This window comes from Methylocaldum sp. 14B, assembly GCF_002005105.1.
In the GTDB taxonomy this organism is placed as follows: domain Bacteria; phylum Pseudomonadota; class Gammaproteobacteria; order Methylococcales; family Methylococcaceae; genus Methylocaldum.
In genome coordinates this window covers 57,672-173,014 of record NZ_MSCV01000007.1, presented here as the reverse complement: position 1 = coordinate 173,014, position 115,343 = coordinate 57,672, and the positions used below count along the sequence as shown (strand labels likewise).

The 115,343-nt window shown below is 57.6% G+C and carries 97 protein-coding genes (1 of these 97 only partly in view); 62 read left to right on the top strand and 35 right to left on the bottom strand.

Features of this window, described 5'->3' with window-relative positions:
* The 3 genes from B2A78_RS07320 to B2A78_RS07305 all read left to right on the top strand — a co-directional run.
* Positions 1 to 306: the final stretch of an SbmA/BacA-like family transporter gene (locus B2A78_RS07320; protein WP_077729254.1), read on the top strand. It extends 1,410 nt beyond the left edge of the window; 306 of the gene's 1,716 nt are visible here — the last part of the coding sequence; its start codon lies off the left edge, out of view; the stop codon is at positions 304 to 306.
* Between the two features lie 42 nt (positions 307 to 348).
* Positions 349 to 3,516 carry a discoidin domain-containing protein gene (locus B2A78_RS07315; RefSeq protein WP_168175372.1) on the top strand — a complete coding sequence of 1,056 codons (3,168 nt, stop codon included), beginning with the start codon at positions 349 to 351 and terminating at the stop codon, positions 3,514 to 3,516.
* Between the two features lie 762 nt (positions 3,517 to 4,278).
* On the top strand, positions 4,279 to 5,508 hold the full coding sequence (locus B2A78_RS07305; RefSeq protein WP_077729251.1) for a dicarboxylate/amino acid:cation symporter: 1,230 nt from the start codon (positions 4,279 to 4,281) through the stop codon (positions 5,506 to 5,508).
* A 63-nt stretch (positions 5,509 to 5,571) separates the two neighbouring features.
* Here B2A78_RS07305 and B2A78_RS07300 read toward each other — a convergent pair whose 3' ends face one another.
* The 3 genes from B2A78_RS07300 to B2A78_RS07290 all read right to left on the bottom strand — a co-directional run bounded on the left by B2A78_RS07300 (position 5,572) and on the right by B2A78_RS07290 (position 10,715).
* Positions 5,572 to 8,085 (bottom strand): PAS domain S-box protein, encoded by a 2,514-nt coding sequence (locus tag B2A78_RS07300; protein WP_077729250.1) that lies wholly within the window; start codon positions 8,083 to 8,085, stop codon positions 5,572 to 5,574.
* 452 nt (positions 8,086 to 8,537) lie between these two features.
* Entirely contained in the window at positions 8,538 to 9,698 is a 1,161-nt protein-coding gene (locus B2A78_RS07295) for a hypothetical protein (RefSeq protein WP_077729249.1), read from the bottom strand.
* Between the two features lie 516 nt (positions 9,699 to 10,214).
* A complete protein-coding gene (locus B2A78_RS07290) occupies positions 10,215 to 10,715 on the bottom strand; it encodes a Spy/CpxP family protein refolding chaperone (protein ID WP_168175371.1) in 501 nt (166 codons plus the stop codon).
* A 476-nt stretch (positions 10,716 to 11,191) separates the two neighbouring features.
* On the opposite strand from B2A78_RS07290, the gene B2A78_RS07285 reads away from it, so the two are divergent.
* Positions 11,192 to 11,926, top strand: a complete 735-nt coding sequence (locus B2A78_RS07285) for a SagB/ThcOx family dehydrogenase (protein WP_077729247.1) — start codon at positions 11,192 to 11,194, stop codon at positions 11,924 to 11,926.
* Positions 11,927 to 12,116: 190 nt separating this feature from the next.
* Positions 12,117 to 13,019 carry a diaminopimelate dehydrogenase gene (locus B2A78_RS07280; protein WP_077729246.1) on the top strand — a complete coding sequence of 301 codons (903 nt, stop codon included), beginning with the start codon at positions 12,117 to 12,119 and terminating at the stop codon, positions 13,017 to 13,019.
* Positions 13,020 to 13,243: 224 nt separating this feature from the next.
* On the opposite strand, the gene B2A78_RS07275 is transcribed toward B2A78_RS07280, so the two are convergent.
* Together B2A78_RS07275 and B2A78_RS07270 are read right to left on the bottom strand one after the other, a co-directional pair.
* Positions 13,244 to 13,819 carry a hypothetical protein gene (locus B2A78_RS07275; RefSeq protein WP_077729245.1) on the bottom strand — a complete coding sequence of 192 codons (576 nt, stop codon included), beginning with the start codon at positions 13,817 to 13,819 and terminating at the stop codon, positions 13,244 to 13,246.
* Positions 13,820 to 13,921: 102 nt separating this feature from the next.
* Entirely contained in the window at positions 13,922 to 14,386 is a 465-nt protein-coding gene (locus B2A78_RS07270) for a DUF6763 family protein (protein WP_077729244.1), read from the bottom strand.
* Positions 14,387 to 14,688: 302 nt separating this feature from the next.
* On the opposite strand from B2A78_RS07270, the gene lgt reads away from it, so the two are divergent.
* On the top strand, positions 14,689 to 15,519 hold the full coding sequence (gene lgt, locus B2A78_RS07265; protein WP_205780692.1) for a prolipoprotein diacylglyceryl transferase: 831 nt from the start codon (positions 14,689 to 14,691) through the stop codon (positions 15,517 to 15,519).
* A gap of 12 nt (positions 15,520 to 15,531) precedes the next feature.
* Here the strand turns inward: lgt and B2A78_RS07260 are convergent, their stop codons facing one another.
* The gene (locus B2A78_RS07260) at positions 15,532 to 16,389 is read right to left on the bottom strand and encodes a CheR family methyltransferase (protein ID WP_205780691.1); all 858 of its coding nucleotides are present in this window, start codon (positions 16,387 to 16,389) and stop codon (positions 15,532 to 15,534) included.
* Positions 16,390 to 16,399: 10 nt separating this feature from the next.
* Positions 16,400 to 17,284 carry a carbohydrate kinase family protein gene (locus B2A78_RS07255; RefSeq protein WP_077729242.1) on the bottom strand — a complete coding sequence of 295 codons (885 nt, stop codon included), beginning with the start codon at positions 17,282 to 17,284 and terminating at the stop codon, positions 16,400 to 16,402.
* 68 nt (positions 17,285 to 17,352) lie between these two features.
* Here B2A78_RS07255 and B2A78_RS07250 point away from each other — a divergent pair, with 68 nt between their 5' ends.
* Entirely contained in the window at positions 17,353 to 18,072 is a 720-nt protein-coding gene (locus B2A78_RS07250) for a protein-L-isoaspartate(D-aspartate) O-methyltransferase (protein WP_077729241.1), read from the top strand.
* Positions 18,069 to 18,464 (top strand): TraR/DksA family transcriptional regulator, encoded by a 396-nt coding sequence (locus B2A78_RS07245; protein WP_077729240.1) that lies wholly within the window; start codon positions 18,069 to 18,071, stop codon positions 18,462 to 18,464. The genes B2A78_RS07250 and B2A78_RS07245 overlap by 4 nt, the downstream gene beginning before the upstream one ends.
* Positions 18,465 to 18,547: 83 nt before the next feature.
* Here the strand turns inward: B2A78_RS07245 and B2A78_RS07240 are convergent, their stop codons facing one another.
* Positions 18,548 to 19,786 (bottom strand): DUF1015 family protein, encoded by a 1,239-nt coding sequence (locus tag B2A78_RS07240; RefSeq protein WP_077729239.1) that lies wholly within the window; start codon positions 19,784 to 19,786, stop codon positions 18,548 to 18,550.
* A gap of 326 nt (positions 19,787 to 20,112) precedes the next feature.
* Between B2A78_RS07240 and B2A78_RS07235 the strand changes: the two genes are divergently transcribed.
* From B2A78_RS07235 to rluB, 8 genes are all read left to right on the top strand, one after another.
* Positions 20,113 to 20,646: a hypothetical protein gene (locus B2A78_RS07235; RefSeq protein ID WP_077729238.1), complete on the top strand. Its 534-nt coding sequence runs from the start codon at positions 20,113 to 20,115 to the stop codon at positions 20,644 to 20,646.
* A 1-nt stretch (position 20,647) separates the two neighbouring features.
* Positions 20,648 to 22,579 carry an ATP-dependent DNA helicase gene (locus B2A78_RS07230; RefSeq protein ID WP_346425835.1) on the top strand — a complete coding sequence of 644 codons (1,932 nt, stop codon included), beginning with the start codon at positions 20,648 to 20,650 and terminating at the stop codon, positions 22,577 to 22,579.
* Positions 22,576 to 23,265: a tRNA (adenosine(37)-N6)-threonylcarbamoyltransferase complex dimerization subunit type 1 TsaB gene (tsaB, locus tag B2A78_RS07225; protein WP_077729237.1), complete on the top strand. Its 690-nt coding sequence runs from the start codon at positions 22,576 to 22,578 to the stop codon at positions 23,263 to 23,265. The genes B2A78_RS07230 and tsaB overlap by 4 nt, the downstream gene beginning before the upstream one ends.
* A gap of 88 nt (positions 23,266 to 23,353) precedes the next feature.
* On the top strand, positions 23,354 to 23,974 hold the full coding sequence (locus B2A78_RS07220; protein ID WP_077729236.1) for an L-threonylcarbamoyladenylate synthase: 621 nt from the start codon (positions 23,354 to 23,356) through the stop codon (positions 23,972 to 23,974).
* 29 nt (positions 23,975 to 24,003) lie between these two features.
* The gene (locus tag B2A78_RS07215; protein ID WP_077729235.1) at positions 24,004 to 24,651 is read left to right on the top strand and encodes a site-2 protease family protein; all 648 of its coding nucleotides are present in this window, start codon (positions 24,004 to 24,006) and stop codon (positions 24,649 to 24,651) included.
* A 114-nt stretch (positions 24,652 to 24,765) separates the two neighbouring features.
* Complete coding sequence (locus B2A78_RS07210; protein ID WP_240502438.1) at positions 24,766 to 25,542, top strand: ScpA family protein; 777 nt, start codon at positions 24,766 to 24,768, stop codon at positions 25,540 to 25,542.
* Between the two features lies 1 nt (position 25,543).
* Positions 25,544 to 26,128, top strand: a complete 585-nt coding sequence (scpB, locus tag B2A78_RS07205; RefSeq protein ID WP_077729270.1) for an SMC-Scp complex subunit ScpB — start codon at positions 25,544 to 25,546, stop codon at positions 26,126 to 26,128.
* On the top strand, positions 26,103 to 26,990 hold the full coding sequence (rluB, locus tag B2A78_RS07200; RefSeq protein ID WP_077729233.1) for a 23S rRNA pseudouridine(2605) synthase RluB: 888 nt from the start codon (positions 26,103 to 26,105) through the stop codon (positions 26,988 to 26,990). Before scpB ends, rluB begins: the two co-directional genes overlap by 26 nt.
* Before the next feature lie 17 nt (positions 26,991 to 27,007).
* Here rluB and B2A78_RS07195 read toward each other — a convergent pair whose 3' ends face one another.
* The 4 genes from B2A78_RS07195 to B2A78_RS07180 form a co-directional block, all read right to left on the bottom strand.
* A complete protein-coding gene (locus B2A78_RS07195; RefSeq protein ID WP_077729232.1) occupies positions 27,008 to 27,907 on the bottom strand; it encodes a GGDEF domain-containing protein in 900 nt (299 codons plus the stop codon).
* A 227-nt stretch (positions 27,908 to 28,134) separates the two neighbouring features.
* On the bottom strand, positions 28,135 to 28,413 hold the full coding sequence (locus B2A78_RS07190) for a hypothetical protein (RefSeq protein WP_077729231.1): 279 nt from the start codon (positions 28,411 to 28,413) through the stop codon (positions 28,135 to 28,137).
* A gap of 333 nt (positions 28,414 to 28,746) precedes the next feature.
* Entirely contained in the window at positions 28,747 to 29,139 is a 393-nt protein-coding gene (locus B2A78_RS07185) for a hypothetical protein (protein WP_077729230.1), read from the bottom strand.
* Between the two features lie 145 nt (positions 29,140 to 29,284).
* The gene (locus tag B2A78_RS07180; protein WP_077729229.1) at positions 29,285 to 29,767 is read right to left on the bottom strand and encodes a hypothetical protein; all 483 of its coding nucleotides are present in this window, start codon (positions 29,765 to 29,767) and stop codon (positions 29,285 to 29,287) included.
* Between the two features lie 331 nt (positions 29,768 to 30,098).
* Between B2A78_RS07180 and B2A78_RS07175 the strand changes: the two genes are divergently transcribed.
* Positions 30,099 to 31,397, top strand: coding sequence for a hypothetical protein (locus B2A78_RS07175; protein ID WP_077729228.1), 1,299 nt, complete (start codon positions 30,099 to 30,101; stop codon positions 31,395 to 31,397).
* A 133-nt stretch (positions 31,398 to 31,530) separates the two neighbouring features.
* On the opposite strand, the gene amrA is transcribed toward B2A78_RS07175, so the two are convergent.
* Together amrA and amrB are read right to left on the bottom strand one after the other, a co-directional pair.
* The gene (amrA, locus tag B2A78_RS07170) at positions 31,531 to 32,121 is read right to left on the bottom strand and encodes an AmmeMemoRadiSam system protein A (protein WP_077729227.1); all 591 of its coding nucleotides are present in this window, start codon (positions 32,119 to 32,121) and stop codon (positions 31,531 to 31,533) included.
* Positions 32,108 to 32,893 carry an AmmeMemoRadiSam system protein B gene (gene amrB, locus B2A78_RS07165; protein WP_077729269.1) on the bottom strand — a complete coding sequence of 262 codons (786 nt, stop codon included), beginning with the start codon at positions 32,891 to 32,893 and terminating at the stop codon, positions 32,108 to 32,110. Before amrB ends, amrA begins: the two co-directional genes overlap by 14 nt.
* Before the next feature lie 108 nt (positions 32,894 to 33,001).
* On the opposite strand from amrB, the gene amrS reads away from it, so the two are divergent.
* Positions 33,002 to 34,111, top strand: a complete 1,110-nt coding sequence (gene amrS / locus B2A78_RS07160; RefSeq protein WP_077729226.1) for an AmmeMemoRadiSam system radical SAM enzyme — start codon at positions 33,002 to 33,004, stop codon at positions 34,109 to 34,111.
* A gap of 53 nt (positions 34,112 to 34,164) precedes the next feature.
* Here the strand turns inward: amrS and nadB are convergent, their stop codons facing one another.
* Positions 34,165 to 35,760 carry an L-aspartate oxidase gene (gene nadB, locus B2A78_RS07155; protein ID WP_077729225.1) on the bottom strand — a complete coding sequence of 532 codons (1,596 nt, stop codon included), beginning with the start codon at positions 35,758 to 35,760 and terminating at the stop codon, positions 34,165 to 34,167.
* 385 nt (positions 35,761 to 36,145) lie between these two features.
* Between nadB and rpoE the strand changes: the two genes are divergently transcribed.
* From rpoE to B2A78_RS07090, 13 genes are all read left to right on the top strand, one after another.
* Positions 36,146 to 36,718 carry an RNA polymerase sigma factor RpoE gene (rpoE, locus tag B2A78_RS07150; RefSeq protein WP_077729224.1) on the top strand — a complete coding sequence of 191 codons (573 nt, stop codon included), beginning with the start codon at positions 36,146 to 36,148 and terminating at the stop codon, positions 36,716 to 36,718.
* Between the two features lie 11 nt (positions 36,719 to 36,729).
* Positions 36,730 to 37,251 carry a sigma-E factor negative regulatory protein gene (locus tag B2A78_RS07145; RefSeq protein WP_077729223.1) on the top strand — a complete coding sequence of 174 codons (522 nt, stop codon included), beginning with the start codon at positions 36,730 to 36,732 and terminating at the stop codon, positions 37,249 to 37,251.
* An 82-nt stretch (positions 37,252 to 37,333) separates the two neighbouring features.
* Entirely contained in the window at positions 37,334 to 38,284 is a 951-nt protein-coding gene (locus B2A78_RS07140) for a MucB/RseB C-terminal domain-containing protein (protein ID WP_168175370.1), read from the top strand.
* Complete coding sequence (locus B2A78_RS07135) at positions 38,277 to 38,717, top strand: SoxR reducing system RseC family protein (protein WP_168175369.1); 441 nt, start codon at positions 38,277 to 38,279, stop codon at positions 38,715 to 38,717. Before B2A78_RS07140 ends, B2A78_RS07135 begins: the two co-directional genes overlap by 8 nt.
* A 55-nt stretch (positions 38,718 to 38,772) precedes the next feature.
* Positions 38,773 to 40,179 carry a DegQ family serine endoprotease gene (locus B2A78_RS07130; RefSeq protein ID WP_077729220.1) on the top strand — a complete coding sequence of 469 codons (1,407 nt, stop codon included), beginning with the start codon at positions 38,773 to 38,775 and terminating at the stop codon, positions 40,177 to 40,179.
* Between the two features lie 4 nt (positions 40,180 to 40,183).
* The gene (gene lepA, locus B2A78_RS07125; RefSeq protein WP_077729219.1) at positions 40,184 to 41,989 is read left to right on the top strand and encodes a translation elongation factor 4; all 1,806 of its coding nucleotides are present in this window, start codon (positions 40,184 to 40,186) and stop codon (positions 41,987 to 41,989) included.
* Between the two features lie 28 nt (positions 41,990 to 42,017).
* Positions 42,018 to 42,791: a signal peptidase I gene (lepB, locus tag B2A78_RS07120; RefSeq protein ID WP_077729218.1), complete on the top strand. Its 774-nt coding sequence runs from the start codon at positions 42,018 to 42,020 to the stop codon at positions 42,789 to 42,791.
* Between the two features lie 46 nt (positions 42,792 to 42,837).
* On the top strand, positions 42,838 to 43,215 hold the full coding sequence (locus B2A78_RS07115) for a DUF4845 domain-containing protein (RefSeq protein WP_077729217.1): 378 nt from the start codon (positions 42,838 to 42,840) through the stop codon (positions 43,213 to 43,215).
* A gap of 144 nt (positions 43,216 to 43,359) precedes the next feature.
* Entirely contained in the window at positions 43,360 to 44,052 is a 693-nt protein-coding gene (rnc, locus tag B2A78_RS07110; protein WP_077729268.1) for a ribonuclease III, read from the top strand.
* The gene (era, locus tag B2A78_RS07105; protein WP_077729216.1) at positions 44,049 to 44,930 is read left to right on the top strand and encodes a GTPase Era; all 882 of its coding nucleotides are present in this window, start codon (positions 44,049 to 44,051) and stop codon (positions 44,928 to 44,930) included. Before rnc ends, era begins: the two co-directional genes overlap by 4 nt.
* Complete coding sequence (gene recO / locus B2A78_RS07100) at positions 44,818 to 45,675, top strand: DNA repair protein RecO (RefSeq protein WP_077729215.1); 858 nt, start codon at positions 44,818 to 44,820, stop codon at positions 45,673 to 45,675. Before era ends, recO begins: the two co-directional genes overlap by 113 nt.
* Complete coding sequence (gene pdxJ / locus B2A78_RS07095; protein WP_077729267.1) at positions 45,675 to 46,427, top strand: pyridoxine 5'-phosphate synthase; 753 nt, start codon at positions 45,675 to 45,677, stop codon at positions 46,425 to 46,427. The genes recO and pdxJ overlap by 1 nt, the downstream gene beginning before the upstream one ends.
* 163 nt (positions 46,428 to 46,590) lie before the next feature.
* A complete protein-coding gene (locus B2A78_RS07090; protein WP_133716826.1) occupies positions 46,591 to 47,247 on the top strand; it encodes a hypothetical protein in 657 nt (218 codons plus the stop codon).
* 25 nt (positions 47,248 to 47,272) lie between these two features.
* Here B2A78_RS07090 and B2A78_RS07085 read toward each other — a convergent pair whose 3' ends face one another.
* Positions 47,273 to 48,538: a GGDEF domain-containing protein gene (locus B2A78_RS07085; RefSeq protein WP_168175368.1), complete on the bottom strand. Its 1,266-nt coding sequence runs from the start codon at positions 48,536 to 48,538 to the stop codon at positions 47,273 to 47,275.
* A 287-nt stretch (positions 48,539 to 48,825) separates the two neighbouring features.
* Between B2A78_RS07085 and dusA the strand changes: the two genes are divergently transcribed.
* The 3 genes from dusA to hemH all read left to right on the top strand — a co-directional run bounded on the left by dusA (position 48,826) and on the right by hemH (position 51,415).
* Positions 48,826 to 49,800 (top strand): tRNA dihydrouridine(20/20a) synthase DusA, encoded by a 975-nt coding sequence (gene dusA / locus B2A78_RS07080; protein WP_077729212.1) that lies wholly within the window; start codon positions 48,826 to 48,828, stop codon positions 49,798 to 49,800.
* Between the two features lie 63 nt (positions 49,801 to 49,863).
* On the top strand, positions 49,864 to 50,421 hold the full coding sequence (gene folE, locus B2A78_RS07075) for a GTP cyclohydrolase I FolE (protein WP_077729211.1): 558 nt from the start codon (positions 49,864 to 49,866) through the stop codon (positions 50,419 to 50,421).
* 1 nt (position 50,422) lies between these two features.
* Positions 50,423 to 51,415: a ferrochelatase gene (gene hemH / locus B2A78_RS07070; protein WP_077729210.1), complete on the top strand. Its 993-nt coding sequence runs from the start codon at positions 50,423 to 50,425 to the stop codon at positions 51,413 to 51,415.
* A gap of 14 nt (positions 51,416 to 51,429) precedes the next feature.
* Here the strand turns inward: hemH and B2A78_RS07065 are convergent, their stop codons facing one another.
* Positions 51,430 to 52,290 carry an HDOD domain-containing protein gene (locus B2A78_RS07065; protein ID WP_077729209.1) on the bottom strand — a complete coding sequence of 287 codons (861 nt, stop codon included), beginning with the start codon at positions 52,288 to 52,290 and terminating at the stop codon, positions 51,430 to 51,432.
* 172 nt (positions 52,291 to 52,462) lie between these two features.
* Between B2A78_RS07065 and B2A78_RS07060 the strand changes: the two genes are divergently transcribed.
* Together B2A78_RS07060 and mrcB are read left to right on the top strand one after the other, a co-directional pair.
* Positions 52,463 to 54,301, top strand: coding sequence for an EAL domain-containing protein (locus B2A78_RS07060; RefSeq protein WP_077729208.1), 1,839 nt, complete (start codon positions 52,463 to 52,465; stop codon positions 54,299 to 54,301).
* 65 nt (positions 54,302 to 54,366) lie between these two features.
* Positions 54,367 to 56,700 carry a penicillin-binding protein 1B gene (gene mrcB / locus B2A78_RS07055; RefSeq protein WP_077729207.1) on the top strand — a complete coding sequence of 778 codons (2,334 nt, stop codon included), beginning with the start codon at positions 54,367 to 54,369 and terminating at the stop codon, positions 56,698 to 56,700.
* On the opposite strand, the gene B2A78_RS07050 is transcribed toward mrcB, so the two are convergent.
* The 6 genes from B2A78_RS07050 to adk all read right to left on the bottom strand — a co-directional run bounded on the left by B2A78_RS07050 (position 56,697) and on the right by adk (position 64,869).
* Entirely contained in the window at positions 56,697 to 59,384 is a 2,688-nt protein-coding gene (locus tag B2A78_RS07050; RefSeq protein ID WP_168175367.1) for a FimV/HubP family polar landmark protein, read from the bottom strand. The genes mrcB and B2A78_RS07050 overlap by 4 nt on opposite strands.
* A gap of 376 nt (positions 59,385 to 59,760) precedes the next feature.
* Positions 59,761 to 60,783 (bottom strand): aspartate-semialdehyde dehydrogenase, encoded by a 1,023-nt coding sequence (locus B2A78_RS07045; RefSeq protein WP_077729205.1) that lies wholly within the window; start codon positions 60,781 to 60,783, stop codon positions 59,761 to 59,763.
* 18 nt (positions 60,784 to 60,801) lie between these two features.
* Complete coding sequence (gene leuB / locus B2A78_RS07040) at positions 60,802 to 61,890, bottom strand: 3-isopropylmalate dehydrogenase (protein ID WP_077729204.1); 1,089 nt, start codon at positions 61,888 to 61,890, stop codon at positions 60,802 to 60,804.
* 33 nt (positions 61,891 to 61,923) lie between these two features.
* Positions 61,924 to 62,565, bottom strand: a complete 642-nt coding sequence (gene leuD, locus B2A78_RS07035) for a 3-isopropylmalate dehydratase small subunit (RefSeq protein ID WP_077729203.1) — start codon at positions 62,563 to 62,565, stop codon at positions 61,924 to 61,926.
* The gene (gene leuC, locus B2A78_RS07030) at positions 62,562 to 64,121 is read right to left on the bottom strand and encodes a 3-isopropylmalate dehydratase large subunit (protein WP_077729202.1); all 1,560 of its coding nucleotides are present in this window, start codon (positions 64,119 to 64,121) and stop codon (positions 62,562 to 62,564) included. The genes leuD and leuC overlap by 4 nt, the downstream gene beginning before the upstream one ends.
* A 103-nt stretch (positions 64,122 to 64,224) precedes the next feature.
* Positions 64,225 to 64,869 (bottom strand): adenylate kinase, encoded by a 645-nt coding sequence (gene adk / locus B2A78_RS07025; RefSeq protein WP_077729201.1) that lies wholly within the window; start codon positions 64,867 to 64,869, stop codon positions 64,225 to 64,227.
* A gap of 190 nt (positions 64,870 to 65,059) precedes the next feature.
* Here adk and B2A78_RS07020 point away from each other — a divergent pair, with 190 nt between their 5' ends.
* Entirely contained in the window at positions 65,060 to 65,431 is a 372-nt protein-coding gene (locus tag B2A78_RS07020; RefSeq protein WP_077729200.1) for a DUF202 domain-containing protein, read from the top strand.
* Between the two features lie 66 nt (positions 65,432 to 65,497).
* Here the strand turns inward: B2A78_RS07020 and B2A78_RS07015 are convergent, their stop codons facing one another.
* From B2A78_RS07015 to gltB, 3 genes are all read right to left on the bottom strand, one after another.
* Positions 65,498 to 66,328, bottom strand: coding sequence for an EcsC family protein (locus tag B2A78_RS07015; protein WP_077729199.1), 831 nt, complete (start codon positions 66,326 to 66,328; stop codon positions 65,498 to 65,500).
* A gap of 309 nt (positions 66,329 to 66,637) precedes the next feature.
* The gene (locus B2A78_RS07010; RefSeq protein WP_077729198.1) at positions 66,638 to 68,077 is read right to left on the bottom strand and encodes a glutamate synthase subunit beta; all 1,440 of its coding nucleotides are present in this window, start codon (positions 68,075 to 68,077) and stop codon (positions 66,638 to 66,640) included.
* 135 nt (positions 68,078 to 68,212) lie between these two features.
* On the bottom strand, positions 68,213 to 72,844 hold the full coding sequence (gene gltB, locus B2A78_RS07005; protein ID WP_077729197.1) for a glutamate synthase large subunit: 4,632 nt from the start codon (positions 72,842 to 72,844) through the stop codon (positions 68,213 to 68,215).
* Positions 72,845 to 73,272: 428 nt separating this feature from the next.
* On the opposite strand from gltB, the gene B2A78_RS07000 reads away from it, so the two are divergent.
* The 3 genes from B2A78_RS07000 to B2A78_RS06990 all read left to right on the top strand — a co-directional run bounded on the left by B2A78_RS07000 (position 73,273) and on the right by B2A78_RS06990 (position 76,677).
* A complete protein-coding gene (locus B2A78_RS07000; RefSeq protein ID WP_077729196.1) occupies positions 73,273 to 74,490 on the top strand; it encodes a UbiH/UbiF/VisC/COQ6 family ubiquinone biosynthesis hydroxylase in 1,218 nt (405 codons plus the stop codon).
* Between the two features lie 142 nt (positions 74,491 to 74,632).
* Positions 74,633 to 75,022, top strand: coding sequence for a glycine zipper family protein (locus B2A78_RS06995; RefSeq protein WP_077729195.1), 390 nt, complete (start codon positions 74,633 to 74,635; stop codon positions 75,020 to 75,022).
* Positions 75,023 to 75,135: 113 nt separating this feature from the next.
* A complete protein-coding gene (locus tag B2A78_RS06990; protein WP_077729194.1) occupies positions 75,136 to 76,677 on the top strand; it encodes a long-chain fatty acid--CoA ligase in 1,542 nt (513 codons plus the stop codon).
* Positions 76,678 to 76,703: 26 nt separating this feature from the next.
* Here the strand turns inward: B2A78_RS06990 and B2A78_RS06985 are convergent, their stop codons facing one another.
* On the bottom strand, positions 76,704 to 78,158 hold the full coding sequence (locus tag B2A78_RS06985) for a M48 family metalloprotease (RefSeq protein ID WP_077729193.1): 1,455 nt from the start codon (positions 78,156 to 78,158) through the stop codon (positions 76,704 to 76,706).
* A gap of 91 nt (positions 78,159 to 78,249) precedes the next feature.
* On the opposite strand from B2A78_RS06985, the gene tusD reads away from it, so the two are divergent.
* From tusD to B2A78_RS06955, 6 genes are all read left to right on the top strand, one after another.
* Positions 78,250 to 78,603, top strand: a complete 354-nt coding sequence (tusD, locus tag B2A78_RS06980; protein WP_077729192.1) for a sulfurtransferase complex subunit TusD — start codon at positions 78,250 to 78,252, stop codon at positions 78,601 to 78,603.
* A gap of 4 nt (positions 78,604 to 78,607) precedes the next feature.
* The gene (tusC, locus tag B2A78_RS06975; protein WP_077729266.1) at positions 78,608 to 78,967 is read left to right on the top strand and encodes a sulfurtransferase complex subunit TusC; all 360 of its coding nucleotides are present in this window, start codon (positions 78,608 to 78,610) and stop codon (positions 78,965 to 78,967) included.
* Positions 78,967 to 79,275 (top strand): sulfurtransferase complex subunit TusB, encoded by a 309-nt coding sequence (gene tusB / locus B2A78_RS06970; RefSeq protein WP_077729191.1) that lies wholly within the window; start codon positions 78,967 to 78,969, stop codon positions 79,273 to 79,275. The genes tusC and tusB overlap by 1 nt, the downstream gene beginning before the upstream one ends.
* Before the next feature lie 3 nt (positions 79,276 to 79,278).
* Positions 79,279 to 79,608 (top strand): TusE/DsrC/DsvC family sulfur relay protein, encoded by a 330-nt coding sequence (locus tag B2A78_RS06965; RefSeq protein WP_143735096.1) that lies wholly within the window; start codon positions 79,279 to 79,281, stop codon positions 79,606 to 79,608.
* 304 nt (positions 79,609 to 79,912) lie between these two features.
* Complete coding sequence (locus B2A78_RS06960) at positions 79,913 to 80,815, top strand: universal stress protein (RefSeq protein WP_168175366.1); 903 nt, start codon at positions 79,913 to 79,915, stop codon at positions 80,813 to 80,815.
* A 281-nt stretch (positions 80,816 to 81,096) separates the two neighbouring features.
* The gene (locus B2A78_RS06955) at positions 81,097 to 83,109 is read left to right on the top strand and encodes a cation:proton antiporter (RefSeq protein ID WP_077729189.1); all 2,013 of its coding nucleotides are present in this window, start codon (positions 81,097 to 81,099) and stop codon (positions 83,107 to 83,109) included.
* Positions 83,110 to 83,368: 259 nt separating this feature from the next.
* Here B2A78_RS06955 and B2A78_RS06950 read toward each other — a convergent pair whose 3' ends face one another.
* Positions 83,369 to 84,028, bottom strand: coding sequence for an RT0821/Lpp0805 family surface protein (locus tag B2A78_RS06950; protein WP_077729188.1), 660 nt, complete (start codon positions 84,026 to 84,028; stop codon positions 83,369 to 83,371).
* A 312-nt stretch (positions 84,029 to 84,340) separates the two neighbouring features.
* Between B2A78_RS06950 and B2A78_RS06945 the strand changes: the two genes are divergently transcribed.
* From B2A78_RS06945 to B2A78_RS06875, 15 genes are all read left to right on the top strand, one after another.
* A complete protein-coding gene (locus tag B2A78_RS06945) occupies positions 84,341 to 86,014 on the top strand; it encodes a formate--tetrahydrofolate ligase (protein WP_077729187.1) in 1,674 nt (557 codons plus the stop codon).
* A gap of 407 nt (positions 86,015 to 86,421) precedes the next feature.
* Positions 86,422 to 87,546 carry a UDP-N-acetylglucosamine 2-epimerase (non-hydrolyzing) gene (gene wecB, locus B2A78_RS06940; RefSeq protein ID WP_240502436.1) on the top strand — a complete coding sequence of 375 codons (1,125 nt, stop codon included), beginning with the start codon at positions 86,422 to 86,424 and terminating at the stop codon, positions 87,544 to 87,546.
* 456 nt (positions 87,547 to 88,002) lie between these two features.
* Positions 88,003 to 89,292, top strand: coding sequence for an O-antigen ligase family protein (locus B2A78_RS06935; RefSeq protein ID WP_077729186.1), 1,290 nt, complete (start codon positions 88,003 to 88,005; stop codon positions 89,290 to 89,292).
* Positions 89,289 to 90,308 (top strand): family 10 glycosylhydrolase, encoded by a 1,020-nt coding sequence (locus B2A78_RS06930; protein WP_077729185.1) that lies wholly within the window; start codon positions 89,289 to 89,291, stop codon positions 90,306 to 90,308. Before B2A78_RS06935 ends, B2A78_RS06930 begins: the two co-directional genes overlap by 4 nt.
* Positions 90,308 to 91,165, top strand: coding sequence for a glycosyltransferase (locus tag B2A78_RS06925; protein ID WP_143735095.1), 858 nt, complete (start codon positions 90,308 to 90,310; stop codon positions 91,163 to 91,165). The genes B2A78_RS06930 and B2A78_RS06925 overlap by 1 nt, the downstream gene beginning before the upstream one ends.
* Positions 91,162 to 92,319, top strand: a complete 1,158-nt coding sequence (locus B2A78_RS06920; RefSeq protein ID WP_168175364.1) for a glycosyltransferase family 4 protein — start codon at positions 91,162 to 91,164, stop codon at positions 92,317 to 92,319. Before B2A78_RS06925 ends, B2A78_RS06920 begins: the two co-directional genes overlap by 4 nt.
* Before the next feature lie 11 nt (positions 92,320 to 92,330).
* The gene (locus B2A78_RS06915; RefSeq protein ID WP_168175363.1) at positions 92,331 to 93,467 is read left to right on the top strand and encodes a glycosyltransferase family 4 protein; all 1,137 of its coding nucleotides are present in this window, start codon (positions 92,331 to 92,333) and stop codon (positions 93,465 to 93,467) included.
* A 100-nt stretch (positions 93,468 to 93,567) separates the two neighbouring features.
* The gene (locus B2A78_RS06910; RefSeq protein WP_077729181.1) at positions 93,568 to 95,235 is read left to right on the top strand and encodes a Gfo/Idh/MocA family oxidoreductase; all 1,668 of its coding nucleotides are present in this window, start codon (positions 93,568 to 93,570) and stop codon (positions 95,233 to 95,235) included.
* A 135-nt stretch (positions 95,236 to 95,370) separates the two neighbouring features.
* Complete coding sequence (locus B2A78_RS06905) at positions 95,371 to 97,563, top strand: bi-domain-containing oxidoreductase (RefSeq protein ID WP_077729180.1); 2,193 nt, start codon at positions 95,371 to 95,373, stop codon at positions 97,561 to 97,563.
* Between the two features lie 28 nt (positions 97,564 to 97,591).
* A complete protein-coding gene (locus B2A78_RS06900; RefSeq protein WP_077729179.1) occupies positions 97,592 to 98,215 on the top strand; it encodes a class I SAM-dependent methyltransferase in 624 nt (207 codons plus the stop codon).
* 46 nt (positions 98,216 to 98,261) lie between these two features.
* On the top strand, positions 98,262 to 99,557 hold the full coding sequence (locus B2A78_RS06895) for an oligosaccharide flippase family protein (protein WP_168175362.1): 1,296 nt from the start codon (positions 98,262 to 98,264) through the stop codon (positions 99,555 to 99,557).
* 36 nt (positions 99,558 to 99,593) lie between these two features.
* A complete protein-coding gene (locus tag B2A78_RS06890; RefSeq protein ID WP_077729177.1) occupies positions 99,594 to 101,483 on the top strand; it encodes an alginate lyase family protein in 1,890 nt (629 codons plus the stop codon).
* Between the two features lie 482 nt (positions 101,484 to 101,965).
* A complete protein-coding gene (locus B2A78_RS06885) occupies positions 101,966 to 102,721 on the top strand; it encodes a WecB/TagA/CpsF family glycosyltransferase (protein ID WP_077729176.1) in 756 nt (251 codons plus the stop codon).
* Between the two features lie 29 nt (positions 102,722 to 102,750).
* On the top strand, positions 102,751 to 104,412 hold the full coding sequence (locus B2A78_RS06880; protein ID WP_077729175.1) for an EpsI domain-containing exosortase: 1,662 nt from the start codon (positions 102,751 to 102,753) through the stop codon (positions 104,410 to 104,412).
* 167 nt (positions 104,413 to 104,579) lie between these two features.
* Positions 104,580 to 106,190 (top strand): MraY family glycosyltransferase, encoded by a 1,611-nt coding sequence (locus B2A78_RS06875; RefSeq protein WP_077729174.1) that lies wholly within the window; start codon positions 104,580 to 104,582, stop codon positions 106,188 to 106,190.
* A 193-nt stretch (positions 106,191 to 106,383) separates the two neighbouring features.
* On the opposite strand, the gene B2A78_RS06870 is transcribed toward B2A78_RS06875, so the two are convergent.
* From B2A78_RS06870 to B2A78_RS06840, 7 genes are all read right to left on the bottom strand, one after another.
* Positions 106,384 to 106,755, bottom strand: coding sequence for a diacylglycerol kinase (locus B2A78_RS06870; RefSeq protein ID WP_077729263.1), 372 nt, complete (start codon positions 106,753 to 106,755; stop codon positions 106,384 to 106,386).
* 10 nt (positions 106,756 to 106,765) lie between these two features.
* Positions 106,766 to 107,809 carry an MJ1255/VC2487 family glycosyltransferase gene (locus B2A78_RS06865; RefSeq protein ID WP_077729173.1) on the bottom strand — a complete coding sequence of 348 codons (1,044 nt, stop codon included), beginning with the start codon at positions 107,807 to 107,809 and terminating at the stop codon, positions 106,766 to 106,768.
* The gene (locus tag B2A78_RS06860) at positions 107,806 to 108,330 is read right to left on the bottom strand and encodes a phosphatase PAP2 family protein (protein WP_077729172.1); all 525 of its coding nucleotides are present in this window, start codon (positions 108,328 to 108,330) and stop codon (positions 107,806 to 107,808) included. Before B2A78_RS06860 ends, B2A78_RS06865 begins: the two co-directional genes overlap by 4 nt.
* Before the next feature lie 193 nt (positions 108,331 to 108,523).
* Entirely contained in the window at positions 108,524 to 109,564 is a 1,041-nt protein-coding gene (locus tag B2A78_RS06855; RefSeq protein ID WP_077729171.1) for a glycosyltransferase family 1 protein, read from the bottom strand.
* Positions 109,521 to 110,330, bottom strand: coding sequence for a UDP-2,3-diacylglucosamine diphosphatase (locus B2A78_RS06850; protein WP_077729170.1), 810 nt, complete (start codon positions 110,328 to 110,330; stop codon positions 109,521 to 109,523). Before B2A78_RS06850 ends, B2A78_RS06855 begins: the two co-directional genes overlap by 44 nt.
* 72 nt (positions 110,331 to 110,402) lie before the next feature.
* Positions 110,403 to 111,179, bottom strand: a complete 777-nt coding sequence (locus B2A78_RS06845) for a lysophospholipid acyltransferase family protein (protein ID WP_077729169.1) — start codon at positions 111,177 to 111,179, stop codon at positions 110,403 to 110,405.
* Complete coding sequence (locus tag B2A78_RS06840) at positions 111,154 to 111,945, bottom strand: GNAT family N-acyltransferase (protein WP_077729168.1); 792 nt, start codon at positions 111,943 to 111,945, stop codon at positions 111,154 to 111,156. Before B2A78_RS06840 ends, B2A78_RS06845 begins: the two co-directional genes overlap by 26 nt.
* Before the next feature lie 763 nt (positions 111,946 to 112,708).
* Here B2A78_RS06840 and B2A78_RS06835 point away from each other — a divergent pair.
* A complete protein-coding gene (locus B2A78_RS06835) occupies positions 112,709 to 115,333 on the top strand; it encodes an SBBP repeat-containing protein (protein ID WP_077729167.1) in 2,625 nt (874 codons plus the stop codon).
* Positions 115,334 to 115,343: the final 10 nt, after the last annotated feature.

Below are 115,343 nucleotides of genomic sequence, written 5' to 3'. Positions count from 1 at the left end.
CTCGATGTCGAGCGGGATTGGGACCACATGCTTTCGCTCCGGGAACAGCAGCGATTGGCTTTTGCCCGTCTCATGCTGGCCGCCCCGCGTTTCGCCTTTCTGGATCGCATCAGTACTTCCATGCGGGCCGACGAGGCCGGCCAGCTGTTGAGGATGCTCTCGAAAAGCGAAATCACTTATGTCACGTTCAGTCGATGGACGACTGGACGAAGGGGCACCGATGAGAAGCTGGAGAACTACGATGCCGTCCTCGAACTCGCCGGAGACGGTGGATGGAAATGGCGGTTGATTCAGGATGAAGAATAATATGGAAGCGATTTGTCCTCGGCGGCTATGTTCCGACTCGGATTGGCACTCATTGCATTTCTGATGCTTGTCGCGGCAGCCGGAACCGCGCCGGCCGATTCCGCACAGGTGTTGGACAGGTTCGGACGGGGGGAGGGCTGGAGCACCGTCGCAGGGCAGGGAGCCCGAGTATCATTGGCGCCGGACCGGGGCCGGGAGGGATCGGCCTTACGCATCGACTTCGATTTCCGGAAGGGCGGCGGCGAAGTCATCGTCCACAAGCCGTTTCCGATTGCGCTGCCCGATAATTACGCCGTTACTTTAGCCCTACGCGGCACCGCGCCGCCCAACGTTCTCGAGATCCGATTGGTCGACCGGTCGGGCAAAAATGTCTGGCGCTTCCGAGATCCCGAATTTCGTTTCCCCAAAACCTGGCAGACGCTGCGCGTCAAGCGTCGCCGGTTCGAGTTTGCCTGGGGGCCGGCGGGCGAAAAAGAATTGGCGGAACTAGGGCTTATCGAGTTCGTGATCGCGCGCGGAACCGGAGGCCGCGGCACGCTCTGGATCGACGATCTGCGACTCGAACCGCTTCCGCCGCAGCGCGCTTATTCCGGATCGCCGTTCTTGACGGCGTCGAGTTCGCTTCCGGGGCTGGAACCGGCGCGGTTGCTGGATCAGCACCCCGAAGCGGCATGGCATAGCGCGAGCAACCGCGAACCTCAGTGGCTGCTTCTGGACTTCCGCGAGCGCCGGGAGTACGGCGGATTGATCATCGATTGGCACCCAGAGGACTATGCCACGGCGTATTCGGTCGAACGTTCCGACGACGGCCGAAATTGGCACAGGGCTTATGCGGTAACCCAAGGCAACGGCCGGCGCGACTACATTCCTATGCCTGAGTCGGAGTCCCGTTTCGTGCGGCTTTCCCTGGCGCAAAGCCGGCGCGGGAAGGGTTTCGGAATTCGCCGCGTCGAGGTCGCGCCGATCGACTTCAGTTCTTCGTCCAACCGAATGTTCGAACGCATCGCCCGCGATTCCGAAAGGGGGGCTTACCCCCGTTATTTTTTGGGCGAGCAAACCTACTGGACGGTGATAGGCAGTTCCGGAACCGAACGCCGAGGTGCGGAACGCGAAGCCCTTCTGAACGAAGACGGCATGCTCGAGGTCGACGAGGGTGCGTTTTCCGTGGAGCCTTTTCTTTATGTCGATGGACGGCTCCATGGCTGGGCCGACGGAACCGCTAAGCCCTCTCTCGAACGCGGCTATCTGCCGATTCCTTCGGTGCGCTTGGAACGAGGGCCGCTCTATCTCACGGTCACCGCGCTGGCGAGCGATGATCCGAAAGGTTCGATCCTTGCCCGTTATCGAGTCGAGAACCACACTGGAGCGGCCGTGAAAGCAAGTCTTTTTCTCGCCGTGCGCCCGTTCCTGGCGAATCCGCCGTGGCAATCCCTGCATACCATGGGCGGCGTTTCGCGTATCTACAGGCTTGGATGCGAAAATGCCGTTCTCCGGGGCGACGACCGTCTCGTCGTGCCGCTGACGCCGGCCGCCCAAGCCGGCGTCACGAGCTTAGATGGTTATCCGATCACTCTGGATCTGGCTCGAGACGCCGTTCCGCCCGCGAAAGCCGTAACCGATGCGAACGGATTGGCCAGCGGCGTGCTTCGTTATCCGCTCGTTCTCGCGCCTGACGAAACGCGGGATGTTTATCTTGCGCTTCCCGCAAAAGGCGATCCGGGTAGCCCGAAAAGACTTCTACATGGCGCGGATGCCGGCCAATTCTGGGAAAGGCAATACGCCGAGATCGTTCGAAAGTGGGAGAGGGATCTGGGGCAGGTCGCGTTTCGGGTGCCGCCGGCCGAGGAGGATTTCGTCCGCACCGTGAAGAGCAATCTCGCCTACATCCTGATTCATCGCGACGGACAGGCCTTGCGGCCCGGTTCGCGACGCTACGGCCGCACCTGGATTCGGGATGGGGCGATTACCTCCGCTACGCTTCTGGCCTTCGGCCATGCGGCGGAGGTGCGCGAGTTTATCCGCTGGTACGCTGGCTATCAGACGGCGGACGGAGCGATTCCCTGCTGCCTGGACCCGTGGGGTCCGGACGCCATGATCGAGCATGACAGTGCCGGTCAATTCGTTTACACAATCGCCAATTACTACCGCTATACCGGCGACCTCGAGTTCCTGAAGAGCTTGTGGTCCCGCATAACGCGGACCATCGACTACCTAGCCGCCCTGCGGCGGCAGCGTTTGACCGAGGATTACACCAAAGGCGAAGCTTTTCGTTTCTTCGGCCTCATACCGGAATCGGCCAGTCACGAAGGCTATGTGGCCCGTCCGGTCCATTCTTACTGGGATGATTTCTGGGCAATCCGGGGCATCGACGATGCCGCCCAATTGGCCGCCGCCGTCGGCGATCGCGAACGAGCGGCCCGCTATGCCGAATTGCGGGATGCTCTGCGCGCCGATGTCCACAGCTCGATCGGCTTGACTCGACGCAAGTTCGGCATCGACTTTGTTCCCGGTTCCGCGGAGCTCGGCGACTACGATCCGACCTCCACGGCGATCGCCCTTTCGATCGGCGGCGAGGCAACGGGACCCCTGGCTCCGGTTTTTCAGCGGACTTTCGGTCGTTATGCCGGCGATGTCGAGGCCCGGATAAGACGCGAGCTCGATGAGCAGGCCTATGCGCCTTACGAATTCCGCAATGTCGGCGCCCTGGTTCGGCTCGGAAAACGGGATGCGGCGTTCAGGACGCTACAGTTTCTTTTCCAAGGAAGACGCCCGGCTGCGTGGAATCAGTGGGCCGAGATCGTCTGGCGCGATCCCCTCGCGCCGCGTTTCATCGGCGATATGCCTCATTCGTGGATCGGGGCGGAATTCATCCAGGCTTTCCTGACCCTGTTTGCTTACGAAGAGACCGATCGGCGCCTGGTGATCGGTGCCGGTTTGCCGCGCCATTGGGTGGAAGCGGCGGGGGGCGTGGGAGTCGCGGGGCTGAAAACGTCCTATGGAATACTGAGTTATCATGCCGAAGTGCCTGCCCCCGGCGAAACCCGGATCCGGATCGATGAGGGTCTGACGATCCCGCCGGAAAACATCATCATCGATCTGCCCCTGCCGCAGGCGCCGCGCCGGATCGAAGTGAACGGCAAGGCGCAGACGTTGACCAATGGCCGATTCTTACTTCCGGATCTTCCGGCCGAGGTGGTTTTCCGCTATTGACCCGAGATTTTCCACGGCGAGCCGCTTGCACCGATAAGAACTGCGGGTGAATCGTAACCGAGAACTGACCGTTTCCTGACGACTCTTGTGCTCTAGCGGGTCTATGATCACCATCGACGTAACTGACAAAAGAGTCTTTTGCATGTTTCTTCTAGAGTCTAAACAACAGATCAGTTGCTTTGCCAGATTCTTCTTTGTGGGCCTTGCGGTATCCGCCACGTCTTTGCTGGCCACCGTTGCCTTCGTAGTGTTCATTCTGGTACCCGAGGAAGTGCGAAGCGCCACCCTACGCGGACCGCTTTTTCCTTGGTAAGTGATTGGCAATATGGTAAGGCTCGAAAATCCTGCTGGCGTGCCGTTGTCGGATAATTCCGAACGCAACCGTTAGCGGTTGACTGCTCTTCCCCAGCCTGTCCGGTTGAGGCGCGCAGCCCCCCTCGCATTTCTGCTTCCGGCCACGCTCATGTTCAGGTATGGCCGCGATTTACTACTTGAAGTGTTTGCAAGTAGCCGCGGACCTCGGCTGATAGTTATACTAAGTTCCGATACGGTGCCTAATTAAGCGCATCATCGAATAAGGCGAGCCGAATTGGGCGGCGCCTTTCATATTCATCGATCGGCCGATACCATGAAAATGAAGGCGGCTGATCCTTACATCAGCATTTAACGTCGTCCTCTTCCACTTTCAACGCCGGTTGACATGCTTTTCGGCCAGATGGATCGGCCATCGGGCTTTGCCGGAACATTGCTTGATTCAGCGAGATGCCAAAAAATATTCTGACGATCTCCATTCTTGCCGCTCTCGTGCTGGGTGTGGCCTGCGGAGAACTGGTCCGCCGTTTCGTTCCCGATCCGGACGAAATCAAAACGTTCGTCAGTAATGTTTCGCTCTTGACCGAGGTTTTCATGCGCCTCATCAAAGCGATCATCGCCCCGCTCGTGTTCTCGACTCTGGTGGTCGGAATCGCCAAGCTGGGCGATGTCAAGGCGATCGGTCGACTGGGCGGAAAAGCCCTGTTCTATTTCTTCGTTGCGAGCCTCGCTTCGCTCTCGCTCGGCATGGTCCTGGTCAATCTGGCACAACCGGGCGTTCAGCTCCATCTGCCTGTCTCTCAGGACGCCGTACATGCTGCTCTGCCTGCAAACCACTTTGACCTGAAGACGCTCCTCCACCACGTGATTCCGCAAAATGTAGTGGAAGCCATGGGGAACAACGAGATCTTGCAAATCGTCGTGTTCGCATCGTTTTTTGGGGTGGCGGCGGCAACAACTGGAGATCGGGGCGAACCCATTATCGCCGCGCTGGATGCCCTGGGGCACGTGATGCTGCGGGTGACCGGCTACGTCATGCTGTTGGCGCCATTGGCCGTGTTCGGGGCGGCCGCGGGGATTATTGCCCAGAAGGGAACAGGTATTATCTCAACCTACGGTACGCTGATGATCGAGTTCTATCTGGCGCTGGTACTGCTCTGGGGAATGCTGATTTGCGTGGGATTTCTGGTGATTGGGACGCGGATAAAAAACTTGCTTTCGCGGCTTGGCGGACCGTTCTTGCTGGCTTTCAGTACGGCCAGCAGCGAGGCCGCATTTCCGAAGACGCTGCAGGAACTGGAGCGGTTCGGTTGTCCCAACCGCATTGCCAGTTTCGTGCTTCCCTTGGGTTATTCCTTCAATCTGGATGGCTCGATGATGTACATGACCTTCGCGACCTTGTTCATCGCCCAGGCGTACGGCATCGATTTATCGCTTCACCAGCAAATCATCATGCTGCTTACGCTGATGCTTACCAGCAAAGGCATCGCGGCCGTGCCGCGGGCGTCACTGGTCATCATTACCGGCGCACTATCGATGTTCGATATCCCGGAAGCGGGGCTGCTACTGCTCTTGCCTATCGACCATTTCCTGGACATGGGACGTTCCGCCACCAATGTTCTGGGCAATGCAGTGGCCGCGACGGTTCTGTCGAAGTGGGAGAAGCAGCTTCGCCATTGAGGGCACTCGGCTGAGGATGCACCGTCTCGATGGGCAACACCGTGCCGCGACGATGCCCTGGCTTTAGGCTGGCCTTACCTCGCGTGAGGCGAGCAAGGTCTTGAGGATACCGGGGTCGATCGGCTTGACCAGATGATGATTGAAACCGGCCGCTGCGCTTCGCTGTCGGTCTTCGGCTTGTCCGTACCCCGTCAGGGCGAAAAGCGTCATCGAGTCTCCGTATTCCTTTCGTAAGTGCTGAGCGACTTCATAGCCGCTCATTCCCGGCAAACCGAGATCGAGCAAAACCACATCCGGCTTATACGTCTGGCATATATCCACTGCGGACCGGCCGTCATGGACGATGCGTGTTTCATGTCCCCACAGCTTCACCAGCAGGGCCATCGATTCCGCCGCGTCGTAATTGTCGTCCACCACCAGAACCCGTAGCACGGGCGGTGCTTCGGACGCCGGTAGAGCGCTCCAAGAGTGGGAAACCAGCTCGGTTTTTGCAGACAAAAGCGGGAGGTAGATAATGAACTCGCTGCCTTTTCCAGGTCCGTCGCTGCGCGCTTCGACATAGCCCCCGTGCATTTCCACCAGCCGTTTGACCAGTGAGAGCCCGATGCCCAATCCTCCGCGGGCACGGTCGATCCCCGGATCGACTTGGGCGAAGAGGTCGAAGACTTCGGACAGATCGTTCTCGGCAATTCCGATACCGCTGTCTCGAATCGAGACGAGGACTTCGTCCTTCCGGTCCTTGACGGTCACCCAGATGTGTCCGCCGTCCGGAGTGTACTTGTTGGCGTTATTGAGAAGATTGTCGAGTACCTGCGTTAATCGAACATCATCGCCCTCGACATAAAGAGGACAGGGCGGCAGAGTCAGCGTGACGGTATGCTGATGCGCCGATGCGCTGGGCCGGTGGTTTTCCACGACCCGAGCGGTTAAGGCCACGAGATCCACGGGCAGTTTGTGCAGGTTGATTTTGCCGCGCGTGACCCTTGAAACATCGAGAAGGTCGTCCACCAGCCGAGCCAGGTGCTGGGTCTGCCTCTCGATCATTTCGAGCGGCCGTTGACTCTCGGGCAGTAGCGGCACTTGGCGATGCAGGATATGGACGGCGTTACGGATCGGCGCCAGAGGATTCCGAAGCTCATGGGCCAGCATCGCCAGGAATTCGTCTTTGCGGCGGTCAGCATCGGCAAGCTCGGCCGCTCGGCGCCGCAACGAGTCTTCCAGCCGCTTGTACTCGCTTAAATCGACGATGAACGCGATCCAGGTGAACGGTGAGCGTTCCAGCGCAGTGGCGCAGATCAGGATCGGCACCCGAGTGCCGTTCTTACGGATGAATTCTTTCTCGAAAGGCGTGATCGCGCCGTGATCCAATAACTGGTTCCGGGCCGCTTCATCCAAGGCTTGGTATTCGGGCGGCGTCATCTCCGGCCAGCGTAATCTTCCCGCCTGCAGATCCTCACGGCTGTAACCCAACATATCGAGGAAGATCTGGTTGGCATTGCAGATCTGGTCTTCGATTCCCTCAAACACTCCGATGATATTGGCTTCCACCAAGCGCCGGGCGCGCATTTCGCTTTCGCGCAAGGCCTCTTCGGTTTGCCGGCGCTCGATGGCCAAAGCCAGCGTATAGGCAACGGCGCGCAGGAATTGGGCATCATCCTCGGTAAAAGCGCGGTGCTTTTTGGTATGCACGCCCAACACGCCGTAGGGCCGCGCATACCCGGGAATGGTGATGCTCATGCCACTCACGACGCCGTGCTCGAAGAGCAGAGGCGGACCGCTGAAGCGCGTCTCGCTGCGAAGGTCGTCGACGATGACCGGTTCGCCGGCGATCAGGGTGCTCTCGTCGGCCGGTTTGGAGATTAGCAGCGTGTAACCTGCTTGAGACTCCAAACCGGCGCTGACCGTTGCTTCTCCAACCAATCCTTCTCGCCAGCCCACACCCGCCTTCAATCGTAAGGCCCGACCATCGGGAAGAAGCTCCAGGATTTTCGTGTACTCGATGTCGAGACACTGGGCGATCTGTTCCACGGCGTGCTTCATCAGCCGATCAAGACTGGTGCCGGCCAGGGCCGATTGGCTCAGATCGGCGAGAATAGCCTTGCGGTGCGCGTGCTCCTGGATTTCGGCCTCGGCAGTCTTGTGGGGAGTGATATCGCGTATGACGCTTATGGTTAAGGTACCTTCCTCCGCCTTGATGGGCGCCAGATGGACGTCCACGGGAAACTCGCTGCCGTCCCGTCGCAGGCCGTAGAGTTCGGGGCGCTGGCTCATCTTGAGCCGATAAGGCGCTGCGCGGTAGTGCTGCCGGTGATCGATATGACGTGCTCTATAGCGCTCCGGAATCAAGCTCTCGATTGGTCGACCCAGTAAATCTTCTCGATCGTAGCCGAACAATCGCTCCAGCTCCGCGTTGATTTGCCGGATGCGGCCTTGAGAATCGACGACCGCGATAGCATCCGGCAAGGCTTCGAAAAGAGCCTGGCACAGCGTTTGATTCTCGGGCGATATTGCTTCGCTCGGCTTGGGCTTCGCGCGATCCCAGAGAGTTTCAAAAGAGCAGGGATTGATCTGTTTCATGATGCTGCACGCTGGGACGGCGGAGTTTACTTCTTCCGCTCCCTGAACGTTAGTGTCTCCTTATGGCATCGACGCAATCGGAGACCGATGGACCATTAAAGACCGCCGAGAATGAGTTGCTATCGGGATACATTCGCGGGAGCACTGCGCGTCTCGGTACCGGGGTGTGGTTATTCATCGCGGTTTGACCTATTCAAACCCGTCCTGGTTTCCATGATTTTAGAGCCTTACGCGATATTTGGTGGAAGTTTCTTTGAGTTTGTCCTAAACGCGGGGCTCGCCGATAGCTGCGCTTTCGCCGATGTGAACGCCGCTCTGTTTTCACTGCCTGAAGTTCGGCAGGTGGTACAGGCCGTCCGCAGCTTGTCATCAGCCGGAAACAATTTATCGAGAAGATATAAGCCGAGGATCTTGGTGCATCAGGTGTCGCACCAAACCGGACCAGGGACGGTCTACCTTTGCTGATAGGCTTCGGTCTCCAAAATCATTTGCCGGAGCCATTCCATATACGGGGTTCCGCCGGTTCCCCTCGGGTCGCCGGTCCAGCGATTGATATATTCCTGCGCCCAGCCGTAATGGACACGGCGGAAAGAGGCAATCGCCTCGAGTATGGCATTAAAAGATTCTTTGTAGCGGGGGTGTCGGACGTTCGGCATGGCCTCGACCTCCTCGATGAGCCGGCGATGTTCGATAGGCATGTAGTTCCGCATGTCGGCCAAATGATCGGTCAAAGCCGAACGCTGGTGCGGAATCTTCAGGAACGCAACCAAAGTCGGCATGATACTGCTCTGCGCGCCGGTCTCGCCGCGGAATCGGATAGGCGCTTGGTCCACGCACTCATAAGTCACGCCGTCGAAAAATCGGATATACGGCCTAAAAGTCTTGTAATACAGGCGTGCATCCATTTTCTCGGGTATCCGTTTGAGCACTTCGACTTGGCGTCGCACTGCACTTTCGATTTGCCACAGTTCGGTGCCGATGTCGGAATCCGGATCGACGGCGAATTTCCGTTTGACCGAAGCAATGGCCGCCAGAATGTCTGCGGCAATCGCCTCGATTTCCACATGTACCAGAATGAACCAGTGTTCATCGTACATGTGAACGAAATTCTGGATCGTGTCGATGTTCCCCAATCGAATCGGCTGGTCTTTGCGGAAGCGCTTCCAGTTATACAAGGCATAGCCGTCGTAGCTCAAAATCGGCGGACGCCCCAACAGCAGGCAGGCTTTTGCCAGCGGTACGGCGATGTTGCGCGGCAGCATTCGCGCCGGTTCCATCCCGACCTGATTGACATAAGCGGAGGCGAGAAAACCGATCCGTAGGTAGTACAGCCGAAGCTGCGGCAGTGTTTCGGCAGTGACCGGTTCCTCCCAGCTCGGGATATCGAGCTCCCGCGCATAAGCGCGAAATCCTACGTCATGCAGAAGGCTCGGCAAATCACGGCCGACCTCGTCGATTACGGCGTAGCGGGAATCGTAAGGGAAGGCCGTGAGGGGGTCCTGTTCTGGTAGAAAGCCGCGCTCAGCATAATGGGATTTCAACAGTTCGCTTGCTCCGGTCTGCGAGGCTCCCGGGCCGAGTCTGTCGTACTGCCCGTGTGTGTCGGTGATCATTGCTGCTCCGGTGAAAAGCGGGTTTTGCTGCGACTGAGACCCCGGTTATGCGAACTTCGTTCGCTTTGTGGGGAGTAGTCTCCGTGGTAATGGCCTTCCGAGCTACTATGCGGCGGCTCCCTTATCAATCCTACGAACGGCAATCCGAGTCCTTTTGGCTCGTCGATATCCGCCGCGACACCGAGCCACTTTATGATTTGAATTTTTCCGTGTCCAGTCGGGGGGGTAATCGACTTGCCGTCGATAGTGGCATGCCGCATGGACGCATTCCGTGCAGCGCGTCAACCACGTCTTGAACGGTGCCGGTCCACAAGTCCGATGTCTCCGGCACTGTTCATGAGTGCCCGGAATGTCCCAACAAGAACCCGAGGGTTTCCAGCAATACCCCGAATCCTAGAAAAACCAGGCCAATCCAGGCGTTCTCCGGAGCAAGCAGAAACAGCACTCCCCCGGTTGCCAGTAAACCCAAAGATATACGCCTGCGAATGGTCGGACTCTTGAGCATGGGGATCGATGCTACGGTTCAGCCCCAAGCGATTTCAATTGATTAAGTTGCTCCGGAGTCAATACGGCATTGATCGCCGCGCGGGAACTCAAAGCCGTGTTCACCAATGCGTCGAAAGCCGCCGAGTGATTTTTTGCCGCAATGCGGATAGCCGCCTCGTCGCTCGCCGGGTTCAGAAAGAGCCGATAGGCCGATCGTTGGGTTTCACGAAGTTTCTTGCCGATTTCCTTGATCTTTTGCTGATTGTCTTGGTGTATCCGCACGATCTTGCCGATTTGTTCGTCGGAGAGCTTGAGCTCGTTGACGTGGCGAAGCATCACGTTTTCATAGCTTTCATGCGCCCGCAATCCGCCTTCTTGCAAGCTTTCCAATAGCTTGCGCAGCTTGACGCCATGCGCGCTGTCCATGGCGCGCGGCTGGCTTTCGGTTGCGGGCGTCTTCGCGGCTGCCGGCAATCCCCATGCGGTTAATGCAAAAACCGATGCCGTCAACAAAGCGGAGAGCTTTTTCATGGGTTTCCTCGTCATCCAACGCCGATTGTCAGATCATTGCGCTTCGAGGCCGACGAGCAACGCCCGGTAAGCGCATCGTCGAGTGTGCCCCGGGAGAACGTTGGACATAACGAGCACCGGAAAGCACTAATCGCGTCGGCCATCGAACTTGAACAACCAGGCGACTCGGCCCTGAGCCAATTTCGACCGTCATCGAAATATTCGATCGGACAGCCCGTGGCCTAGTTCCGCCTGGACCACCGCTCTCGTGAGCCTCGTGCCGACGGCAGTTGGTCGACGATTCGCGGACTTCAAGATTTTTTCGCAAACGAAGGCTGCGCACTATGGTCTATCAAAGATTAAAGCGTATCCTTGTAGGAAGCCGGCATGTACGACTGGATTGTCGTTGTCCCGGTGTTCGGGCATGGCTGTAACCTGTTCGGATTCTTGGGCTTCGACCGAAAAGCCGGTTATTGTTCTAGTAAAGGAGATAGACGATGCGGAAGGCTTTCTACGGACGCTGCGCCCCCCGGTTTTTCGTGCTTCGAATTATCTTGGCAAGTGCTCTTACGGCCTATGCGTCTTTACTCTCCGCGAGATCGGTCGATACCGGGAGACACCGCGTGATAGCCGCCGAGATCATTGTTCTGCCCGCGCCGCATACCGCGGGTTCCATGTCATTGGAAGAGGCCTTGCACAGGCGCGATTCGGTTAGGGAGTTTCTCGGGACGCCGATGTCGTTGGAAGACGTATCTCAGCTCTTATGGGCCGCTCAGGGAATCACCCACGACGATCAGCTCCGCACCGCCCCTTCGGCCGGTGCGCTTTATCCGTTGGAGCTGTACCTAGTGGGCGGCGACGTTCTCAATCTGCCGGCAGGCATTTACCGGTATCTCCCTCAACGGCACCGGCTGGAGGTGATCCGTCGCGGCGATTTTCGGGCCGATCTCGCCGCCGCGGCAATGCATCAGGATTGGCTGAAAGACAGCGCGGCAATCCTGGTATTCGCTGCCGTGGAGGAGCGAACGACCGCGAAGTACGGCTCCCGCGGCCGCGCCTACGTCCATGCGGAAGCCGGGCATGCGGCGCAGAACGTTTTGCTTCAGGCGGTAGCCCTGGGACTTGGCGGTACGCCGGTCGGGGCATTCGATGACGAGTGGTCGGCGCAAGTTCTGGACCTTCCAGCGGAGGAGAAGATCCTATATTTGGTGCCCATCGGAAAGCCGCGCTAAGAGGTTATGCGAGAAGCTACTCGCGTCCCATAGAGGCCCTTTCGACTGAGCCTAGGACGGGCACGCTCTTGGGCTGCCCGCGAGGCTTCCCACATACCCTCCAAGAGACGCCGGCGGCGAGAGCGATCCCCCTTGTATCCTGGAACGGCACCGTGCCGATTGACGGTTTTGATCATTCAGGGAGTGAACCATGCGACGTTTGCACATTGCCATCGTCGGTTTCGGCAGACTCGGTTTGGCGTGTGCCGAAGCGGCACGGAACGACGAACAGATTGTCTTGGCCGGTGTCGTGCGCCGACCGGAGTCGGCGCAGATCCTGCCCGCTCCCTTCGATCGGATTCGTGTCGTTTCCCATATCCGCGAATTGTCCGGTCTCGATGCGGTGTTGGTCTGTATCCCAGCGGAGTGGGTTAGGGGCTGCGTACACGATTTGCTCCAACTGGGTCTGCCCGTCGTCGAGTGCGCAAGATTTCATGGCGAGGCTGTTCTTGAGCACAAGCAGGCCATAGATCGCTGGGCGATCCGCTTCGAGCGGCCCGCTGTCGTGGGCGCCGGCTGGGACCCTGGGGCGCTGTCCTTGATGCGGGATTTGTTCGCTCTGCTCACGCCGAAAGGACACACCGACATCAGTCATAGGCCCGGCATCAGCCTGCATCACACCACGCTGGCCGGCTCCGTACCGGGAGTTAAGGGGGCGCTTTCGACGGAACACCGGAACGCCGACGGGCAGATGGAGCGCTATGTCTATGTCGAATTGGCGGACGGCGCGAGACTGGAAGAAGTGAAAGCGGCCGTTGCCGCTGACCCGCTGTTCGGGGGCGACATCACCACCGTATTTCAGGTCGAGAGTATGGCGGCGCTCGAGGACGAGCACGGCGTACTGCTGCAACGCCACGGTTCGGCCGGTCAAACCAAACACCAGTATCTGATGTTCGAAGCGCGCCTTTCCGAGGCCGCCCTGAGCGCTCAAATGATGCTGGCGGCGGCCCGTGCGCTGCCCGGTTTGAAGCCTCGCGCTTATTCGCTGTTCGATCTGCCTCTGGGCGCCCTTTGGGGTGAGTTGCGTAAGGATTCGGAACAGACGTTTCTCTGAGTCGCTGCCGTGCATCCTTATATCTCGATTCTTCCGTTCACAAGAAGCAGAATTTCCGGCTGATCACCGGGAGAGCGACCTCGGATCGGTAGGTTACGCGGAGCCTGTCCTGAGCCTGTCGAAGGGCCTGTCCCGAGCGGAGCCTAGGGGCTAACCCACCATCGATGGGTTTCGCTTCGCTCTACCCATCCTACGATGAATGTTCACTCGAATGCCGAATGGAATTAGCTATGTTCGCCTGTTTTCTTTCGAATCGGCGAAGGGATGTTGGCCAAGAATGCGTGAAACAAGGTCGGATCGTAACCGACAGCAAATCCCAGCAAGGATAACAGTCCCGCCATCCTGAGATACTGGGCTGCATTCGTCTCGCTGATCGCTTCCGTCGTTCCACCGGGAATTCCGATGGCCAAACCAGCGATGTACAGCAGATAAACCAGAAAGCTACGGCACATGCTGGCCAATGGAGACTCCACCCGGTAGGCCATGCTTACGGAAGCCAATGCCTGGTCGGAGTCTGCGGGTTGATCCTGGTCTTCGGTCTCTGCTTGATACCCCTTGAATGTCAACCGGCTCGATACTCCACCTATCACGCCAGAGAGGCATGTCAGGATGGCGACGTTGGTGTAGGTGTAAAGAGAAGCTGCGACGACGAAATCTAGCCAATTGAATGATGCTGCGAGATGGTCGCGATAGGGGCGTGACGAAATCAGCAGTCCTGAACCGAACAGCGTGATCCAGGCGACGAGACTCAAAAAGCCTATGACATAATCGACCCATTTTCGGTATGGCATAGTTTTCATCTTGGCGCCTCCTTTGATAAAGCGCCTTGATTTTAGAAGTTTTGGGAGGATTAGCCATACCGTTGTCCGAGCGACAGCAATTTTCTGCTCGAAAAGGCTCGATCATTCCTCCGACCAAGGTTCACCGCTTCCTTGCCGCGACTTTTTCTCGCCGGGCTCTTCCGGAGCTTCTGCCGAAGGCTCCTGTTCCAAGGGCTCTTCTTCCGGAAATCCCTCACCCCACTCGTCTCCTCCTTCTTCCGCGCTTGTACCGGTCGGCCGCTCCTGGGGCTTTTCGATTTCCTTCAGAGGCTCGACCCAATCTTCGGGCGGCGTATCGGAGACTTCGGTACCCGTGAGATCGTCCACTTCCGAGACGTCCAGAGGCCCGCTCCAGTTTTCCGGCGCCTCGATAGGCTGAATCTCGAGCCGGTACCAGGCATCGAAATCCATCTCTTCCACATCTCCGTCGAAATGCTGGATCTCCACCAAATCCGCCTCCTCATCCACGAAGACGACCTGGAAGGCTTGACCCTTGTCCAGATGTTGGTACCAATTGCCGACAATAGGATCCGCTTCAGAATTCATCGTTATGCCCTCGTCTTATACACCGAGATCTCGTTCTACCGGCGAGCGGCTCGGATACCCTAAGGAACGCTCGGCCGGTAAGCTAGCCGAATCGAAATTGAGTCTGTCCATCCTTTAGGTCTGCAAAGCAGATGGAAGTTTAAATTGGACGAAACGGCCGAGAGCCGTCGCCGGATCATCGATCGGGCGTGCAAACGCTCTAAATTGACAAAGCTCACATAGCAGAAGAAATTCTTAAACCTCAACGGTCAGCCGATCAGAGAACTTTTCATCAACCGCAACCACCGAAGGACATGTTCGTCATGCTGTGGGATATTTCGCCCGTCGCCTTCACCATTTCCATAGGCGCTTTCCAGCTTCCGGTCCACTGGTACGGACTTTTCTTCGCGTCGACTTTCGTCTACGGTCTGTTCGTCTTCCGTTACTTGTTTCGGCGTGAGGGACGGCCGGAGGACGAGGTTTACGATCTGGTGCTGTTCGTCCTTGCCGGAACCGTGATCGGAGCCCGCTTGGGCCACGTGCTGTTTTACAATCCGGGTTTTTATCTGACGCATCCGTGGAAAATCCTCGCGGTGTGGGAAGGCGGGCTCGCGAGCCACGGCGCGGTGGTCGGCATTCTGATCGCGGTCTGGCTATATTCCCGTCGGGCGACCAATCAATCGTTCCTCTGGGTGTGCGATCGCATCGGCGTTACCGTACCTTTGTCCGGATGCCTGATCCGCATCGGCAATTTCTTCAACTCGGAAATCCTGGGCCACCCCGCCGACGTTCCCTGGGCGATTGTCTTCGCCCGGGTCGATTTGCTGCCGCGCCACCCGGTACAGCTTTACGAGGCTTTCTGTTACTTGTTGATTTTTCTGGTCCAGTTTCGCTTTTATCTCAGGCGCGGGAATAGCGTGCCTGAGGGCTATATGTTCGGTCGCTTTTTCATCCTGGTATTCGGTACCCGCTTCGTCCTGGAATTCTTCAAGGAGGGCCAGGCCGCTTTCGAGTCCGGCTGGACGATTACCATGGGCCAATGGCTGAGTATTCCGGCGATGCTGGTCGGGATGTATTTGGTGCGGCGAGCGTGGCGCTTGCAGCGGGCGTTCGGAGCCGATTTGAATGCCGCGCCGCCCCAGTCGGATGCTTGATCGCGAAACGGATTATCGACCTTTGCGGTAGATGGGCAGTTCTGGTCGCCAAGGATTCCATTCGGGCGGCATTTCGGGCAGCGATTCGTGCGCGCCGATCACGAGAAGCCCTCCGGTCGACAGGCGAGCGTCGAGACCGTGCAGGATGTCCCGCTGCAGGGCGATCGAGAAGTAGGTAAATGCGAGGTTGCGGCAGAGAATGAGATCGAAGGGGCCGTCCGGCAAGGTTTTGCGCAGATCCTGCGCGGCCCAGCTCACCGGTCCGCGATATTCCGGTTTGATGCAGTACCGTCCCTGATTTTCCGTGAAGGCTAGGTCGCGCCAAGGCGGCGGCAATTCCTTGAAACTGCTCGGCGGATAGCAGCCGCGCCGGGCTCGGGCAATCTGATCCGGATCGGCATCAGTGGCGGTCAGTTCAAACGCGATATCCGGAACCTGCGGCGCGATTTGCAGCGCCCAGATCAAAGTCAGCGTGTACGCCTCCTCGCCGGCGCCGCAGCCTGCGCTCCAGCTGCAGATACGGCGTTCACCGCGGGTTCGGCAGAAGCGAATCAGCTCCGGCAATCCGTCGCGGGCGAGAATATCGAAGACCCGGCGGTCGCGGTAAAAGCGGGAGATCGTAATTCGGCAGAAACTATCGAGCCGCGGCCATTCCTCCGCGTGAGTTTCGAGGTGGCGGCGATAAGCGTCGAGATCATCCATCTGCAATTCCGCCATACGTCGAGCGATGCGCCTGATCACCTGACGCCGGACTTTGCGGAACCCCGGCCAGCGCAGTTCCAGGCGCGGCAAGGCCCATTGCAAGAAATCCACCCATTTAGCTTCCTGGTCCGTCACCGTTGCGTCCTTCTGAATCAAGGGTTCGCGCAACGCCGAACATTCAGGGAGTCCGCAGAGAGGCCCGGAGAACCCTTGCCGCGTCGACCGACCGTGGACGGCTTCCTTCGCTCGCGATCACTTGGGCAGCGAGAAGCAAGCCGAAGCGCAGACAGGTTTCGGGGGCGGCCCCTTGTGCAAGTCCGTACAGAAAGCCGGCGTCGAAGGCGTCGCCACCGCCGGTTCGATCGGCCTCTGTCGCCGGGAACGCGGGATGGGCGTATTCGCCGCTCGGTCCCAACGCCACCGCCCCTCGGGCGCCCTGGGTAACGACCAAAAAGCTTGAAGGCGAGAGACGCTTCCGCGCTTCGCGCGGATCGGTCGAACCGGTCCAGCGGCGCAGCTCGGTTTGGTTCATGAAGATCAAATCCAGCCGGGGGATCATTTCTTCCGTAGGCCCTTCATCCAGATCGCAGGAGACGGTGGCGCCCCGTTCCTTGGCGAGACGGATCAAGGGCAACGCGAGCTCGTGCAGAGAGGTCGCCACGTGCAAGTGCGCGCCAGGGTAAAAAATCCGGCCATCGATCTCCGCCGGATCGAAGCAAGCGTTCGCCCCGCCCGAAGTGACCATGCGCTTGCTGCCGGGAGTCGCGAAAATGGCGGCCATTCCGGTAAGACTCCGGCTGGTGCGCTGAATCAGGCTCGTATCCGTCCCAGCTTCGGCCAGCGCCGCGATGGCAAGCGTGCCGAAGGGGTCGTCGCCCACGCACCCGAGCATTCGTACAGACTGGTTGAGCCGCGCCAGCCAATAGGCCGTATTGGCGGCCGATCCGCCGTAGTTCAAAGCGCATTTTCGGCAGCGCAGTTTTTCGTGTTCTTCCGGCAGGCGCTCGACCGGAAACGTGAGATCCGCGTTCAAGCTCCCGGCACAGATAAATCGGGTAATCATGTTTAACCTTAGCCGTCGGTTAAAGCGTAAGATAAGCCTATTCCGCCGCTCGGACCAAACGAGGTCTTATGACTAGATTGTCTCGCATGATGCGCGAGATCGAGGAGGAGGTTACCGTCACCCGGCATCTGATCGGCAAAGACACGCTGAATCCGAGGGTGCTGGACGCGATGCGAAAAGTCCCTCGTGACCGTTTCGTGCCTTCCGAGTCCAAGGCTTACGCGTACGAAAACGGACCCCTGCCCATCGGTTACGGTCAAACCATCTCCCAGCCCTACATCGTGGCCTTGATGACCGATCTCCTCGATCCCGAACCGGACGACATCGTTCTGGAAATCGGCACCGGTTCCTGCTATCAGGCGGCGGTCCTGTCGCTGTTGGTTAAGCGGGTTTACACGGTGGAAATCATTGCGGAACTGGCCGAGCAGGCGAAAGAGCGGCTGATGCGCCTCGGCTACGCCAACGTCGAGGTCCGTGCCGGCGACGGCTATCACGGTTGGCCGGAACATGCGCCCTATGACGGCATCATCGTCACGGCGGCCGCCCCGTACCTGCCGAAAGCCTTGCTCGATCAGCTCAGGCCCGGAGGCAGGATGGTGATCCCTATCGGGCTGCCTTATCGCCACCAGGAACTGATGCTGGTGGAGAAGGACGAGCAACGCCAAATCGAAACCCGGAGCATTTTGGATGTGGCCTTCGTGCCGCTCACAGGAGACTCGATGATCGAACCGGAGCGCGAATCCGTGACGCGCATCGATCGAACGAATACGGATGGAGAACGACCATGACTGTAAAATTATCGGATGCCCAGATCAACGAGCTGAAACTGGCGCTCAAGAGCCGCTATCGAGATCTCAGGGAAGAAATCCGTCAGGAACTCTTGTCTTCGGATAACGAGCAATACATCGATCTCGCCGGTCAGGTTCACGACATGGAGGAGGAATCCGTCGCGGACTTACTGGTGGACCTCAACCTGGCCATCATCGACCGGCACATTCGGGAGCTTCAGGCGATAGACGCAGCCCTGCTCAGAATCGCCAACAACGAGTACGGTATCTGTATCGAGTGCGAAGGGGAGATCGGCTATCCTCGGCTGAAGGTAAATCCCGCGGCGCTGAGGTGCCACGATTGCCAGGAGCGATACGAGCATACCCACGCCGCCACTTCGCCGAGCTTATAGGGAACGGCCGGATATGCGGCGGTGCCGTGCGGAACCGGATAGAGATCCGCCGGTCCTCGCACCCGCCATTCGATCGATCCGGGCTAATCCAGCACGTGGGACGCCAACCCGTCCGCCAGCTTGGGCTCGAACCAGGTCGATTTCGGGGGCATGACCTTTCCCGCATCGGCCACAGCCATCAAGTCTTCCATGCGGGTAGGGTGCAGCGAAAACGCCACGGCCATTTCTCCGGAATCGACGCGGCGCTCCAGTTCGCATAAGCCGCGGACGCCGCCGACGAAGTCGATCCGCCGGTCGCGGCGGGGATCGGCGATGCCGAGGACCGGCGAAATGAGATTGTCCTGCAAGAGACTGACGTCGAGCCGTGCCACCGGGTCCGCGGGGATCAACTCGGGTCTTATGGTCAGCTTGCGCCAGTGTCCGCCGAGATACAGGCCGAACTGGCCGGGATTTTCCGGTTTCACCGGATTGTCGGCCGATTCTATGGCAAAGCGCTCGGACACCCGGCTCAGAAACTCCGCTTCGCTCAAACCGTTCAAATCCTTGACCAACCGGTTGTAATCCATGATCCGCATCTGGCTCTTGGGAAATATCACCGACAGAAAGTATTCGTAGCTTTCATCGCCGGTATGGCCGGGATCGGATTGCCGGCGCGAGGCCGCAACCCGCGAAGCCGCGGCGGAACGGTGATGCCCGTCGGCGATATACAGGGCCGGCAGCGCGTCGAAAAGTTCGGTGAGCCGGGCGATGGTATCTTCATCGCGAATGCTCCAGAACGTATGCCGCACGCCGGACTCCGCTACCGCGTCGGCTTCGGACGGTTGCTCGGCGGTTTTCGCCAACAGGCTGTCGATCTCGGGCGCATCGGGATACGCCAAAAGCACCGGACCGGTCTGAGCGTTCAACGCCACGATCTGGCGTACCCGGTCGTCCTCCTTGTCGGGGCGGGTGAACTCGTGTTTTCGGATGCGGTTGGCGTCGTAAGCGGCGACACTGGCCGTCGCGACCAGGCCCAGTTGCGTATGGTCGCCCATGACGAGGCGATAGGCATAATAGAGCGACCGGTCGTCCCGCTTCAGGATGCCGGAATTCAGCATCCGCTTCAGATTGTCCGCGGCCTTGGCATAAACCTCCGGAGCGTAAGCGTCGGTTCCGGGCGGCAAATCGATTTCCGGTCTGGAAATGTGCAGAAAGCTCCACGGACGGCCCGCCGCCAGCGTTCTGGCTTCTTCGGTATTCAACACGTCGTAGGGCGGTGAGATAACCTCCGCGGCGCGACCGGGCGCCGGACGGAGAGCGGAGAAGGGGCGGATGAGGGGCATGGTCGTTTTCCTGAGGGCAATGGCTGAATTCTAACACCGGAGCCGAGAAACCTTATTTCAGTAATGACTCGTGCGGCTGTCAGTAATTTCACCGGGTCGTTGGTCCAATGGAGCAAGGAATGGCGAACTGGAGCCCAATGACGATGTCCTGTATTCTCCCTCATCTTTCGAGGCTAGAGCATTTCCCGGTTTAGTGTAGTGCCCCGGCTGTAGGTCGGGAATCCCTTCCCGACGTGGCTGTCGGCAAAGGATTGCCGACCTACGACTATGCGTCTTGTTCTACCATTAGCAGTTTCAGCCCCTTGTATCGAGGTCTTCATTTCAACATGAGCAAAGCCTATCGTCCGATTTTCGTTGCAACGCTTCTTTTGCAAGCCGCCTGTGTCAGCGTTTCGAATCAGCCTCGCGGGATTTACCAACCTGGCCAGATACCGGGCGAGTCCACGGCCGAGCGCCAGCCGGGTACTCCACAGGCAGGCGCGAGAGAAACCCCTGCTCCGTCATGGAGAGCGAAACCACCCGTCAGAAGCGAGCCCGTCGCTTCATCGCCTGCAGTTCTGGCCTTGTTGAGCGAGGCCGAAAACAACCGCAAAAGCGGGCAACTGGACAATGCCGCCTCCGCACTGGAAAGAGGGATACGCATTCAGCCGCGCAATCCTCTGTTGTGGCATCAATTGGCCGAAATTCGGCTCCAGCAGCATCAGCCGGGCCTTGCCGAAGATCTGGCGAAAAAATCGAACCAGCTTGCGAGGGGAAGCCAGCCGCTGACCCAAAAGAACTGGTCCATTATTGCGCAGGCGCGCCGGGCGAAAGGCGACCTGGCCGGTGCGGCGATGGCCGAGCAGAAAGCCGGGAACTGAATTGCCGGATTTGCTTTCGATCTTGGGGGCGGAAGGCCCGTTCGCCCGGTGCTTGCCGGGGTTTCGCCCGCGCCAGGGACAGGCGGAGATGGCGCAAGCCGTCAAACAAGCAATCGACGGCAAGAGCTGCCTGGTCGCGGAAGCAGGTACCGGCACGGGCAAGACCTTGGCCTATTTGGTTCCGGCGGCTTTGTCCGGCAAGAAAGTCATCGTTTCGACCGCCACCAAGACTCTCCAGGATCAGCTTTTCCGCAAGGACCTGCCTATGGTCCGGCAAGCGCTGGCCGTGCCGTTCAAGGCGGTACTTCTGAAAGGGCGAGCCAATTATCTGTGTCCGTACCGTCTGCAAAACACCCTGGGATTCAAGGCGGGTTACGGCCCACGCGAGGCGTACGCCCTGGAGGCGATCCGGCGCTGGAGCAAGACCACCCGGACCGGTGACATCGCCGAAGTCGTCAATGTGCCGGAATCCTCGGTGCTTTGGTCTTCGGTGACCTCGACCGGAGACAACTGCCTGGGGCAGGAATGCCCCCAATACGAAGACTGTTTCTTGGTGAAGGCACGCCGCAGTGCTCAGGATGCCGATATTCTGGTGATCAATCATCATTTGCTGTGGGCCGACTGGACCTTGAAGAACGACGGCTTCGGCGAGCTCTTGCCCGACTGCGAAGCGATCGTGGTGGACGAGGCTCATCAATTCGTCGAATCGGCGGCCCAGTTTCTGGGTCTCGGCATCAGCTCCCGCCAGCTCCACGGGTTGGCGGACGATATCCTGGTCGAGCGGCTCAAGAACGCGAAAGATATGCCGCAGCTGCTCGAAGAAGCGGAACTGCTCGAGCAATTGACGGCGGAGCTGCGGCAGGCTTTGGGCGACCCTTCGCGGCGGGAGGCGTGGCACAAGGTGGCGGACGATTCGGCGGTAACCGAAAAGCTCGCCGAGTTGCGCCGGCATTTGCACGATCTCGAAGCCATCCTGAAAGAAGCCGCCGTTCGCAGCAAAGGCCTCGAGTCGTGTTGGAAACGTTGTACGGATTTGGGCGTGCGGCTGGAAACTTTCGACAAGGACGAAGGCAGCGAAGCCGTACGCTGGTTCGAGGTCTATAAGCACAGTTTTTCCCTGAACCGGACCCCGTTGGCCATCGCCGGCGAATTCGCGCGGTTTCGGAAGCACAGTCAGGCCGCCTGGATCTTCGCATCGGCAACGCTCACGGTGAGCGGCCGGTTCGATCATTTCGTCGGACAACTGGGACTCGGCGGTGCCGATTGCCGGGCTTGGGAAAGCCCGTTCGATTACCGGAACCGGTGCTTGTTGCTTCTGCCGCCGGGGCTTCCGGACCCGGCGGTCGACGGCTTCACCCAGGCCGTGGTGCGAGCCGCGCTGCCGGTTTTGAAGGCCAGCCGGGGCAGGGCATTCATGTTGTTCACCTCGCATCAGGCCTTGTCGGAGGCTGCGGCTTTGATCGCGCAGCATCTCGATTATCCGCTGTTCGTTCAGGGCAACCAGCCCAAAGCGGTGCTTCTGGAAGCCTTCAAGCAGGCCGGCAACGGTATTCTCCTGGGCACCGGGAGCTTTTGGGAGGGGGTCGACGTTCCGGGACCGGCGCTTTCCTGCGTCATTATCGACAAATTGCCGTTCGCTTCACCCAGCGACCCGGTGCTCAATGCCCGGCTCGAAACCCTCCGCCGCAACGGACTGAATCCGTTTGCGACCTATCAGCTTCCGGCCGCAACCATCGCGCTCAAGCAGGGCGTGGGGCGCTTGATCCGGGATCAGGAGGATCGCGGCGTGCTGATGCTGTGCGATCCGCGGATTTTGTCCCGCTCCTACGGGAAGGTTTTTTTGAACAGCCTGCCGGATACGCCGAGGACCCGTTTGCTCGCCGATGTGCAGCGGTTTTTCTCCAGTGAATTCGAAAAAGAGATCGCGGTATGAAGATTCTGGCCATCGAAACCGCCACGGAAGCGTGTTCGGCCGCCTTGCTGATCGATGACACCGTTCTCGAACGTTATGAGCTTGCGCCGCAGCAGCATAATCGGCTGATTCTGCCGATGATCGACTCCTTGCTGGCCGAAGCCGGAGTCAGGGTTTCGCAAGTCGATGCTTTAGCGTTCGGACGGGGGCCCGGCTCTTTTACCGGCGTCCGCATCGCGGCCGGCGTGGCTCAGGGGATTTCGTTCGCCGTCGATCTGCCGGTGGTTCCGGTTTCGACGCTGGCGGCCCTGGCGCAGGATGCCTTGATCGAGTCTCCGGAAAAGGTCGCATTTTCCTGCATCGATGCGCGCATGGGCGAAGTCTACTGGGCGGTCTACCGTAGGGGAGAATCGGGGTTGGCGGAGCTTTTGGGCGAAGAATCGGTACGGCCGGCCGAACGCGTTTCGTTTCCCGATCATGCCGAAGGCGTCGGTATCGGCAGTGGATGGAAGACCTACGGTTCGGTTCTCCAGGAGCGTTTGGGCAGCGACGTAAAAAGGATTCTGCCCGACCGCTTTCCGCGCGCGGCGATGGTGGCTCGTCTTGGCGCCGATGCTTTCGGCAGCGGTTTCTTTGTGGAGCCGGAACAGGCGCTGCCGGTTTATCTGCGCGACAATGTCGCTAAAAAGCCGGGTTCACGAACGTAGGCGGATCGATCTTTGTAGCGGTCCCGTCGAAAAACGCAGAGAAAGGGAAAAATCCCTGAGGAGGGGGCCTCTATAGTAAACTATCGGGATGGCTCAATATTTTCAGATCCACCCGGACAACCCGCAAGCTCGGCTCATTCGCCGAAGCGTCGAGATCATTCGCGAAGGGGGCGTAATCGTTTATCCGACCGATTCCTCCTACGCGTTCGGCTGTCAGATGGATAATAAATCCGGGCTGGACCGCATCCGCCGAATTCGCCAGTTGGAGGAAGATCACAATTTCACCTTGGTCTGCAGGGATCTGTCGCAGATATCGACTTTCGCGAAGATCAACAACGAAGCATTCCGACTGATCAAATCGCTGACGCCGGGGCCGTTCACCTTTATTCTCAAAGCGACCCGCGAAACGCCGCGTCGCCTGCAACATTCAAAGCGCAAAACCATCGGTATCCGCCTGCCGGACAATCCGATCACGCTGGCGCTGGTAGCGGAACTGAACGAGCCATTGTTCAGTTCGACCCTGATTCTCCCCGGCGATGATGACGCCATGACCGACCCCGAAGACATTCGCGACCGCCTCGAGAAAGAGGTGGATTTGATCATCGATGCCGGAGTCGTTCCCTATACGCCGACCACTATCATCGGCTTTATCGAAGACACGCCGGAGATCGTCCGGCAGGGGTCGGGCATCGTCGCCTCGCTTCAGTAACCACGTTCATTCCTACAAAGATTGCACCAATGGAAGAACTTACCTTCGCTCAACGTTTCGCCATCTGGATCCTCCCGGTCCTGTTCGCCATTACCCTGCATGAAGTGGCCCATGGCTGGGTCGCCAAGATGCTGGGCGACAACACCGCGGCTCGGCTCGGCCGTTTATCTTTGAACCCGCTACACCACATCGACCCCGTGGGCACCTTGTTGGTGCCTGGAGTGCTGTTGGCGCTGGGCGGTTTTATCTTCGGCTGGGCCAGGCCCGTCCCGGTGGATTTCGGCAAACTGCGTCACCCGAAGCGGGATATGGCGCTGGTCGCCGTTGCAGGACCCGCTGCTAATTTCTTGATGGCGATCGCCTGGGCGCTCGTCGCCCGTTTGGCCAGCGCCGTGGATTTTGATTACGTGTCGATACCCTTGGGTCTCATGGGTGTCGCCGGCATCGTCATCAACATCGTGCTGATGCTTCTGAACTTGCTTCCGATTCCGCCGCTCGACGGCGGGCGGATCGCAGCAAGTTTCTTGCCGCCCAGGCTGGCCATCAAATTCAGTCAGATCGAACCCTACGGTTTCTTCATTCTGCTGGCGCTGATCGCCACCGGAGGGCTGTCCATGATTCTGGGCTTTCCGATCTATGCTATGCAGAGGTTGCTTTTCGGTTTTGCCGGTCTATAGATGACTGATCTGGCCGATTGTGAAAAGACCGTTGTGACCGATTCGAATTCGGAACGAGATGCGCGGCAGGTCGATTCACAAGCTGTAAGCGAGGGAGCGGTCACCGCAGCACCGTTGGCTTTCGTCAACGGCGCGCCGTTCACCGAGTTGCCGGAAGACCTCTACATCCCACCCGACGCGCTGGAAGTATTTCTGGAAACGTTCGAAGGTCCGCTCGATCTTCTGCTTTATTTGATCCGCCGGCAGAACCTGTCCATAGTGGACATCCCCATTGCCGATATCACCCGCCAGTACATCACCTACATCGAGATGATGAGCGAACTCCGGATCGAGCTTGCCGCCGAATACCTGCTGATGGCGGCGATTCTCGCCGAGATCAAGTCGCGCATGCTGCTGCCGCGTCCGACAGGGCCGGAACAGGGCGAGGAGGATCCTCGCGCCGAACTGGTGCGCCGCCTCCAGGAGTACGAACGCTACAAGCACGCCGCCCAGGAGCTCGACGCCCTGCCGCGATGCGAGCGCGACGTTTTCGAAACGTCGGCGGATACCGGTGCCATCAAGGTCAAAAAGATTTATCCCGAAGTGGAATTGAAAGAAGTTCTCTTGGCTTTCCAAGACGTGCTGCGGCGCGCCGAGCGATCGACGCATCATCACATCCAGCGCGAGCCATTGTCGGTGCGCGAGCGGATGTCGAGTATACTGGCGCGATTGCGGACCCAATTATTGATCCCGTTTCCCAGCTTGTTCGAACGGAAGGAAGGCCGGCACGGCGCGGTCGTTTCGTTGCTCGCCATCCTCGAGCTCAGCAAGGAGCGCTTGATCGAGATCATTCAGGAAGAACCGTTGGGCGAATTGCAAGTTAGGCCACTGATGGCTTCCGGTGTCGATTGACGTGGAACTGAAAACGATCATCGAGGCGGCGCTGTTAGCCGCCGGCAGACCGTTGTCCTTCGCCGAACTCGAAAATCTGTTTGCCGACAACGAGCGGCCAGAACCCTCAGAAATACACTCCGCTTTGGCGGAGTTGGCCGAAGATTGCCGCGGCCGGGCCGTCGAATTGAAGCAGGTGGCCAGCGGGTACCGTCTCCAAGTGCGGGAGGCGTTTTCCCCCTGGGTCTCGCGGCTGTTCGAGGAAAGGCCTGGGCGTTATTCGCGCGCCTTCTTGGAAACTCTCGCCATCATTGCTTACCGTCAGCCGGTTACGCGCGGTGAAATCGAGGATATTCGCGGCGTAGCCGTCAGTTCGAGTATCGTGCGAACGCTTCAGGAGCGGGGATGGGTACAGGTGGTAGGGCACAAAGAGGTCCCGGGGCGCCCGGCCCTGCTCGCCACGACCAAGCAATTCCTGGACTATTTCAATCTGAAGAGCCTTGGCGAACTACCGCCGCTCCAGGAGCTCATAGACGACTTGGCGCTGCAAGCGGCGCCGCAAGACCAGCCAGTGACCGAAAATGCGAATACCGAATCGATCGAATAAGACCAAGACGCCGGCGGATGTACGTCCATCACCGGATGACGCCGGCGAGCGGATTCAGAAAGTTCTCGCTCAGATCGGGCTGGGCTCGCGCCGGGAAATCGAGGAATGGATCAGGGCCGGTCGGATATCGATAAACGGCAAGCCGGCCGAGCTGGGGGATCGTTACAGAACCGGCGACCATGTCACCGTCAACGGCCGACCGGTCGATGTCGCCAAAAGGTCCGAAGCGCCAACCCGTGTGCTCATCTATCACAAGCCGATCGGAGAGGTGGTCAGCCGGCGCGATCCGGAGGGGCGTCCGGTAATTTTTACCCGGTTGCCCAAACCATCGACCGGGCGCTGGATTGCCGTCGGACGTCTCGATATCAATACCCAAGGTCTGTTGTTGGTCACCAATAATGGTGAACTGGCCAATCGTCTCATGCACCCGTCGCGGGAAATGGAGCGGGAGTACGCGGTCCGGGTTCTTGGCCCCGTCAACGACGAAATGTTGACTCGGCTGTCGAACGGTATCGCGCTGGAAGATGGACCGGCTCGATTCGAGACGATAGAACCGGCGGGCGGTGAGGGCGCCAACCGATGGTTTCGCGTCACCTTGAAGGAGGGGCGCAACCGTATCGTTCGGAGGCTTTGGGAATCGCAGGGAATTACGGTAAGCCGATTGATGCGGACGCGGTTTGGCGGGATTGCCCTACCGTCCCGATTGAAAGCGGGAGCGTCTTACGAACTCCCCGCTGAAGAAGTCGCCGAATTGATGCGTTCGGTTGGACTGGATATCGGAAAAACGCCTTCGGATCGGCGCCCTGCGCGCCGGCATGCGAGCGACAAAGCTGTCCGCCGCCGAAAAACCAAGATTTTTTAAAACCGTCGGTCTTTTGGCTACGTATCGATTGCAGCCGCAACCCGATTGCGTCCGCCGCGTTTTGCCAGATACATGGCCTGATCGGCGCGGCGCAGCAAGTCCAAATGAGTTTCTCCGGAAATCAGCGTTGCTACCCCCAAGCTCAACGTAACGCGGACGCCCGAATCGCGTACTCCGCAGAATGTTCCTTCGACCGTGTTACGAATGCGTTCAGCAAGATTTACCGCGCCGTCCTTGGACGTGTTGGAAAGCAGAATGACGAATTCTTCACCGCCATAACGGAACAGGATATCGCTCCCGCGCACGGAATCCTTGATAGATCGCGCTACCGACCGCAACACGGCATCGCCTGTGTCATGCCCGAAACTGTCGTTGATCGATTTGAAGTGATCGACGTCGAGAAGAATGATCGAAAGGGGGGTGCCGTAGCGGCGCGCGAGCTCAAGTTCCCGCTGCAGACTACTGAGCAGTGCCGGTCGATTCCCGGTTTGAGTCAACTGGTCCGTGTGGGCATAACACAAGGCTTCGCGATACTTGAGCCCGTTTCGCAAGGGATAGAGTAGACGGCAGAGTAGCGCTTCCACTCGGGCCAACTCCGGTTCACTGAAGCGCCGGTCTCGGCTCATCCGCCATTCGCCGAGCGGCTCGTTCTCGAGTTCGAGATTGTAAGCGCAGACGTGCCGTCCTTTCTTGCCCAGCGAAAGTTCGATGCCGAGCTTTTCGTTGCAAAAGCGCAAGCCGGAATGGGGAACGATAGACTTCAAGTGCGTGCTGAACAAACCGAGAAGCTGCTCTATGTCCAGCGTGGTCTGAAGAGCTAAGACCATTTCGTAGTAGGATCCATCACCCAGAGCGGTTTTTTTCTCGCTCTTTTGGCTCGACAGCGCGGCTAAATTTTCCGCTTTATTATTTTTCATCGCGCAGTTTCTCTTCTCGCCGAAAGGGTGTCTGATGGCTTAGGTCTCTTCTAAAGCGAGATTTATGCCAGTGTCCTCGGCACCCGAAATTCAAGCGTTCGATGCTACTGCCTGTCGGAAATTTGACGGGTGAGGTAGGACCATTTTGTCGGTTTATGGCAAGCATCGAAAATTGATCGAGGGACAGCAAAGCCGAGCGCGAAGTTGCGTGCCCGTCAAAGAAAACGTCAGTGAATTCTCGGTTTTTTGCCGACATCTAAAACCGGTAAAAATTCGGACTGTTTGTAAAGAGTCAGTGCCCAGCGGTCCTGATCGCTGTCGTGGCGGAGAATATAAATGCCGTCCGTGGTAAGCAGCTTGAAATATCCATATTCCGACGCGAGCCACCGGTCGATGACCTCCACGACTTCGATGCGTCGGTCGCCGAGGAAAAAAGCGGACGGCTCTTGTACTCCAAGCTCGCTTCGGTTAGCCAGAACTGTGATCGGCTGTAAATTGTCGGACATGACAAATCTCTGAATCGTTCGCTATTTAAAAAATGCTTCCAGGTAAGCCCAAAATTCGGAAATGCACTTTGCGTGCCTCGATCCTTCGGTTTCTTGCGTAATCGTACCTTATCCAGGAAGTCGTGTTAACGGAAGTGCGAAATCGATGCGGTATTGATTTTATCGCATGCGATCGGCGGAGGTGAGCGAAGGGATACAATTTATGGTGTCCTTGCGATACGAGGACATAGCGAATGAATCTTGCCCGTTCAGCAAGGCAGTGCCGACGTTATCGTGCGAAGACAGACGTCTCAGGGACTGGCTTCGGCTCCTGTGCTATGCATGTAAATCGCTTCATGGGTGACTGCCCGAGTACACGTTCCACACGTGCAGTTGATCGCAGCCATCGTTGCTGTATCCAGTAACTTTGATCCAGGCCCGCCCGTCCGTGATCGGTTGAGAGAGCACGCCTTCGACCGCTAGTCTCCCGCTACGCTGTTCGGAAATCGCGACGGCGACGGGCTCGTTATTGACCCAGACTTTGATGGTGTCACGGTCGGTATTTTCCGAGGCGACGAAAGAGAACTTTTGGAGTGCCGGGACGCTGGTCTCCTTGGCGGGCGATTCGTCAAAGAAAATCGGTGGCGTGCAATCGAGAATGATTCCGCCGTGGTGACTCACTCCGAAAGCAAAGACTGTGGCGGGTAGTAGGTACGCGAGGGACGCAATCGCGACAGGTTTTATCATTGTATTTACCCTACTCGGTTTTGACTGTTCCGTCGTTCAAGCGAACGAGCGTTGCTGTTCCCGCGGAGAAGCGTTTCTGGTCTTTATGATTGTAATTCGGCCTGGAGGCTCGGTTTGACGGTATATCGGTTTTCCACGCACCGCTCTAAATCAAGACAAACAAACTGCCTATCAGCATGCTCAAGACCACGCCTTTCCAAGGCCACCAAAGAGCCGACCAAGACAGGCGCAAGATTTTTAGCTGTTTTTTAATCCAACGCATCAAGGCTGGAATAAGCCTGGTTCGGCTATATCGCCAGAGCCATCTCACAGTGACGATGCCGAGCAGGATCTTGAGTGGAGTTATCGTCCAGGCGGTAATCAGTTCTGCGTGGCGTGGCGAAAGGTCGAACCAGTCCTCCAACTTGTCTTCGATGAGGATTTCCTCGCCGCCTTCCACGAGAATGAAAATAGCGTCCCCAAGCAGTTCCATGATGTCGAGGATCAATTCGAAGATCAGTTCTGCGGAGGCAATCACGGCGACCAGGCCGATTCCGAACCAGAGCAACGGTTTCCAGCTGGGCTCGGGTTGGGGATCGGTACCGGACTTTTCTATGTCCGAGTTCGAATTCTCTGTTACGTCACTCATGTTTTATTGACGGCTAGTCTGGATTTGCGCAAGGGTAGCTGCGTTTCACGTACCGTTCAAGCACTGGTGGTGTGGGCGCTCCAACGGAAAACGTCTTGAATTTTTGCAGCGTCCTAATCCGGCTGGCCCTCGGCGTGTCAGGCGTGGAGCGTAAAACACCCGGTCCGAGAACATGAGGCGGCTGGAATCGACGCGAACTGTGCTATAGTTCGGCAGCCACAGGGTGCGGTTATCCCGGGATCATCTGAGCCTTCCTAATTTCGGGATTTGCATCGGGGCGGTAGCGAACTATCCGACAGAGTCCGACGAATAAGATCTCATCGAGAGCCTGATGGAAATTAAAGAATGGCTGCATGTATGGCAGTTTGAACATCATCCCTTCGTAATCTTCGACGCAGACCGCGATCCTTATCTGCAGGCGGCCATGATAGAGAACACGTCGTTGCGGTCGGCGTTGCTGAACCTGGACAAGCCTAGTCCGTACGTCATTTTTGCGATCCGAGGAGCCGGAAAATCCTCCATGCGGATCGACACCGAGCGCTATCTGAGACAGTATCAGGACAAGGTGCTGGTAGTCAGATACGTAGAATTCAACGAACTGCTCAGCGAAGTCACCAAGGTGAGGAAGCTTCCGGCCGAGTATTCTCCGAGGAAACCGGGTTTGGCGAAGCTATTTCGGAGAAGAAAGGAAGAGGTACTCATCCGCGAGAGCAAGATCACCCTCGACGATCATCTGGATTACCTTCTCAAATTGGGAATAGAGGAGCTGTACCGCAATATTACCGAGGCTCAGAAGGAAGACATGCTCAAGGACAACCGGGAGTTCGCGGAAAAATTCATATTGCTTACGGCACTTTATTTCTCCCCCAATGATCTGTCGAACAAGATCTCCGCGCTTCGGAAACTGATCAGTATTGCCGGTTACAAGAAGCGGAACAGCTTTTTCTCCAATAAGCAGGCAAAGCTTTTGGCCGGAGAGATTTATCGGAATATCCGCGGCGTTCCGGTTTCGGTGGAGAACATGTTCAAGATCATCCAGGAAATCGGACCTGGTCTGTTCGAGTTCCACGGTATTCCGAGGATGACGGAGAACCGGTTCACGCTGCTCAAGAGCTACATGGATCTAGTCCAATACTTCGGGCTGTCCGGCGTTTATCTGTTGGTCGATCGCGTGGACGAGCCCACCAGCATCAAGGGCGATCCGGAAAAGATGCGCGAGCTGGTAACGCCTATTCTCGACGATCAGCTGTTCCAGATCGATCATCTTGGCATCATTCTGTTCCTGCCGTACGAATTGCACGATCTCAAGAAGTATTATCGGAGCGATCGAATCAAGACCATTTCGTCGATCAATTGGTCGGCCGACAATATGATCCGGCTGATCGAGAAGCGCATGAACGTTTCCCGGAAACCGGGAAGTGCGCCGATCAAACTGGCGGATCTGTTCGAGGAAGAGGGAGAAAGCAAAGCTCAATTCATCGTACGCCAGTTGACGCCGCGGAATGCCTTTCGATTGCTGAGCATCATCGTCGAAGAACACTGCCAGACCGTGGTGTACGGGCCTAAAATTTCGACCGAGGTGTACGAGTCGGCTGTGCAAAGATATCTTATTGAAAAAGAAGGATATTAGTTTTTGCAGTCCGGTGAGTGGCGAAAACTCTTCAACCCCGAGAGATAACCCGCAATTTCACTTGCCGAGCCCATGGCTTGCCCGTATCACATGGAAGTGTTCGATAAGCTTCCATTTCAAGCGGGATGAAGAGCTATGTCGAATCCCCATCGATTGCTTCCGTGCGATAACGATAGATCCTGATCGAGTCGGACCAGTAATCCTTGGGGAGACCGGCTTTCAATTTCAGATGCTGCAAGAATGCCCGAGGATTCGGCAGTGATTCCCAAACCGAGGGCAGAAAAGTTCCGCGCCTGAGCCCTTCTTCCAAGATCAAGCCATCCTCGCCCGCCGCCAATTGTTGTAGCAAATCGTCCTCAGACGTGAACGACACCGGCTCCGCCGGCGTCAGCAACGATAGATGGATATCAAGCCGCTCGATGTCCCACTGTCTGACCGGCGGGAACCGAGGATCCCTAAATGCGGCGGCGTAAGCGTTATGAGCGATGTCTTCGGCTAAAGAGCGAATGGCTTCAAGCGTGCCGATGCATCCGCAGAGTTTGCCTAGTATTTCGAGCGTCACGAACGTAGCTCTCATGGTGATGAGCTCAGGTGCTAGCGTTTGCTGTTCGACGGGAATCGGTCGTCCGTGGACCGAGCCGTACTCGATTGATCGTTTCGCAAGCGCGAGCAGAAACCGGCGGTGCGTTGAGTTCAAGAAACCGTTTGTGTTACGCAAAGACATAGCTCCCATAGCCGACTACTCGATCTTTCGGGCCAGCCGTATCGCCGGAACTGCGTAAGTCCAGCGTTCGGGCTGTTAGACCCTTCTCGCGGGCGAAGTAGAGTAAGCCGTTGACGGCTATCCGTCCACAAGCCGATTCATGACCGATATCCTCCGGCCGAAGCCTTTCGATGGCGACGGATGTGGCCTGATCTATTCGCTTGGCCGTGGCATAGTCATGGTAATGGCTTAAATCCGAGCTGATCACGGTCATAGTCCCCGAATCGTCCCAAAGCCGCTCGAGTACCGCGCTGACGTCGGAAGGTGCGGCAATGCCCACGACCAAAGGAACCAGTTCGAACTGGTTCAAGACCGCCTGCAGAAAAGGCATATGAACTTCAAGGCTATGCTCGAGCAAGTGTGCCTCATCGAGCCTTTTGACGAATGGTAAATCGAGAATCTTTTCGATGGCGGCGCAGTCTATAGGGATGTTGCCCAGGGGAGTGGCGAAGCTGTCCGCATGACTGACGGCGATGCCGTGAAAGCCGATTCTATGAGAAGGGCCGATTAAGACAACGCGACGAATAACATCCCTGCCTTGTTTGATCAGGGCATAGGCGCTGGCGGCTATGGGGCCCGAATAAATGTACCCGGCGTGAGGTGCGATAATGGCCTTCGGCAGCGGCCCGGCTGTGTTTGCATCCAGCAGAAAATCCCGAACCATAGCGCGAAGCCGATGTTCGTCATCCGGGTAGAAAAGCCCCGCGACGGCAGGTTGGCGTATGTTCTTCATTGCAAAGTCCTCTGTGGGATCGACGCCGGCCGTCGGCAAAACGTCGACAGGCGCCCGATGGGTCATATTTTACAAATGCGATTTTATTTGACGAATGGGGTGTAGATCATGAATCGGACCATCGAAACGGCGCAGGGTTTTCCTACGCGCTACTGGCGTACGCTGGAGGACGGTCGTGTGGAATGCACGATGTGTCCCCGGTTTTGCAAGTTGCATGAAGGACAGCGGGGGTTGTGTTTCGTTCGCGGCAATGTGGACGGCAAGATCGTATTGTTGTCCTACGGGCGCTCTAGCGGCTTCTGCATCGACCCTATAGAGAAAAAACCGCTGAATCATTTTCTTCCCGGTACGCCGGTCTTTTCGTTCGGCACGGCCGGATGCAATCTCGCGTGCAAGTTTTGCCAGAACTGGGATATCAGCAAGTCTCGCGAGATGGATTCACTGATGGATCAGGCTTCCCCCGAAGCCATTGCGCTGGCGGCAAAAGATCTGGGTTGTCGCAGCGTCGCTTACACCTACAACGATCCCGTTGTCTTTCATGAATACGCCGTGGACGTTGCCAAGGAATGCCGAAAGCATGGCGTCAAATCGGTCGCGGTATCGGCCGGTTATATGTGCGCCGAGCCGCGCGCCGAGTTTTACAGCGTGATGGACGCGGCCAATATCGATTTGAAGGCGTTCACCGACGAGTTTTACCGCAAGATCTGCGGCGGCCATTTGCAACCGGTATTGGAAACGCTGCAATACATCAAGCACGAAACGTCCGTGTGGCTGGAAATAACGACCTTGCTGATTCCCGGCGAGAATGACTCGGATCATGAGTTGGAGGCATTGACTCAATGGGTAGCCGACAAGTTGGGACCGGACGTGCCTCTCCATTTTTCGGCCTTTCATCCCGACTGGAAGATGATGGATAAGCGTTCTACTCCGAGGGACACTTTGGTTCGGGCCCGGCGCATCGCCATGAAAAACGGTCTTAGATACGTTTATGTCGGAAACGTTCACGATAAAGCGGCTGACAGCACTTATTGCCATCACTGCGGCCAGTTGCTCATTGGCCGCGACTGGTATGAACTGTCGGAATGGAATTTGACGCCGCAAGGCGCTTGCAATGCATGCAACACGCCTTGCGCCGGCGTGTTCGAAGAAAGCCCCGGAGACTGGGGCGGCAGGCGCGTGCCGGTCAGCACGTGCCGCCGGGCGGCAACGCACCACTAAGGCGTTGCTTGAAGATTGATCGGAGGATGCCGTTACGAGCCGCTGATCGATGATCAGGGACAGATCACCGTGTTTCGTGGAGGCTCATCATCGTTCGTGCGCGGATAGTCCAGCGTAAAATGGAGTCCTCGGCTCTCTTTGCGCACTAAGGCCGAGCGGATGATCAGTTCGGCTACGATGACCAGATTGCGCAACTCCAATAAATCGCTGGTGACCCTGAAATTGCCGTAATATTCGGCGATTTCCTGCTTTAACAGCTCGACACGGCGCAACGCCCTCTGCAGGCGCTTGTTGGTTCTGACGATGCCTACGTAATCCCACATAAAACGTCGGATTTCGTCCCAGTTATGGGCGACGACGACTTCCTCGTCGGAGTCCGTGACCTGGGATTCGTCCCATTCGGGCAAGTCCGGAGGCGGAGGGATCTCGGGCAGGGCCCTGATAATATCCTCTGCCGCCAGCTTGGCGAAGGCCAGACATTCGAGCAAGGAATTGCTGGCCATGCGGTTGGCTCCGTGGAGACCGGTACAGGCTGTTTCTCCGACGGCGTAAAGGCCGGGCACGTCGGTGCGCGCGTGGCGGTCGGTTTGCACGCCTCCGCAGGTGTAATGAGCGGCCGGGACGACCGGTATCGCTTGCGATGTAATATCGATATTGAGCTCTAGGCACCGCGCGTAAATGGTCGGGAAATGGCTTTTGATGAAATCGGAGGGTTTGTGGCTGATGTCCAGGTAAACGCAGTCGACGCCCAGGCGCTTCATTTCGTGATCGATGGCGCGCGCGACGATATCGCGGGGAGCCAGTTCCTCTCTGGAATCGAATCGGTGCATAAAGGGCGAGCCGTCCGGCAGCACCAGTTTTCCGCCTTCTCCGCGAACCGCTTCCGAAATCAGGAACGAGCGGGCATGTGGGTGGTAAAGGCAGGTCGGATGGAATTGAATGAATTCCATATTGGCGATGCATGCGCCGGCGCGCCAGGCCATGGCAATGCCATCCCCGGTGGCGATGTCGGGGTTGCTGGTATATAGATAAACTTTGCTGGCGCCACCGGTCGCCAAAACGACGACTCGGGCCCGGAGCGTTTTTACTTTATTGTCGTGGGTATCGAGCACATAGGCGCCCAGCACGCGGTTCCCGTCACGGCCGACCTTTTTCTCGGTTATCAGATCGATCGCGTTATGGTATTCGAATAAATCGATATTAGGATGGTTGCGGACATGTTGCGCCAGCGAGATTTCGACAGCCCGTCCCGTGGCATCGGCTGCATGGACAACGCGGCGATGGGTATGTCCGCCTTCCCGGGTAAGATGAAGGTGGTGGCCGCCGTTTTCCGCGTCCGCTGCAGTGAACGGAACACCTCGTTCCAGCAGCCAGTCGATGCATTCTTTGCCTTGCGAAACGACGAGCCGCACGATATCCGGATCGCAAAGCCCGGCGCCCGCGTTCAGTGTGTCCTGTATGTGAGACTCGATCGTGTCGTCGGCATCCAGCACGGCGGATATGCCGCCCTGGGCGTAAAGCGTGTTGGTTTCGGTCAAGGCGGTTTTGGACAGGACGGCGACACGCGCGTGATCGGCGATGCGTAGCGCCAAGCTTAAACCGGCTGCGCCGCTGCCGATGATCAAAACGTCGTGAACTGAGGATGGCATGAAGTGAGTGTGTCGTGGTGGTTCCGCCATCCTACTGTAAAAGTATCATGTCTAAAACAGGTGGCGTTGAATTAGCCATGGGAGTGGCAGCCTAAAGTAGAATCTCGATTCGGTGCTGATGAGTCGTCAAAAGTGTGGGTCGTGGCGGATACGGCGAAATACGCATTGAATGGCGCTTGCGAAACTACGATAATTCTTCCTGTAGAATCAAGCTAATGCAATTGTGCAGCAGTCTTTGACAGTGTTTTCTGTCAAGCCACGTATCTCACTCTTAATGAAGCTCTCAAATAAGCCGTGTTTTTCATTCGCTCGCCGTATTCAAATAAGAGCCCAGATCTTTTGGTCGTGCGTGTGCGCCGTTAAATAGGGAAAAAGGTTTCCCGCAATGGGCGAGCAACTCGATGAGGAATTAGTCCGGAGGGTACAGCGAGGCGATAAAACGGCATTCGACATTCTCGTTCGAAAATACCAGTACAAAATCGCGCAGCTGATCAACCGCTATATCAAGGACCCGCACGAGGCCCTGGACGTCGCTCAGGAGTCCTTCATAAAGGCCTATCGGGCGTTGCCGAGCTTTCGCGGCGAGAGCGCTTTTTACACATGGCTGTACCGGATCGCGATCAATACGGCAAAGAATCACATTGCGATGCGCGCACGCCGCCCTTCGGAGGACGAGATCGAAATCGAGGAGGCGGAACAATTCGAGTCCGCCGTACGTCTAAAGGATCAAGAAACCCCTGAGGGAGTAGTGTTAAGTGAGGAACTCGCTCGGGTAATCCAATTTGCGCTAGACGAGCTGCCCGAAGAACTTCGTACGGCGATAAGCTTGCGAGAGTTCGATGGCTTAAGCTACGACGAAATCGCTCAGGTAATGAATTGTCCGGTGGGGACCGTGCGTTCACGCATTTTTCGTGCGCGCGAAGCCATCGATAAGAAATTAAAAGTTTTACTCGGTTAGGGGGCAAGTCCATGTCGGATGATGATCTGAGACAAAAGCTGTCATTACTGTTAGACGGAGAATTGAGTGAGAGCGATTCGCTGGCATTGATGGCTCGTATAGAGAGCGACGCCACGCTTCGAAGGCAATGGCATCGTTACCGTCTGGTCAGCGAGGTGATGCGGTCGGGAAAGGTCCTGCCCGTCGATGATCGCTTCGTGGATCAGGTTCGGGCTACTATAGCGAACGAACCGGCGATTCTTGCGCCAAGACCGGAGAAACACCGCTATCGTGAAAAAGCGGTAACGGCCGCATTAGCGGCCTCTTTGGCGGTGGTTGCGGTTTTGGTCGGGAAGTCCGTAAAGGATTATTCTCCGGTGCCTGGTCCGGAGGTGTTGGCGCAAACCGAGTTGGTCGATCCCGATGAGGTTCGTTCAGCGCTTGATCCCCAGTTCCAGGATTATCTGGTTACGCATTACGAAACGGCTTATTTGGCAGGCGCTCCAGGTCTGTTGCCCTATGCTCGCCTGGTGACCTACGATTCTTCTCGCTAAGTTCGAATTGATGGTTTCACTTTTTGCGCTCTCTGTGGACATGCTCCGCATACGCCGAGTTTTGGCATGGCAGATTTGTCTAATGATGTTTGCAGCCGAAGCTTTGGGCGGAACCGGCGAACCTCGCCATGGTGATGCCGTCCGTTGGCTAATGGATATGCGTCAAGCCGTGACTCAGTTGAATTATCGGGGAGTAGTGGCTTATCTCAAAGATAAACACGTCGAGAGCTTTCAGCTAGTTCATGCGTTTACAGGGGGTACGGAGCACGAACGGTTGGTGTCGATGAACACTCCCTTGCGGGAAGTCGTCCGAAATGCAGAAAAAGTGTCTTGCTACTTTCCCGACACCAAAACGGTCTTTGTCGAAAATAAACCGCCAAGACGTTCGGTTTTGCTGGAGTTGCCAGAGGACTTGAAACAACTTTCACGACATTACGATTTTAAGCTTGAGGCGCAGGAATACGTTGCGCAGCGCTTGTCACAGGTCATCAGTATTGAGCCGCGAGATGACTTTCGGTACGCTCGCCGGATTTGGGTGGATTTGGAATCCAAGTTGCCGCTCAAATTCGAGCTAATCGGCGAAAATGGCCAGGCGGTCGAGCAGATGATGTTCACGTCGCTGAGTATCGAGGAAATCATCCCGGACTCCGAACTGAATGCATCCACAAAGGTCGATGCTTTTACTTGGCAGGTTAATCGGCGTGAGGCGATGCCGCTCAGGTCGTTGAAATGGGCGCTTAGAAGCGTGCCAGATGGGTTTCAAATGATTTCGTATACTCGGCTGATTCGTACGCCGACAGAGCATCCGGTAGAACATATCTTGTTGAGTGACGGTTTTTCTTCTGTTTCAATTTACATTGATGAGTTAGGAGGCGATATCGTCAAGGGACATCAGAAGAAAGTCGGTGCCATAAATGCGCATTCTCGTAAGATCGATCGCTATCTGGTCACCGTGATGGGCGAAGTTCCCGCCAAAACCGTGCAAGCCATCGCAGGGGGCGTGCATCTTCAAGTGAATGACGCCCATGATTGAGGAAGAAGCAGTCGTCTTACACACGGAAGCCGAAAAAGTTTGGGTCGAAAAGCCGCGCAAATCGGCGTGTGGCGGATGTTCGCAGCAATGCGCGTCTGGCGTGGTGGACGAGTACCTCGGGGCACCGAAAATTCGGTTACAGGTATTTTCCCCAATCGAAGTTCATGTGGGTGATCGTGTTGTGCTCGGAATTCAGGAGGACGCCCTGGTAAAGGGGTCCCTATGGGCATACTTGATTCCTTTGTTGGGCTTATTTTTTGGCGCGGTATTGGGAGACATCGTCGCGTCCTCGCTAAGACCAGCTATTTCCAGCGACGGGGCCAGCGCATTCGGAGGCGTAACTGGCCTGATTTTGTCTTTTGTCCTTTTGAAGTTCACAGGGGTTCTTTCTCGCGAAAAACTGCACCCCGTGATACTCCGTAAACTTAGCTGATATCAAATCCGCTTTTAAATCCATGCTTAGGTCCGTGAAGACTTGGGAGTTTCGTATGCTTAAAACCAGGTGGATAGCCCTCGTGCTTTGTTTCCTTCTCATAGGGCTTTCGTCTCAGGGAGTCCTTGCTCAGCTTCCCGACTTCACCGGCTTAGTCGAGAAAAACAGCGCGGCGGTCGTAAATATTAGTACCTCTCAGAAAGTGAGCGCTACTGAGCCCCAGTTGCCGGAAGGGATCGAAATACCGGAAGGAACGCCATTTGACGATTTCTTTCGTCGCTTCTTTGGCGAAGGTGGTGGCCAGCCGAGTGAGGTGAAATCTTTGGGATCGGGCTTCATCGTTTCGGACGATGGTTATGTCTTGACCAATCACCACGTTGTCAAGGATGCCGACGAAATCGTCGTGCGATTGCAAGATCGCCGAGAATTGGTGGCCAAAGTCGTCGGATCGGATAAGCGCAGCGATATCGCGTTGCTGAAGATAGAGGCTGATCATTTGCCAGTCGTAAGAATGGGGTCGGCCGATAAACTGAAAGTGGGTGAATGGGTATTGGCTATCGGTTCACCCTTCGGCTTCGATCATTCGGTGACGGCGGGCATCGTCAGCGCCAAGGGCCGAAGTCTCCCGAGCGATAACTATGTGCCTTTCATTCAGACCGACGTGGCCATCAATCCGGGCAACTCCGGTGGCCCTTTGTTCAATCTCGAGGGCGAGGTGGTCGGCGTCAACTCTCAGATTTACAGCCGTACCGGCGGCTTCATGGGATTGTCGTTCGCTATTCCGATCGAAGTCGCCATGCAGGTGGTCGAACAATTGAAATCGCAGGGCCATGTGTCGCGGGGCTGGCTGGGCGTGCAGGTACAGGACGTCACGCGCGAGTTGGCCGAATCTTTCGGGATGAAGAAGCCGCAGGGAGCTCTGGTATCTAGAGTATTGTCGAAGAGTCCAGCCGAGGCGGGAGGCATCCAGGTCGGTGACGTCATTATCGAGTTCAACGGACAGGAGGTCGTTGGTTCGTCGTCGCTACCGCCAATGGTAGGTATGACCAAAGTGGGGGAAACGGCAGCGGTCAAAATCATCCGTCAAGGTTCGACCCGTGATGTAAAGATCAAAATTGGCACCTTGCCCGAGGATGAGGGAGTGCTCTTGGGGGCCGAGGAGGCTCCGGGGGCTCAGACGTTCGACCGTTTGGGGCTTAGCGTATCCAATTTGACGGTGGAGCAGCGAGAACAATTGGAAGTTCCGCGGCATGGCGTGCTGGTACAAGCGGTCAACCCGGGGCCCGCCTACGATGCGGGTATACGCCGTGGCGATGTGATTCTTCGTATTCAGGACCAAGTCGTCAAAGACGTAAACCATTTCAATGAGGTTGTGAAGGAGTTGCCAAAAGGCAAATCGCTTGCGGTGCTGGTCCAGCGACGCGGCGGCTCATTGTTCCTGGCCTTGAAGCTCAAGGATTGAGGCCGTGGCTGATCAGCAGCATATTCGTAACTTTTCCATCATCGCTCATATCGACCATGGCAAGTCGACCTTGGCAGACCGATTCATCCAGACTTGCGGAGGACTTAGCGATCGCGAGATGCTCAACCAGGTGCTCGACTCGATGGACATCGAGCGGGAACGCGGCATCACCATCAAGGCTCAAAGCGTAACGCTCAACTATAAGGCCAAGGATGGCGAGACCTACCAGCTCAACTTGATCGATACGCCCGGTCATGTGGACTTCTCCTACGAAGTGTCCCGATCATTGGCGGCCTGCGAAGGCGCCCTGCTCGTGGTCGACGCAGCGCAGGGGGTGGAGGCGCAAAGCGTAGCGAACTGCTATACGGCGATCGAGCAGGGCCTGGAAGTCATTCCCGTGCTGAACAAGATCGACTTGCCGTCGGCCGAACCCGAGCGGGTTTGCAAGGAGATCGAGGAGATTATCGGGTTGCCGGCCGACGAAGCCTTGAAAATCAGCGCGAAAACCGGCCTCGGTGTCAATGATCTTCTTGAACAGCTGGTAAGCAAGGTGCCTCCGCCCAAGGGAGATCCCGAGGGGCCTTTGCAAGCGCTGATCATCGACTCCTGGTTCGACAACTATCTGGGAGTCGTTTCGCTGGTGCGAGTGGTTAACGGTTCCATCTCCCGGAAACAGAAGATCCTCATCATGTCCACCGGAAAGAGCCACTTGGTGGAAAAGCTGGGCGTCTTTACCCCAAAGTCCTTCGATAAGGAGACACTCCAAACCGGCGAGGTAGGGTTCGTTGTGGCCGGTATCAAGGATATTTTCGGTGCGCCGGTGGGCGACACGATCACCGCGGCCGATCGCCCTTGCCAGGCCCCGCTGCCGGGGTTCCAGCAAGTCCAGCCGAGAGTGTTCGCAGGGCTCTATCCTGTTGAATCCGACGATTACGAGAATCTTCGGGAGGCGCTGAACAAGCTGCATCTTAACGATGCCGCGCTGCAGTACGAGCCGGAAACGTCGCAGGCTTTAGGGTTCGGTTTTCGGTGCGGGTTTCTCGGCATGCTGCACATGGAGATCATCCAGGAGCGGCTGGAGCGAGAGTATGATCTCGATTTGATCACGACAGCGCCGACCGTCGTTTACGAGGTGCTCAAAACGGACGACGAGACGATTCTGATCGACAACCCGTCCAAGCTGCCCCCGCCCAACGAAATCGTAGAAATCCGCGAACCGATCATCGAAGCCAATATTCTGGTGCCGCAGGATTATTTGGGCGCGGTGATGACGCTTTGCGTCGAAAAGCGCGGCATACAGAAAAAGATGCAGTACATGGGCGGGCAGGTATCGCTCAGCTTCGAATTGCCTTTGAGCGAGATCGTATTGGACTTCTTCGATCGTCTGAAGTCGGTCAGCCGCGGATTCGCTTCGTTCGATTACGAATTCAGGCGCTTTCAGGCGGCGCCGCTGGTCAAACTGGACATTCTCATCAACGGAGAGCGTGTGGATGCGCTGTCTTTGATCGTGCATCGGGATATCAGTCAAACTCGGGGGCGAGATCTCGTGGAGCGAATGAAGGATCTTATTCCGAGACAAATGTTCGAAGTCGCCATTCAAGCCGCTATTGGTTCGAAGATCATCGCTCGGTCCACAGTCAAGGCGATGCGCAAGAACGTGCTGGCCAAGTGTTACGGCGGTGATATTACCCGTAAGAAGAAGCTGCTGGAAAAGCAGAAAGCCGGTAAAAAAAGAATGAAGCAGGTAGGGAAGATCGACATTCCGCAGGAAGCGTTTTTGGCGGTTTTGCGCGTAAACAAAGATACCTAGTACCGAAAAACAACAAAAGACCCAGCTTATGGATTTCGATTTTTCGTTTTTTTTGGTCATGGCTACCGCCCTGACCGGGATCATTTGGGGCGGTTACGCGTTGCTGCGGCGCTTTCAGCCGGCTACGGCTTCGGCGAAAGAGCCGATTATCGTGGAATATGCTCGTTCGTTTTTTCCGATCGTTCTGATCGTACTTTTGCTGCGATCGTTCTTGGTGGAGCCATTCCGTATCCCTTCGGGTTCCATGATGCCGACTCTGCTCATCGGCGATTTCATTCTCGTCAATAAATACACCTACGGTATTCGTCTTCCGGTTTTGAACACGAAGATCGTCGAGATGGGCGAGCCTGAGCGGGGCGATATCGTGGTATTCCGTTTTCCGAAAGACCCGAAGGTGGATTACATCAAGCGGGTTATCGGTTTGCCTGGCGACCGCATCGCGTATTACAACAAACAGCTTTACGTAAACGGAGAAGCCATCAAGCAAACAGCCATCGCCGAATATCAAGGCGTGGGGCAGGGCAGCGTCATGAACGGTGCGCGCCTTTTAAGCGAAGACTTGAAAGGGGTTAATCACGACATCCTGATTCGAGAAGGCCAACCTTCGGTGCAGGGGGAATTTACGGTACCCGAAGGTCAGTATTTCGTCATGGGCGATAATCGCGACAACAGCAACGATAGCCGGTACTGGGGTACCGTGCCGGAAAGCCATTTAGTCGGAAAAGCGTTTTTCATTTGGATGAGTTGGGACTGGGAGAACGGCGGCATCGCATTTGATCGTCTCGGTACTATATTGAATTAGTGGTTCTAGTACCGAAACTATCCGAAAACTCCCGGAGTACGCGAAAATGGCTAATGTCCCTTCCCGGCAGAGCGGTCTGACGCTTATCGGCTTTTTGTTCGTTCTATTCTTAATCGGTTTTTTCTCCTTGCTTGTACTCAAGATCGGCCCGGTGTATCTGGAGCACTATAAGATCGTGTCGTCGCTTGAATCGCTCAAGAAAGATAACGATCTCGCTTCGAAAACCAGAGACGAAATCTTGACTCTCCTGCAGAAACGCTGGGAGATCAACATGGTCGAACGGGTATCGACCAAAGATGTGAAGATCATTAAGGAGGGATCTTATCTAAAGATTGAAATAGCTTATGACGTCGCCGAGCATCTTTTTGGAAACGTGGATGCTTTGCTGCACTTTAACGATCTTATCGAGGTCGGATCGAATTGATGAAGAGCGTTTCTAGTTACTGCTTTCTGTGTGCTTGCCATCCGCGTCAAATGACGCGGACCCGCATAAATCGGTCGTTTCTCCGAGCTGTCACTCACTCGGACAGGTCGTCATGTGCTTAACTCGTATTCCGCCGGTGGACTCGTGATATTGGAACCGGAAAAGATCGCAAAAAAACTGGGCTTGCATTTCAAGAACCCCGCCTTGGTCAAGAGAGCCTTGACTCATCGGAGTGCTGAGAGCGAGAACAATGAGCGGCTCGAATTTTTGGGCGACTCCGTGCTCGGGTTTGTGATCGCGGAAAGGCTTTATGACAAGTTCGCGGAGGCGGACGAAGGCGTTCTCAGCCGGTTGCGCGCGACTCTCGTGAATCAAAGCTCTTTAGCGGAATTGGCGCGTAAATTAAATCTGGGGGATTACTTAGTTCTGGGGTCGGGCGAATTGAAGAGCGGCGGATATCGGCGCGACTCGATCTTGTCCGACGCGCTGGAGGCCGTCATTGGCGCTCTGCTTATCGATCAAGGGATGGATGCCTGTCGGGAGTGGATTTTAAACCTCTTTGCCGAGCCGATAGACCGTCTTTCGCTGCGGGATTGGAAAAAGGATCCGAAGACCCGATTACAAGAATTGATGCAAGCGCGAGGACTTGAGTTGCCTACCTATACCCTCAAAACGGTCATCGGTCAGCCGCACGACCAGAGCTTTTGCGTGGAGTGCCGCGTGTCGCTGATCCCGGTTTCCTGCGAGGGCGTAGGGCCTTCCCGGAAAAAGGCCGAACAACAAGCGGCAGAAAAGATGCTGACTGCGCTGGCGGAAAAACTGGGGCTCAAACCATGAAAGCGGGCTTTGTCGCGCTCGTGGGGCGCCCGAACGTCGGTAAATCTACCCTCCTCAATCATCTGGTCGGACAAAAAATCAGCATCACGTCCCGCCGGCCGCAGACGACGCGGCATCGGATTTGCGGCATCAAGACCACCAGAGACGAACAGATCGTTTTTGTCGATACTCCGGGCATTCATGCCAGCCAAAAGCGGGCGATGAATCGCTATCTTAACCGCGCAGCGGTCTCCGCTCTGCTTGACGTCGATGTGATTGTCTGGCTCATCGACAGACCGATGTGGCTTCCCGAAGACGAGCTGGTCCTGGAGAGGATCAAGTCGGCAGGGGTGCCGGTCATCTTGGTCATCAATAAAGTCGACAGGCTCGAGGATAAGGCGTTTTTGTTGCCTTTTCTGGAAGAGGCGGCGGCTCGCCACTCGTTTGCCGATTTGGTTCCGGTTTCCGCCTTAAAGGGCACGAATCTGGACGTTTTGGAGCGGAAGATCATCGAACTCTTGCCGGAGGGCGAACCGATTTATCCGGAAGATCAAATCACCGACAAGCCGGAGCGTTTTTTTGCCGCCGAAGTCATTCGGGAAAAATTGCTTCGTTCGCTGTCCCAGGAGGTGCCTCATGCGCTGACGGTGGAGATCGAGCAATTCAAGCTCGAGGGCGGATTGACGCGAATCAGTGCGGTGATTTGGGTCGAGCGCGAGGGTCAGAAGGCAATCATCATCGGCCGCAGCGGCGAAGTGCTCAAGAAGGTCGGCGAGCGGGCGCGGCATGAACTGGAACGTTTGCTCGATTGCAAGGTTTACCTGGAGCTTTGGGTTAAGGTCAAGAAAGGTTGGTCGGATGACGAGCGTGCTTTGCACAGCCTCGGCTACAGCGAATGACGCGAGCAAGGGTGCTTCTCGGGACTTCCAAGGCCGCATCTCGCTGCAGAACGGATTCGTCCTTCACAGTAGACCTTATCGCGAATCAAGCCTTCTTCTCGACGTATTTACATTGGATTTCGGTCGCCTTCGCCTGCTGGCAAAAGGTGCGCGCAAGAGCAAAAGAGGATTGCATTCTCTACTTCAGCCGTTCGTTCAATTGCGTCTTTCCTGGGCGGGAAAAGGCGATCTACCAGTCTTGACGGCTGCGGAATCCATCGGAGGAACCAGCATCAAGTTGAGCGGGCCCAAGCTGTTCTGCGGATTTTATGTGAACGAGTTGCTTCTCAATTTTCTCCCTTCCCGCGATCCTCATCCGGAAGTATTCGATCTATATCGGAATACCTTGGATCAACTCGCAGCAGATGACGGCATGGAACGGATTCTAAGATTGTTCGAAGTCTCTCTGCTGGGCGAGATGGGTTACGGTATGGCCTTTGATCGGGAGGCAACGTCCGGGCAACCGATCGATCCGGCAAAAAGATATGTGTACAGAATCGAGGAAGGTCCGGTAGAGAACGACGAAAGGACTGCGGATTCGGTCGGAGGTGCCACCTTGCTTGCATTGGAGCGGAAGACGCTGAACGATCCGGATGAACTTCAAGAGGCGAAGCATCTGATGCGACGAGTAATCAATTATTATCTCAACGGAAAATCTCTTAAAAGCCGGGACTTTTTCAAGCAAGTCACAAAAAGCAGACCATGATGACGACCTCTCGCGCTATCTTACTCGGCGTAAACATCGATCATATCGCCACCATTCGACAGGCCCGGCGTACCAAATACCCCGAAGTGATCCAGGCGGCCTTGCTCGCGGAGCAAGCTGGCGCCGACGGTATTACCGCTCATCTTCGCGAGGATCGCCGGCATATTCAGGACAGAGACATCGGATTGTTGCGAGAGATGATCGAGACCCGTCTAAACCTGGAAATGGCGGTAACCGATGAGATGGTCGCTATCGCAAAAACCGTGCGGCCACAAGCGTGCTGCCTGGTTCCGGAGCGACGCGAAGAATTGACCACGGAGGGTGGTCTGGATGTGTCCGGAAATTTCGAACGAATTCATGCCGCTTGCGAAACGCTGGGCGAAGCCGGGGTGGAGGTCTCCCTGTTCATCGACGCCGATTTTCGGCAGATCGAAGCGGCAGCGAAAACCGGTGCTCCCGTGATCGAATTACATACCGGCCACTATGCCGATGCCGCTTCGAACAAGGAAAGTAAAGATGAGTTTCACCGCTTGGCACGGGCGGCAGAGTATGCATCCGGAATCGGCCTCAGAGTGAATGCGGGGCATGGATTGAATTATCACAACGTAGGGGAAATTTGCCGCATTCCCCAGGTCGAGGAGCTCAATATCGGGCATTCCATCGTGGCGAGGGCGCTGTTCGTCGGGCTGGAGCGAGCGGTGAGCGAGATGAAGCGGGCGATGGCGTCGTCGCGCTTATCAATTGACCCATAGGGCTTATTCTGCCATAGTTGAACAGCTATCGAATCGAACAACTGGTCCGCTTTCTCGCATTCCGTCGTAATCGAGATGGCGCGTGGTGTAGAGAATGCTCGGGGCCCAAATCAAATATAACGATGGTTCGCGATAGCTGGGGCAGCATAGCGGAGGAGATGGGGTGTACGAAAGATATCAGAGCGAGTCGACGACTGCGCCAGCATTGCGCGCCGGGACTACGGTTCGGTATCCAGTGTCGGCCGCTTGGTGGCGAGCTCCGCAAGTGCTTGTCGCCTTGCTTGCGGTTTGTCTCTGTTCGTTGGTCATTCTCTATTATTTATCGACGCGTCTTGAAACCACGGTAGCCGGTCCAACGGAAGGTCACGCCCGGATCAAGGCGATCAACCAGCAAATGGAAGCGCTGCAACGCAAGTTCGGCATTCTCTTGGCCGAATCGGTCGAAATGAGACTTAAAACCCTTCAGAAGAACATTGAGGCGGGAGCGGTCAGTTCCGCGGATCTCGAGGCCTTTGAGCAATTAAAGAGCGATCTGGTGCTGTTGGAAGGTTATGCCGAAGCCGGCGGAGCCAATGCGTTCGACAACACCGAGATCGAGCATTCCCGTTTCCGGCGGTTACCCGGTTCGGGAGTAGTCCGTAACGAAGAGCTTATGGATGAGGTTTTGCAGGTAAAGAACCTGCTTTACTTTTGTGCCGCCAGTCTCGCAACGACCACTGTTCTCATCAGTGGCTATTGGTTGAGACAGCGGAGTCGGGCGTATCGCCTCCACTCGGGAATGACCGCTGTTCCGATGCTGGCAAAGAAGCCCGGCGATTGATGCCTGGTCTGGACCTCAGGAATATTTAGGTATTCGACGAGTCACGATTCTCGTGATGCCCCTTTTTGACATGCTCGGCTTCGATCCGGTTTTTTCCCATCCCCTTGGCGCGATACATTGCAGAGTCGGCCCGCCTGATGAAGGAATCCGCCGATTCGTTTGACACGTACACGGTGATGCCGGCGGAGAAAGTCGGCAAAGCCATGGCCGTGCCGCCAATTGAAAACGTGGTTCGGTGGACCTGCGCCTGAATTTTCTTGAGCGCCCATAAAGCGCCATCCAGCTCGGTGTTGGGAAGCAGTACGATGAACTCTTCGCCGCCGAAACGGGCTACGTGGTCGTGACGGCGAAATGCAGGAAGGATTTTTTGGGCGTAAATTTTGAGAACTTCATCGCCTGCAGCGTGGCCGTAACGGTCATTGATTTCCTTGAATCCGTCGAGGTCCACCATGGCCAAGGCCAAAGGGGTGTAGTAACGTTGCACGCGTCCGATCTCATCCTCCAGCCGATTCAGGAAGGCTCGCCGATTGGAAAGCCCGGTTAATTCATCCGTAAGGCTCAGTTGGCGAACTCGTGTGAATTCCAGATCGGTCTTTCGATTATTCGTCTCCAGCAAATCGAGATAAGCTCGGATAATGTCGATTTGTTTGGCCTGATGTTGATGTTCGTTTAACAAAGCGTCGGTCTGCTTTAGAAGTCCAGATCGCGCCGTATCGGTGAGCAAAAAATTTTCGGGATGGCTCAACGCCTGAGCGATATTCTTCAGCAACTGGCCGGAATGTAGATTTGCATCATCAACTTCGTTAAGGCTTGCCGTCAACGACTTGTGGATTTCGGCCATTCCTACGCTTTGTCCTTCGCGAGGCGGCGGCGCGGGGTCCATGTTATGTGATGTCTTTTCGGAAGTCCTCACATGGATTTCTGTGGCCTTAGCCCTTTGTGCAATCACGTCCGGTTTGTCGGGCGAGGGTTCATGGTCTCCTATGATTCGATCGGAAAAGGCAAAATTGGAATGGAACAAAGAATGTTTGAGGTCTTCAACGCCTTTAATTAAGGTGTTTAATTCCGCTAAGGATAAAGACGGACTGAGCAGAGTTTGGAGAAACTCGATTCGTCGCGCGAGCCACTGGCTTCTGTCGGAAACCAACTGTTCAACATAACGGAGAAGTTGTTGAACAAGGGCGCGGTAACGGGTTTCCCTCGCGTTATGAATTTGGGTCAGCGACTCGAAACTATTTTGAATATGATCGATAAGAAGAGGTTCGGACGGGTAACGCCTTAACGCGTGCAAATTGGAGAGTATCCGTTCGAAATCGGCCGGCCGCGATTTCATGACTTATCAAGTGTTAAGGTCAAAGAAGTTAAATTCCGACACGATACTCTGAACATCGAATGCGACAAATAGCTACAGTCTAGTGTGTCCTGGCTGGAAACAAGGAGTGGCTTTCACAGTCCCGATCTAAGAAATTCCCATTGTATTTTTGTCGAAAAAGCCGCGATTCATTCTACCGGTAATCGCTTGCTAATCAATCCTTAAGGCTACAGCCTGTTTTCCACTTCCTTAAGACGACCATCCATATGCAGAGAGTTTTGAGCATAGCCCCGATGTTGGATTGGACGGATCGGCATTTTCGCTATTTTGTACGCCTAATTTCTCGGCGGGTGCTGCTTTATACCGAAATGGTCACCGCCGGTGCGATTTTGTTCGGGAATCGCGACCACTTGCTCGGCTTCCACCCCGCCGAAAAGCCGTTGGCGCTTCAATTAGGCGGCAGCAACCCTTCGGATCTTGCCGAGTGTGCGAGAATTGCCGAAGCGTATGGATATGATGAGATTAATCTCAATGTCGGATGCCCGAGCGATCGGGTGCAGAATGGGCGGTTCGGTGCATGCTTGATGGCCGACCCCGAGTTGGTTTCCGAGTGCGTGGCCGCGATGGCCGGTGCCGTATCGCTTCCGATCACCGTCAAAACCCGAATAGGCATCGATGAGCAGGACTCCTATGAGGATCTCGCGCGCTTCGTCGAGATCGTCTCGTCCGGCGGTTGTCACACCTTTGTCATCCATGCCAGAAAAGCGTGGCTTAAAGGCTTATCGCCTAAGGAGAACCGGGAAATACCACCGCTAAGATACGATGTGGTCGATCGAATCAAAGACGATTATGCGGCACTCGAAATCATCCTGAACGGCGGTATCGTCGATCTGGATCAGGCGGGGCTGCATCTTGAGCGGTTCGACGGTGTGATGATAGGACGAGCGGCCTACCATCAACCGTACTTGCTTGCAGAGGCCGACCGGCGATTTTTCGGCGATGACCGTCCGGTCCGCTCCCGGCGTCAAGTGGTCGAAGCGCTGTTGCCGTATGTCGAAACGGAATTGGGGCGGGGCGTACGTTTACAAGCCATCGCTCGGCACATTTTAGGGTTGTATCACGGTATGCCCGGCGGGCGGGCATGGCGTCGGCATCTTAGCCAGCATGCGACGAAAGCAAATGCGGGAGCGGATGTGCTTCTCGAAGCCACCCGCTATTGCGAAGAGTCAATATGCGTTTGATCGAGAAAGACATGGCGCATTCCTGCGCGATATACTTACCGATCACTATTAGCGACATCAATCATGCAAAACGTAATGGAGCATCTTTTTTCCCAAATCATACAATCTCTTGGGGAGGATATTACCCGAGAAGGACTAGTGGATACGCCTAAGCGGGCGGCGGCGGCTTTTCGTTTTCTCAATAGCGGCTACAATCAGCGCCTCGAGCGTGTCCTCAATAATGCCGTTTTCGAGGCGGATACGGAGGATATGGTGATCGTGAAGGACATCGAATTGTATTCATTGTGCGAGCACCATCTTCTGCCGTTCATCGGTAAATGCCATGTCGCTTATCTGCCTAAGGGTAAGGTGATCGGGCTTTCCAAGATCGCGCGCATCGTCGAAATGTACGCTCGCCGTCTTCAGATCCAGGAGCGATTGACCAAACAAATTGCGGACGCCATTCAGACCGCGATCGATCCCGCGGGGGTTGCCGTAGTAATCGAAGCCAAGCATCTGTGCATGATGATGCGAGGCGTCGAGAAACAAAACTCGGTTATGACCACCTCATCCATGCTGGGTTTGTTCCGCAAACAAATCAGTACCCGTTCGGAGTTTCTGGATCTTATCAACAGAAAATAGCGTGACAGAAGCAGGGAAATCCCGCCGTTGGGGTGTGCTTTTGGTCAATCTGGGTACGCCCGAGGCTCCAACCACGGCCGCAGTCCGACGCTATCTGGGCGAGTTCCTATGGGACTCCCGTGTCGTGGAACTGCCGAGGCCAATTTGGTGGATGATCCTTCATGGCGTGATTTTGCGGGTGCGGCCATCCAAGTCGGCACGAGCGTATCGGTCGATCTGGACCGACAGAGGCTCCCCGTTACTGGTGTTCAGCACGGATTTGACTCGATCGGTGCAAGCCGAGATCTCGGCGAGAATGGCTGGGGAAATCGTGGTAGAGGTGGCGATGCGCTACGGTAAACCCGGAATTCGGGAAAAATTGGAGAAGTTGAATAGCGCCGGGGTCGATGGACTTCTGATTTTGCCGTTGTATCCCCAGTATTCGTCACCGAGTACCGGGACCGTATTCGATGCGGTCGCCTCGGTGTTGAAGAATTGGAGATATGTTCCGGAGACCAGATTCGTCAGCGACTATCATGATTATCCGGCGTATATCCGGGCTGTGGCGAACCGAATCGAAGATTTCTGGCGCGACAATGGCGGACCTCATTTTTTGTTGTTTTCATTTCACGGTTTACCGGAACGAAGCCGCTCCCTAGGCGATCCTTACCATGAGCAATGTCGTACGACCGCAAAGCTGATCGCGGCTGAACTGAAGCTTCCGGAGAATGCTTGGCAGTTGGTTTTTCAGTCCCGTTTCGGCCCGGGGCGGTGGCTTCAGCCTTATTGCGTCGATGTGCTAAAAGCACTGCCGCAAAAGGGCGTTAAGGACGTCGATGTCGTTTGCCCGGGATTTGCCGTGGACTGCTTGGAAACCTTGGAGGAGATCGGCATTACCAACAAGGAGGTCTTTGAAAGAGCGGGTGGTGCCCAGTATCGGTTAATCCCCGCGCTGAACGATAGTCCGGAACATGGCCGCGTCCTGGCTGGTTTGATTACAGAGCACTTGCGGTAAAAGATAAAAGTCGCTCAACCGGCATAAATAAGCTTGAATACTTGATTGAATTGTTCGTCGAGTTTTTGGGCCAACTCATTCGCAGTTGCGATGTCAGTGCCGAAAAGACTCGGCTTGTCCATGTCGGTTACTGTGGTGTCGCGTGATGCATGATTAGAATAGCGTGAATAAACAAAGGATTGTGCCTGAGCGACCAGGGCTGCTTCGCAACTGAACACGTCGGCATTTTCCGGCGTATCGTGGTGCTCGATAGTCACGGCGATGATCTCCGGCAGCTTCCATAGCCGAGCCAATTCGGCGCCGACCTGATAATGGTCGAATCCGATAACTCGTCTTTCTCCTTCCTGATAGCTTATGTTCTCCGATTCCGCTAAAAGTGCCGCGGCACGGGCCAATTCCGGAAGGCGGTGATACACGACCAATCGCCCTATTTCATGTAATAGTCCACATAGAAATACGGCCTTTAGACGTTCGCCAAAGGGATGACAACTCGCGAATAATCTTGCCAATAGCGCACAGCGCACGCTCATGGCCCAGAATTCCTTCATTGTCATCAAGGTATTCGTTAAAGATGAAAATTTATCGATCACTAAAGTAGTTAATACCAAACTCCGAATTTCGTGGATGCCGACGATATTGAGTGCACGATGAATGGAGGTGACTTTGGTCGGAATTCCATAAAAGGCGCTATTGACGACCCGTAGCAGCCTTGCTGTGAGACCAGGATCATTTTCAATCAGTGTGCCGGCATCGCGCAGATCGGCCCCCGGGTTATCCAGTAGTTCATTCAGTTTTAAGAATAACTCCGGGGGGGAAGCTAATTGCACGTTCCCATTCAAAATTACGCGGACGCTAAGCGGGGTGAATGCATACATCGCTTTAGCTCTTGATGCGCATACCTAATACTATCCTGTCGTTAATTTGATTTGACTGATACGCCGATAAGTGGCATCTATATCACAGTTGGTTCATGGAAGACTTTATATGTGACGCGAGTTCCAATTGCCTCCTTTATTCTAACTGAGCTTCAGGTTTTTATCGGGTGCTATGACGCCAACCAACCAGTTCGGCGAAAAGTTAATTATTATCGGTGAGCATAATGAGCGTCATCGTGCCCAAGTCGAGTTAATCCTATCCGAAGCCGGTTTCGTGAATTTCGTAGCGGTCTCTAATGGAAGAGAGCTTCTTGAGCAATTGAGAAAATTCCAGCGGAGCCCTGAAGAAATCGGACTTATTATTCTTAATAGTAGCCTGCCCGAATGTCAGATTGACGAGTTTTGCCTGTCTTTTTCCTCGATAGACGAGGGAATCGGCATTCCCGCTATCATTTTTACTGAAGAATCGGTCGAATTGGACAGCACGCAAGTACGCCGCCTAACCCAGCTGAGCAGGCAAGGCGTCAGTCTGATTACCAAGCCTATTCGCGGACGCGATTTTATCCCCTTGGTTAACATGAGTTTGATACTCAGAAACGAGCGTCACCTGAGACGTAGCCAAGAAGAGCAACTTTTAAACGAACTCTCCGAACGCAAAATCATGGAGGCCCGATTCAAATATCTCGTGGCCCACGATGAGTTGACCGGCCTTGCAAATCGCCGCAGCTTGGAAAAGAAACTTCAGCTAGCCATCCACCGGTGCCGGAACTTCGATCAGGAAGGTGCATTGCTGTACCTGGATCTTGATCGGTTCAACATGATCAATGATCTTGAGGGACACGAGACCGGCGATCGTTTATTAGTGGAGACGGTCAGCCTGTTGCACGGCACGCTCGATTCGGACCACATCGCAGCCAGGATCGGAGCTGACGAGTTTTGTATCTTTCTAGAAAACGTCAAACAGCAGGAGGCATTGTCCATCGCTGAACGGCTCCGCCAAGCCATGGATGGTTTTCGCTTCGTTACCGGACAAGACAGTTATCACATATCGGCCAGTATCGGTGTGGCCCTGCTGGAATCGCGGAGGATGGCCAGTCATCCGAGTGTGCTGATTGCCGAAGCGCATCAGGCCTGTTACGCAGCGAAGGCGAACGGGCGTAACATGGTTCAGTTGTATAACGACAAAGATACCGAGGCTTGCACGCGGCGAAGCGACATCTTATGGGTTCCGCTGATCCGGGAAGCCTTGATGGAAAATCGGTTTTTTCTGGTTTTTCAGCCGGTTGTCAGGGTCAAGGACGGTGCCATTACGCACTACGAGGTCTTGATCCGGATGAGGGGCAAGCGTTCGGATATATTCTCGCCGGGAGAATTCATTCCGGTCGCCGAGCGCATGGGTTTGATTCACCATATCGACCTGTGGGTGGTCGATAAATCAATCGATTTCCTGGCCTCTCTGCCGGAACACCAGTCGCATGTCAGTCTAACGATAAATTTGTCGGGTGTTGCATTTCAAGATCAGTCCTTGTTACCCCTGATTAAACAAAAATTGGAAATGACCTGGATCTCCGCGTCTCGGCTTGCATTCGAGATTACCGAAACCGCGACTGTCGCGAATTATCAGCAAACTCGGGAAATGATTGCCCGCATAAGGGCGCTGGGATGCCATTTTGCCTTGGATGACTTTGGTGCCGGCTTTAGTTCGTTCGATTACATCAAAAAGTTTCCAGTCGATTATTTGAAAATCGATGGACAGTTCATAAAAAACCTGCTTCATGATGAAACAGACCAGGTACTTGTCAAGGCAATGATCGATATCGCTCGGAAGCTGGGAAAAAGGACCATCGCCGAATTTGTGGAAAACCCGAAGGTTCTTTCTCTCTTAAAAACGCTCGGCATAGATTATGTCCAAGGTTATCTGATCGGTAAGCCGGAACCCCATCTACTCGACAAAACGACTATCTCGATTAACGAGATCGCCGGTTCTTCGCAGTCGACTCAAGCTGCCTAGCCGAATCCGCTGTTTTTAGTTTCCGGTCCAGTTGATTAAGCCCTGACGGGCATATTTTTTATCCCATGCAAAACACCAGACGCGGCAAGACGCCACGCAAAAAACGGTCGTCCATCTTGTCTTTTCTGAACGCGTCATTTCGGCGCATCGCACTGTATTTGTCTCCCTTCGTGATCGCGATCATCGTCGGATATCTGGCCTATGTGGACCACACGGTCCGTCAGCAATTCGAGGGTAAGCGCTGGTCTTTGCCGGCCCGGGTTTACGCCAGCCCCGTCGAGTTGTTCGCCGGTTACGAGATGAGTGCCGATCGGCTCGAATGGTTATTGGAGCAGCTGAAATACAGAAACGATCCGAGCTTGTCATCGCAGGGTACTTATTTCAGGAAGGGTGCCGAGTATACGCTGAAGACGCGCGATTTTCGGTTCTGGGACAAACTAGAAAACTCTCGCAACATACGGGTGCGATTCGATGCCGGGCAAATAAGTTCGGTTAGCGACCCCGAAGACGCCAAGCCCCTGGCATTGTTTCGTTTGGACCCGGTCCAAATCGGGACGTTTTATCCGGCTCTGAAGGAAGATCGTATATTGATCAAGCTCAATCAAGCGCCGGAGCTTCTCTTAAAGGCCCTGTTCTCGGTGGAAGACCGGGATTTCTACGAGCATTTCGGAATTTCGCCTCGCGGCATTCTTCGGGCGATGTGGGCCAACATTCGCGCGGGGGGAATCGTGCAGGGAGGCAGCACCTTGACTCAGCAGCTGGTAAAGAACTTTTTTCTAAGCTCTGAGCGCACCTGGTGGCGCAAGCTTAACGAGCTGGTCATGGCATTGGTATTGGAGGCGCGTTATTCCAAGGATGAAATTCTGGAAGCTTATCTAAATGAAATTTATCTCGGTCAAGACGGTGCCCGAGCGATACACGGGTTCGGTTTGGCCAGCCAGTACTATTTCAGCCGATCGCTGGAAGAGCTGGAACTGCATCATGTTGCTCTGTTGGTGTCTCTGGTGCGAGGGCCATCCTATTACGACCCGTTTAGATGGCCGGAAAAGGCAAGGAAGCGTAGGGACCTGGTATTGGACGAGATGGTGGAACAAGGGCAGATTGCAGCGAGCCAGGCCGAGGAGGCTAAGGCAAGGCCTCTGGATGTGGTGAAGAATCCGCACCAAGCCATCAGCCGCTATCCGGCTTTCCTGGATTTGGTCAAGCGTCAGTTGCAGCAGGAATATCGTCCCGAAGACTTGACCTCGGAAGGGCTCCAGCTTTTCACGACACTCGACATATTCGCGCAGCACTATCTTGAATCGGCCGTCGAGACAACGCTGAAAAAGCTCGACAAACAGACCCGGACGACGCAACTGGAAACCGCCGTTGTGTTTACTCGCCGCGCTACCGGCGAAGTAGCCGCTTTAATGGGATCAAGAGACCCGCAGAATTCCGGGTTCAATCGCGCATTGGACGCAGAACGCCAAATAGGTTCACTGTATAAACCCGTCGTTTATTTGACGGCATTGGAGAATCCGCAACGCTACACGCTGATGTCGCCGCTGCAAGACATGGAGGTTCGGATCAGGAATCCCGGCGGCCGGCCGTGGACACCGAAGAATTACGATAATCGGGAGCACGGCATAATTCCTTTGCATAAAGCCTTAGCGCATTCCTTTAATCTGGCGACAGTTAATTTAGGCATGGATGTCGGGATTGCCCGTACCGCGGAAACCTTACGGAAATTAGGGGTTGAGAAGTCGGTGGAGCTGGTTCCGTCGCTGTTGCTGGGCACCGCCTCGCTAACCCCGTTTGAAGTCGCCCAAATGTATCAAACCCTGGCCAGCGACGGCTTTGTGGTTCCGCTAAGGGCGATTCAGGCGGTTGTTTCACAAGAGGGGAAGACCCTGCAGCGATACGGCCTCAGTGTCAAGCAGTCAATCGATTCAGCGGCAGTTTATTTGGTCGATACGATCCTGCAGGAAGTCATGCGGGAGGGTACCGGGAAATTTGCCTATGCCTATTTGCCTTCCCATTTCGACTGCGCCGGAAAAACTGGAACGACCAATGATCTCAGAGATAGTTGGTTTGCTGGATTTACCGGCGATTATGTGGGCGTAGTCTGGGTCGGGCGTGACGACAACCAGCCGGCAAAGCTAACCGGCGCCCAGGGCGCGTTACCGGTTTGGGCATCTACCATGCAAAAAGTGAGTAAGGAGTCGCTTGAGCTGGAGCCGCCCGAAAACGTCGATTTCGTTTGGATCGATCGTGCAAATGGCTTGAGATCAGATGAAAGTTGCCCCAGTGCGATTCGCTATCCGTTTATTGCGGGTTCTGCCCCGACAGACGTTTCGCCATGCGGTCGGCTGTCGAATCCACCGGAAGGAGTCGACTCTTGGTTTAGGCGTTTATTTTAGGTCCGGCGGCCAGGGCTAGCGAGAGATATGGGTTCCGGCTGAGCGTCTTGTATGCTTAATCTGCCCATCAGCGCTCTCGCCTCCGTTTTCTGTTGCTCATTGCCCATTTCCAGAACTTCCTTGAGCATGTCCAGCGCCGACTGCTTATCATCCATGTCCGCATAAGCCTTAGCCAAATCCAGTTTGGTTTCCAACTGGTCCATGTCGGTCAACGGCGCGTACTGATCCTCGTTCTCATCTGAAAGATTCTCCAGATTTTCCGTGTTTAGCGCTTCGCTTTCCGCTTGAACAGACGAAGCCAAGTCAAGCTCGAAATTGAAATCCGATGTTTCGAGATTCGAAATGGACGCTACGCGGTCCGATTTGGATACGTCATCTTGCGGTACACTGCTTTTATTCAGCTCATGCAATAGGTCGTCTATGGATTGATCCGCTTCTTCGTGCGTTTTAGTTTCAGGATGAGCTTTCAGTTTGCCCGCGTCAAAAGCAATCAGGTTGTCAAGTTTCGGCAGCTCACTCTCGGGCTCCTTTGAGTTGGCTTCAGAGTCCTCAAGGCCGAAGGAACTGAAATCGAAATCAAACATTTCATTGCCGGATGAGGCGTCGTCAGACTCCGGCTTGTCTTTGTGCTGTGCATTGGCCGCTAGCTCGAGCAAGATATCGTCAATGCTGTTCTCCGAACCCTGTGTTATGGGTTCTTTTCGGGAATTGGACCCCGGCTTGTCGGTCTCAAAGACGATGAGATTTTCGAGTTCTGGAGATTCATCTTCAGGCTGAGCTGTGACGACGGAAGGAGTTTCGCTCCGAAGATCGTCGACATCGAATTCCATGACGGGGTGCTCGGCGGCGATTGCCTGATCTTCATCTGGGTTTTGCGCATCGAAATTGAAGTCGAGAGAAACACGCTTTTCCTCTGCGGATGTCGATGTTTCGGCCACCTCGCTATCGAAGCGCTTCAGATCCTCGATGAGTTCATCGGTAAGATCGATAGAGCCCAGGATGTCCCTTGCATTCGCATCAAGAGCCAAAGGTCGGCTGGACGATGGCGACGCGCTAAACAGCGAGTTTCCGGGACATAATTCCCGTCCCATTTCAACCACATTTTCCCAGAAGTCGGCATCGCCGTCTTTACCTTGTCTTTTGAGTTCCTGGGCGAAACGCTCAAAAGCTTCTCGGTTCTCGGTGGCGTAATGAATTTCCAGAAGCTTGAGCTTGCATTCGTCTCGTTCGGGGTACTGCTCTATCGCGTTCCGGATCAAATCCTCCGCCTGCTTGTAACGGCCGTAAGCGAGATATACATCGGCTTCCGAAATCGGGTCGACTTCGTCCGCCTCGGCTCCTAAGGCGTCAAAATCGCTCGGCGTGAATTCGCTCAGAAAAGAGGTTTTTGTAGCGGTCGTCGGTTCCGAGATTGTGGAGTTGAATTTGGACTCCGCTTTTTTCGCCTTTTGCAGGTTTTCTTTCTCGGTCGCAAGCAAGATGCTTTCGGTCTCTTCGATCATGGCCGCACGGCGACGGGCAAGCAGCCATGGTATGACCGCCAGCAACATCAGACCTCCTGCTGCGGCACCGAGATAGGTCGGCTGATCGAACAAGTCGTCCCAAATGCTGCTCTGTTCAGGCTGCGGCGGCGCGGCAGGAACGGGCTTAGGCGCCTCGACCTTCGGCTGCTCGGTCTGGACGGCGGTGGGTTGGGGTGTTTGAGCCGTTTCTGGAACCGTCTCTGGAGAAGTCGGCGGATTCGCCGGCTGGGTGGATGGCTCCGCCGGCTTCTGTGCTTCCGGAGCCGGTGTCGTTTGAGCTGTTAGCTGTTCCGGATTAGGGGGCTCTTTCTTCGCCGATTCGGCCGAAGGTTGTTGTGCTTGTGGTTCTTGCAGCAGCGCAATCTGTTCGTTCTTCAGGGTCAAGAGACGATGCATCTCCGTCAGTTGCTGCTCGAGCTGAGTCAGGCGGGAACGGAGATCCTCGTTTTCCTGTTTGAGCGTCTCTGCGATTTCGAGCGCAATTTCTCCCTTGGATTTCCCGGCGCCATCCGTGCTTCCTGCGACCGCTTCTTCATCTTTCGTCTTGGTATCGGATGCGGCTAACAATTTGAGCTGAGTTTGCGTCGGCTGTGTCGCGGAGCCCGTCACAGCGCCCAAGCTCTGTGCCTTGTTACTGCGGCTTGCGACTTTCCCAGTCCGACTGCTTGATCGATAAAGCTCATCCCGCGCTTGCGAGCTGGTGAATTGCAGAACAAATTCGCGATCGGGAATTTTCAGCGTTTCTCCTGCCTTCAAAGTGTCCGGCGTGTCTCCATAAAACGCATGTGGGTTGTGCCGGTAAAGGGCGACGACCATTTGTTCCTGAGCGATGCTTGGGTCGCGATTTACCTGTTTGGCGATTTCCCAAAGCGTGGAATCTCTTTTGACTGGCCCGTATTCAGAACCTTGGATCGGACTTTCGGACTCGGATGAAGCGCTTGCCGTCGAAGCACGGGGCTGGGACTTGCGGGGCGAAACCTGGGCATCCGCAGTTTGCGGGTGGTCATCGTTCGGTTGCTCGAATACCGATGGAGATCGTGAGTCGACGAGCGCGCGATCGGAGAAGGTGGCAGGCGGGTCCAGCAGTACGGTATATTCACGTACTACGCGCCCGCGCGGCCAATTGACCTCTACCAAGAAGCTGACGAACGGTTCGTGCATGACATCGTTCGAACTCACCTCGATGGCATAGCTGCCATCGGGTTTTTGCACGGCGGTAAAACGCAGTTTGGTGAGAAAATAGTGCCGTTCCAAGCCGGCCTTGGCAAACGCTTCCGGGGACGCCAAAGCGATTTTGACGTCCGCCAGGGAATCCCCGCCGGAAAGAACTAGCGGAATCTCGGCGTTTAGCGACTGATTCAGGGCGGAGCGTAGCCTGATGTCTCCAATACCTAGCGCACTCGCTCCCATTGGGGCCAGTAGACTCATCATCGCCAAGGTTTTTGATAACTTACGCACTTATTGCCGCTCCTTTGTCCAATCGTTCCCGCCATTCATGGTGGCGGGAGCTGCCTAGATTGCTGAAGGAAAGCTTAGCCTAGATGTATGTTTTTGCCAGCACCTCGGCGATTTGTACGCTGTTGAGCGCCGCGCCTTTTCGTACGTTGTCGGCTACGACCCAAAGATCCAAACCTCGCGGGTGGGAAATGTCTTCGCGGATGCGTCCGACATAAACGGCATCGTGCCCGGCTGCGTCGGTAACCGCAGTCGGATAGCCGCCGGGCTTGTGTTCGTCGATCACCGCCACTCCCGGAGCACGGCTGAGCAATTCCCGCGCATGCGCAGCGGTGATTTTTTCCCGAGTCTCGATATGGACCGCCTCGGAGTGGCCGTAAAATACGGGTACCCGCACCGTAGTCGGGTTCACCCGGATACTGTCGTCGCCCATGATTTTGCGGGTTTCCCATACCATCTTCATCTCTTCCTTGGTGTAGCCGTTATCCATGAAGACGTCGATCTGGGGGATGGCGTTGAAAGCGATCTGCTTCGGATAGACTTCGGGGTTGATCGGTTTGCCGTTAAGCAATAAAGCGGTTTGCTTGCCGAGTTCCTCGATGGCCTTTTTTCCGGTTCCGGATACCGCCTGATAGGTGCAGACGTTGATTCGCTCGATGCCGACAGCATCGTAGATCGGCTTCAAAGCGACCAGCATCTGAATCGTGGAGCAATTCGGATTGGCGATGATTCCCCGGGGCTTGTACTGCCCGATGGCCTCCGGATTGACTTCCGGCACGACCAAGGGGATATCCGTCTCGTAGCGGAAACAGGAGGTGTTGTCCACGACCACGCAGCCGGCTGCCGCAGCTTTAGGGGCGTAAACGGCGGAAACCGATGCGCCTGCGGAAAACAGGCCGATCTGTGCCTTGGAAAAATCGAACTCGGCCACATCCTGCACGGTGAGATAGCCGCCTTTGAATTCCACGCGCTGGCCGGCGGAGCGTGCGCTAGCCAGGGCATACACCTGGCCAACGGGAAAGTTGCGCTCCTCCAGGATGGACAGCATGGTCTCGCCCACCGCGCCGGTGGCGCCCAATACTGCAATATCGTAAGTCTTGCTCATGGGGAAACTCGTTCGGGATTAGCGGTTCAATGATCGTAAAGCGGATACGATGGCATCGCCCATATCGGCGGTTCCGACCTTCTTCATGCCTTCGGAGTAGATATCGGCGGTTCGGTAGCCTGCGTCCAAAGCGGCTATCACCGCGTTTTCGATCCGGTCTGCGGAGGCGGCATCGTTGAAACTGTAACGCAGCATCATGGCCAGCGACAGTACGGTGGCGATGGGGTTGGCAACGCCCTTGCCGGCGATGTCCGGTGCCGAACCGTGAATGGGCTCGTACATGCCCTTGCCGTTTTTGTCGAGCGACGCCGAAGGCAGCATGCCGATGGAGCCGGTCAGCATGGCGGCACAGTCCGAAAGGATATCGCCGAACATATTGTCGGTCAGCATGACGTCGAACTGCTTGGGCGCGCGCACCAGCTGCATCGCGGCGTTATCGACGTACATATGGCTGAGCTGGACGTCCGGATACTCGCGGCCGACCTCGATCACGATCTCGCGCCACAGTTCGGTGCACTCCAGCACGTTGGCTTTGTCGATGGAGCACAGCCGTTTGTTGCGCTTTTGAGCGATCTGGAACGCGATATGGGCGATGCGGCGGATCTCCGATTCGCTGTAAATCAAGGTGTTGAAGCCTTCCCGTTCGCCCTTTTCATTGATGCGGCGGCCCCGCGGTTTGCCGAAGTAGATGCCGCCGGTCAGTTCGCGGATGATCATGATATCGAGTCCCGAGACCACTTCCGGTTTCAGCGTCGAAGCGGCGACCAACTGGGGATAGAGAATCGCTGGGCGAAGATTCGCGAACAGTTCCAATTCGGCACGTATTCCCAGAAGGCCGCGTTCCGGTCGCACCGAATAGTCCAGCGGTTCCCATTTCGGACCCCCGACCGCGCCCAAAAGCACGGAATCGGCCGCTTTCGCCAGGGTCAGGGTTTCTTCCGGAAACGGCGTGCCTTTGGCGTCGTATGCGGCACCGCCGATCAAAGCGTCTTCAGTTTCAATGTCAAGCCCGAATTCCTGTCTCAGGCAGTCAAGCACCTTTAATGCCTCGGCGACGATTTCCGGGCCGATGCCGTCGCCGGGCAGCACTGCGATCTTCTTGGTCATGCGATTGATGAGTCTCTCTTTGTTTTTTAGAAACTAAGCGTATTCCGGGAACAGCCAAGGCGCGGTTTGGCGGCGGCTCGCTTCGTAAGCCCGGATCTTGTCGGCATGCTGAAGGGTCAGGCCGATGTCGTCCAGGCCGTTGAGCAGGCGGTATTTCCGCGAAGGATCGATTTCGAAATGGATTTTGTCGCCATAATGGGTGGCGATCGTCTGTGTTTCCAGATCTACGGTGAGATCGACGCCGGGACCCGCTTGCTCGAAAAGGCGGTCGACGATTTCGGCATCGAGTACGATGGGCAGAATGCCGTTCTTGAAGCAGTTGTTGTAGAAAATATCGGCAAAGCTCGGGGCTATGATTACGCGGAAACCATAATCTGCCAGAGCCCAGGGCGCATGTTCGCGCGACGAGCCGCAGCCGAAATTCTCGCGCGTCAACAGAATTCGCGCCCTGAAGTAGCACGGTTGATTGAGCACGAAATCCGGGTTCAAAGGGCGATACGAGCAATCCATGTCGGGTTCGCCGCGATCCAGGTAGCGCCACTCGTCGAATAGATAGGGACCGAAACCACTGCGGCGAATGGATTTCAGGAATTGTTTAGGAATGATCGCGTCGGTGTCGATGTTGGCGCGGTCCAAAGGGGCGACTCTGGACGCGAAACGGCGAAAAGCTTTCATTGCTCGGATTTCCTCTTTCGCGCAGACTGATTTCGGGTCGTAGGGGCGGGTTTGGACGTTTTTACGGCAGCAGCCGATTTCGTCCTCGATGCGGCGGCGGTTTTCGCCGGCGCTTTCTTGGCCGGTGCTTTTTTGGGTTCGCTTGCGGGAGACGGCAGTTGACGGATGTCGACAAAATGCCCGTAGATACCGGCCGCCGCCGCCATGGCGGGACTCACCAGATGGGTGCGGCCACCGTAGCCCTGGCGTCCTTCGAAGTTGCGGTTCGATGTGGACGCGCAGCGCTCGCCCGGTTCCAGGCGATCGGCATTCATCGCGAGGCACATGGAGCATCCGGGGTCTCGCCATTCGAAACCTGCCTCCCGGAAAATTCGGTCGAGGCCCTCCTGTTCCGCCTGACGTTTCACCAAGCCGGATCCGGGAACCACCAGGGCCTGCTTGATGTTGCTCGCGAGCTTATGGCCCCGGACCACCTCGGCGGCAGCGCGCAAGTCCTCGATGCGGGCATTGGTGCATGAACCGATGAAAATCTTGTCTACGCGAATATCGGTTATGGCCGTGCCTGGCTTCAAATCCATGTATTGCAGGGCGCGCTTCATGCTTTCACGTTTCACGGGGTCCGTTTCCCGCTCAGGGTTGGGTATCGCGGTATCGATGGGCAATACCAACTCGGGCGAAGTGCCCCAGGTGACCTGGGGGTTGATAGCGGCGGCATCGATCTCGACCACTTTGTCGAATACGGCACCTTCGTCGCTCCGAAGTTGCCGCCAAGCCGCCACCGCCTTGTCCCACAAATTCCCTTTCGGAGCATAAGGCCGGTCTTTCAGATAAGCGATCGTCACCTCGTCGACGGCCACCAGTCCGGCTCGGGCTCCGGCCTCGATCGCCATGTTGCACACGGTCATGCGTCCTTCCATCGATAGGCTGCGGATCGCCGATCCTGCGAATTCGATGGTATATCCGGTGCCGCCGGCGGTGCCGATTCTGCCGATCACGGCCAGTACGATGTCCTTGGCCGTGACGCCTTGGCCGAGCTGCCCTTCCACCTTGACCAGCATGTTCTTGGCTTTTTTCTGAACCAGGCATTGCGTGGCCAGCACATGCTCCACTTCGGAGGTGCCGATGCCGAAGGCGAGAGCGCCGAAGGCTCCGTGCGTCGAGGTATGGGAATCGCCGCAGACGATGGTCGTGCCGGGCAGGGTCGCACCCTGTTCGGGGCCGATCACGTGGACGATGCCTTGGCGATCGTCGTTCATGCCGAATTCGGTAATGCCGAAGTCGGCGCAGTTCCGGTCCAGCGTTTCGACCTGAAGCCGTGAAATGGGGTCGCTGAGGCCATGTTCGCGTTCGGCCGTCGGCACGTTGTGATCGGCCGTCGCCAGATTGGCTGTAACCCGCCAGGGCTTACGGCCCGCGAGCCTCAGCCCTTCGAAGGCCTGCGGCGAGGTTACCTCGTGAATCAAATGGCGATCGATGTAAATGAGAGTCGATCCGTCCGGTTCGGAGTAAACCACGTGATCGTCCCATAATTTGTCATAAAGGGTTTTGGCGGCCATGGGCTCTTATGAGTGGCGGGTTTTACACGGGGAATGCTGCGCTCCAGCTAATTACTCAGGGGCGGCTTCCCATGGATGTTGGGGTTTGTCCGATAAACCGAAGTTATTCCAACAGCGAAAAAATCTTATCGCGAATGGCTTCAACGCTGCCGACGCCGTCAATGCTGGAGAATTTGACGGCTTCCTGTTCGGCCTTTTGCTTGTAATAGCCGACCAATGGCTTGGTCTGTTCGTGATAAACCTCAAGACGCCTGCGCACGGTTTCTTCTTTGTCGTCGTCCCGTTGAATCAGGGGTTCGCCGGTGACATCGTCCAGTCCCTCGACCTTGGGCGGATTGAAGATGACATGATATGTGCGTCCGGAAGCAGGATGGACGCGCCGACCGCTCATGCGCTTGACGATTTCCTCATCGTCCACCACGATTTCGATGACATGGTCGATATCGACGCCCATCTCCGCGAGCCCTTCCGCCTGAGCGATGGTTCGGGGGAATCCGTCGAACAAAAAACCGTTCTTGCAATCGTCCTGGGCAATGCGTTCCTTGATCAGTCCCAGGATGATTTCATCCGAGACCAGGGCGCCCGAGTCCATGACCTTCTTCGCTTCGAGACCCAATGGCGTGCCTTCTCTCACGGCAGCGCGCAGCATGTCGCCCGTCGAGATCTGCGGAATGTTGAATTTTTCCATTATGGCTTTGGCTTGAGTGCCTTTTCCGGACCCGGGGCTTCCGAGAAGGATCACGCGCATGTCATGGACTCCGTGGTTAATTAAACTTGCAATTCTGTCACAAATGCGCCGGGAATGTCACACTGAGCACTTTATGTGGGAAGCCACCGCTTGCGCCGGTCGCTGGCCGATGTACGTTTCGCAATGTGACCGAGCCAGTTGTGGCCGTATCGTTTAATCCATTCGACAAAACTACCGCTAGACTATCCGAATGTCCGAGCTTAATGACCCGCGCGTATTTTTTGCGGCGGAGCGCACTCTTCTCGCCTGGAACCGGACCAGCTTGGCCTGGATGGCGTTCGGATTTGTGATCGAGCGCTTCGGTTTATTCGTGCATCTGGTTTTTTCGAAACCCGGCGAGCCCTTGCAAAAAGGCATTTCGTTCTGGCTCGGCATCGCTTTTGTGTTTTTCGGAGTCGTCATTGCGATACTGTCCACGATTCAGTATCGAAAGGTCCTGAAAACGCTGAAGCCCGTGGAGATTCCGCGCGGTTATCGGGCCGGTCTGGGGATACTCGCGAATCTGGTCGTCGTTCTGCTCGGCATGACGCTGATCGTTTATCTGTTTTATGGCGAGCTTTGAGAAGATGAAGCGAGATAAAAGCGCCAGGCCCTAATAAGGTTCGAAGTGGAGCCCCGCACGATCCATTCACCATCCTTCCAAGTGGCTAAATCCCTTGATCGATTCAATTTCGTCTTTTTGAATCCGCTGGTATTCCTTCCGCACAACGTCCGGCTTGTATTTTCGTTCCAAACGGCGCAGGGTGAAATGACCGCGTGCCACGTCCTGAAAGTGTTGCATGAATACGAGGTTCAACAGGCCGCCGCTGACGGCGCCGGCTACCGGCACCATCTGCACGGCGACCTCGTCCGAAATGACGACGCCGAAACGGGCGGAAATTCCGCGAATCAACTCGACGCCGGCAGGAACGTTGAGGCCGGAGGCTCCGCCATAATTGGCAACACCGGCGAAATGGAAAGCCAATGTGGATCGCAACCCATAGTAGCCGGTATCGGTTGCATCGTCTTCAGTCGATCGCCCTCCCAAGGCGAACACCTCCACGCAAGCGAGGCGCGCGTCGAGCGTATCCAAGTCCTCGCCCTCGCTGCGCGCGATATCGGCAATCGAACGCAGCATCAGCAAGGTTATGACCGGTAACTCGACCGTCAACCCTACTGGACCGAAAAAGCCGCCGACGGCTCCGGCTGTGAATGCCGCAAACTTGTGGTAGGTGTCACGCGCTCCGGAAACCGCGCGCGCGTCGAGAGTCTTTACCGCCATGCTCATAGCCTGACGGATACTAAATTCGGCTGCTCTATTGACTCGTTGGTGCCAGCTCTTCGGCAATAGTTTGAGCGTTTGTTCGATCGGCGTGCCGATCACGTTGCTTAGGCGCGCGGCGAAGGAGGGGTGTTCCAGATGCTGATACGCCCAGCGCAGTTGCTCCAGTTCCTCGGGGGTGAACGATGGTTTTGCCATGACGTGCTCCACGGTTTGCGGTTTGTGCGATTGTCCTTTAGCTGCTGAGTATTGGGACAAATCGATCTTGGACAGTGTGCCACGGACGGCGGAATGAGTCGGCGGGATTGCGCGATCAATTGCAGTTGGACGGCGGCACTTCCGGCCGGTTCCACGTAATCCGGCCTGCGGGACTGACGCGACGCCGTGAGAAAAACTGGGCTGAGTTTGGCAGGCATACAAGGCTGGGTGTACCCCGCCGCGGTTCGACGCCTGGTCGACAAGCCGCCGACTCATCAAACGCATGAATCGGCGGCTGAGAGGAGGAACTTACCGAGGGAGATCCGAGTGTCCCATCAGGTATTCGTCGACGGCTCGGGCGCACTGGCGGCCTTCGCGGATGGCCCAGACGACCAACGACTGGCCGCGGCGCATATCGCCGGCGGTGAAAACCTTATCCATCGAGCTGCGATAGTCTATGGTATTGGCCTTGACGTTGCCCCGTTCGTCGAGAGTCACGCCGAGATCCTGGAGCATGCCCTCGTGCACCGGATGGACGAAGCCCATGGCAAGCAGTACCAGGTCCGCTTTCAAGGTGAATTCGCTGCCGGGGATTTCGTTCATAACCCAGCGTCCGCCCTCTTGCTTCCACTCGAGCTTGACGCAGCGGATTTGGGTAACGCGACCGTCTTCCCCTTCGATCGACTTCGTGGCGACGCTCCAGAAACGTTCGCAGCCTTCTTCGTGGGAGCTGGACGTGCGCAGCTTGTTGGGCCAATTCGGCCAGGTGACCTCTTTTTTCTCCTTTTCCGGAGGCTTCGGCAGAATTTCCAACTGGGTGATGGAGGCTGCACCGTGCCGAGCCGAGGTGCCGATACAGTCGGAACCGGTATCGCCGCCGCCGATCACGATGACATGCTTGCCCGTCGCCCAGATGCTGGTGTCGTCGGAAAGCGTATCTCCGGCCACGCGGCGGTTCTGCTGAGGCAGAAATTCCATCGCGAAGTGAACACCGTTGAGCTCGCGGCCCGGTACGTTCAGATCGCGCGGTTTTTCCGCGCCGCCGGCCAATATGACGGCATCGTAGTTGTCGAGCAGCTTTTGAACCGGAACGTCTCGGCCGATATGGCTATTGGGGCGGAACACCACGCCTTCAGCTTGCATTTGCGCGATGCGTCGGTCGATCAGATGCTTTTCCATCTTGAAATCGGGTATGCCGTAGCGCAGCAGTCCGCCGATGCGGTCGGCCTTTTCATAAACCACGACACTGTGGCCGACGCGGGCCAATTGTTGCGCGCAGGCAAGACCGGCGGGACCGGAACCCACTACCGCCACCTTTTTGCCGGTTCGATGCTGGGGTATCAGCGGCTTGACCCAGCCCATCTCCCAAGCTTTGTCGATGATGGAGCACTCGATAGTTTTGATCGTGACCGGTTCGTCGGTCAGATTCAGCGTGCAGGCCGCTTCGCACGGCGCCGGACAGATACGGCCGGTGAACTCGGGAAAGTTGTTGGTGCTGTGCAGTACCTCGATGGCTTCACGCCAATTTCCTTGATAAACGAGGTCGTTCCAGTCGGGGATGATGTTATTGACCGGGCAGCCCTGATGACAATAGGGAATGCCGCAATCCATGCAGCGCGCGCCTTGACGGCTGACTTCCTCTTCGGTCAGCGGGACGACGAATTCCTGGTAGTGCTGGAGACGGTCCGCCACCAGCTTGTAGCGTCTGTCCTGACGTGAGATTTCCATGAATCCCGTGGGTTTGCCCATTCTGTTTCTACCTCGTTACTGTGCTTTATTGCACGAGAAAGCTCTAGACCTCGGGGTCTTGTTTGCCGAAGTGCCTTCCATTTTTCCGATCGGTCCGGGTCGGCGAGGGGCGCGTTTACGCCACGCCCCCCGCGTCTAGTGGTGAACTTCGGTCTGCGTTTTTGTCTTCTGCATTTTTTCGAGCGCCTGACGGTAATCGACCGGCATGACCTTGACGAAACGCGGCGCGTAAGCCGACCAGTTCTCGAGAATCTGCTTCGCTCGTCCACTGCCCGTGTAACGGCGGTGCTTTTCGATCAGGGTTCGCAGGCGCTGAACGTCGTGACGGGTCATGTCATGCATGATGTCCACCATTCCGTGGGTTTCCAGATCGCCGCCCTGGTGATCGAGATTTTCCAGGGCGATGTCCTCGGCCAAAACCGGTTCCAGTTCGACCATGGCCAGGTTGCACCGATGCTCGAAATCGCCGGTTTCGTCGAGCACGTAGGCGACACCGCCCGACATGCCCGCAGCGAAGTTACGGCCGGTCGAGCCCAGAACCACGACGACGCCGCCGGTCATGTATTCGCAGCCGTGATCGCCGACGCCTTCGACGACGGCGATGGCGCCGGAGTTCCGCACCGCGAAGCGTTCTCCCGCGACGCCGCGGAAATAGCATTCGCCGCTGATGGCGCCGTACAGCACGGTATTGCCGACGATGATGTTTTCCTCGGGCACCACCGGAGATTCCGGGGACGGATAGATGGCGATGCGCCCACCCGATAGCCCTTTGCCCACGTAATCGTTCCCGTCGCCCTCAAGTTCCAGAGTGATGCCGGCCGACAGAAAAGCACCGAAGCTTTGCCCGGCCGTGCCTTTCATCCGTATGTAAATGGTATCTTCGGGCAGACCGGTATGGCCGTAACGCTTCGCCAATTCGCCGGACAGCATGGCGCCGACCGTGCGGTTGTAGTTGCGCACGCCCATTTCAATGCGGACCGGCTTGCGTTCGTCGAGTGCGGGGCGGGCCAGTTCGATCAGCTTGTGATCCAGTGCCTTGTCCAGGCCATGATCCTGCGGTTCGCAATTGGAGATGGCCACGCCCTCACCGGGCTCCGGCCGGTACAAAATCCTGGACAGATCGACCTTGGCCGCTTTCCAGTGGGCTATGGCCTTGCGCATATCGAGCTTGTCGGAGCGCCCGATCATTTCCTCGAACCGGCGGAAACCAAGTTTTGCCATAAGCTGGCGCACTTCCTCGGCGATGAAGAAGAAGAAATTGACGACATGCTCCGGCTGTCCGGTGAAGCGCTTGCGGAGTTCCGGGTCCTGGGTTGCGACGCCTACCGGGCAGGTGTTCAGATGGCATTTGCGCATCATGATGCAGCCTTCGACGATCAGCGGTGCCGTGGCGAAGCCGAATTCGTCCGCGCCCAAAAGCGCGCCGATCACGACGTCGCGCCCGGTGCGCATGCCGCCGTCCGCCTGCACGCAGATGCGCCCGCGCAGCTTGTTCAATACGAGAGTCTGGTGGGTCTCGGCCAAGCCGATTTCCCAAGGGAGCCCCGCGTGCTTGATCGAGGTGATCGGGCTGGCGCCGGTGCCGCCGTCGTAGCCGGCGATGGTGACGTGATCGGCATGAGCCTTGGCAACGCCCGCGGCGATCGTGCCGACGCCGACTTCGGACACCAGCTTGACGCTGATGCGCGCGGCCGGGTTAACGTTCTTAAGATCGTGGATAAGCTGCGCCAGATCCTCAATCGAGTAGATGTCGTGGTGCGGCGGCGGGGAAATGAGACCGACCCCTGGCGTGGAGTGCCTCACCTTGGCGATGATGGCATCCACCTTGTGGCCGGGCAGCTGGCCGCCTTCGCCGGGCTTGGCGCCCTGCGAAATCTTGATTTGCAGATCGTCGGCATTGACCAGATATTCGGTCGTCACGCCAAAGCGGCCCGATGCTACCTGCTTGATGGCCGAGCGCATGGAGTCGCCGTTGGGCAAAGGTTTGAAGCGTTCCGGCAATTCGCCGCCCTCGCCGGTATTGGATTTGCCACCGATGCGGTTCATGGCGATCGCCAGCGTGGTATGGGCTTCGTATGAAATCGAGCCGAACGACATGGCGCCGGTGGCGAAGCGTTTGACGATTTCCGCGACCGGTTCCACTTCATCCAGCGGTACCGACTCCCGTTCGTCGAACTTGAAGTCCATCAAGCCGCGCAGCGTGAGCAAACGTTCGCTCTGCTCGTTGATCGAGCGGGTGTAGTCCACATAGGTTTCCCAGCTGTTGGTGCGTGTGGCGTGCTGCAGCTTGGAAATGGTCTCCGGAGTCCACACATGATCTTCGCCGCGAACGCGGTAGGCGTATTCGCCGCCTACGTCCAGGGCATTCCGGTACAGCGGGGCATCGCTGAAAGCTACACGATGCCGGCGCACGGTTTCCTCGGCGATTTCTCGGAGTCCCGCGCCGCCGATCGTGCAGACGGTGCCGGTGAAATATTCGTCCAGGAACTCTTCGCTCAAGCCCACGGCATTGAAGATTTGAGCGCCGCAATACGACTGATAGGTCGAGATGCCCATCTTGGACATGATCTTGAGCAGGGCTTTGCCGATGGCCTTGATATAGCGCTTGTGCACCTCGTCTTCGGACAGCTGTTCCGGCAGCTTCTCGCGCAGATCGGACAGGCTGTCGAAAGCCAGATACGGATTGACGGCTTCGGCGCCGTAGCCCGCCAGCAGCGCGAAATGGTGTACCTCGCGCGCTTCGCCGGTTTCCACAACCAGGCCGACCTTGGTGCGAAGGCCCGTCCGGGTCAGGTGGTAATGGACCGCGGAGGTGGCCAGGAGGGCCGGAATCGCGATGTGCTCCGCGTCGATCTCCCGATCGGACAGCACCAGGATATTGTTGCCCTCGTGCACCGCCTGTTCGGCCCGTGCGCACAAGGCTGTCAACGCCGGTTCCATGCCGCCGGCGCCGGTATCGGCCGAGTAGCAGAAACTGATGGTTTTGGTCTTGAACGCGCCTCCGGTGCGGGCCTCGATACGGCGGATTTTTTCCAGATCCTTATTGGTCAGGATCGGCTGATGCACTTCCAGCCGCTTGTGGCTGCCGCCATTGTGGAGCGCCAGCAAGTTCGGCCGCGGGCCGATGTGGGACACCAGCGACATGACCAGTTCTTCGCGGATCGGGTCGATGGCCGGGTTGGTAACTTGCGCGAAACCCTGCTTGAAATAGTCGTAGAGCAATCGCGAACGCTTGGAGAGCACCGCGAGCGCCGCATCGATGCCCATGGAGCCGACCGGTTCCTGACCGCTCAAGGCCATGGGGGTCAGGAAAAACTTGATGTCTTCCTGGGTGTAGCCGAAAGCCTGCTGCCGATCGAGCAGGGTCTCCGAGTCGGGCGGCATCGCGGCGATTTCGGCCGGCAGCTTTTCCAATTGAATCTGGGTATCGTTGAGCCACTGCTGATACGGCTCGCGATTGGCCAGTTCCGATTTGATTTCGGCATCGTCGATGATGCGGCCCTGTTCGAGGTCGATCAGGAACATCTTGCCGGGCTGCAAACGCCATTTCTTGACGATCTTGTGTTCCGGAATGGTCAGCACGCCCATCTCGGAGGCCATCACCACGGTGTCGTCGTCGGTGATGAGATAGCGCGCCGGACGCAGGCCGTTACGGTCGAGCGTGGCGCCGATCTGCCGTCCGTCGGTAAAGGCCACGGCGGCCGGACCATCCCAGGGTTCCATCAGGGCCGAGTAGTATTCGTAGAAGGCGCGGAGTTTTTCGTCCATCAAGGGATTGCCGGCCCACGCTTCCGGGATCAGCAGCATCATGGCGTGGACCAGCGAATAGCCCCCCATGACCAGAAGCTCCAGCGCATTGTCGAAGCTGGCGGAATCGGACTTGCCGTCGGCGATCAGCGGCCAGATCTTGTCGAGATCTTCGCCCAGAACTTCGGATGACATCGAATGGCGTCGAGCGGCCATCCAATTGATGTTGCCGCGCAAGGTGTTGATTTCGCCGTTGTGGGCGATCATTCGGAAAGGATGGGCCAGATCCCAGGTCGGGAAGGTGTTGGTGGAGAACCGCTGGTGCACCAGGGCAAGCGCCGACACCATTTGCTCGTTGCGGAGGTCGCGGTAAAACACGCCGACCTGATCGGCGAGCAGCATGCCCTTGTAAACCAAAGTGCGGGACGAGAAGGAAGGGATGTAGAACATCTTGCCTTCCTCGAGATTCAAGGCACGAATCTTCTTGTCGATCTGCTTGCGGATGACGAACAGCTTGCGCTCGAACGCGTCCTGATCCCGGCAACTTTCCGCCCGCCCCACGAAAACCTGGCGAATCACGGGTTCGATTGTCTTGACCGATTCCCCGAGCGTCGAGTTGTCTACCGGAACATCGCGCCAGCCGAGAACGGTTTGGCCTTCGGTGCGAATGAAATCTTCGACGATTTGTTCGCAGGTCGCGCGATGTTCCGGATTGCGCGGCAGAAACAGCATGCCGACGCCATAGTGACCGTAATCCGGAAGGGCGATCCCGAGTGTAGAGCATTCGTCGCGGAGAAAAGCATCCGGTATTTGAATGAGAATGCCGGCCCCATCGCCCGCCAACGGATCGGCGCCTACCGCTCCGCGGTGAGTCAGGTTTCTTAAAATTTCCAGCCCCTTGCAGACGATGTCGTGGCTTTTATGGCCTTTGATGTGAGCGATGAAACCTACGCCGCAAGCGTCGTGTTCGTTGCGCGGGTCGTATAGACCTTGCTTGGCGGGTATGGCGTTGAAACTCATGGTGTACCTCTGTCAGGGGTGTGGTCTGTCGTTTGCCGGTTCGCGGTTTACAAGAGAATATTGCGGCTCCAGTAATGGACCGCCGCGACAGTCAAGAATTCGTGTTCGCAGTTGGTTTTGAAATATCCGAAATGGCGACGTGAAGCCGCCCATTTAGCCAAAATGGGCAAGAAATATAAAGAATCCGGCCGGTCTTTTCAAGGGCGCCAAGCTTGCACGCTCGGTGTTTGTTATGAATTAAGGTGGTGCGATGATTGGTTTCGATAGAGAATGGACCCGCTCGCCGCCCGACCGTCCGCCCCCGAGCCGGCGAGACAAAGCCGGTATTGCTTGCCGAGCCCGGTTACCTTTACTTTATGGCCGGAAATTCGAGGCGGTTTCGCAGCGTGGTTGAACATGCGCGCCAAGCCAAGCATGAGGAATAGAGAATGACCGAAAAATATGACGTGATCGTTGTGGGCGGCGGCATGGTCGGTGCCGCTTTGGGGAGTGGCCTCGGAGGCAGCAGTCTGCGAGTTGCCGTGATCGAGGATGCCCCGCCGCCGGCGTTTGCGTCGGAGCAGCCCCACGATCTTCGCGTGTCCGCGATCAGCATCGCGTCCGCCAGCATTCTCAAAACCGTGGGCGCATGGAAAGGCATCGCTTCGCGCCGGTTTTGCCCGTTCCGGAGGATGCGGGTATGGGAAGAGTCGGGCGATGTCGAGTTTCGGAGCGAGGACATCGATGAGCCGGTCTTGGGCTATATCGTCGAGAACCGGGTAATCCAGCTGGCTTTACTCGACCGCCTGGTCGAATTTTCCAATATCGATTTTCTTTGTCCCGCCAGAACCAAAATGATCGATTACGGGCCGCAAGGCTCGACCGTCGAATTGGACGACGGCCGCGTCTTGTCGGCGCGCTTATTGGTTGCCGCGGATGGCGGCTATTCCCGGGTGCGGCAAGTGGCCGGCATGGGAGTAAGCGGTTGGGATTACGAGCAGCACGCCCTGGTGCTGACGGTGGAAACCGCATACAGCCAGCAGGACATCACTTGGCAACGCTTTACCCCCAAGGGGCCCCAGGCTTTCCTGCCGCTGGACGGGCCTCATGCATCTCTCGTCTGGTACGAGGCGCCGGAGGACATCAAACGCCTGAAGGCTTTGCCGGATGACGCGCTGCTCCGGGAGCTTATCGCTGCGTTCCCCTCGGCTCTGGGCGAGATCAAGCGTATCGAGGCGAAAGGCAGCTTCCCGCTCAAGCGTCAGCATGCCTTGAGTTACAGTAAAGAGGGCGTGGCTTTGATCGGCGATGCGGCCCACATGATTCATCCGCTGGCGGGGCAGGGCGTCAACATCGGTCTTCTGGACGCTGCGGCGCTGGCGCAGGTGCTGGTCGGCGCTCACAAGAATGGCCAGGACATCGGCGCAGCCCATGTGCTGCAAACTTACGAAAGCATGCGCCGCAGCAACAACCTGGTCATGATGACGACGATGGACCTGTTCTATCGCGTGTTCGGAAACGCGAACCGTCCGCTCCGATTCATTCGGAATCTGGGGCTGGGTTTGGCGGAGCGAATCACGCCGGCCAAGAAATTGGTCATGCGATACGCGATGGGCTTAGGCGGCCAGCTCCCGAATTTGGCCCGTGGCGAAGCCATTCTGGGTTGAATGACGGTCGGAAACATTACGATACGTATTCCTGCGGATTGAGCAGAGTGAGTTTGCTATAGTAGGCAGAGCAATTCAGTACCTGTGTTCCGGATACTGTTGCTGAGATATCGATTAACGTCCTATACGAGTGAAACGACTTATGGTCAAAAAGCTACCTGTATTTCTTTGCACCGTGTTGACTCTGAGCGGTTGCGCAACCTACACCGGATGGGAGCCTGTGGTGGACACGTATAACGATCCGAATGCCTATCGGCTGCAGCAGGATATGGAAGAGTGCAAAATGCTCGCTCGCCAAGCGGGCAGTACCGGAACGGAAGCGGCGAAGGGTGCTGCTGCAGGCGCATTGCTAGGTGCCGCAACGGGCGCCGCGGTCGGCGCTGTCGCTGGCAATCCCGGCGGCGGTGCCGCGATCGGCGCTGCCGCGGGCGGCCTCGGCGGCGCTGGTTACAGCGGGGTCTCGGGCGACGATCAATACAAGCGGTCTTACATCAATTGCCTCCGCAATCGGGGACACAGAGTCGTCAATTAAGTAAGCAATCGGTCAAATAAAATAATCCCGCCGTTGTGCCTCTAGCCCGGCGGGATTATTTTTTCCGTTTTTGCTGCCCTGACGAGGGCATAAACCGACGAGAAGGTGCCAGGATGTCGTCATTGATCCATGCACTCCGGGAGAGCGCCCGGCTTTATCCTGATCGGCCCGCGGTAATCCAGGGCTCTCAGGTCATCGATCATGCCACCATAGGCAACCGATCGGATCGCGTGGCGGCGGCCTTGGCGGCCCGAGACGTGGTCAAAGGGGACAGGATTGCCCTTTACTGCCCCAATTCGGCGGAATTCGCCATTGCCTATACCGGCATCGTGAAAGCCGGGGCCACGGTCGTTCCGATCAATTTGCTGCTGAACACGGAAGAAATCGGCTTCATTCTCAACGATTCCGGCGCCAAGGGCTTGATTTTCCATCAAGCCTTTTCGAAACAGGCGGAATCCGCGCTTCAGGCTGCGCCGGGAATCGAGTTTCGCGTATCCATCGGCGGAGAAGTCGAAGGCGCCGAGGCGTTCGATGCTTTTCTAAGATCCGACGCGCCGGTACCGAATATCGATTGCGACCCGCAAGAGGATCTGGTCGTCATCCTCTACACCTCGGGAACCACCGGCCGTCCCAAGGGGGCGATGCTGACCCACGGCAATCTGGTCGCCAACACGCGCAGCGTCCGCGAAGCCATGCACTGGCGTCCGGGGCAGGATGTCGTGCTGCTGGTTCTTCCGATGTTTCACGCATTCGCGGCAACCGTCGGCATGCTCACGCCCCTGACCAACGGCTGTGCGTTCATTCCCCTGCCGCGATTCGAGCCCGATCAGGTCGTCGACGCGATCCATGCCAGCCGAGCCACGATTTTTCTCGGCGTGCCCAGCATGTATTCGGTACTGTTGCGACTCAAAGACGAGCGTGCGCCGCTCCTTTCCTCCATACGCTATTGCGTTTCCGGCGGCGCTGCGCTTCCGGTCGACGTGTTGCGGCGCTTCGAAGAAAAATTCGGCATCAGGATCTACGAGGGCGACGGACCGACAGAATGTTCCCCGGTAACCTGCGTGAATCCGATCGACGGCCTCATCAAACCGGGAACGGTGGGTTTGCCGGTTCCCGGAGTCGAGATGAAAATCGTCGACGAAGACGGGCGCGAGTTGCCGTGCGGCGAAGTCGGCGAGATTGCCGTACGCGGTGCCAACGTGATGAAGGGCTATTGGATGCAGCCGGACGCGACCCGGGAAGTGTTTCGCGGCGAATGGCTTCTGACCGGCGATCTCGGTACGCGGGACGAAGACGGCTATTTCAGCATCGTCGATCGCAAGAAGGATCTGATCATCGTCAACGGCATGAACGTTTATCCACGCATGATCGAGGAGGTGCTATACCGCTTTCCGCCGATCCGCGAGGCCGCGGTGGTCGGGGAGCCGCACGATTTGCACGGCGAAATTCCGGTCGCGTATATCGCGATAGACGAGTCCAAGCCGATCACGGAAAGCGAAGTCCGCGCTTTCTGCAGGGAGCACCTCGGGCGGCATCAAATTCCCCGCAAGATCGTCTTTCAGCCGGAGTTACCGAAAAACGCCGCGGGCAAGATCCTCAAGCGGCAGCTTCGAAAGCACGGCGAAATCGAGCGTGGCGTGCAGGATCTGGAATAAACTCCGGCCGCCGCGGTTTCTATGCCTCACTGCTTTCTGCGCTCTTCCTCTTCGGCGAGCAGCTGCTTCAAGCGCTCGTCGATGACGGAGTTCAGATAAAAATTGTCGCCGGCCGTTTTTCTGGCCAGCCGAAGTTGCAGTATGGCGGCGCGGTTCTGGCCCGAGGCGTAATAGGATTCGGCGACATAGCGGTGCGATTCGGCATCGTTCCCGAGCTGGCTATAGGCTTGCGCCAGCAGGTTGTAGACTTCCGGAGTAGGCGGATGGCGGCGGGCGTAGTTCTGCAGCAGCTTGCGCGCCTGTTCCGCTTTGCCGGTGGTGAGCAGCGTGCGGACATAGTTGAGCGTCAGCGCCCGGTTTTCCGGAAAGCGTTGCAGGGCCGATTCGTAAAGCTGGATCGCGCGCGGGTAATTCTTGGTCTCCCGCTCGGCGCTGGCCAGCGCATTGGCGAAATGGGACTGATCGGGATAAATCTCCATCAGCCGCTGCAGGATCGGTTTGGCTTCCCCCGCACGCGCGTTGGCGATCAGTGCCAAGGCTAAACCGTAGGCGGAAACATCCTGTTGCAGCTTGGTGCCCTGGCCGCTGACCGCCTTGAAATAATTCAGCGCGTCCTGCGGGCGGGCGGCGGTCTGCACCCGCAGCTTGGCGCGGACGAGCTGATAGGCGAAAGAATCCGGATATTGCCGATACGGAAACTGTTCCGCGCGTCCCCGCGTATCCGAGATACGGGACACGGTCACCGGGTGGGTCAGCAGGAACTCCGGCAATTCTCGGCCGACGAAGCGGGTGGATTGCTGCATTCTTTCGAAGAACGTCGGCATGGCGCGCGGGTCGAAGTCCGACTTCGATAAAATCTGCATGCCGACGCGATCGGCTTCGGCCTCGTTGTCGCGGGTAAAATTGATTTGATACTGGATATTGGCGGCTTGCGCGGCCATCAAGGCGGCTTGGCCCAGTTGCGCGGATTTCGCGCCCAGCAGAACGGCGGCCAGCATGGCCGCGGCGGTGGGCAGCGCCAGGCGGCCGGCGGCCTGGAACGTTTGATAAAGATGCCGCTGCGTGACGTGCGCGATTTCGTGGGCCAGTACCGAAGCGAGTTCGCTCTCGGCTTCCGAGGTCAGGATCAGTCCGGAGTTGACGCCGATGTATCCGCCCGGCCCCGCGAATGCGTTGACCGTGGGATCGCTGACCACGAAGAAATGAAACGCTTGCGCGGGGTTGTCGCTGGACCCGGCCAGTTTCTGCCCTATGGACTGGATGTAATCGTTGACTTCCGGATCTTGGCTGACTTCGAGCTGGGCGTGCAACTTGCGGTAGAACGCTGCGCCGAGTTCCTTCTCCTGCTGCGGCGTCATGAGGGTTCCGGTCGGGTCGCCGATTTCGGGCAACTCCAGGTTGAGTTGCGCATGGGCGGGTTGCAGCGCCAATGAGCCGTAGCTGAGAATCAACAGCGATGCAAGCAGTTTGTCGAATTTCATGATGTTTCAGCGCCGTGTGCGGCGCGGGTGTGAATGAGTCCACGGTGTACGGTTACTCGATGAACCGTTTTTTCGAAAGGGTGTCGCCGCGATGAAATACGCCATTCAGGTCAATGCCGGGCCTTGTTCCGCTCAATCGGCGCGCACTGCCTATCAGTTTATCAAAGCCGCGTTGGATAAAGATCACGAAATCGTGTGCGTGTTCTTTTACCATGACGGGGTTTATAACGCGCTGCGATCCGGTTTATCGGCGGAGGACAAAGATTCGGTTCCGCCCTGGCCCGATCTCGCCGATAAGCACGGGATCGACCTGGTGCTGTGCGTTTCGGCCGCGCAGCGGCGCGGCATGCCGACAACCGGGGCGGACGGTTTTCGGATCGGCGGCTTGGGACAATGGATGGACGCCTGTCTGAAGGCAGATCGGGTATTGGTCTTTGGTGGTTGAATCGGTGCAAAAAAAATTCTTGTTTGTGATGCGCAGTGCCCCTCGGAACGGCGCAAGAGTCCGGGAATCGCTGGACATGGCCATGACCGCCGCCGCCTTCGATCAGGCCGTACGGCTCCTGATGCTGGACGATGGCGTGTTTCTGCTCAAACGGGGTCAGAGGTTCGAACCGAACGGGCTGAAACCCGTCGCTCCCTTGTTCGAAGCTTTGGCTTTGTACGATGTGGAGGATGTTTTTGTCGAGCGGGAGTCTTTGCGGGGAAGGCATTTGACGACCGAGGATCTCGTTATCCCCGTGCGCGTTGTGGAAAGAGCGGACATCGCCGGATTGACGGCGGAACATGACCTTGTGATCTCGTGCTGATGGCAGTTCTGCATCTAGTCAACCGCTCGCCCCAGGAAAGCCGCGCCCTGGAAGATTGTCTCGTCCGGGCGGGCGAGAGCGATGCGATTCTGCTGATCGAAAACGGGGTTTACGCCGCGGTGAAGGGCGGGGATTCCGAAGCCGTCCTGAAGTCGGCTATGGGACGCGTCAGGTTTTATGCCTTGGGGCCGGATCTCGACGCGCGCGGCGTGGAAACTTCCGAGGTCGCCGAGACGATTCGAATCGTCGACTACGGCGGATTCGTCGATTTGACCGTCGAAAGCCGGCTTGTCCAGTCGTGGTTTTGAGCCATGATCGAAGTGAACGGCAAGATTCTGGAAACGACCGAAAGCGGATTTCTGACCGATGCGAACGCCTGGGACGAGCATGTCGCCGCCGCTCTGGCGGCGAGCATACCCATAGCATTGACCGAAGCGCATTGGGAGATCGTGCGCTTCATCCGCAGCTACTATCTCAGATTTCACCATCTTCCGAACACACGCATGTTCGTCAAGGCGGTACAGAAGGAATTCGGGGAAGAAAAAGGCACTTCCCGCTACCTGCACCGGCTGTTTCCGGAAAGCCCGTTGAAGTACGCCTGTTTGATCGCGGGACTGCCCAAGCCGCCGGGGTGTATCTAGTCGTTGGTTTCACAACACCGCGCCATTCCACGGGGAAAACAAGCTGTGAGCCAATGGCTCCGTAAGGTGCGTGTAAGCTCGGCATGTTTTTATCCTAACTTTTCCCTCGCGGCCGATGACACTGGACGTATGGGTTCGTTCTACGGTTTTTCTCGGCAACGGCGCCAGGCAGGCGACCGAACGGCTCCATTCGGAGGGCCGGCGTGGACCGGGGGCGCTGCAGATTCAGAAGCAGGCACCTCAGCCTGCCGCCAAAACGGGAATGGAATCCCCATGCATACCCAAAGAGGAGAGCTGCGTGGATATGTTCAGAACTATATTGGCAGCAACCGATTTCTCGGATGATGCCACTAACGCCGCCTATCGGGCGGCTTTCCTGGCCGCGGAACAACAGGGGCGATTGGAGCTGCTGCATGTCTTGAGTGAAACGTCCCTGAAGGCCGTGCGCGAATTGATTCCCTCGCACGGCGACGCCGAGACGAAGCTGATCGATGACGCGCAACGCATGCTGGATGCCCTGGGATCGCGGATCGCGGAGGATACCCGGATGGCCGCGGTTTCCCGAATCGCCATCGGAGCGGTGCTGGACGAGATTCTGTCGGCCGCCGAACAGGCGGATTTGCTGGTATTGGGAGCGCACGGCTCTGACCGTTGGCGCGAACTGTTTCTGGGTACGACCGCGGACCGTTTGTTGCGTATGTGCACGCGGCCGGTTCTCGTCGTCAAGCGCCCGCCGGAGGCAAGCTATCGGCGTGCACTGGTTCCGGTGGATTTCTCCCCCCACTCCATCGCCGCGCTGAAGATGGCGATGCGGGTCGCTCCAAATGCCGACATCATGGTTGTCCATGCTTCCGCCGTTCCTTTCGAGGGGATGCTTCGGCAGGGCGGCGTGCTGGACGACGAGATAGAGAGATTCCGCGGTCAGGCTCAGCAGGAGGCAATGAGCCGCATCAGCAGCCTGATCGATGAGGTGGCCGAGGGTTCGCGTCGGCTCTTCCGATTCGTGGAGCTCGAGGATGCCGCTCGCCTGATTCTCGCCAAGGAGGAATCGTTCGGGGCGGACCTGATCGTCATGGGCAAACACGGCAAAAACGTCGTCGAGGAAATGCTCCTGGGCAGCGTGACGCGTCGCATCCTTTCCGATTCGAAGTGCGACGTGCTGATCGTGCACGAGGGTTCCACGGCTACCGGCTCGCCCGCCGCATAACGCATGACCGACCGATAGGGCCGCCGCATCATCCGGAAGTCGGTTCAACCGCGGCGGTGCGGTTGTTTCCAAATCGAGCCTGACTCAAGAACGCCTGAAGGCATGGGGAGCCCTTTTGAGCAGCGTTGCAAGCCGTTGCCGTACAGTTTGCTGTCCACCGGTGTCGATCGTGCCTGAGCTCTTTATGAGTGTCGGCGATTCAAGGCGCGGGAAATCGGCGCTGATCGACGCACCCTGATAAACTTCTTGGCTACCTGCCTGCACCATACTCCACATATCTCATGCATAACCTGGGTTTGCTCGAAAATATCGCCGTTACGCTGAGCGTTGCCTTTCTAGGAGGGCTGATCGTTCAACGCATCGGCCTGCCGTCCATTGTCGGTTATTTGCTCGCGGGCGTGGTCATCGGCCCGTTCACGCCGGGTTATCTGGCCGATGCCGAAACCATCAACCAGTTGGCCGAGCTGGGCATCATTTTCCTGATGTTCGGCGTGGGGCTGCATTTTTCCTTTGCCGATCTGTGGAAAGTGCGAGATATCGCCATCGTCGGAACGTTGGGACAGATGCTGACCATGGCGGCCCTGGGTTATGGCCTGAGCCAATATTGGGGCTGGACGCCCAAGTCCGGACTGGTGCTGGGACTGGTGCTGTCCATCGCCAGCACCATCGTCATGCTGCGCGGCTTCATGGACCGCGGCTGGCTGAACACCCCGGACGGGCAAGTCGCGGTCGGCTGGCGCGTCATGGAAGACATCGCCACCGTTCTCATGATCATGATCCTGCCCAACCTGGCCGACACCGGCAAGCCCATGGAATGGCGCACTCTCGGCCTCGCGCTGCTGTCGGCTTTGGGCTTTCTCGTGTTCATGCTGTTTGCGGGCAAACGCTTCATTCCCTGGCTGTTGCTGCGGGTGGCCCATACCCGCTCCCGCGAGCTATTCATTCTGGCGATCCTGGCCATTTCTTTGGGAATCGCCCTGGGTGCATCGCGATTGTTCGGCGTTTCGTTGGCGCTGGGCGCTTTTGTCGCGGGAGCGGTGGTGAGCGAGTCGCCGCTCAGTCACCGCATCGCATCCGATCTGCTGCCGTTCCGCGAAGCCTTTTCCGTCTTGTTCTTCGTGTCCGTCGGCATGATGCTCGATCCCGGCTTTCTGGTGGAGCACCTCGAACCGGTCCTGATTCTTACCGCTCTGGTGGTCATCGGAAAGTTCATCGTCTCGGGGCTTTGGGTGTTGCCGTTCCCGCGTCCGGCCAGCACCGCGCTGGTGGTTGCGGCCGGCTCCTGCCAAATCGGCGAGTTCTCCTTCATCCTGGATCAGACCGGCTTGAGTCTCGGCATACTGGATAAGGGCCAACACGCGCTGATATTGGCGGCCGCTCTTCTGTCCATCGTCGTGAACCCGTTCATGCTGCACAGCGTTCATCCGCTGCAACGGAGCTTAAGAGGGGTCCAGCCGTTATGGCGATGGCTGGACCGCCACGGCTCGACGCAGACGCCGGTGGAGGAGTCGGTCGCCGACCACGTGGTGGTGGTCGGCTACGGACGGGTAGGTTCGCATATCGTCGACGTGATGGGGGAGCTGGGCATTCCCTATCTGGTCATCGATTTCCGTATCAGCCGGATCGAAAAATTGGCCAAACGAGGCGTCCCCACGCTCCTGGGCGATACGGCCAACTCCGACATCCTGACCCATGCGGCGCTGCACCGGGCCCGTCTGCTGGTGGTGACTTTGCCCGAGGAAGCGGCCACCGAATTGACCGTCGCGGCTGCCCGGGACATTGCCCCGGATCTCCCGATCATCGCCCGCGCCGCCACCCGAGCCGGGGTCAAGCGACTCTCGGAATTGGGCGCACAGCTGGTGATCCATCCGGAGTTGGAAGGCGGCCTGCAGGTGCTGCGGCACACGCTGCTGCAACTGGGTTTTCCCCTGCACGACGTGCGGCGCTACGCGGATACCGTGCGCCGCGAAAACTACGAGGCCCTGGTCAAGTCGCAGGGCGAGCACGCCTTACTCAGGGACCTGCTCGATGCTTCCGAATTGATCGACATCGCCTGGCGAAAAGTACCCGAGGAAAGTCCGCTGGCCGGGAAGATGCTGGGCGAGGCCGCCCTCCGTACCCGGACCGGCGCCACCCTGGTGGCGATCAAGCGCAAGAACGAGCTGATGGTCAACCCGTCTACCCAGACCGTATTCCTTCCGGGCGACCGCATCGGCCTGCTCGGAAATCCGGAACAGTTGGAGGTCGTGGAGCGTTTGCTGGCCCCGCAGCCGACGGAGTCTGACGCGGCGTGAAGGCGATAGGGTACCGCCGTGTACCGGCGGTACCCGTAAGGCGGAATAGGTTGCGCTGTTTCGCCCTACGAACCGGACGGATGTGAAAGAATTTACTGCGCGGCCCGATTCTCGCTTGCGATGTTCAACCTGCGAGCTGATGAGTGTTAAGAACTCGTAGGGCGGGTTAGCGAAGCGTAACCCGCCGAAAGGCCAGCCCGTAAGAAGGATGGATGCCTTCCGATCGATTCCGTACGGGCATTGCGGGCCTTGCCCCTGCTCAATTCCGAATCACCCAGCTCCCGTCCGGCTGGCGGCACGCGATATTGTTGACCGAGTCGCGCTGCTTGCCGTAGGTCATGCGGGTGGAGAATTCGCGGCAGCGCTCTCCGTTGTCGTTGAAGGTCCGCAAGGGCGTGACCAGGTAGTCCACCTGGTTGTCCGGGTTCATCCAATGGACGCTGCGGCGGTCGTCGGCGAAATCGAGCGCCCGTCCGGTGCAGAACATGTCGCTCGCGTCCATGCGGCGAGCGATCTGGTCTCCGATGATCGCGCCGATCACCGTGCCGGCGACGGCGCCAATGACCGTCGAAGCAGTGTCGCCGTTTCCGACCTTGGAGCCGATGACGCCGCCTAGCGCACCTCCCGCAACGCCGCCCAGCACCTTGCCGACCATGGTGCGGTCGCAGCGGCCCGATCTTACGCCGTAGTCGTGATCGTGGTCATGGTAATGACGGGTTTCGCGGTGTTCGTAACGGTCGTCGTAGTCATCGCGATGTCTGTCCTTGTGTTTGCTCCGGTAGCCGTGGGCCGGCGCCCAGTCGGGGGGATCGCTGTACGCGTCCTGAGGAAAACTCAGGCTAAGCGCCAAAAAGATTCCGCCGAGAAGAACGAATGGGTTGAACCGATCGAATACGGGTGACGTTTTCGTCGCCGACATGGTTGCCTCTTATTGTCGAAAAGTGATTGTTGTTATCCGCTCGGCCGTAAAGCAATTCGCAAGCCATCCCTGAAGGATGCTCATTCCGGCTGACGTATGGAGAGCATGCAAGCCGAACGCGTCGCCGGCTCGCGACAAAGCCCAACCCGATAGTGTAGCCAAGAACTCGGCCGGCTTGCTGCGTTGCTTCCGGCAACTTGTTAATATCTGCCAACTTCGAGGGTTCGGTTACGGCGTTTGACGCCTTGTGCTCGCTGCCCTTTTGATCCCGACTTCCATATCCACGACCGAGATAGATAAAAAGGTGCATTCATGTCCGACATCGAAATCGCTCAAAAAGCCAAGATGCTGCCGATCATCGATCTGGCCAAAGACAGGCTGGGTATAGCGCCAGAACATCTCGACCCGTACGGCCACTACAAGGCCAAGCTATCCCTGGACTATATCGACGGTCTCAAGAACAGGCCCAACGGCAAGCTGATTCTGGTCACCGCCATCAGCCCGACGCCGGCGGGGGAGGGCAAGACCACCACGACCGTGGGTTTGGGTGACGCGCTGAACCGGCTGGGCAAGAAAACCATGATCTGTCTCAGGGAGCCCGCTCTGGGGCCGTGTTTCGGCGTCAAGGGAGGAGCGGCCGGAGGCGGCTACGCTCAGGTCGTGCCCATGGAGGACATCAATCTTCATTTCACCGGCGACTTCCACGCCATCGGTGTCGCCCACAACCTGCTGTCGGCGATGATCGACAACCACATCCACCACGACAACCGGTTGAACCTCGATCCGCGCCAGATCGCCTGGAAGCGTGTCATCGACATGAACGACCGCGCACTGCGCGACATCGTCATCGGCCTGGGCGGAACGGCCAATGGCTTTGCGCGCGAAGACGGCTTCGACATCATCGCCGCCTCAGAAGTGATGGCCATCCTGTGCCTGTCGAGCTCCTTGAAAGAACTGAAAGAGCGCCTCGGAAACATCCTGGTGGGTTATACCCGTTTCGACAATAAGCCGGTTTTCGCCCGCGATCTCAAGGCGCACGGCGCCATGGCCGCGCTGCTGAAGGACGCTCTGCGGCCGAATCTGGTCCAGACTCTGGAAAACAATCCGGTATTCGTCCACGGCGGTCCTTTCGCCAATATCGCCCACGGCTGCAACTCGGTGGTCGCGACCAAGACAGCCTTGAAGCTGGCCGATTACGTGGTGACCGAAGCAGGCTTCGGCGCCGATCTCGGGGCGGAGAAATTCATCGACATCAAGTGCCGCAAGGCCGGCCTCAAGCCTGACGGCGTGGTGCTGGTCGCGACCGTGCGGGCGCTCAAGTCGCATGGCGGCGTGCCGGTCAAGGAACTGCAACAGGAGAACCTGGAAGCTGTGGAAGCCGGTTTCGTGAATCTGGAGCGGCACCTCGGCAACGTGCAGCAGCGGTTCGGCTTGCCCTGCGTCGTCGCCATCAATCATTTCACCTCGGACACCGACGCCGAAATCGCGCTGCTCAAGCGCAAGGTCGAGGAGATGGGGGCCAAGGTCATCGTCTGCCGGCACTGGGCCGAGGGCGGAAAGGGCGCGGAAGACCTGGCTCGGGAAGTCGTCCGGATGGTCGATGCCGGTCAGTCGAATTTCAGTTTCCTTTATGAAGAGCAAGCGCCGCTTTGGGACAAGATCAAGACGATCGCCACCCAGCTGTACGGGGCGGCGGATATCACCGCGGACAGCAAGGCCCGTCAGCAGCTCGAGCGCTTGAGCGAGGAATACAGCCATTTCCCGGTGTGCATCGCCAAGACGCAGTACTCGTTTTCGAACGATCCGAATCTCAAGGGAGCGCCGTCCGGCCACGTGCTCTCCATCCGCGAAGTGCGGCCTTCCCACGGCGCCGAGTTCGTGGTGGCCGTCTGCGGCAGCATGATGACCATGCCGGGACTGCCCAAAATGCCGGTGGCCGAGGCCATAGACGTGGACGACAACGGCCGGATTACGGGCTTGTTCTAAAGGTTCAACGAAGCGCCGGCGGAAGCGTCGGCAAAAGGATTGCCGACCTACGACACTAAAAGCCTATCTCAGTAGGCCGTTCGCCCTGAGCCTGTCGAAGGGTTTTATCACCTACTGGGATAGGCTCTAAGTCAGTTGTAGGTCGGGAATCCCTTCCCGACAGAATTGCCGGCAAAGTTTTGTCGGCCTGCGGCTACCGCCACCAGAAATGAGGGGAAGTTTGTTCGGCACAAGGCTTGGGGGCGATTTAAGCGCTCTTACGTATAAACTTCTTAGGACGTCCACGCATAAACTCGTTACATCGCTCGGCGATTGTTCAATTCTCGAAGCGTGTGGCGCGGAATCGTTGTAATGCGAATGGCCGTTTGGTGCAGTGCTAACACGAAAAACCGAAGAGAGACGATGCTTTGAATACAATCGCCCAGACCTACAAGATGTTTATCGTCGCCGGTGCGCGGCCCAATTTCATGAAGATCGCCCCGATCATCCGGGAGCTTCGGCAGGGCTCGTATCCGTTCGAATACAAGCTGGTCCATACCGGGCAGCACTACGACAAGGAAATGAGCGACGTGTTCTTCGAAGAATTGGAGATACCGTCGCCGGATTATCACCTGGAGGTGGGCAGCGGCTCCCATGCCGAGCAGACGGCGAAAGTGATGGTCCGTTTCGAGGAGATCTGCCTGAAGGACCGGCCCGATTTGGTGATGGTGGTGGGCGACGTGAATTCGACGCTGGCCTGCTCGATCGTGGCGAAGAAGCTCGGGATCAAGGTGGCTCACGTCGAAGCCGGACTTCGGAGCGGAGACATCACGATGCCGGAGGAGGTCAACCGTATCGTGACCGATTCGATATCCGACTATTTCTTCGTGACCGAAAAAAGCGGCGTAAGTCACTTGTTGGCCGAAGGCAAACGGAAGGACAGCATCTTCTTCGTGGGCCACGTGATGATCGACAATCTGTTTCATCAGGTGGAAAAGCTGAAACACCTCGCGCCGACGGCATTCGAGACGACGATCTTCAAGCAGCGGAATCCGTCCTATGGCGTCGTCACGCTGCATCGGCCTTCCAATGTGGATAGTCCGGAAACGCTGGCCGGCATCGTCGAGGCATTGGCGGAGGTGAGCACCGCATTGCCTCTGATATTTCCCATACACCCCCGCACTCAGGCGAACATCCAGAAATTCGGCCTGACGATTCCCGATTCCATCGTCACCACGAAACCTCTGTCCTACATGGAATTCTTGAACCTGTTCAAAGACGCCAAGATGGTGTTGACGGACAGCGGCGGCATTCAGGAAGAGACCACGGCGCTCGGCGTCCCTTGCATTACCCTGCGCGACAACACGGAACGCCCGATTACGGTCGAAGAGGGTACGAACGTGATCGTGGGTTCCGATCCTGCGCGTATCGTGGCGGAAGCTCGAAAAGTGCTGAGTGGATCGGGTGCGGCAAGGAAAAAGCCGGAGTTATGGGACGGTAAAGCATCGGCCCGAATTCTATCCGTTCTTTCGGACGCTATGCGTGCCGACTGAACAAGTTCATCGCAGGAGGCGCGAAGCGAAGTAAACGGAGCTTATGCGAAGGCGAAAGCCGGATTTTTTCTAGAGTATTTTCCGGTTTGGCATCGCGCTCCGAGGTGCTGTAGGTCGGCAATCCTTTCCCGATCGCAAACGGTTGTTTTAGTCGCGACCCTTCCGACAAAGTCCCTGGCCGATCCTGTGTGTCGGCAAGGGATTGCCGACCAACGATTTTCCTAATCCTCGCCGCTAAGCGGCGGTGAAAAACGCTCTAGTCCCGGCCTCAAGACGCAGTCTGAGGTCGTGGTATGCGCCCCGAACCGGTAGGATTGCCACTCGGGTTGATCCGAGGCCGACCGGCGTCATTTTTCGGCAGTACGTTTCGGCCGCGGCTCGCTAGTCCGAAGCCGAATTGCAAGGTAGCTCAGTGGTTTATTGGAATGATTCCACAGTATGCCGACGTAATCCCTTATGTTTTTCGTATTGCTTCTCGTCGCCGTGGGCCTGTATGGCCTGCTGGCTCTTTGGTCCCCGGTATTCCTGCTCAATTATGCGTTGCTGACGGGGCCGATTCCGTTGACGCCCGGGAGCGATGAGATCAGCTCGACGCCGATGGGGCACATGAGTCTCGCAGCCGTGCGGTTGTTCGGACTATGGGTTGCCGTTTGCCTGGTTTTGGTCCCCCGCCTATCGAAGACACTCAAATACCTGTCCCGCTACAAGCTTCACTTGCTGTTTCTCGCGTTCTGCCTGACGTCGATATTGTGGGCGCCGAGCTTGTCGTTCGGTCTCAGGATGATCGCCAAATTGAGCGCGCCGCTTCTGTTCGTGATGCTCGTCATGACCGCCGTGTCCTCAACGCGCCAGCTTCTGCAGACGGAGCGAATCATCCTGGCGAGCGGCATCGCCATGGTGGTGTTGGCCTTGATGGCGCGGCTCTTCGGTCTGAGTTCCGATCCGAGACTTACGCTTCCTCATACCAGCCCGGCCACGTTTTCTGCCCATATCGTCGCCGTGAGCATGCTTGCCATGGCCGGGTTTGCCGTTGCCGATAAAACCTTATCCAGAGGACTAATGATTATCGGATTCTCGATCGTGGTGATGGCCGCGTTTACCCGTATCACGATAGCCGCGATATTCATCGGATTTTCGGTGATTCTGTTCCTGGGCCGCCGAGGTATCGGCAGAATTATTCTTCCCGTATTCAGCATCGTGAGTTTCCCGGCCTTGTTTTTGCTCAGCCCGAAATTCCGAAGCAGGATGTTTATCGGCGGCGAGCAAATGAGTTTCGATACGGTAATCGCGAATCCTGAGGATGCCGTGGGAAGAATTCATGGCTCCGGCCGTTTCGACGCCTGGGAAATGGTGCTGAGTCGATTTTTCGAACCCCATCCCTTGCTGGGCTCCGGGATCGGGGCGACCCAGGATTTTTTTTACGAACGCTCGGCGGGCGGATTGGGTGTCATTCACTCGGAATACGTGAGGATGCTGAGCGAAATCGGTGTCGTGGGTCTGACCTTATTCATATTGGTCATCCTTGGCTATTTATGGCGATTGTTTCGTATCTTGCGGTTTCGTGACGATTCTCAAACCAGGAAATATGCGCTTGCCGGTGTCGGAGGCTTGACGACTTATGTGATTTTCATCGCCACGGATAACGGTTTCGATTACGTGACGCAATTCGCGATATTCGTGTTTTCTTTGGTCGCCATGGCCGAAAAAGCGAACGAATTGTCCGAGAAACATGGAGGTGCCCGATGAGGTTGAATCGTCGGCAATTTTTGGCGGCAACCGCGTCTTTCTGCGTTTATCCGCTGTCCGGCGGCTCCGCCGAAGAGATGAACGAAAGCCGGGCGATTCTCGACGAGGGATTGCATTGGCTGGGGCATTCGAACGCGGAAAAGATATGCCGCCGGGTGAAAGAAGCCGGCTTCAATGTGCTGGTGCCGTGTATCTGGGACGGCCGGGGAACCACATGGCCTAGCCGTCTGGCACCCCGAGACGAGCGGCTGCGGGGTTATATCAAAGGCCAAGGCGAACAGTTCGACCCGGTGCGCATCTTGCTGGATACCGCGAGGAAACATGATTTGGAGGTTCATCCCTGGTTCTCGATGGGGCTCCGGAACCGGGACGATTTATTCCCGGAATTGGCGGTAAAGGGCGCGAAATCGTTCGACTGGTATAAGCCCGCGTTTCGGGATCGAATTACCGAGATCGTGTTGGAAGTGATCGCGAAATATCCCGTCGACGGCGTGAATCTCGATTATGTTCGCTTTTCGGTACCGCAGGGCAGGCGGGCCGACGAAGCGGAGCGCGCGATATCAGGGGTTATAGGGAGAATATATAAGGAAGGAAAACGTTTGAAACCGAATTTGGTCGTCAGTGTCGATGCCGCCCCATGGAAGGACGATATAAAAACCTTCGGTCAAAACGCTCCGAAATGGGCCGACGAAGGAATCGTGGATGTCGTTTATTCCATGCAATATCACGCCAATCCGGATTTCGGCATCATCAAAACCATTCAATCCAAAATGAAGCGTCCCGAGGCGATGGTCGTCATGGTCGGAAATTTCGACCGTGTCGGTCCGGGGAACAAGGTGGTCGATCGCCGTCCCGATCGGCTGTCCGAGCTTATCTCTAAAGCGCGAGCCTTATCGAAGGGGAATGGCGTCGCTGTTTATCTTTACGGACAGCTGAGCGAGCGGCAGATCGAGACTCTGCGAAAAGGGGTTTTTCGAGCCAAGGCGAAGCCGTCTTGGAGGCGGGCCAGGGTTTGATGATTAGGGAATGTATGAGCTCATCATTGGAAAATAGACCCGAACCGCCAAAGGTATCGATCGTCATGACGGCATTCAATGCCGATCGGTATATCGAATCCTCGATATCCGCCGCCCTGGCTCAGGATTATGCGAACTTCGAAGTGGTTTTTCTGGATGACGGATCATCCGACGCGACGGAAAATATTTGCAAAGCGATAAAGGATCCGCGTTTCCACTATATCAGGTGCGAACGCATGGGCCGGTCGCGAGCGCTTAACGAAGCGATTCGAAGGGCATCCGGGGACTATATCGCGATTAATGACGCCGACGATTTGAGCGTTTCTTGGCGTCTGTCTTACGTGGTCGGATTTCTGCTCGATAATCCGGACGTGGCGATCGCGGCTACCCGATATATACCGGCCGATCATTTTCCGGCGACCATCCCCGAAATATCGAGCCAGCCCGCGGCCGCCGCGGGAGAACGGCCGGTTTCAATTACGGTAGCCAGACTCTATCGCAGTAACCCATTGGTTCATTCCACGGCGATATATCCGAGATCGATATGGCGACGCGTCAAAGGGTATGACGAAAGCCTGGAGATGTGCATAGACTACGATCTTTTCATTCGTGCGATGCGGCACGGGGGAGTGGTATTACTCCCGCTGCCGGCGGTCATTTATTATCGAAATCCCTCGAGTTTCTTCAAAACCAAGAGTTCAATAAGTTATCTGCATAATTTACGGATTATCCGGCGCCGAGCCAGAACTATTTTACCGCTGCCGAAATGGGCGAGGATTTATGATTTGATTCCCTGGTATGCGGTTATTAAATGGCAGGTCATGAATTTTGTCCGGGGCAGTATGGAGCAGGTATGAACCTGGCCATCGTAACGAATATACTGACGCCGTATCGGATTCCGTTATTCGAGGCGATATCCCGGCAAGTAGACCGTTTATCGGTTTTGCTCATGGCGGAAACCGAGGAGAACCGGGATTGGATTCTGGACGCTTACCGTTTCGATGCGGACGTTTTGCCGGGATTTCATTTGCCGATCCGGGGCCGTGAGACTGCCGTTCACATGAACTACGGAGTAACCGAGCGGCTAAGGCGACTGAATCCCGATCTCGTTCTTAGCGGCGGATTCGCCCCCGCCAATTGGGGGGCTCTTCTGTATTGCGCGAAACATCGAAAACCGTATTTGGCCTGGGGCGAGTTGGCGCTTAGGAGCTGCGCCGGCGGCAGTCGACTGCGCCATGGGCTCAGGCGGTTGATCTGCGGGCTTTCCTCGGGAGCGATCGCGTCTTCGAGCGAAGCGAAGCATGTTTTCATGCACTATGGAATCGACGAAAAAGACATTCTGTTGGCACCGATGCCGATCGATGTGGACTACGTCAATTCGGAAGTGGCGGCGTGCAGAGCGCATCCCGGGTTTCGGGACATCAAGAGCCGGTATCCGGGGCCGGTCCTGCTGTCGGTCGCGCGGCTCATCGACGCCAAGGGTTATCCGCAGTTGTTCGACATGTACGCGGAGATCGTGAAGACGCGGCCGGAAACGACGCTCCTGGTGGTCGGAGACGGTCCGGAGAGAGAACGGTATGTAAACCATATCGCAGCGCGCGGGTGGGGCAACCTGCATCTGGTCGGACACGTTCAGTGGCGGGATTTGATGACCTATTACGCGCTCGCCGACATCGTCGTTTTTCCAAGCCTCGCCGATACGTTCGGCGCCGTTATCGCAGAGGGTATGGCGGCTGAACTTCCGGTCATTTCGTCGATCCATGCCGCTGCCACGGAAGATCTGATCGAGGAGGGCAAAACCGGGTTTGTCATCGACCCCCTCGATATTTCCGGCTCAATCCAAACCATATTGAAGGTTCTCGCCATGCCCGAGGAGGAGCTGCGCCGAGTCGGACACGAGGCTTTCTTGCGGGTCCGAAACATCGGCATCGAGGGTTCGGCCCGGCGGATGATCGAATTTTTCCACTCGAAGGTGAAACCTGGAGCCTCTCGCGCTATCAGACATAGATGATGGTTCAAGGAATGAAACGGAAGCTCCTGATCATAGGACCGACGCCGCCGCCGTATCACGGCGTGGCCGTTGCGACTGATATGCTGCTCCACTCCGAGCTTGCCCGGGCGTTCGAGGTATCGTTGGTGGACACGGCCGATAGGCGGGGCATCGCGAATGTATACAAGCCCGATGCCTACGACGTGGTTTTGTTCGTAAAGGAATGGCTCAGCCTGGCCAAGATCGTATTCACCGAGCGGCCGCACTTGGCTTATCTGCCGATATCTCAATCCACCCTGGGCATTTTGAGGGACAGCCTGTTTTTCTGGCTTGCTTATTTGTCCGGATGCCGCCTGGTAATCCATCTGCACGGCGGCAATCTCAGGACGTGGTACGAGGCGCAGGGGAAACCGGTCAAGGCGTACGTAAGCGCCTTTTTGCGGAGAACCGAACGCATCGTCGTGCTCGGCGATTCGCTGAGGCCGATATTCGACGGATTGGCGGATGCCGGGCGGGTCGCGGTGGTGTCGAACGGCATCGATTGGCCTCGTCAATATGTCAAAGACTATGAGCGTCCCAGACAGGATGCGCGATTCAGGGTTCTCCATGTCGGTACGCTCAACCGAGCCAAGGGCACTTTGGCGCTTTTGGCGGCCGTTCCGCAGGTACTGCGCGCCAAGGGGGATCGTGCGGAATTCGTCATCGCCGGCGAATGGTCGAATCGCGAGGATCGGGATGAGGCCATGGCGTTCATTCGGGAGCATGATCTGAGCGCTGCCGTGACGTTTTCCGGACCGGTTTCCGGAGAAGAAAAGCAGAGGCTGTATGCCTCCGCCGATCTGTTCGTGTTCGCCGGCATTCAGCAGGAAGGCCAACCTCTGGTCGTCCTCGAAGCCATGGCGGCGGGGTTGCCGGTCTTGTACTCCGATCGCGGTTGCCTTCGGGAGACCGTGATCGAGGGCGTCACCGGACTGGAGGTGCGGGCGAACGATGCGGATGACGTGGCGAGACGCATCGTATGGATGATGGACAACCGGCCGGGCAGGGAAGAGATGGGGCGAAATGCGCGCAAGCGATACGAGGCCCTGTATACCAAGGAGCGTTTTATCAAGGACATGGTATCGGTGTTCGATAGCGCCGGAGGCGAGTCGACGGCTAGCACCGCCTGACGCCACCCTGTCGAACCGTAGTTTATTGGCCTCGGACGAAGTCGCCCGTTCGGATATCGAACGGACACGAGGCTATCGTTGGAAGGGATAGCCAGCGCCAATGGAAATTGAATTCGCCGACAAGTCGTACCTTCTGCCCGATCCGGAGCCCCCTTACCCGTCGGTCCTGATCGAGGTGGAAGATGCTGTCGCTTTCAGGAAGCCGGTTCAATCGGAAGCCCACCGCTTCGACTATCCGCACCGCCTGTCCAAAATCATCTTCTTTCTTTTGCACGAGGGCCCGAGGCTCGCGTTGTCGAAAGCGAGAGCCGCCGGATTCCAGCGTCGGCTACACGCAAAGCGCGCCTTGGTGTTGGCCTACGGAAAAATCAGGGAAGGCTCGGATCTGTTCGTAGGTCTGGGACCTCAGGAATATCCCTATTCGTCGGTATTGGCCTTTCCCCGGCGCTGGTGCGTCAAGATTCCAGACCGGGAGCGATGGCGGCCGGTTTTGCACCGCGTTCTCCGGTATTTGAGCGAACATCCCGAGCGGTTCGAGGCGATGCACGGCTGGTCGCCTTACTCCGGGACCCATGTCGAGTTCGATTTGGAAAACCTTCTCCAAGACCTCGATTCGCACGCCGCTGACAACGGCAACGATGCGATGATCGAGCGGCGGTACAAGCCGTCCCCGCGAAAATCCCGGTTCCAACGAAAAGAGCCAACGATAGGAAATGAAAGAGCGCTTTTCCTGATCGGCGCCGGCGCCTATGCCCAAGCTTACGTCCTGCCCAGCCTGAGACCTCTGCGGAGGCATACCGTCGTCGATCTGAATCCCGCCGCGGCGGCGGTGGTCGGCGCAAGGGAAGGGTTTGGTTACTGGGATACCTCCGCCACGCGGCCCTTGGCGAGGTTGCGCCATCTGGACGAACCCTGCGTTGTCATCTGTACCTATCACTCCACCCATCTGGAACTGGCGGAGCGAGCCCTGGCGATCAACGAACGTTCCAGGATATTCATGGAGAAGCCCCCGGTAACCGATTATCGGCAGCTTTGCCGGCTCTCCGATCTGCGCCGGCAGGAGGGCGCCTTCATCGAAATCGGATTCAACCGGAGACACAGCCGGATCATCGAACGGTGCCGGGATCTGTTGTCCCTTGGGAGCGGTCCGATTACCGTGACCTGCATCGTCAAGGAGCTGGGTCTTCCCGCTAGCCACTGGTATTACTGGCCGGCACAGGGGACGAGAATTACCGGAAACCTGTGCCACTGGATCGACTTGTCCTATTACCTGATCGGCGCTCCGCCCGTCGGGATAACGCTCGCCTCGCCGAGCGGGATTCCGGCCGGAGACGAGGTTTCCATTGTCATTGCGTTCAGGGATGGCTCCAAGGCGACGCTGGTCTCGACCGACCGGGGCAATTCCTTGCGCGGGGTACAGGAGTACGTCGATATACGGCGAGGGGATATGACTCTGACCATCCACGATTTTCTGAAGCTGGAGGTTCAGGTTGGGGCGCGACATCAGGTATTTCGTTATTGGTTCCGAAACAAGGGCCATGCCGAAATGTATCGGGATTATCTGAAGGCGGTCGAGAATCGGATGCCGCCTTCGTATCCGGCGGAGGATTTGCTGCAGGTATGCAGGATGTATCTGGCTGCATCGGAAATGGCCAGGCGCGGCATGAGCACATTGTCGCTGACCGAGCCGGAAGCCTACAGGCTGACGGCGTCCGCCGGGCTTCGCACATCGGACGTCAGCGTTGCCGGATTTGGTAAGGTGAGTTAGGCCGCAGGGCCGTAACCCACTGCGCGGCCTCGAATCGGTGGGTTACGCTCCGCTAACCCACCCTACGATGAATCTTCGTTCGAATGCCGAATGGAATGACGGAAGTTCCGAAACAATAGGGAGGTTCGCCGAGGAATGAAACAGCTTGTACAAAACTATCGTAAGGGATTGTTGAAGGTTTGCGAGGTGCCGGCACCGATGGTGCGGTCGGGCGGATTGATCGTTGCGAGCCGGTGCTCGCTGATTAGTGCCGGCACCGAGCGGGCAAGCGTGCGGGTCGCACAGAGAAGCCTGATGGGCAAGGCGATGGAACGACCCGATCAGGCCAGGAAAGTGATGGACCAGGTGAAGAAAAAAGGATTGGTGGAAACCGCCAAACTGGTTCTCAATCGCCTGGATGCTCCGGTGGCATTGGGCTACAGCTGCGCCGGGGTGGTGATCGAAGTAGGGGACGAGGTACAAGGTTTCAAGGTCGGCGATAACGTCGCCTGCGCCGGACAGAACTATGCGTCCCATGCCGAAATCGTGTTCGTCCCGAAGAATCTGTGCGTAAAACTCCCGGAGGGGGTCGATTTCCAGGACGCGAGTTATGTTGCCCTGGGCGCCATCGCCTTGCAGGGCATTCGCCAGGCCGAGCCGCGGTTGGGAGAAACGGTCGCGGTCATCGGCTTGGGACTGCTCGGCCAGTTGACGGTTCAGCTGTTGTTGGCCAACGGTTGCACGGTGATCGGATCGGATCCGGACCCCTACAAGCTGGAAATGGCCCGAGAGTCCGGTGCAATGGCCGTGCTGCCGGGGCAACTCGAAGAAGCGGCGGAAAGCCTGTCGAAAGGGCAGGGGGTGGACGCCTCGATCATCACGGCGAGCGCCAAGGACAACGGACCGGTGCGCACGGCCGCGGCGGTCTGCCGCAAGCGCGGCCGCGTGATCGTGGTCGGCGCGGTGAGCATGAATCTTCCGCGCGAGCCGTTTTATCTCAAGGAGATCGATCTCCGGCTTTCGACCTCGTACGGCCCCGGCCGCCACGATCGGGTCTACGAAGAGAAGGGAGTGGATTATCCCTATGCCTATGTCCGCTGGACCGAGCGGCGCAACATGGAAGCTTTTTTGGATCTGGTCCAAAAACGGAATCTGGACCTGAAGCGACTGACGACCCATCGCTTTCCGATCGATCGTGCGACGGACGCTTACACCCTGATCATGGAAGAGACCGAGCCCTATCTCGGCATCGTGCTGGATTATCCGGCGATTGCCGGAGACCGGCCGGCTCGGGTGGTCGAGCTGCGGCCGGCCAGGAGCGAATCCCGCGTGCGCCTGGGCATCATCGGCGCCGGCAACCACGTTAAAGACATGCTGATTCCGCATCTTCGGGGCCGGCCCGGCGTGGAAATCCGTGCCGTGTGCACCGGCAGCGGGATCGGTGCCCGCGCGGTGGCGGACAAGCTTCAAGCGGCCTACTGTTCGAACGATTACGAAGCGATATTGGACGATAGGGACATCAACGCCGTTCTGATCGGGACCCGCCACGACAGCCATGCGGCCATGGTCGTAAAGGCGCTGGGCGCCGGCAAACACGTCTTCGTCGAAAAGCCTTTGTGCCTCGACGAAAACGAACTCGACGGGATCGCGGAGGTCTACGTCCGCGCGGCGCATTCGGGTCTGCGGCTGATGGTGGGATTCAACCGAAGACATTCGCCGCATGCGCGAAAGGTCCGAGCCCACTTCGACGGGCGCACGAGTCCCCTGGTCATGGTTTACCGGGTCAATGCCGGGACGATCGATCCGAGCCACTGGATCCAGGACCGCACCGTCGGCGGCGGACGCATCATCGGCGAAGGCTGCCACTTCGTCGATTTGATGCAGTCCGTTTGCGGTTCTCCGGTGACGACGGTTCGGAGCGTTTCGGTCGGATATCACCAAACCGGCATTACCAACGACCAGAGCATCATGGCTTTGGAATTCGCCGACGGCTCGGTGGGAACGCTGGTCTACGCGGCGGCGGGAGATACCGGGTTGGCCAAGGAGCGCTTCGAGGCGTTCGGCGGCGGCAGAGCCGCCGTCATAGACGATTTCACGTCGACCGAACTCTACTCGGGCGGAAGGCGGCATGCCTTCCGCACCAGGAAACAGGAGAAGGGTTTCTTTGAAGAGATGGCTTTGTTTTGCGCGAGCCTGCTCAGGCCCGATGTCGTATTACCGGCTTTTGACGAAATCGAGGCGGTGACGCGCGCCTGCATCGCGGCCGAACGGGGTTTCGTTACCGGCGAATGTTATCCGATAGGCACGACCACGGTCGTGCCGGGCGTAAGTTCTGCGGCTCTAAGCTGATTCCGCGCGCTTTCAAGGAAGATCTGCGATGCCCAGCCAAGTGCCGCCGCAACACTACAGCTTCGAGAGCTACGTTACGCCCGCCCGATGGAATTCGTACTGGCATCAAATCAGGGAGGTTGTTGCCGCGAAGCCGGATGATGTGCTTTACATCGGGATCGGAGACGACATCGTGCCGAAAGTTCTGGAGGCGCGGGGCATCAGGGTAAAGCGATTCGATTTCGACCCGAGTCTTGGCTGCGATTTCACCGGAGACGTGCGGGAAATCGCTTCGATCGTGCCCGTCGGTAGTGCGGATGTCGTCGTGTGTTGCCAAGTTCTCGAACATCTGCCGTACGAACATTTCGAAGAAACGCTCAAAGGGATTTTAGGGATTGCCAGAAATCGCGTCGTGTTAAGCCTTCCCTACGCTCACGTGACGCTTGCCGGTTTGCGGATGAAATTGCCGAAGACACCGCCGATCTCGCTCAATTTGACTTTGCCTTGCTTTTGGCAGGATTGGAAATTCGACGGACAGCATTACTGGGAAATAGGCACGAAATTCTATTCAAGGAGGCGGATTGAAAATTCCATATCCAGGGTTGGGCGTATCGCTTACCGATTTTTCGCCAGCGACAACGAGTATCATCTCTTTTATATCTTGGAGAAATGAATATTTCCGCTGATTGAGTATTTTCTTGCGCGGTTACGGAATGGAAATGTTCTATGGGTGGCGCCGAAAACTGCACGCACGTTTCGATGCCTCTTCGCGCTTAAAGAAAAACTTTCTTAAAGTCGCCTCGGCGAGCCTCTTTGCCCAGGCCTTGCCGGTACTGGTCTCTCCGATCATGACTCGCTTGTACTCGCCGCACGATTACGGCGTTCTCGCTCTTTTTGCCGCCATACTGGGTGTCGCGGTGGCCATCGCCACCATGCGCTTCGATTGGCTGGTCGCCGCGGCCCACACAGAAAAATCGGCCGCCTATATCGAGGTGATCGGTATCCTCTATCTCTTGCTGATGTCCTTAGCCTATTTCGGCGTCTCCTTTTTCGGTCTCCATCATACGATCGCGCTCGTCGACTGGCGGATTATCGACCCTTTTCTCTGGCTCATGCCCGTGGCGGTATTCGGGAGCGGTCTTCACACCCTGTTTTCGGGCTGGTTCGTTCGCGCGGCCCATCTCACCCCGGTAGCACGGGCACGAGTGAGACAAAGCCTGGCCGTGGTCGCGCTCGGTCTGATCGGCGGCATCTATTCTCTCGGAGCGCTGGGATTGATCGGGGCCACGGTGCTCGGCGCCTTCATCGGTGTCGGAGGTCTGTACCGGCACGCCCGGAACGATCTGCGGCGCAGCCTCGCGAATATCCGCGCGCTCGCGCTGTGCGCGAAAGCCCGAGCGATCCGGCGGCGCGTGCTGGTTTCGGGAAGTACGGGGATCATCAACGTCAGCGGCTTGCTATTGCCCGCCATCATGATTTCCCACCATTTTTCGGCCGTCGAGTTGGGGTGGTACGCGCTCATGTACCGCCTCGCCACCGGGCCGGTAAGTACGCTCACCGGCGCGGTCGGGCAGAGCTTCTGGGGCGAGGCGCGGAGCCTGGCCAATAGCAATCCCAAAGCGCTTCAGGCGCTGTTCGAGCGGACCTCGAGCCGGCTCATGCTTCTGAGCATCCCCGTCGCGATCGCCTGTCTCGCGGGTCCCTGGTATGTGGGCCTGATTTTTGGAAAAGAGGAGTGGAGCGGCGCGGGCGAAGTTCTCGCCGCATTGACGCCCTTCATCGTCGCTCAAATCATCGCGTCGCCGCTTTCGTCCGTCATCACGATCATGCGTCATGAAAGATGGCTATTTTTCTGGGATCTGGCGAGAACGCTAGTCGTGATCGCGATTTTTTCGGCGAGCGGACACTACAACATCGGTTTGACGACGGCGGTGCTCTCATATGCCATCGGCATGGCCGTGATGTATGCGCTCCTTTTTTACAAGACGCGGCGAATCATCGTTTCCCAGGGATAGGAGCCGATTCGAACTCCGATAGGCGCCCATAAGGCTATGGAAAGCATCATCTGGTACGTCAAACGCCTCGGCGTTATGAGCGGGGGGGAGATCGTTCATCGGCTCAACGAGCTGTGGACGCTGCGGCGGTTGCGGCGGGAGCATCGCCTTGGCGGCCGGCATGCGGACCGTCGTCCGGACGGCTTCACGTTCTGTCGTGGCTCCGTCCGGCAGATGCCCGATCTTCCCTTTGCCTTTCTGCCGACCGCTGCCGAAACCGAAAGCTGGCTGGCCGGGGAGTGGCCGGCCTTGGGATACCGGTGGGCCTGGGCACCCGATCCGGGCATTTGGCATGTTGCCCCCGATACCGGGCGCGTTTGGCCGCAAACCTTCTTCGGGTCGATTGCGTATCGACAGGGCAATCCGCATGGCGATGCGCGCGTGGTGTGGGAGCCCTCCCGTCTACAGCAGTTGGTGAGTTTGGCGCTGTTGGCGAATGCGGACGAGGACCGGGCGCGGGAAGCGGTCGAACTGATGGAAGCCGTGCTCGATTCCTGGATGAAGGCCAATCCGCCCCTGACCGGGATTCATTATGTGTCGACCATGGAATGCGCACTGCGGGTGATCGCCGTGTGCCATGCGCTGGATCTGGCGAGAGATCGCCTAACGGCGCCCGAACAGACTTGGGGCAATCTGTTGAGGCTCGTTTCGTCCCACGTGCCTCTCATCGCGAAAAGGCTGTCGCTTCATTCCTCGGCCGGCAATCACACCGTCGCGGAGGCTGCGGGGCTGGTCTATGCCGGAACCCTGTTCCCGGAGTTGCCGGATGCCTTTCGATGGCGGACGCAGGGACTTCGGATTCTCCAGCACGAAGCCGAGCGTCAGGTGCTCCCGGACGGGGGCGGGATCGAGCAGGCCTTCTGGTATCAGCTTTTTATCGTCGATTTGCTCGGGCTCGTAGAAGCGCTGCTCGAACACCGCCGGTACCCGGTACCGCGAGCCTTGGCCGATGCCGTTCGCCGTGGCCGGCGCTTCTTGAGAGCACTGGCCGACGGTCCGGACGATTTGCCGCGAATAGGGGATTGCGACGACGGCTACGCGCTGTCCCGCCATCTCCGCATCAGCTGGAGCGGACCGGCGCCGGCGGAAAATCCCGCGATCTTTCCGAATACGGGTTATACGGTCGTCAGGGGACGCGGCGAACGGCCGGTGCGGTTGATCTTCGATCACGGTCCGCTCGGCATGCCGCCGGCCCATGGGCACGCTCATGCCGATGCATTGTCCCTTCATGTGACGTTCGGCGGCAGCGAGCTTCTGATCGATCCCAACACATACACCTATACCGGCGATCCGACCTGGCGGCGCTGGTTTCGAAGCACCGCCGCCCACAATACGGTGCGCGTCGACGGGCGGGATCAGGCGAGACAGGAAACGTCGTTCCAATGGTCGAACGGCCACGACGCTTCCCTGGTGAAGTGTCATCGCGACGAAAGCGGAAGAATTCTGCTGCTGGCCCGGCATGACGGATATCGCCGGTTAGGAATCACCCACTGGCGGGCGATCGCCTTCGACGGGTCGGATCATCTGCTGATCCGGGATTATCTGGCAGGGCAGGGGCATCATGTCGCCGAACTGATCTGGCATCTCGGCGTCGAGGCGGCGCCCGCCGGAGCGGGGTTCGTCTTGAGCGGCAACGACATCGGCGCCCGGCTGGATCTTGCCGGAGGCGTCATGACCCTGCACCGCGGAGAAACGGATCCCATACTCGGCTGGCAGTCTCCGTGTTACGGAGTCCGAAAGCCGGCGGTTTCCATTCTGGTCCGATATGCCGGCGAATTTCCCCACCAATTCCACACTGCGCTCTCTTTCGATGATACACATCGCGACGGAATGGCGGCTTTGGAATTGTTATTGGAGCGCGCGATGGAGCCTTTGAAAACCATGTAATTCCATTCGGCATTCGAATGAACATTCATCGTAGGATGGGCAGAGCGAAGCGAAACCCATCGATGGCGGGTTAGCCCTTCGACAGGCTCAGGACAGGCCCCTAGTCTCCGCTCGGGACAGGCCCTTCGACAAGCTCAGGACAGGCTCCGCGTAACCCACCGATTGACGGTCGCTCGGTGGGTTACGGCGCACGCGAAGCGCAGTGATCGGCGGTCGGTCAGTGCTGATGTGCGCCTAACCCACCCTACAAACATGAATTCCTTATTGAAAGCGATTTGGAATAAGTCCCTGAATCGTGCCCTGACGACGTCACTTGAGCTTGCCATTCGATACGAAAACGATACGTAGCATTACTGGGGGTGTGACGATTTCACTGCGGATCGTGTCGATATGGTATGAGCGTCGATAACCCGCGATAAGCAGGGATCGACGGGTGGAGTCAGTCGTTCTCGATCTGTAGAACTCGTCAGGGAAGGGATTCCATGAATAACGAGAGAATCGATATTTTCGGCGTGCCCGTGGACGTCGTCGATTTCCCCAGGGCGCTGGCGACCGTCGACGATATCCTTCGAGGCGATGGGGGCGGATTTATCGCGGCGGTCAATCCGGAAAAGATCATGCGGGCCCGCGACGACGCGCGGCTCTTGCAGGCATTGAAGAGCGCGAAGCTGCTCATCCCGGACGGCATCGGCGTGGTCTGGGCCGCGCGCTGGCTGGGGCTGGGCTGGCCGAGCAGGGTGCCGGGAGCCGATCTGATGCCGGCCATCTGCGAAATCGGCGCGGCCCAAGGGCGAAACGTCTTTCTGTTCGGAGCAAGCCCCGAAGTGAACGAAAAGGTGGCCCGGATTCTTCCCGAGCGGCATCCGGGGCTTCGCATCGCCGGCTTTCAGCACGGCTATGTCCGCGAACCCGATATGCCGAGGCTCGTGGCCGACATCAACGCATCGAGGGCCGAAATTCTGTTCGTCGCACTGGGAAGCCCCCGGCAGGAGTTCTGGATGATGCAGCACGCCCCCGAGCTTTCGGTAAAAGTGTGTCAGGGCGTGGGCGGCAGTTTCGATGTCATTGCCGGAAAGGTGAGGCGCGCTCCGGCGCTGTTCAGGCGCATGCATCTCGAGTGGTTTTACCGGCTCGCCCGCGAGCCCCAAAGACTCCGGCGGCAAGCCGAACTGCCGAAATTCGCATGGCGCGTGATGCGCGAGAAGTGGGCGAATCGCTCGGGCGTAGCGATGAACTGATGCATCATCGCTCCGGGCAGGATGCCTAGATGGATCAAGATATCGTGAAGGGAATTCACTCCGAGTTACAACGGAGAGCATCAGGCCGGGTCTGGTCGAGGCTCGCCATACTCGGTGTCTTGATAGCCATCATCTTTTTCGACGCGTTGACCTATACGGTCGATGCCTGGCTCAATTCGGATGAATATAGCCACGGCATCCTCATCCCCTTCGTCACGGCTTTTCTCATCTGGCAAAAAAAGAACGATATCGCGGCCGCGAGGATATCCGGATATCCGCCCGGTTCATCGCTCGTCGTCGCCGGATTGGCGTTCTTCTTTCTGGGCGAATTGAGCACGCTGCTCATCATCGAGCAGTACGCATTCCTGATCGTGCTTTTCGGCGTGGTTATCACCGCTCTGGGACCGGAAATTTTCCGCCTTGTCCGGGTTCCGCTGTTTTTTCTGTTTTTCGCGATCCCGTTGCCCAGTTTCATCTATCAGGGACTGTCTTCGGAGTTGCAACTGCTCTCTTCCCGGCTAGGGGTCGGCTTGATCCGCTTGTGCGATATCAGCGTCTACCTCGAGGGCAACGTCATCGACCTCGGCGCGTACAAGCTCCAGGTCGTGGAAGCGTGCAGCGGGCTTAGATACTTGTTCCCTCTCATGGGGCTGGCCTTCATCTGCGCTTACCTTTTCAAAGCGGCGCTTTGGAAGCGGGTGCTCGTGTTCCTGTCGAGCATTCCCATTACCGTTCTGATGAACAGCCTTCGCGTCGGGCTCATCGGGGTGCTCGTGGAATATCGGGGCCCGTCGATGGCGGAGGGCTTTCTGCACGATTTCGAAGGCTGGGCCATCTTCATGGCCTGTACCGCCATTCTGATCGGCGAGATTTGCTTGCTGGCGCGGATCGGTGAAGACAAGCGCCCGCTGAGTGAGCTTTTCGACATCGCTTTTCCCGAGCCTGCCCGAAAATATGCGGCCGAGGGCCGCGCCTTGGCTCCTTCTCCTTCCGGGAGACGGTGGCCCGAAGGGCCCGACGAGGGTGTCGCACCTCGAAAGCGGACGCTGCCTCGGGAGTTCTGGACGGTCGGAGGCATGCTGATCGTTGCGGCCGGCTTGTCGCTGTCTCTGGAGAAGCGGGCGGAATCGGTTCCGCCGCGCGCATCGTTCGCCGAGTTTCCGATGCAAATGGACGCCTGGCAGGGACGGCGCGAGATCATGGAACAGCAGTATGTCGATGCCTTGAAGTTCGACGATTACATCTTGGCCGATTTCAGCAAGAGCGGCGCGCCGCCGGTGAATTTCTACGCGGCCTATTACGCCTCGCAGCGCAAGGGCGAGTCGGTGCATTCCCCGCGTTCCTGCATACCGGGCGGCGGATGGCAGATCAAGTCCTTGGAGACGGTGTCGATTCCGGGCATCTGGCTTTACGCCGGCGATCTCAGGGTCAATCGGGTCCTGATTCAGAAAGGCGACGAAAGGCAACTGGTTCATTACTGGTTTCAGCAGCGCGGCCGGAACCTGACCAATGAATATCTCGTCAAGTGGTATCTGTTCTGGGACGCGCTGACCCTGAACCGTAGCGACGGCGCGCTGGTGCGACTTACGACCCGCGCACCTCCGGGCGAGGATCTCGCGGCGACCGAGAAGCGCCTCGTCAGTTTTCTCGCTTCGCTGATACCGCGATTGGACCGGTACGTCGCGAACTGAACGCCGGAATCCCATGCGTGGGCAAAGCAGCACTCGCATCGATGTCCATCCCATGATCTCTCCGGAGCGGAAGTCGGGCGGAAAGCGGAGTGCTAGGGGAATGAGAGGCTACTACGGCGAGTCGCCGTCGATATCACTGCAAAGGATGTGTGGGGCTGCCTCGGTTTATGTTTCATTTCTTCGTCTTTCTCACCGCTTTGTTCGTCGCGATGGTGTTGGTCGCGGTATTCATGCGGCTGGCGCCCCGCCTGAGGTTTGTCGACGTGCCGGACGGACGCAAGATTCACCATGCGGTTATTCCGCGGATCGGCGGTATCGGGATGGTCTTGGGCGCTGTAGCGTCCGTTTTGGCCTGGATCGATTTGAGCCGAAGCACCGAGATGTTTCTTTTCGGCATTGGCGTGATCACGGTTTTCGGCATGTGGGACGATCGCGTCAATCTCGATTACCGGACCAAATTCGCCGGGCAGCTATTGGCGATCGCCGTGGTGGTTTGGCTCGGCGGTGTGGCGGTCGAACGATTGCCGGGGTTCGAGAGCCGGGAAATTCCGGCGTTCGTTTCGTATCCCTTGACCGTCTTCTTTCTCCTCGGGACCACCAACGCCACTAATTTGTCGGACGGCCTCGACGGGCTCGCGGCCGGCTTGAGTCTCCTGAGTCTCGCCTGTATCGCTTCCCTGGCCGATCTCGCGGAAGGCGACGAGCTGGTTTTTACGAGCCTGGCCATCATCGGCGCGACGCTCGGCTTTCTCCGCTACAACACCCATCCGGCCATGGTGTTCATGGGCGACACCGGCAGCCAGTTTCTCGGTTTCAGCCTGGGCGTGCTGGTACTCATGCTGACCGAGCAAGTCAATACCGCGCTGACGCCGGGACTCGCCTTGCCCATTCTCGGATTGCCCATCATCGATACCTTGATGGTCATGACGCAAAGGATGGCCGAAGGCCGATCCCCGTTCAAACCGGACAAAAGCCATTTTCACCACAAGCTATTGGCCCTGGGGTTCGATCAGTACGAAGCGGTGCTGGCCATATACGCCGTTCAATCCCTATTCGTGGTATCCGCTTATCTGTTCCGGTACGAATCCTACTGGCTGATCGCGGCGCTTTATCTGGCTCTGAGCGCGGCGATCGTCCTGTTTTACCCGCTCGCCCGAAAGTTCGGATGGCGGCTGCATGGCGGCAGCTCGCCCGTGACGGGTTTTCTCAAGCGCGCGCGCGACCGGGCGAGACTGGACGAAACCCCGAATCTGGTATTGAGCCTGCTCATTACCGGATTTCTGATCATGGGGGCCGTGGTAGCCAGGGAACTGGCGTCCGATATCCGTTACTTCGTAGCCGTCAGTATGACGGCCTGGCTGGTCGTCCGCGTATCGCGATTGCCAGCGGCCAGATGGATAGAGCGGTTCGTGATTTATGCCTGCGTCATCCTGGTGATCTATTCGATCGAGCTCTCCGGCGTTACGGAACGGCGTCTTTGGCACATCGGGCTGAAATACTTTTTCCCGGTCTTGGCGGCCGTTACCGCCGTGGGTGTGCGCTTCTCCGGACGTTATTATTTTTCCGTTACGCCGTCGGACTTTCTGGTCGTATTCATCCTGCTGGCGGCGGCCAACCTGCCTGTCTTCGGCGAAGTGAACTACGCCAAGCTGGCGATTCAGTCGGCCGTGGTGCTCTACGGCGTGGAGTTCGTATTGAGACGGCGAAGCGCCGCCAGCCTGGCGATATCGATCGGGGCCATGGCGGCTTTCGTGATCGTTGGAATCAAGGCGCTTTAGGGCGTTGCTCACCATGTCCTAGTCGTAGGCATGAATAAGCGAAGCGTTTCCGGCAAAGGCGTAGGAAGCTTGTCGGCAATCCTCTGCCGATAAAACCTGCTGGCCGACCCGTTAATGTCGTGAAAGGATTCGTTACCTACTATGCGGCCGTGGTTCGTAGGTCGGCAATCCCTTGCCGACAGAACCGTCACCGTCAGCCGAATCTCGGCAGCAGCACGAGCAGCCAGATGATGCCGGCCAAGGTCAGGGCGAGGAACACCGCCGCGGAACCCACGTCCTTGGCCCGGCCGGACAGTTCGTGATGCTCGAAGCTGATCCGGTCGACCACGATTTCGATACCGGTGTTGAGCAGTTCGACGATCAGGACCAGGAGAATGCTGCCCACCAGCAATGCCTTTTCGAAACCGGTTTGTCCGAGCCAGAATCCCAAAGGTCCGGTAACGATGAGCAGATAAATTTCCTGACGGAAAGCTTCCTCGCTCAGCCAGACGGCTTTGAGTCCTTTCATGGAGTTGAAAAACGCCGCATGAATGCGGGACCAGCCGGTGAGATTCTGACCTGCCATAACTTCGAATTTACCCATCGGTTCGGTGAACCTGGCTCCAGATATTATCCACCCAGGATTTGTCGACCCTCAGATCGCCTTGCATCAGCCAATCGGCGACGGCCCGTGCCACATCGGGGTAGACGACCCGTGTGGCCCGGCTCTGTTGCAGCCAGGCCTCGACGGTGGGGCCGTCCAAGGTCTGCATCACTTGGCCGAGCTGCAAGACCTCCAGGGCCAGCGCATTGGAGTTCTGTTCCATCTGGCCGTGCAGCGGCTTGACCAGGAGCTTCTTGCCGAGATGAAGCGCTTCGCTGGTCAATTCGAACCCGGAGTTGCATATCACGCCGGCGGCGTCGGCGAAGTCGTGCTGAAATCCCTTCCGGGAAAGCTGTTTGATGTGGATGTGCTCGGGCCGCGGATGGCGTTCGTCCGGCATGGTCGAACTGTAGATGTGAAACTGACGATCGTGGAACGGCTTCAGCAAGCGGACGACCTGATTGATGTCTTCGAAGGGCAGATAGACGACGATTTTGTCCGGCTGAACCGCCGCGGGATCGAGATCGGTCTCGATGATGGGCGGGAGGATGGGATGATGGAAATGATGCCAGTGCACGCCCAGGCCCACCGTGACCGGCGCGAAATACTTGAGCACCAGATTTCCCATGACATCGGCATTCGCCTTGGGGATATCGTAGCCGAAGGCGTACTGATGGCCGATGCCGACGGTTTTGATGCCCTGCAGCCGTGCGGCCCAGGCGGTAACCGGTTCGAAATCGCTGACGACGATGTCGTACTGGCTCAAGTCCAGGGATTTGACGTCGCGGACGAAGCTCGGAAGATTGTTGCGAAATGCGGTCTTGATGTACCGCACATTGCCGGCTTTGGTTTCGAAGGTAAGACCGGCACGCCATTGGTAGTCGCCGAAGACGTCCATTTCGAACAGCTTTTCCCAAGGGCGGCCGGAAAACAGGTAAGTGACTTCGGCTCCGGCTTGCTCGAGTTTGGGCGCGATGGCTCGCGCTCGGGTAATGTGACCATTGCCGGTGGCCTGAACGCCATAAAACACTTTCACGTAAGATGGATCTCTAAACTCAGAAGGGCCAAAAGGATTCCCATCAGCGCGCCGATCAGCGTGTCGGTGGGAAAGTGAACGCCGAGCACCACCCGCGCCATGCCCATCAGCACAGCCCAGGTTAGGAGCAGAGGCGCAAGGGCCGGATAAAAGAAACTCAGCAACGTCGCCACCAGGAACGCCGCGGAGGTGTGCCCGGACGGGAAGCTGAAACGGTCGGACGGAATGATGAAGCTCGGAATATTCAGCGCGGCTTGGGGCCGGTCGCGCCGGCACAGATTCTTGAGGATGAAATAGACCGGACGCTCGATGGCGAAGCCCGTTAACAGGCAAGCCAGCAGAACCGAGCCCGCAGGCTGCCCGGACCATGCCAGCACCAGGCCGAGGATCAGGTACAAGTGCCCGTCGCCGGTCTTCGAGACGCATCGCGCACCGCGAACCAGCACGCGCCGGGATTTCCGTTGCGTTACCCAGAGAAACAGATTGACGTCGTAGGTTTGGATCGTCTGCATGAATTTCATGGCACGCTACTCCCTAAGGGCTACTCCTAAACCTTAGCCGGGGCAGATGACAATCCGGTGACGGAAAGATGAACGATCCATGACAGCGCTTAGAACTCGTAGGATGTGCTGAACGAAGTGGAGCGCCCTTCGACTAGGCTCAGGACAGGCATCAATCGCGAGGGTGCAGATGCCCATGGCTCGGGCACGGAGATCACGAATACCGCTGCCACCACGCCGTCGAACGCGCGCCGTTTTTCGGAATCGGCGCCAGATAGCTTTCGAACAGGAGGGCGCAATCGCGCCAGGAATAGCGCAGGGCATACTGGCGGCAGTCTTTGGGATCGAGTTTCAGCGCCTCGGTGATAGCGTTCTTGAGGTCTTCGTCCAGGCAGCCGACCCGACCGCTCAGAATCACGTCCTTCGGGCCTTCCACCGGAAAGGCCGCGACCGGAACGCCAGAGGCCAGAGCTTCCAGCATCACCAGGCCGAAAGTGTCGGTTCGACTCGGAAAAACGAAAACATCGGCGGCCGCGAGATAGCGGGCCAGTTCCTCGCCGTATTTGTAACCGACGAAGCGGACATCGGGATATTTGCTCTCGAGCTCCTCCCGCTGCGGTCCGTCGCCGACCACGTACTTGGCGCCCGGCAGATCCAGCTTGAGAAAAGCCTCGATATTCTTTTCGATCGCTACCCGGCCGGCATAGAGCAGCACGGGGCGGGCATCGGGCAGAAAACCCTTGTCTCGGGGACGGAACAAGTCCGTGTCCACTCCGCGCGACCACAGCACCGGGTTCTTGAAGCCTCGCGCCTTGAGCTCCTCCAGCAAGGTGGGCGTCGCAGTCATCAGGCGCTCGCTTTCGCCATGAAACCAGCGCAGAAAGGAATAGCCGACAGCGAGCGGCAGACCGGTGCGGAGATGGATATATTCGGCGAATCGGGTATGGAAAGAACTCGTGAAGGGAAGCCCGCGCCGTTTGCAAAAACTCCGGGCGGCCATGCCGAGCGGGCCTTCCGTGGCGATGTGAATGGCATCGGGCTGGAATTCGTCCAGCCGGGCTCGGAGTTTCGAGCCGCAGCCCAGCGCCAGACGGATTTCGGGATAGCTCGGACAGGGCCAGTTGCGAAACTGATCCGGCGTAAAGGTTTCGACCGTATGTCCGATCGCGCGGAGCTGCTCAGAGATCGTGCGAAGCGTGGTGACGACGCCGTTAGTTTGTGGGAGCCAGGCGTCCGTGATCAGGGCGAGTTTCAAGTGCGAGATCCTCCAGGAGTTGGGTGCTTTCTTCCAGCCAGCGGATGACGGACAGCGTTCCGGCGTGGCTTTCGGCCAAGGCGGTGCAGCTTTCCACCCAGTCGCCGCAGTTGCCGTACAGCGTGCCGTGCTCGGCCGTCCGGATCGTGGCGTGGTGAATGTGGCCGCAAATCACGCCGTCCAGATTTTGTTCATAGGCCTCGTGAATCAGCGCCCGCTCGAAATCGAAGATGAAGTTCACGGCGTTCTTCACCTTGTGCTTGATGTAGGCCGACATCGACCAGTAGGGAAAGCCGAGAATGCGGCGGACGTGATTGAACCAGCGGTTGACCTCGATCAGGAAGTCGTAGGCGCCGCTGCCGAGAACCGCCAGCCAGCGGCTGGAGCAGACCACGCCGTCGAACTCGTCGCCGTGCAGTACCAGAAGCCGGCGTCCGGCCGCCGTCTCGTGGACCGCGCTGGCGTGGATCTCGATGCCGTTGAACACCGTGCCGATATAGCCGCGGAAGATTTCGTCGTGGTTGCCCGGAATGTAAATCACCCGTGTGCCCCGAGCCGCCATCGCCATGACGGTGCGGACGATCTCGTTGTGCAGGCGGGGCCAGTAAACACCGCTCTTGAGCTTCCAGAAATCGATGATATCGCCCACCAGATAAAGGCGTTCGCATTCGATGTGCCGCAGAAAATCGAGGAGATATTCATCCTTGCAGCCCCTCGTCCCTAGATGTACGTCGGAAATCCAGACGGTACGGTATTTCAGCTTCATGGATAGTCCTCGCTGCGGTTGAAACTGGCAAAGAACTTAAACCGATTTTCTTAAAGCGCCGTGACGGACCGGTTAAGAATTCATGACGGCCAGTCCGCGGCAAGAATGGCCGGCATCCAGCGCGGCCACGATCTGTTGCCGCGTGGTTTGCGCCAACTCGTTCCGGCCCGGTCCGGGCGGAACGGCGGGGCAATAGTGCACATGGAGATCGATCCGTTCCAGCTTGAGAATGTCGAGGAGATGCGGCAGAAATTCGTCCTCGCCGACGAAGGGTGCGCATTCTTTCGCCGCGCCGTCGTAACGCAGGGCGACCGCCTGGACGTGCGCTCCCGCCAACTGCGCCGGGTGGAGCAGCTTGCCGTGAAAACGCAGCACGCGGTCGCCGGTGGTTGTCGTGCCTTCCGGGAACAGCACCAGGCGTTTCCCCTGGCGCAATTGCCAGGCCATCCGTTCGGCCACGGCTGCGCTCTGCCCGGTATCGCCGCGCTGGACGAAAAGCGTGCCGATGCCTTTCGCCAGGTAGCCCATGACCGGCCAATCCGCCACTTCCCGTTTGGCGACGAACAAGCAGGGGCCTTGCGCTCCGAGGGCGATGATGTCCAGCCAGGAAATGTGGTTGGCCACCACTAATCGGGCGTTCGCGTCGGGCCGCCCGCGGATGTGCAAGCGCAGATTGAGAATCCGGCAGACGGCACGGTTCCAGCTCACCACGATGGCGTCGTTCAAGGCGGCCGACTTCTTCCCCAATAGCAGCCTCAGGGCCGGCATGACCGTGCTGACGGCCACGATGCCGGCCACGAACATGGCGGCGATGGCCAGGGCTTTAAACCACTGCCGACAGCGCTGCACGCGAATTTTCCTGTTTGCTGGCGATGAAGCGCTTCTCGTAGCGGGCCTGCATGCGGGAGAGGTCCAGCAGAATGAACACGTCCATGACGTTGAAATCCTCGTCCCAGAAAGGATCGCCCAAGACCCAGCAGCCCAGCCTGAGATAAGCCTGCAACAAAGGCGGAATGCCGCTTTCGTCCTGGACGCAGCGCTTGTGCGCAGGAACCGGATTTTTGGACCTTACCAAGAGTTCCGACGGGCCGAACTGGTGCGGCTCGATCTGCCGATAGACCGCATCGACGGCGAAGCCGCTGGGGCCAGGCGGGATGCTGGCGCAGCCCATCAGGTAGTTGAAACGGCCGTTGTAGACGTATTCCGCCAGCCCGTTCCACAAGGTTCCGAGAACCACGCTGCCGCGGTGGGACGGATCGACGCAGGTGCGGCCGATCTCCAGGAAGCGTCCGGGCAAGGCCAGAACCTCGTCGAGTTGGAATTCGCCCTCGGAGTAGAAACGTCCCAGGCGCGCAGCCTGGATGTCGTCCAGCAAACGAGTGCAAGCGACGATCTGCCCGGTTTGGGTGTCGCGCACCAAGAGATGATCGCAGTAATCGTCGATTTCGTCATAATCGAGACCCTCGATCCGGGTATGCAGATGCGCGCCCATCTCTTCGGCGAAAACGTGGTAGCGCAGGGCTTGGGTTGCGCGGACGGTCGCCGGATCGCTGGCGACTTCGGCGGCGTAACGGCGAGGACGGGACGAGAGAGAAATAGCGTCTTGTACTGACATGTAAGCCTTCCGTCTGTGCTTCGATGGAAAGGCACTTTACGGAGGCGGTATGACGCAAATATTGCGGTTTGGTGACGAAATGATGACAAGCGCCGCAGGCGATCCGTTTTGGCTCGGAGTATTTTTCGTCTTGGCGGTCGACGGTTGGAAGCATGATTGAAGGGGGCGCCGCGTCAGCGACACCTAATATCACCATTCCAACCCCTGACGCCGTAACCGCTCGCGCTCGGCGTCGCCAAGTGCGACCCAGGGTTCCGGCGAGCGGACGGCGCGGTAGAACAGATCGAACAGGGCCGTAGAGCCGCATGGGAAACCTCCTCATGCGGCGCAATACGGGAGTACCCTATTGCGCCCAACGCGGACTATATTTCCCATTTTGGGATCAGCCCCCAATATCGCTGCCGCTCTCTATGACAACGCCATTAACCTGGAGCGCATCTTATTAACCCGGCCTATATATATAGGCCGGGTTAATCCGGGGCAGGGATGCCCCGGCGCGGCGACAAGCCGCGTGAGCCCAGGCCGGGCGTGTACCGGGCCTGGGCGGCGGCCCGAAATACCAGGAGGGTATTTACGGGCCTGATTCATAAACTCTCAGGGCATCAAGCATTGAACAGCCCTGATCGGAATTTGATGCCGCGAAGCCGGTCATAGGAATTAGAAAAAGGACGTTTATTTTTCCTGGACTCAAACTCTGCGAGGCTAAGATTCTGCCCAAACGGGGGTGAGCGCCATGGACAGGTCCGATCCCGGAGAGGGAATCATGCAATACTCGACGCGGCAAAGGGACAGGAAGCCGAGCTCCCGCGGCCGGTTTCCGGGCTTACGGTACTTTTTCCTGGGGCTGCTGGCCTTGCTGGGGGCGATCCTGCTCGCCCGGCCCAAGCATGGCGGTGAGCCGCATGACGCTTCGAGCTCGCCCTCGCCGCAGGTGAGCGGGAAGCTCATTCATCCGAGCGTCCCCTTCATCGCGAACCAGGGGCAGACCGACGAGCGGGTGAGGTTCTATGCGGGGATCGACGGCGGCACTGTCTATGTCACCCGCATCGGCGAGATCGTGTACGACCTCCCGAAGGTGTCCGGCAAGACCGGGACAACGGGTTGGTCCCTGAAGGAGGCGCTCGTCGGCGGCGCCGCTGCCTTGGTGGACGGCGCAGAGAAGGCCCCAACCGAGGTGAACTATCTGATCGGGAGTGAGGAATCCGCCTGGAGAACGAACGTCCCGACCTACGATCGCGTGACCCTCGGTGAGGTGTACGAGGGGATCGAGCTCGAGCTGAGGGCGTCGGGCGCAACCGTCGAGAAACTCTTCCACGTCAGGCCTGGCGCGAGGCCCGAGAAGATCGGAGTGAGGATTTCTGGCGCGACATTCCTCCGGGCGAACGACAAGGGCGAGCTGGAGGTCGGCACGGGGCTCGGCACGGTCGTGTTCAGCAGGCCGAAGGCCTACCAGACGGTCGCGGGCCGCGCACACCCTGTGGAGGTCGCCTATGCGGTCGAGGGAACGAGCTACCGCTTCGAAGTGGGGCAGTACGATCGGACGAAGGACCTCGAGATCGACCCTTTGATCCAAGTCACCTTCCTCGGGGGATCGGGAGGGGACCGCGTCACCGCCGCAGCGGCCACGGCGTCGAACGTGCTCGTGGCGGGGACTACCGACTCGACGGACTTCCCGGGGACGGCGGGAGGGGCTCGACCTGCCCTGGCGGGTCCGAGCGACGGCTTCGTCGCTCTCCTCAGTTCGGACTTGAAGACGATCATCCAGGCGACGTACCTGGGGGGGACCGGCGACGACTCCGTGAGCGGTGTCGCGGTCTCGGAAGCCGGCATCTACGTCACAGGTTCGACGACATCGACGGACTTTCCGGGAACGACCGGAGGCGCCCGACCGCAGAGCGCGGGGGGCAAAGACGCGTTCGCCGCGCTCCTTACCTCGGACTTGAAGGCGTTGACCCAGGCGACCTACTTCGGAGGGACCGACGAGGACGCCGCCAGCAGCGTGGCTCTTTTCGGGGGCGCCTATGCCGTGTTCGTGGCGGGCCGGACGGCCTCGCACGATCTCGTCGGGACCCTCGACAGCGCTCAGCCGCTGAACGGGGACCCGATCATCCGCCCCGTCGGGCAGAATACGAACGACGGCTTCATCGCCGCGTTCTCCGCTGATCTGACGAACCTGACGCAGGCGACGTACCTGGGAGGTCGCTCCTCCGATTTCATCAACGCCATCGCGATCTCGGCGGGGTTCGTCTACGTGACGGGGGAAACCGTCTCGACGGACTTTCCGAAGACAGGAGGGGGCGCTCAGGAAATCCATTATCCCGACGGCCAGTCCGACGCCTTCGTGGCGCTCCTGACCAGCGATTTGACCTCGCTCGTGCAGGCCACCTACCTCGGGGGGCTTGGTCAGGACATCGCGCACGCCATAGCCGTTTCAGGGCCGGACGTCTTCGTGGGGGGAGAGACCACTGCCTCGAGTTTCCCCGGAACGCTGGGAGGGCACACACCGACGTTCGGAGGGGCCACGGACGGCTTCGTGGCTCGCCTCAACTCCAGCCTGGCGAGCGTGATCCAGGCGAGCTTTGTGGGAGCCGGCGGCTTCGATCGGGTGCTCGCGCTGGGTATCGGCGGCTCGTTCTTCGGACCGGTCGTCAATGTGGCGGGGTCGTTCGATACAGACCCGGAGGGGATCACCGGCCCTGATGCCTTCCTGTGGGTACTCGGGTACGACCTGAAGGACTTCGCCGAAACCCCGATCACGAACCCGGCGGCCCTCCGAACCTCGTCCTTCAACTCCTTTGGATCGTCCGACGTCGCGACCGCCCTCGCCGTTCCGCCGTCCATCTCGGGGTTCAATGTCTATCTGGCGGGCGAGATCCCACCGAGCAACGCAGACCAGATGGGAGCCGCTCAGCCGAGGTACGGCGGTGGCGCCAGCGATGGCTTCGCCGACAAACTCGTCCTCGTCAGCGACTACTCCTTCTCGCCCCTTCCTACGATCAACGTCACCCAAGGCGGACAGGGCCTGGCGACGGTGACGGTGAATTCGCTGAACGGGTTCACGGGAGAGGCCGTGAAGCTCGGGATCTTCGCCCAGCCGACCGGAGGGGCGCTGCCGGCCGGCTTCACGGCGCCCGGTTTCCCCCAGGACATCGGCTCCCTCCCGCCCAATGGGTCCTTCTCTTTCACGCTCACCATCGGTGTCGCGTCCACCGTCACGCCCGGCACGTACACGCTGTGGATCGTCGGGTTTCCGGGGACCTCGGTCGCGCACGCGGCCCCCGTGACCGTGAACGTCGTCACTACGATCCCCAGCACCATGCAGACGATCAGCCCGCTCCAGGAGAGGAACTCGGGACGATCGGCAGCTTGGGGAGCGCCGACTCCCTGACATCCAAGCT

What these genes read in the sequence shown, in the direction of transcription:
- B2A78_RS07305 (WP_077729251.1), top strand. Translation starts at nt 4,279, where the DNA reads ATGCCAAAAAATATTCTGACGATCTCCATTCTTGCCGCTCTCGTGCTG.
- B2A78_RS07300 (WP_077729250.1), bottom strand. Translation starts at nt 8,085, where the DNA reads ATGAAACAGATCAATCCCTGCTCTTTTGAAACTCTCTGGGATCGCGCG.
- B2A78_RS07295 (WP_077729249.1), bottom strand. Translation starts at nt 9,698, where the DNA reads ATGATCACCGACACACACGGGCAGTACGACAGACTCGGCCCGGGAGCC.
- B2A78_RS07290 (WP_168175371.1), bottom strand. Translation starts at nt 10,715, where the DNA reads ATGAAAAAGCTCTCCGCTTTGTTGACGGCATCGGTTTTTGCATTAACC.
- B2A78_RS07285 (WP_077729247.1), top strand. Translation starts at nt 11,192, where the DNA reads ATGCGGAAGGCTTTCTACGGACGCTGCGCCCCCCGGTTTTTCGTGCTT.
- B2A78_RS07280 (WP_077729246.1), top strand. Translation starts at nt 12,117, where the DNA reads ATGCGACGTTTGCACATTGCCATCGTCGGTTTCGGCAGACTCGGTTTG.
- B2A78_RS07275 (WP_077729245.1), bottom strand. Translation starts at nt 13,819, where the DNA reads ATGAAAACTATGCCATACCGAAAATGGGTCGATTATGTCATAGGCTTT.
- B2A78_RS07270 (WP_077729244.1), bottom strand. Translation starts at nt 14,386, where the DNA reads ATGAATTCTGAAGCGGATCCTATTGTCGGCAATTGGTACCAACATCTG.
- lgt (WP_205780692.1), top strand. Translation starts at nt 14,689, where the DNA reads ATGCTGTGGGATATTTCGCCCGTCGCCTTCACCATTTCCATAGGCGCT.
- B2A78_RS07255 (WP_077729242.1), bottom strand. Translation starts at nt 17,284, where the DNA reads ATGATTACCCGATTTATCTGTGCCGGGAGCTTGAACGCGGATCTCACG.
- B2A78_RS07250 (WP_077729241.1), top strand. Translation starts at nt 17,353, where the DNA reads ATGACTAGATTGTCTCGCATGATGCGCGAGATCGAGGAGGAGGTTACC.
- B2A78_RS07245 (WP_077729240.1), top strand. Translation starts at nt 18,069, where the DNA reads ATGACTGTAAAATTATCGGATGCCCAGATCAACGAGCTGAAACTGGCG.
- B2A78_RS07240 (WP_077729239.1), bottom strand. Translation starts at nt 19,786, where the DNA reads ATGCCCCTCATCCGCCCCTTCTCCGCTCTCCGTCCGGCGCCCGGTCGC.
- B2A78_RS07235 (WP_077729238.1), top strand. Translation starts at nt 20,113, where the DNA reads ATGAGCAAAGCCTATCGTCCGATTTTCGTTGCAACGCTTCTTTTGCAA.
- tsaB (WP_077729237.1), top strand. Translation starts at nt 22,576, where the DNA reads ATGAAGATTCTGGCCATCGAAACCGCCACGGAAGCGTGTTCGGCCGCC.
- B2A78_RS07220 (WP_077729236.1), top strand. Translation starts at nt 23,354, where the DNA reads ATGGCTCAATATTTTCAGATCCACCCGGACAACCCGCAAGCTCGGCTC.
- B2A78_RS07215 (WP_077729235.1), top strand. Translation starts at nt 24,004, where the DNA reads ATGGAAGAACTTACCTTCGCTCAACGTTTCGCCATCTGGATCCTCCCG.
- rluB (WP_077729233.1), top strand. Translation starts at nt 26,103, where the DNA reads ATGCGAATACCGAATCGATCGAATAAGACCAAGACGCCGGCGGATGTA.
- B2A78_RS07195 (WP_077729232.1), bottom strand. Translation starts at nt 27,907, where the DNA reads ATGAAAAATAATAAAGCGGAAAATTTAGCCGCGCTGTCGAGCCAAAAG.
- B2A78_RS07190 (WP_077729231.1), bottom strand. Translation starts at nt 28,413, where the DNA reads ATGTCCGACAATTTACAGCCGATCACAGTTCTGGCTAACCGAAGCGAG.
- B2A78_RS07185 (WP_077729230.1), bottom strand. Translation starts at nt 29,139, where the DNA reads ATGATAAAACCTGTCGCGATTGCGTCCCTCGCGTACCTACTACCCGCC.
- B2A78_RS07180 (WP_077729229.1), bottom strand. Translation starts at nt 29,767, where the DNA reads ATGAGTGACGTAACAGAGAATTCGAACTCGGACATAGAAAAGTCCGGT.
- B2A78_RS07175 (WP_077729228.1), top strand. Translation starts at nt 30,099, where the DNA reads ATGGAAATTAAAGAATGGCTGCATGTATGGCAGTTTGAACATCATCCC.
- amrA (WP_077729227.1), bottom strand. Translation starts at nt 32,121, where the DNA reads ATGTCTTTGCGTAACACAAACGGTTTCTTGAACTCAACGCACCGCCGG.
- amrB (WP_077729269.1), bottom strand. Translation starts at nt 32,893, where the DNA reads ATGAAGAACATACGCCAACCTGCCGTCGCGGGGCTTTTCTACCCGGAT.
- amrS (WP_077729226.1), top strand. Translation starts at nt 33,002, where the DNA reads ATGAATCGGACCATCGAAACGGCGCAGGGTTTTCCTACGCGCTACTGG.
- nadB (WP_077729225.1), bottom strand. Translation starts at nt 35,760, where the DNA reads ATGCCATCCTCAGTTCACGACGTTTTGATCATCGGCAGCGGCGCAGCC.
- rpoE (WP_077729224.1), top strand. Translation starts at nt 36,146, where the DNA reads ATGGGCGAGCAACTCGATGAGGAATTAGTCCGGAGGGTACAGCGAGGC.
- B2A78_RS07145 (WP_077729223.1), top strand. Translation starts at nt 36,730, where the DNA reads ATGTCGGATGATGATCTGAGACAAAAGCTGTCATTACTGTTAGACGGA.
- B2A78_RS07140 (WP_168175370.1), top strand. Translation starts at nt 37,334, where the DNA reads ATGATGTTTGCAGCCGAAGCTTTGGGCGGAACCGGCGAACCTCGCCAT.
- B2A78_RS07135 (WP_168175369.1), top strand. Translation starts at nt 38,277, where the DNA reads ATGATTGAGGAAGAAGCAGTCGTCTTACACACGGAAGCCGAAAAAGTT.
- B2A78_RS07130 (WP_077729220.1), top strand. Translation starts at nt 38,773, where the DNA reads ATGCTTAAAACCAGGTGGATAGCCCTCGTGCTTTGTTTCCTTCTCATA.
- lepB (WP_077729218.1), top strand. Translation starts at nt 42,018, where the DNA reads ATGGATTTCGATTTTTCGTTTTTTTTGGTCATGGCTACCGCCCTGACC.
- B2A78_RS07115 (WP_077729217.1), top strand. Translation starts at nt 42,838, where the DNA reads ATGGCTAATGTCCCTTCCCGGCAGAGCGGTCTGACGCTTATCGGCTTT.
- era (WP_077729216.1), top strand. Translation starts at nt 44,049, where the DNA reads ATGAAAGCGGGCTTTGTCGCGCTCGTGGGGCGCCCGAACGTCGGTAAA.
- recO (WP_077729215.1), top strand. Translation starts at nt 44,818, where the DNA reads ATGAACTGGAACGTTTGCTCGATTGCAAGGTTTACCTGGAGCTTTGGG.
- pdxJ (WP_077729267.1), top strand. Translation starts at nt 45,675, where the DNA reads ATGACGACCTCTCGCGCTATCTTACTCGGCGTAAACATCGATCATATC.
- dusA (WP_077729212.1), top strand. Translation starts at nt 48,826, where the DNA reads ATGCAGAGAGTTTTGAGCATAGCCCCGATGTTGGATTGGACGGATCGG.
- folE (WP_077729211.1), top strand. Translation starts at nt 49,864, where the DNA reads ATGCAAAACGTAATGGAGCATCTTTTTTCCCAAATCATACAATCTCTT.
- B2A78_RS07065 (WP_077729209.1), bottom strand. Translation starts at nt 52,290, where the DNA reads ATGTATGCATTCACCCCGCTTAGCGTCCGCGTAATTTTGAATGGGAAC.
- B2A78_RS07060 (WP_077729208.1), top strand. Translation starts at nt 52,463, where the DNA reads ATGACGCCAACCAACCAGTTCGGCGAAAAGTTAATTATTATCGGTGAG.
- mrcB (WP_077729207.1), top strand. Translation starts at nt 54,367, where the DNA reads ATGCAAAACACCAGACGCGGCAAGACGCCACGCAAAAAACGGTCGTCC.
- B2A78_RS07050 (WP_168175367.1), bottom strand. Translation starts at nt 59,384, where the DNA reads ATGCACGAACCGTTCGTCAGCTTCTTGGTAGAGGTCAATTGGCCGCGC.
- B2A78_RS07045 (WP_077729205.1), bottom strand. Translation starts at nt 60,783, where the DNA reads ATGAGCAAGACTTACGATATTGCAGTATTGGGCGCCACCGGCGCGGTG.
- leuB (WP_077729204.1), bottom strand. Translation starts at nt 61,890, where the DNA reads ATGACCAAGAAGATCGCAGTGCTGCCCGGCGACGGCATCGGCCCGGAA.
- leuD (WP_077729203.1), bottom strand. Translation starts at nt 62,565, where the DNA reads ATGAAAGCTTTTCGCCGTTTCGCGTCCAGAGTCGCCCCTTTGGACCGC.
- leuC (WP_077729202.1), bottom strand. Translation starts at nt 64,121, where the DNA reads ATGGCCGCCAAAACCCTTTATGACAAATTATGGGACGATCACGTGGTT.
- adk (WP_077729201.1), bottom strand. Translation starts at nt 64,869, where the DNA reads ATGCGCGTGATCCTTCTCGGAAGCCCCGGGTCCGGAAAAGGCACTCAA.
- B2A78_RS07020 (WP_077729200.1), top strand. Translation starts at nt 65,060, where the DNA reads ATGTCCGAGCTTAATGACCCGCGCGTATTTTTTGCGGCGGAGCGCACT.
- B2A78_RS07015 (WP_077729199.1), bottom strand. Translation starts at nt 66,328, where the DNA reads ATGGCAAAACCATCGTTCACCCCCGAGGAACTGGAGCAACTGCGCTGG.
- B2A78_RS07010 (WP_077729198.1), bottom strand. Translation starts at nt 68,077, where the DNA reads ATGGGCAAACCCACGGGATTCATGGAAATCTCACGTCAGGACAGACGC.
- gltB (WP_077729197.1), bottom strand. Translation starts at nt 72,844, where the DNA reads ATGAGTTTCAACGCCATACCCGCCAAGCAAGGTCTATACGACCCGCGC.
- B2A78_RS07000 (WP_077729196.1), top strand. Translation starts at nt 73,273, where the DNA reads ATGACCGAAAAATATGACGTGATCGTTGTGGGCGGCGGCATGGTCGGT.
- B2A78_RS06995 (WP_077729195.1), top strand. Translation starts at nt 74,633, where the DNA reads ATGGTCAAAAAGCTACCTGTATTTCTTTGCACCGTGTTGACTCTGAGC.
- B2A78_RS06990 (WP_077729194.1), top strand. Translation starts at nt 75,136, where the DNA reads ATGTCGTCATTGATCCATGCACTCCGGGAGAGCGCCCGGCTTTATCCT.
- B2A78_RS06985 (WP_077729193.1), bottom strand. Translation starts at nt 78,158, where the DNA reads ATGAAATTCGACAAACTGCTTGCATCGCTGTTGATTCTCAGCTACGGC.
- tusD (WP_077729192.1), top strand. Translation starts at nt 78,250, where the DNA reads ATGAAATACGCCATTCAGGTCAATGCCGGGCCTTGTTCCGCTCAATCG.
- tusB (WP_077729191.1), top strand. Translation starts at nt 78,967, where the DNA reads ATGGCAGTTCTGCATCTAGTCAACCGCTCGCCCCAGGAAAGCCGCGCC.
- B2A78_RS06965 (WP_143735096.1), top strand. Translation starts at nt 79,279, where the DNA reads ATGATCGAAGTGAACGGCAAGATTCTGGAAACGACCGAAAGCGGATTT.
- B2A78_RS06960 (WP_168175366.1), top strand. Translation starts at nt 79,913, where the DNA reads ATGTTCAGAACTATATTGGCAGCAACCGATTTCTCGGATGATGCCACT.
- B2A78_RS06955 (WP_077729189.1), top strand. Translation starts at nt 81,097, where the DNA reads ATGCATAACCTGGGTTTGCTCGAAAATATCGCCGTTACGCTGAGCGTT.
- B2A78_RS06950 (WP_077729188.1), bottom strand. Translation starts at nt 84,028, where the DNA reads ATGTCGGCGACGAAAACGTCACCCGTATTCGATCGGTTCAACCCATTC.
- B2A78_RS06945 (WP_077729187.1), top strand. Translation starts at nt 84,341, where the DNA reads ATGTCCGACATCGAAATCGCTCAAAAAGCCAAGATGCTGCCGATCATC.
- B2A78_RS06935 (WP_077729186.1), top strand. Translation starts at nt 88,003, where the DNA reads ATGTTTTTCGTATTGCTTCTCGTCGCCGTGGGCCTGTATGGCCTGCTG.
- B2A78_RS06930 (WP_077729185.1), top strand. Translation starts at nt 89,289, where the DNA reads ATGAGGTTGAATCGTCGGCAATTTTTGGCGGCAACCGCGTCTTTCTGC.
- B2A78_RS06925 (WP_143735095.1), top strand. Translation starts at nt 90,308, where the DNA reads ATGATTAGGGAATGTATGAGCTCATCATTGGAAAATAGACCCGAACCG.
- B2A78_RS06920 (WP_168175364.1), top strand. Translation starts at nt 91,162, where the DNA reads ATGAACCTGGCCATCGTAACGAATATACTGACGCCGTATCGGATTCCG.
- B2A78_RS06915 (WP_168175363.1), top strand. Translation starts at nt 92,331, where the DNA reads ATGAAACGGAAGCTCCTGATCATAGGACCGACGCCGCCGCCGTATCAC.
- B2A78_RS06910 (WP_077729181.1), top strand. Translation starts at nt 93,568, where the DNA reads ATGGAAATTGAATTCGCCGACAAGTCGTACCTTCTGCCCGATCCGGAG.
- B2A78_RS06905 (WP_077729180.1), top strand. Translation starts at nt 95,371, where the DNA reads ATGAAACAGCTTGTACAAAACTATCGTAAGGGATTGTTGAAGGTTTGC.
- B2A78_RS06900 (WP_077729179.1), top strand. Translation starts at nt 97,592, where the DNA reads ATGCCCAGCCAAGTGCCGCCGCAACACTACAGCTTCGAGAGCTACGTT.
- B2A78_RS06895 (WP_168175362.1), top strand. Translation starts at nt 98,262, where the DNA reads ATGTTCTATGGGTGGCGCCGAAAACTGCACGCACGTTTCGATGCCTCT.
- B2A78_RS06890 (WP_077729177.1), top strand. Translation starts at nt 99,594, where the DNA reads ATGGAAAGCATCATCTGGTACGTCAAACGCCTCGGCGTTATGAGCGGG.
- B2A78_RS06885 (WP_077729176.1), top strand. Translation starts at nt 101,966, where the DNA reads ATGAATAACGAGAGAATCGATATTTTCGGCGTGCCCGTGGACGTCGTC.
- B2A78_RS06880 (WP_077729175.1), top strand. Translation starts at nt 102,751, where the DNA reads ATGGATCAAGATATCGTGAAGGGAATTCACTCCGAGTTACAACGGAGA.
- B2A78_RS06875 (WP_077729174.1), top strand. Translation starts at nt 104,580, where the DNA reads ATGTTTCATTTCTTCGTCTTTCTCACCGCTTTGTTCGTCGCGATGGTG.
- B2A78_RS06870 (WP_077729263.1), bottom strand. Translation starts at nt 106,755, where the DNA reads ATGGCAGGTCAGAATCTCACCGGCTGGTCCCGCATTCATGCGGCGTTT.
- B2A78_RS06860 (WP_077729172.1), bottom strand. Translation starts at nt 108,330, where the DNA reads ATGAAATTCATGCAGACGATCCAAACCTACGACGTCAATCTGTTTCTC.
- B2A78_RS06850 (WP_077729170.1), bottom strand. Translation starts at nt 110,330, where the DNA reads ATGAAGCTGAAATACCGTACCGTCTGGATTTCCGACGTACATCTAGGG.
- B2A78_RS06840 (WP_077729168.1), bottom strand. Translation starts at nt 111,945, where the DNA reads ATGTCAGTACAAGACGCTATTTCTCTCTCGTCCCGTCCTCGCCGTTAC.
- B2A78_RS06835 (WP_077729167.1), top strand. Translation starts at nt 112,709, where the DNA reads ATGCAATACTCGACGCGGCAAAGGGACAGGAAGCCGAGCTCCCGCGGC.